Here is an 84,949-nt window from a genome sequence, read left to right as displayed (position 1 = left end):
CGGGCAGGTCGGACCAGCGCGCACCAGAACGCAAGACCCACAATACTCCATTGATAAACAAGCGATTATCTTGCGCCGTCCGCCCAGGATCACTGACCTTGCCCGGAAGCATCGGCTCGATCCGACGCCACTGCGCCTCGCTTAACTCGTATCGCTTGATCCCCATGATGCCTCCGCAATCGCGGAAACCCATGAATCAGACATCCCACCACTTGGGAATCCTCTGAATGTMGATACAGCCTAGGGCTTCGAATTGAGCCCCGGCGGGGAAGCCGGGACTAGAAGGCGATGTGCAGCGCCTTGAGCGCACGCAGCACGAAGCCGGGATGATGTTCGAAATCGTTGCGGCCCTCTGGCAGCCGGAGATCCGGCAGCCGTGCGATCAATGCCTTGAACGCGATCTGCAGTTCCAGGCGGGACAGGCCCGAGCCCGGGCAATGATGCTCTGCCTGGCTGAAGGCCATGTGGCGCATGGCATTGCGCCGATCGAGCTTGATCCTGTCGGGGTCCTCGAACACCTCGGGATCACGATTGGCAGCCGCGAAGCGCAGATGCAGGGTGGCCCCCTTCGGAATCTTCACGCCCCGGATTTCGGTGTCGCGCGTGGCGGTGCGATAGAGACCCTGGGTCGGCGACTCGAGTCGCAGAACTTCCTCGACGAAGCCGTTGATGCGCGCGGGATCGCGCCTCAGCTCGGCGTGGATCTCGGGATCGCGCAGCATCATCCACAGACCGGAGGCGAGCGCGAACGCCGTCGTTTCGTTGCCGCCGATATACAGGTGATCGATGATCTGGACGATCTGACCATCGGTCAGCTCGTAATCGTCCACGCGGGCATGGGCGAGCTCCGATATGATGTCGGCCGTGGGATTGGCACGGCGCGAGTCGATATGGGCTTTCAGATAATGCTGGAATTCCACGCCCTGCTCGGCGACCCAGATCTCCTGTTCGAGGCTGAGCCCCCGCGCGAACGGCAGCGCCCAGGCGAAGGACCATCGCTTGAGCCRTTCGCCGTCCTCGGCCGGCAGGCCAAGCAGCCCTGAGATGACAGCGGCCGGCAGTGGTTCGGCGAAGGCGGCGATGAATTCGGCTTCTCCCGCTCCGGCGAAAGCATCGATCAGGCGATCGACATGATGCTCGATCAATACACGGCTCTGCTCGAGCCGCTGGCCGGTGAAGAAGTGATTGACCAGCCCGCGGAAGCGTTTGTGCTCGGGCGGATCCTGCGCAAGGGGAAAGGCCTTGGACCAGCCGCGCCGGTCGTAGATCTCGCGTGCCTCGGGGTGGAGCAGCAAGGGTTCGCCGCCATGCTTGTCGGCCTCGTTCGAGAAGCGCTCACTGTCCCGGACCACCATCGCGATGTCGTCGTAGCGGGTGAGGACGAAAAGGGTCGAGTCCGGCACCCGGTACACCGGCTCCTGCTCGCGCAGCAGCCTGTAGGTTTCGAACCAATGCTTGTGCGCATCCGGACCGAACAGATCAAGCTTCCTCGTCGCCAACGGCTTTCTCCCCTCAACGTGCCGCCGATTGACGATTGCAAGCAGCACTGCTGCATGTTACTAGCTGGACCCAGCAGCACGGCCACTATCAAAAACGGCTGCAAGGAGAGGATATGGCGACTTGCCTGGTGCATATGCGCGTCAAGGAGGGCGGTGCTGCCGCGTTCGAGGCGATGGCGCGCGCGCTCTACGAGGCTTCGACCGGCAACGAGCCGGGCCTCAGGCGCTATGAATATTGGCGCGGCAAGCAGCCGAACACTTATTACTGCCTGCAATCATTCGACGATTATGCCGGTTTCCTTGCCCATGAAACAGCGCCGCACCATGAAGCCGCCGCCGAGCCGATCATGGCGCTGATCGAGCGCTTCGAACTCGAATGGGTCGATCCCGTTGCGGGCGCCGCGCCGCTCGACCCGACGCAGGAGCAAGGGCTCAGCGATGATGTAAGCGAGCGGACTCGAGTTTATGCCGATCTGTTCCCGCTGAGCATCCTGAACTGGTGGTCCGCATTGCGCGATCGAGACGCTGCGGCTCTGGCAGAGGCCGCCCGATGACCGCGCAGGGAGCAGGGCGCGTCGCGGGCAAGGTGGTGGTGGTGACGGGCGCCGGCCGCGGCCAGGGCGAAGCGCATGCCCGTCTGCTCGCCGAGCAGGGCGCCGAGGTGATCGTCACTGATATCCGCGCTGACATGGCCGCAGCGGTCGCCGCGGATATCGGCCCGAGCGCCTGGCATCAGCGTCTCGACGTTGCCGATGAGGCTTCCTGGGCCGCCTTGTTCGCGCTTGTCGAGGAGCGCCATGGGCGGCTCGACGCATTGGTCAACAATGCTGGCATCGCCGTCATGGCCGATATCGTCGCAACCGATCACGCGCTGTTCGACCGAACCGTTGCGATCAACCAGACCGGCGTCTTTCTCGGGATGAAATTCGCCGCCGAGACGATGAAGCGCTCGGGCGGCGGCTCGATCATCAACGTGTCTTCGATCGCCGGGCTCAAAGCCGATCCTTCGTTCTTCGCCTATACCGGCACCAAATGGGCGGTGCGCGGAATGTCGCGCGCAGCGGCGCGCAGCCTGGCTCCCGATCGCATCCGGGTGAACGTGATCCTGCCCGGCATCATCGATACGCCGATGCTGACCGATGCCGTGCCCGGACTGGATGTCGCTGCATTCGGTGCCGGCAACACGCCCCTGGCGCGCGCCGGCTTGCCGGCGGATGTCGCCTCCGCGGTGCTGTTCCTGGTGTCGGACGAGAGCGGTTTCGTAACGGGCGCCGAACTGGCCGTCGATGGGGGAATTACGGCTTAGGGTTTATAATAGCGGGTTAAAGTTTGAGCAATTGCTTGCCGCGGTTCTTGCCCGCGAACAGGCGCATCAGAGTGGAAGGAGCGTTTTCGAAGCCATGTTCGATATCCTCCCGATAGGAAAGCCGGCCCGCCTGGATCAGCCGCTCGAGCCGTGTGCGGATCTCCGGAAACTCGGACGCCCAGTCGAGCACGATGAAACCGCTCATGCTGGCGCGGCGGAAGACGAGGTTGAAATAATTCCTGGGGCCCACGGGCAAGCCGCCGGTTTCGTTACGGCTGATCCCTCCACAGATCACCACGCGGGCGCCGGTGGCGATATTGCCCAGCATCGCATCGAGCACGCCGCCGCCGACATTGTCGAACACCACATCGACACCTCCCGGGCAGAGGGCGCCGATCTGCCCGGACAGATTACCTGCCTTGTAGTCGATCGCGGCGTCGAAGCCGGCTTCCTCGACGAGCCAGCGGCACTTCTCCGCTCCGCCCGCGATGCCAATTGCCCGGCATCCGGCGATCCTTGCCAATTGGCCGACGACCGATCCGGTCGCGCCGGCGGCACCCGAGATCAGCACCGTGTCGCCAGCGACAGGCTGCCCGCGCTTGAACAGCCCGCACCATGCCGTCATGCCGGTCGTACCCAATATCGACAGCATCGCGGTCGGCGGCAGCGTCGTTTCGATCCGTTCGAGGCCGGCGCCATCGGATATATGCCATTCGGTCCAGCCGGTGGTGCCCAGCACGAGATCGCCCGGAGCGAAGCCGGGGCGACGGCTTACCATCACCTCGCTGATCGCGCTGCCACGCATGACGTCTCCGATCGCCATCGGCGCTACATAATCGGCAATATTCTCCATCCAGCCTTTCTGCGCCGGATCAAAGCCCAGATAGCGCGTGGCCAGCAGCATCTCGCCCTCGTCCGGCCCTCTGACCTCGACGGTCGCCTGACGGAAGTGACTCTCCTCGACCGGGCAGCCTTTCGGATGACCGGCAAGAAGCCATTGGCGAGTGACGGGCATGAGCGGTCTTCCTTCCTGGACCTGCCCCGAATCCCGCGCCTGCGCCGCCACGGCTACACGCAAAAATGACAGGTACCGGACAATCGCAGGTTTAGGAGGTGAGAATCATGAGTGCTTCCAGCAGAAATGACTTCAGGCTGTGCAGTTCGATCGAGATGGAGGATCTGGTCGAGCGGGCAACCGTCCGTCGCGTCGAGGACATCCGCGATGCCGCGCTCAGCATCCGCGATTTCGCCGCGCAATATGGCTTGCGCGCCGCTCTGTGCGCAAACATCGCCTCCAGGGAAGCGATCACCGATGCGGACGGATCGGTCCTCGCCGCCGATCTGTTCGGCTGGCGGGCCGAAGGCGAACGCTGGTGGGAGGATCGCAACCTTGCGCTGCATGCCTTGCTGCCTCGCTCCTGCCGTTACGAAAGCGAACCCTTCTGGTGCAGCGCGCGCGGCTTTTTCACCGCGTCGCCCAATCCCTATCTGAAGGAAATTGATCCAGGCGGCTATTTCACGAGCCAGTCCTGCTTCAAGGCCGTGATCATGGTTCCGGTCCACCTGCCGTTCGCGCAGGTCTCGGCCAATAGCTTCGCGCCTTGCGATCCGGAGGCCGACGATCTGTCCGACATATTTGCGGCGATCGGCGGGATCCTAGGCGCGATCACGCGGCGCTTCATCAGCGGCTATGTCTCGGCGATGCGGACCAAGCGGCGCATACCGTCGGACTGCGAGCTGTCCAAGCGCGAAGTCGAATGCCTCCGCTGGGCCGCGATCGGCAAGACGGACCGGGAGATCGCGATGATCATCGCGCTTAGCCATGCCACCATCCGCTACCATATCAATCGCGCCGGCGAGAAGCTGAACGCGATCAACCGGGCGCAGGCTGTCTTCAAGGCCGGCCAGCTCGGTTATCTCGGCGCAAACGCGTGATCCGTGTCTCCCATCAAAACCGCTAGCTAAAGCCGCGGCGCAATCATGTCATACCCAGCTTGAAACCAGACGCGACGAAGCGAGGCGAGGATATGGCAGAGGCTGATCTCCAGTCGGACGATTGGGCGCAGGTCCGGCGCCGCAATGCGCGTCAGGCCCTGCGCGAGTTGGTCGCTCGGGTCGCAGACGATCGTACCGACAGCGCCGAAGCTCCGCTGCCGCTCCACAAGTCGATCTATACCGGCGAAGCGCGCCACGCCGCGGAGATGCGCGGCGTCTTCCACAAGGAGCCCGTGCTTGCCGGACTGAGCGGCGACCTTCCGGAGCCCGGCGACGCGCTGGTATTCGATGCGGCCGGGCCCTCGGTCCTCGTCATGCGCGGCAAGGACGGCGCGGTTCGCGCTTTCCGCAATATGTGCACCCATCGCGCGGCGCGGTTGGTCGAAAGCCGCGAACCCTGGAGCGGGCATCTGCCGCGCGTGTCCTGCCCGTTCCATGCCTGGACCTTCGATGCCGCAGGGCGTCTGGTCGGCCAACCCGGCAAGGATGGTTTTGCCGACTGCGCGATCGGCTCGCGCAACCTGATCGAGCTGCCCTGCTCAGAACATCTCGGGCTGATCCTGGTGCGCGTCGATCCTGATGCGGGGCCGATCGACGCCGAGGCGCATCTCGGCAGCTTCGGCGCCGTGCTCGAACAGCTGGAGCTGCACCGCGCCGAGCCTGTCAAGAAGGGCATTCTTGCGGCTGACGCCAACTGGAAATTCGCGCTCGACACTTACGGCGAGAGCTATCATTTCAAGGCGCTGCACGGATCGAGCATCGGGCAGGCATTTTTCACCAACCGCCAAGTCTACGACTCCTTCGGCCGGCATTATCGCGTTAATTTCCCCGAATTGTCGGTCGCGGATCTGGTCGGCAAACCCGAAGACGAGTGGCCCGAAACCGATTATGGCGGGGTCCATTACCTCTTCCCCAACACGATCATTTTCTTCGGTGCGGTGGTGCCGGGCGTCTATTTCACGCAGGTCTTCCGGCTGTTCCCGGACGGCGCGGATCGCATGATCTGCCATTTCGCCGTCTATGCGCCGTTCGGCATCGAGAGCGACGCGCATCGTGCAGCCTGCGAGACGGCCTATGACCTGACCGCGCAGGTGGTGCAGACCGAGGACTATCGGGTCGCGGCGTCGGGCTTTTCCAATCTGCTCACGGCGCCAGCGGATTTCCACGTCGTGCTGGGAGCCAACGAGGCCGCGCTGCACAACGTCCATCGCCATATTGCCGAAGCCTGCGCGATGCCCCTGGATCAAAGCGAGTGAGCGAATCGATGAGCGACGCCGACCTTTCCCTCCCCCGCGAGGATCGCTGCCCCGGGCTGAGCTATAGCGACATGCTGGCAGGCGACACGAGGGGCGCGCCCGATTGTCTGGTCGCGGAATCCAATCAGAACCTGGGCGACGAGCCGCTCGATCCGGCACGCTACACCAGCGAGGCTTTCGCGGTTGCCGAGCGCGAAAGTCTATGGCCGAATACCTGGCAGTTTGCGGCGCGCGAGGAGGATCTGCCCGAGCCGGGCGACACTGTCGTCTATGAGATCGCCGACAAAAATTATCTGCTGGTCCGCCAGTCGGACGGTTCGATCAAGGCCTTCCACAATGTCTGCCTGCATCGCGGGCGGCTATTACGCGACGAGGGCGGGCGTTCGGTCAATCTGCGCTGCCCCTTCCACGGCTTCACCTGGCACAATGATGGGACGCTCAAGGAAATTCCCTGTCGCTGGGATTTCCCTCACCTCGAGGGCAGGGACCTGTCGCTGCCCGAATTGAGGGTGGAGCGCTGGCACGGCTTCGTCATGGTGACGGAGAATCATGAACTGCCGTCCTTTCGGGAATGGGTCGGCCCCGGGGTCGAACATTATGATCTCTGGAAGCTCGAGGAGTGCCATACAGCGGCATGGATCGGGCGGGTATTCCCCGCCAACTGGAAGGCGACGGCCGAAGCTTTCATGGAGGCCTTCCACTCGGTCGTCACGCATCCGCAGATCCTGGGGTTCACCGCCGACGCCAACACCCGCTACGACCTCTATGGCGATCATATGAACCGGGCGATCACGCCCAATGGCGCGCTTTCTCCGCATGTGCGCGGCCGTGGCCAGCGCTATATCCTCGAGACGATCGCCGATTTCCTGGGCGAAGATGGCGGTGTTCGCTTCGCCACCAGTGCCGACCTTGGCGGATTCGCACCGGATGACCCGCTGCTCGCGCGCAAGGTTCTGGCCGCAGCCAACCGCGAAGCTTTCCAGGCGATGGACGGGCGTGATTATGCGCAGTCGTCGGACAGCGAGGTACTCGACAACTTCACCTATAACATCTTCCCCAACTTCGCGCCCTGGGGCGGGCTGGTGCCCAACATCGTCTATCGCTGGCGCCCGTGGCGCGATGTCGACCATTGCCTGATGGAGGTGCGCATCCTGACCCGCACACCGCTGGGCACGACGCCGCCCAAGGCGCCGCATATGCACCTGATCGGGGAAGACGAATCCTTTACCACCGTGGCGCATCTGATCGGAGCGGGGCTGGCGGGCGTGTTCGACCAGGATCTGGCGAACCTCGCTTCGCTCCAGAAGGGGATGAAGGCTTCGGCGAATGGCAGGATCGAGCTCGGCCACTATCAGGAGAGCCGCATCCGCCACTTCAGCCGCACGCTGGACAAATATCTCAGTGGCCATCTACCCGGGAAATCGATCAACCCCTGAGCGGTGTGTGCGATAAAATCGGACAGCGGAACGGCGCAGATGATCAAGGGCATCCACCATGCCAGCATTACGACCGGGGATATCGGCCGGCTGACCCGCTTCTATTGCGATCTCCTTGGATTCGAGGTCGCGCTCGAATATGCTTGGGGGGCGGGCAATGCCGCGGCAGACGCGATTTATGGCTTGCGCGATACGGCAGTGAAGATGGTGATGCTCCGGACGGGCAATGCCTGCCTGGAACTGTTCCAGTTCGAAAATCCGGCCGGCAAGACAGGCGATCCCCGGCGTCCGGTCAACGACCAGGGCTATACCCATATCTGCATGAGCGTGACCGACATCGATGCCGAATATGAGCGGCTGAAGGCGGCGGGCATGCCGTTCAATTGCCCGCCCCAGCGCCTGCCCGGCCTATGTGCCGCTACTTATGGGCGTGATCCGGATGGAAACATCGTCGAACTGATGGAAGCCGATCCGGACGGGGCGTTCGCGCTGTAGCAACCCACCTGCGGCCGGCTCTGCAGCAAAGGACGCACTCCTCATCCCGCGAGCAGGCGCGCTATTTCACCCGCGTCGAAATAGTGAATGTGCATCTCCGCCATCTTCCCGTCGACATCGAAGCGCGTCACCTCGGCGATACGCTGCGTGAAATGTTTGCCGGTCGTGCGCACGGTCGCGCTCATCTGCAGCAGCGCGACGACGTGATGATCCCCGCCGACCAGATCGATCCATTCGACATGCGGATCATCCCAGAAGCCCATTACATGGGTGAACAGCCGCTGGAGCGCGTCACGGCCGCGCCATTCCCCGCCATAGGGCAGCGTCGGCGGTTCGTGGATGACGAGATCCTCCGCCATGAAAGCGGCGACCATCTCCCATTCGCCACGCGAGGCGTGGTCGTACATCGCTTGGGTCGCTTCCAGCGGGGTCATGGCGTTGCCTTCCATATCATGTTCGAGAGAGTCTACCGTCGCACCCGTCCAGCCAAGACCGTCAAAAATGGCAGGGTCGGCCCCGCCATTGCTTCGTTACTGTCGCAGCACTGGACATTGGCCCTCACGAGCTGGCCGCGTCGGTGGATTGTAAAGGAAGCTCATTGTGAAACTCGATTCCCAGGCCGCTGCGGTGGTCACTGGCGGTGCATCCGGCCTCGGTGCGGCAACCGCGCGGGGGCTGGCGGCCAAGGGCGCGAAGGTGGCGATTTTCGATCTCAATGTCGAGCAGGGGACCGCGCTGGCCGGGGAGATCGGCGGCGTCTTCTGCGAGGTCGACGTCACCTCCGACGAGAGCGTGGACAACGGCTTCGCCGCGGCGCGAGCGGCGCATGGGCAGGAGCGCATCCTGGTCAACTGCGCTGGCATCGGCAACGCGGTGAAGACGGCAAGCCGCGACAAGAAGAGCGGAGAAATCCGGCACTTTCCACTCGATGCCTTCAATCTCGTCATCCAGGTGAATCTGGTCGGCACATTCCGCTGCATCGCCAAGTCCGCGGCCGGGATGCTGGGGCTCGATCCGGTGGGCGCTTCCTGCGAGCGCGGGGCGATCGTGATGACGGCCAGCGTCGCCGCCGAGGATGGCCAGGCGGGGCAAGCGGCATATTCCGCTTCGAAGGGCGGCATCGTCGCGCTGACCCTGCCGATCGCCCGCGATCTCATGGGCGAGGGGATTCGCGTCAACACGATCCTGCCCGGCATCTTCAACACGCCGCTGATGAATGCGGCGCCCGATCATGTGAAGGATGCGCTGGCGGCCAGCGTGCCTTTTCCGAAGCGGTTCGGCGATCCGGCGGAATATGCCGAGCTCGCCCTGGCGATGATAGAGAACGGCTATCTCAATGGAGAGGATGTCCGGCTGGACGGCGCCATCCGCATGGCCCCGCGCTGAGGTTCCCATGACAGGCATATTCGATCAACCATCGCGCTGGATGGACGAGGAACTCGTCCTGTTCGACGATTCGGTGCGCCGCACCCTGGCCGACAATGTGTCGCCCGAGCGGCTCGCCCGCTGGCGCGACGACGGCATCGTCGAGCGCGCAGCGTGGCGTAAAATGGCCGAAGCTGGATTGCTCGGCGTATCGATTGCGCCCGAATATGGCGGCGCGGGCGGCGATTTTCGCCATGAGGCGGTGCTGATCCGCCGCCTTGGCCTGGCCGGGGCTGACGGGTGGGGCGTACCGCTGCACAACGGCATCGTCGCACCATATATCGAGCGCTACGGCACAGCCGAGCAACGTCGTCGCTGGCTGCCGAAGATCGTATCGGGCGAGGTCATCACCGCCATCGCCATGACCGAGCCCGGCGCCGGATCGGATCTGCGCGGCATCCGCACGAACGCGGTGCGCGAGGGCGGCGCCTACAAGATCAGCGGCCAGAAGACTTTCATCAGCAACGGCCAGCATGCCGACCTCATCATCGTCGTCGCCCGCACCGATCCGGCCGCCGGGTCTAAGGGGATTTCCCTGTTCGGGGTCGAAACCGGCGATGCGGTCGGCTTCTGGCGCGGGCGCAATCTCGACAAGGTCGGCCTGGAAATGGCCGACACGTCGGAGCTGTTCTTCGATGACGTGGAGGTGCCAGCGGCGAACCTGATCGGAGGCGAGGAAGGCCATGGCCTCCACCAGCTCATGCAGCAACTGCCGCAGGAGCGGCTGATGATCGCGATCGAGGCCCTCGCGCTGATGGAGGCCGCAGTCGATCATACGCTGGCCTATGTCCGGGACCGCAAGGCCTTCGGGCAGCGGCTGCTCGATTTCCAGAATACGCAGTTCCGCCTCGCCGAATGCAAGACCGAGGCGATGGTCGCCCGCAGCTTCGTCGATCAGTGCATCGCGGATCATGTGCGCGGCGAACTGGACGCCGCAGGCGCCAGCATGGCCAAGCTATGGGTGGCCGAGCGCGCCCAGCGCGTCGTCGACAGCTGTCAGCAGCTGTTCGGCGGCTATGGCTATATGAACGAATATCCGATCGCGCAGATGTACAAGGATGTGCGCGTCAAACGCATTTACGGCGGCACCAGCGAGATCATGAAATTGCTGATCGCGCGCTCGCTCGAACAATGAGCGGACCGCGCCGTCCAGACCGCCCGAACATCCGCAGGAGCAAATCAGCATGAGCAGCAAGCAGGCCTATATCGTTGCGGCAGGCCGCACGGCCGGCGCCCGCCGCAACGGCAGGCTCGCCGCCTGGCATCCCGCAGACCTTGCCGGCAAAGTGCTCGACGCGCTGGTAGCGCGCGCCGGCATCGACCCCGCCGCCATCGATGACGTCATCATGGGCTGTGTCGGCCAGGCCGGCGAGCAGAGCATGCATGTCGGCCGCAATGCGGTGCTGGCATCCATCCTGCCGCAGAGCGTGCCTGCCGTGACCATAGACCGCCAATGCGGGTCCTCGCAGCAGGCGATCCATTTCGCTGCCCAGGCCGTGATGTCCGGTACGCAGGACGTGGTGATCGCCGCCGGCGTGGAAAGCATGTCGCGCGTGCCGATGGGCTCGCCGCTGACCCTGGCGACGGCAGCGGGACTAGGGGTCGGCCCCTGGTCTGCGACGATCCTGCAGCGCTTCGGCGTCCCCGAATTCAGCCAGTTCGATGGTGCCGAGGCGATCGCCGACAAATATGGCTTCAGCCGTGAACATTGCGACGCCTTCGCGCTGGAAAGCCATCGCCGCGCCGCCGCTGCGGCACAGGCGGACGCCTTCGCCGCGGAGATCGTGCCGGTGGAGGTCGCCGATGCAGACGGCAATGTTTCGCTTCATATGGCCGACGAGGGCATCCGCCATGATGCGACGCTCCAGTCGATCGGTTCGGTCAAGCTGTTGCGCGAAGGTGGCAAGATCTCGGCGGCGAATGCCAGCCAGATCTGCGATGGCGCAGCCGGCGTGATGGTGGTGAGTGAGGCGGCGCTCAAGGCGCATGGCCTCACGCCGCTCGCCCGCATTCACAACCTGACCGTCACGGCCGGTGACCCCGTGATCATGCTGGAGGAACCCCTGCCCGCGACCGATCGGGCGCTGAAGCGCGCCGGGCTGCGGATCGAGGACATCGACCTCTATGAAGTGAACGAGGCCTTCGCGCCTGTTCCCCTCGCCTGGCTCGGCCATGTCGGTGCCGATCCGGATCGGCTCAACGTCAATGGCGGCGCGATCTCGCTGGGGCATCCGCTGGGCGCGTCCGGCGCCAAGCTGATGACGACATTGATCCATGCGCTCCGCGCCCGCAACAAGCGCTGGGGCCTGCAGACCATGTGCGAAGGCGGCGGCATAGCCAATGTCACGATCATCGAGGCGCTCTAGAATTCAGGGGGGGCGGCCGGTGACTCTCCGTGCGGATCTAAACGGTACCCGGGCACTGATAACCGGGGCATCGAGCAAGGGGCTGGGCGCGCATTTCGCCTGCACGCTCGCGCAGGCCGGCGCCGAGGTGGTGGTGGCGGCGCGGCGTATGCCCCAGCTGGAAGCGCTGGTCGCCCGCATTGCCGCCACGGGAGGAAGCGCCCGTGCGGTGGCGATGGATGTGGCCGATTCCGACAGCATCGCGGCCGGGCTGGATATTGCCGGGCCGATCGACATTCTCGTCAACAACGCCGGAGTGGAGCGATCGGGGGCCGTGCTCGCCCTGGCCGAAGATGATTACGACCATGTGCTCGACATCAACCTGAAGGGGGTGTGGCTGGTCGCAACGGAGACGGCGCGGCGGATGAAGGCAGCCCAATCCGGGGGATCGATCATCAATATCGCATCGATCACCGGCCACCGCGGGATGGATGGCATCGCGCCTTATAATATCTCGAAGGCGGGCGTGCTGCAGCTGACCCGCCAGCTGGCGTGGAGCCTGGCACGCTATGGGATCAGGGTGAACTCAATCTCTCCCGGCTTTTTCGAGACCGATATCAACCGGGAGTTCCTCGCATCTTCGCACGGCGAGGCAATGCGCAAGCGGGTGGCGATGCGGCGCTTCGGCAGCTTTGGCGATCTCGATGGGGCGCTGCTGCTGCTGGCCTCTTCCGCATCGGCTTTCATGACCGGGAGCGACCTCGTGGTGGATGGCGGGCATCTGCTGACGCCGCTGTAGAGTTCGTCCTGCCACCCGTGATCTGGACGTCGGCCAAAGGGAGGATGCCATGACCTACAAGACCATCCGCTACGATGTCGAAGATGGCATAGCGACGCTGACGCTGGCGCAGCCTTCCAAGCTCAACGCGTTCACGCCGCTTATGATGACCGAGATGATCGATGCATTCGATCGGGTCGACGCCGATGATCGGGTCCGCGCCGTCATCGTGACCGGAGAGGGCCGGGCCTTCTGCGCGGGAGCCGATATCTCCGCCGGGCCAGAGGGCTTCATAACCGAGGGAGGCGAAGGCCTCCTGAACGCCGACGGCACGTTCAACTATGGCGCCAGTGCGGCCCGCGACGGCGGCGGACGGCTCACCTTGCGCATCTTCCGCTGTCTGAAGCCCGTGATCGCCGCCATCAATGGTCCGGCCGTCGGCATTGGCGCGACGATGACGCTGCCGATGGACATTCGGCTGGCCAGTCGCGACGCGCGTTTCGGCTTCGTCTTCGTTCGGCGCGGGATCGTTCCGGAAGCCGCCTCGTCCTGGTTTCTGCCGCGGATCGTCGGCATCGCGCAGGCACTGGAATGGTGTTTCAGCGGAAGCCTGTTCCCGGCGACAGAAGCGGTCGAGGGCGGCCTCGTAAAGGCTGTGTACGAGCCGGACGCGCTGCTGCCGGCCGCACGCGCGCTTGCGCGCGGGTTCGTCGAAAGCAGCGCGCCCGTTTCCATCGCACTTACGCGGCAGATGCTGTGGCGGGGCCTTGGCATGAGCAGCCCGATGGAGGCCCACAGGATCGACAGTCGCGCGATCCTGTCCCGGGGGCGGTCCGCGGATGGAGCGGAGGGCGTCGCGTCCTTCATCGAGAAGCGCGCCGTGGCCTTTCCCGACAGCGTGTCTGCGAACATGCCGGACTTTTTCCCATGGTGGGACGAGCCGACCTACAGCTGACGCCGTCGCAGCGGCCACCGATCTATGCGCGGACAAGGAGTGGAATGATGACCAGGCTCAACCCGGTAACCCAGTTGATGACCATCAATGGGGTTGCCGTTCTGGAAGTCGATTCGCCCCCGGTGAACGCCCTGGGCCATGTCGTGCGCATCGGTCTCGAGGCGGGGGTGACTAGGGCGCTGGCGGATGAGGCCGTCAAGGCTGTCGTCATCGCCTGTGCGGGCCGGACATTCTTTGCCGGCGCCGATATCGGCGAGTTCGGCAAGCCGCTTCTGAAGCCGGACCTCAACGACATTTTCAGGATCATCGAGGGTGCCGCAAAGCCGGTGGTCGCGGCGATCCATGGCACCGCACTCGGGGGCGGCTTCGAACTGGCATTGGCTTGCCACTACCGGATTGCCGAGCCTTCTGCCCGCATCGGGCTGCCAGAGGTCAATCTCGGTCTTCTCCCCGGAGCGGGGGGCACCCAGCGGACCCCGCGGCTCGCCGGCATCGCGGCGGCGCTGGACCTCATCGTGTTCGGCAAGCCGATCGCCGCGAGCGCAGGCAAGGCGGCCGGGCTGATCGACCTGCTGTCCGCCGAGGGCACGCTGCGCGACGAGGCGATCGCCTATGCCGCCCGCCTCGCGGACGAAAATGCTCCGCTGCGCTTGGCGCGCGACCTGGCTCCGGATCTTTCAGCGGATGACGCGTCCAGGCACATCGCGGCGTTCAAGGAGAAGAACGCACGATCCTTCAAGGGCTTCAAGGCTCCGGGCAACATCATCAAGGCGATCGAGGCGGCGGCCATGCTTTCCTTCGACGAAGGCCTGGCACGGGAATGGGCGCTGTTCGAGGACCTGATGGCCAGCCGGGAATCGGCGGCCCAACGCCATATCTTCTTCGCCGAACGGGCGACCAGCAAGATCCCGGGGCTGGGCAGGGATGTGATTCCCCAGCCGCTAAGGTCGATCGCCGTGATCGGGGCCGGCACGATGGGAACGGGCATCGCGATCGCGTTCCTCAATGCTGGACTGTCGGTCACGCTCATCGACCTGGACGGTGCGGCGCTGCAACTGGCGTCGAAGCGCATAGACAAGACTATCCGATCGCTGGCCGAAAAGGGCCGGATTACGCCGGGTGAGGCCGACAAGCGGCTCGCGGCGCTCAGCAGCAGTTCCGCGATCGAGGGCGCTGCCGAGGCTGACCTGGTCGTCGAGGCCGTCTTCGAACGCCTCGACCTGAAGCAATCCATATTCCGCCAGCTCGATGTGATTGCGAAGCCCGGTGCGATCCTCGCCAGCAACACGTCGTTTCTCGACCTCAATGCGATCGCCGCGGTCACAGCGCGGCCCGAACATGTGGTCGGACTGCATTTCTTTGCACCGGCCAACATCATGCGACTGCTTGAAGTGGTCCGAGGCGAGAAGACGTCCGGCGCCGTCGTCGCCACGGCGATGGCGTTGGGGCGCACGCTGGACAAGGTCGCGGTCCTCTCCGGCGTGTGCGACGGGTTCATCGCCAACCGTCTGATGGCGCGGCGAGGCGAAGCCGCCGACCGCATATTGCTCGAAGGCCCGCTGCCCTGGGACATCGATGCGGCGATGGCCAATTTCGGTTTTCCCATGGGCGTCTTCGCGATGCTCGACCTGGTCGGCCTGGATGTCATCGGCTGGGACGCGAACAATACGGCCGGCCGCACGGTGCAGGAAATATTGTGCGAAAGCGGCCGCTGGGGCCAGAAGAAGGGCGCCGGCTATTATGATTATGACGAACAGCGCGTCGGCCGGCCGTCGCCACACGTGCAGAATGTGATCACGGCGTTCCGCGATCGGGCCGGGATCGGCCAGAAGAGCTATAGCGAGGAGCAGATCGTCTTCGAGCTGCTCGATCCTGTCGTGAACGAAGGTGCGAAGCTTCTCGAAGAGGGGGTCGCGCTCAAGGCGTCGGATATCGATATGGCCCTGGTCGCCGGCTATGGGTGGCCGGTCCATTCGGGCGGGCCGATGTTCTGGGGCGACGGGGTCGGTCTTGCCGGAATCGTCGATCGATTGAAGGCCCGCCAACAGGCGGGCGATGCGATCCGAATCTCGCCCTTGCTCGAGCGGCTCGCCGCGACGGGCGGTTTCTTCACCTGACCGTCACAGGGGCCAGGCGCGGCCTGGACGATCATATTCTGTGCCCTGTGCGGCGGACGGGCTCGGCTTTCGTCGAAAGCTCCGCCCGCCCGCAGCACATGTGCCTGGTCTAGAACTTGAACCCGGCTTGGACGAACAGCTTGCGGCCCTCGCTCAGGTTCAGGATCACGTCGTCGCCAGTCGCCGACTGGAACGGCCGCGGGCCGCTGGATGTCACCGTGCGCTTGTCCCCCAGGTTCGTGCCGATCAGGGCCACCGACCAGCGGCCATCCTGAGGGCCGAAGGAGGCGGCCAGGTCGAAGCTGGTCGACGAGCCTTGAACATAGTCGGACAGGCTGCCGTCGCGGGTATAGTAGCGGCTCTTGAACTGCACGTTTCCAGTCAGGTCGAGGGCGAAGTCGTTCCCCACGGGGGTGTGGAAGTTGGCCGCGGCATTGCCGGACCATTTCGGCGCCCCGGAAGACGCGCGGCCCTTGAGATCGCCGAGCGGCGCATTGTCGGGGTCGGGGATGAACGTCTTGGAATATTTGGCGTCGGTGTAGGCGAGCGCACCATAGAGTGTGAGCCCCGGGACATCGGTCACCCACCTGAAATCGACGTCCGCGCCCTTGGATGTCAGCTCGCCGGCGTTCGTCGTGCGGAACTGCACGGCCCGGCCGTCGAAGATCTGCAGTTGCAGGTTGTTGAACTTGTAGTCGTAGATCGAGACATTGATCGTGAGCTTACGATCGAGCCATTGCGACTTCATGCCTATTTCGCCGCCCTTGGCGGTTTCCGATTTATAGATCAGTGCGGCGGCGGTCCGGGCCTTGACCGCGGGATCCGCGCTCGACAGGCCAAGCAGTGCGTTGGACGGCAGGGCGCTGTTGTCGATGCCGCCGGACTTGTAGCCCTTCTTGTACGCCGCATAGAAGTTGAGGTCCCTGGTCGGCTGGTAGCTCAGGGACACTTCCGGCGAGACGTTGCTGTCCTTGTAATTGATCGGATCAGCGACGAAGCCGCTCGGCGCAAAGCCGAAAGCGCTGCTCAGAATGACGTTTTCGTAGGGGATCGAGATCAGCTGGTCCTTCTTCTCATGGGTCCAGCGCACACCGCCCGAAAGCTTCAATTGGCTCGTGATGTCGTAATTGACGCTGCCGAAGGCTGAAACCGCATCGGTATGCGTAAGATGTTCCTTGAACCAGTCGGAGGTGTTCCCCGTGATCGGGTCGGGACCGGCGAGGACAGCGATGTTGATCCCGTTCTGCGACGTGTTGTACTCGATGTGGCGCTTTTCGTAGAAGCCGCCGAGCATGAAGTTCAGCGGACCGTCGAAGCTGCTGGTCAGCCTCGCCTCCTGGCTGAACTGGCGCAGCTTGTTGAACGCCAGGCCAGCGCCGGTGCCAAAGCTGGCCCCGCCCAGCACGCCGCCATAGCTGAAGGCGTCGAAATCGACGGAGTTCTGATCGAGGTAGCCGGTGATCGAGGAGACGGTCAGCTGGTCGCTGAGCTTCCAGTCGAACTTGAGCCGGCCGAAATAGATGTCGGAGCTCGCGTAAGGCACGCCATGGTGGAAATCTTTCCCGAGCGGCGCCTGTATCGCCAGCGGCGCTGCGATGTCCGGCAGGACGTAGCGATTGCCGGAGATGTCGCAGTTGTAGCCGGCCGGGATCAGGAAGGCGCCACCGGCCAGGCTGATCGGATCGGCGACGCCGTTATTCCCGCAACCGATCACGGAGTTACGGATCGATCCGTCGGCTGCGTGATGCACATAATTGATCTTGAGGTTGGCGGAGAAGGAATCCGAGGGCTTCCACTGCAGGGTGGCACGAGCGTTGGCGTTCTTCTCGCCGCGGTCGGGATGCCGCACGCCGGGCGCCGAATTATGCAGCACTTCCTTGATGTCGTTATACTTGCCCGCCAGCCGCAGGCCCAGCGTCTCGGTAAGCGGGCCGGAGGCGAAGGCTTCGGCGGTATAGCCCTTCTGCTCGAACTCGTAGGATGCCTTGCCGCCGAATTGCCAATGGTCGGTCGGATCCGCCGACTTGAACGACAGCACGCCGGCCGAGGCGCTCTTGCCGAAATATAGCGACTGAGGCCCCTTGAGGACTTCGACCTGTTGCATGTCGAAGAAGCCCGACTGCAGCACGCGCATGCTGCTGACGACGACGCCGTCGAAATCCAGTGCGACAGCCGAGTCAAACGCTGCGGAGAGATAGGAAGAACCGACGCCACGCAGGCTGACCTGGGCGCCTGATCCGGAACCGCAGCAAGACACGTTCAAAGTCGGGATGCGGCTCGCCACGTCTTCCGGCTTGTCGAGCTTGAATCGCGCGAGTTCGGCGCCGGCGATCGCAGTGATCGTCACGGGCACCTTCTGCAGGCTTTCGGATTGTTTGCGGGCGGTCACCACGATTTCCTGGATCGGCTGCGCCTCGGCCGTCTCTGCCGAGGCGGGCGCGCCGATGTTCAGCATGAGAAAGCACCCGACCGCCGTCATGACCGAGGTCGCGTAGGCGTCTGGCCGCATCCGTCGCTGGCCCTGGCTATGGTTGAAACCTTCTTCCATGCTGTATCCTTCCCCGTGTAACGTCCGGCGGTGTCCCGTCCGGCTTGTTGTTGTTCGTTGTTCGGAGCACGCGGCAGCCTTATTATAAGGCTTTAGCGGCATCCTTCAGTCAGGCTTCGTGCCGGCATCCGCTCGTCCTGCGCGTGCCCGGGGCCGGCCGTCCGCTCCTTCAGCGGCGTTGGGGCCGCCTCATCGTGCAAACTGTCGCCTGCATCGAGAGGTCGGGCCGGCGAGGGTGTCGATTACCGCTTCATTTCGCCAAAGCTACCCCCTCTTGCGTCCCCCCTGATCTGCATGGCGCAAGCTCGCCATGCAGCCGAAGATAACTGCGTCTTGATCGGTGCGCTGACAGGTGAGTTCAGGCGCCACCGAAGGAGAGTGTTCTCGGGGGCGATTGTGAGCAACTAACATAATTGGTGACGTGCCCCGTGCCTTACTGGAAGGGAAGCGCCACCGCTGCCTCGGGCGCCACGAAATATTGGCGGCGGCCATCCGACCTTGCCGACGTTCATCGGCTTCTCTGAAATGTGCAGATAAAAGGGTCTTGAGGCATCTATTTCTTGGGCCCCGCCGTTGATCAACGGGGTCAAGAGTTTAGGGTGTGCCGAAGTTATAATCTACAGGTCAGGGAGAAATACTATGCAGTACTCCGGTCGGGTTGCCGGCAAGGCGGCGTTGGTCACGGGAGCTGCCCAGGGACTAGGGGCTGCCATCGCGCATATGCTGGCGCGGCATGGCGCGCAGGTCATGCTGGCCGACGTCAACGGCGACGGCGCCCGCGAGCAAGCGGAAGCGATCAACGATGCCATGGGCGCCAAGGTGGCCTATGCCGCCTTTCTGGACGTGACCGACGAGCGGTCCTGGCCGGATGTGGCGGCCGCGGCCGCCGAGCGCATGGGCAGCCTGTCGGTACTGGTCAACAATGCAGGCATCGCCCCGGTGGGATCGATCGAGAATCTGCCGACCGAAACATGGCATCGGGCGATGGCCATCAATGTCGACAGCATATTCTTCGGGACCCGCGCAGCCCTTGCGATCATGCGTGCTCATCAGCCGGGTTCGATCATCAACATATCGTCGATTTCGGGCTTGATCGCTTATCACAGCTTTGCAGGCTATAACGCGTCCAAGGCGGCCGGCTGGATGCTGACCAAGTCGATCGCGCTTCATTGTGCGCATGAAGGTCTGGATATCCGCTGCAACTCGGTTCATCCGACCTTCGTCGATACCCCGCTGCTCGACACGTTGTCGCGCGGCGCGCGGGATGTGCGCAACGACAAGCTGGCGCGCCAGATACCAATAGGTCGCATCGCCCAGCCTGACGATGTTGCCTATGCGGTACTCTATCTCGCGTCCGATGAGAGCCGAATGATGACTGCGTCGGAAATCAAGCTCGATGGCGGCATTTCGGCGATGTAGAGCTTGTCTGAACAGGCCCACGCGCATGCGCGGTTCCGGCTCGGTCGATGCTGGACAGGCATGATCAGCCTGCATATGGTCTGCTGCAAAGCCAAAAGATGGCCGAGCGCTCGAGAGAGCGCTGGAGGATGTCGATGAAGATTGGGGCGGTCTATCCTCAGACGGAAAGCGGGACGGTAGAGTCGCTCGAAAAGATCGGGCAGGCCGTGGAGGCGATGGGATATGCCTCGCTTCTCATGTACGACCATGTCGTCGGTGCCGTCCACGAAAACCGCGATCCCCCGCTCTGGGGCCCTTACACCGACAGGGATCCGTTCCATGATCCGTTCACGGCATTTTCCTTCCTCGCCGGCATCACCAGGCAGATCGAGTTCGTCACCGGCATCCTGATCCTGCCGCAGCGCCAGACCGCCCTCGTCGCCAAGCAGGCCGCCGATCTCGACCTCTTCTCGCGCGGGCGCCTAACGCTCGGCGTAGGTACGGGTTGGAATTATGTCGAATATGATGCGCTCGGCCAGGACTTTCACAAGCGTGGGAAGAAGCTCGACGAGCAGATCCCCTATCTGCGCCGGCTATGGAGCGAACCCCTGGTCAGCTTCGAGGGAACCTTCGACAAGATCGACCGGGGCAACATCATCCCGCGTCCGAACCGCCCGATCCCGATTTTCTGCGGCGGCTTCGGAGAGGCGCCATATCGCCGTGCGGCGAGGCTGGCCGACGGGTTCATCTTCGCGGCAGGCCTGGAAGACAGCGCGCTTCCTGGCTGGAAGCGCTTGCGCGAACTGCTTGCGGAGGCCGGGCGGCCGGTTGAAGGCTTCGGCGCGCATCTGATCCTTCACGACAAGGGCGGCCGCGGCCCCGACGTTGCCGACAGCGTCGATAGTTTGCGCCGCTGGCGCGATGCGGGGGGCACCCATGCCAGTGTCGGCACGATGCATCGCGGCTATCGCACTCCAGAGGAACATATCGATTTCCTCGCCGAGGTCCTGCAGCGCGTCGATCGCTAGCGGGGCGGGCAAAGGACTGCGGAAGTTCACATCCGCCCCAGCAGCGGCACAAACTACGAGGCTCGCAATATGTCGGGCATCGAAAGCGCCCTGCGCAACCCATAGCGCACCCTGATCGCCACAGGCCTGCGCCGGGGCCGGCTCCGCCATGACCCGCGAGAAGCCGGGTGTCGGCCTGCCTCGGCAAGCTACTAAATCAGATTAACTCTGAATAGGCATCCCGAGTAGATTTTCAATGCAGACCGGGCAGTGTAACCGTAACTCTAAACAAAAACACGGGATAGAGCAGGAGATATGGCGATACGTCCGCTGGTAGTGCGCCTATATGAAAAACGCGGCGAGGGTTCTGTCATCAGAACGGCCGAAACTGACGATGCAGGCGTGGTAACTTGGGAGATGTGTGGCGACGTCGTGCCGAGCCCGGTAGATAACAAGGATTTTGCAGTCTGTGCGTTCCTGCACAGGGCCATGCGTCTGGGGCGCGACTTGCACATCGCGGCGCCTGTTTCTCGCAGGATGCTGGAGAATGCGGAGCAATATGCGGCCATATGGAGTTGCTGGCGTCCGTATTATCACAAGATGAAGGTGACCGCCGACGAGGAGATGGATTGCCCGAAAGCGTCGCGGGAGGGCGCTGTTGTCGCCTTCTCGGGCGGTGTCGACGCGACCTTCACCGTTATGCGTCACCAGGAAAAAAGCGCGGGCCGCGCAAGCTGCGACCTCAGAACAGCCATATTGATCCATGGCTTCGACATACCGCTGGTGGACGACAAGGCTTTCAAGATTGCGCTATCGGCCTCCCGAGCAACCCTGGCATCGCGATCAATACCTGTTTCGAGCTGTCGGACGGATTGGAAAAACAAGATCTGTGATGACTGGGAGATGGAGTTCGGCGCGGGACTGGCCGCCGTCATGCATCAATGGTCGGGCGACGCGGGGACGGCATTGCTGGGCTCGGACGAGGATTATGGGCACCTCGAGTTGCCTTGGGGATCCAATCCCCTGACCATCCCCTATCTGTCAGGCGACATGGCCATCCGTTTTGACGCCGGTGAATTCACGCGCTCGACGAAGATCGAGGGGTTGGGGCAGTGGCCGGAAGCCCTCGCGAATCTCAGGGTCTGTTGGCAGGGGCCAATGACCGGCAGGAATTGCGGAGTTTGCGAAAAATGCATCAGAACCAAGCTCAACTTTCTCGCGACCGGGCAAGCCGTGCCACCAGCCTTGGGCAGTCTTGGGCCAAATCAGGTCGCTGGCCTGAAGGCGTATAATCCGGTGCAGGTCGCCTATCTCGACGACATAGTGGAAACGGCGCTGAAGAACGGGATCGAGGCGCCTTGGGTAAATCAACTTCGCCGTCGCATCCGATATTTGAAGGCGCGCTGCAAGCTGAAGCAACTGATCCTGCCGACACTCAATCGCATGCGCAGGCCGGAACCTGTCCTGTGAGCCGATCCTGTCGATGCGGAGCACGTCACCTGCTCGATCGTGATGCCGCGTGAAGCGGTAACGAAGTGGGTCTCGCCGGCTCAGCCAGCATAGGCGAAGGCGGGCCGGCAGTTCCTGTGCTGATCCTTATTTGAGGCCTGCGAAGTCGGGCTTGCGCTTGGCTAGGAAGGCCGCGACGCCCTCGCGGCCTTCGGGGCTGGCGATGTTGGCGGCGATGCCGCGCGCTTCGAGTTCCATCTGGACTTCCCAGCCATTGTCGAATGCGGAAAGCAATAGCGCGCGCGACGTGCCGATCGCGCGGGTAGCCGATCGAGCGAGGCCGGCGGCGAGCTTCGCACCTTCGTCGGCCAGCGCCTCATCGTCGACGACCCGGGTGATCATCCCGATCGTCTCGGCCTCTTCGGCGTCGATCCGGCGATTGGAGATGATGATCTCCTGAGCCTTGCGCAACCCAACGAGGCGCGGCAGCAGCCAGGTCAGGCCGCCGTCGGGGCTTACCCCCAGCGCCCCATAGGCTGCCGAAAACTTTGCCGATCGCGCGGCGAGAACGATGTCGCCACATAGCGATAGCCCAAAGCCGGCGCCGGCCACGGGCCCATTGACCAATATGACCAGCGGCTTGTCCATCCGGGCGAGGCGGGACATCGCCATGTGCAGCGTGCTGGCAAGTTCGCTGACCACGGCGCCTACCCGGTCGCCCGACGACGCCATCACTGCGATGTCACCACCGGTGCAGAACATGCGGCCCGCGCCGGTGAGGACGACGCAGCGGATCGTGGGGTCGCTGTCGCATTGGATCGCCGCCTGCACCAGCGCGCTGCCCAGCGGGAGATCCAGCGCATTGCCGGCGGCGGGCCGGTTAAGCGTGATCTTTGCGATCGGGCCGTCGCGTTCGAAGAGGAGGGGACTGTCGGTCATCGCGGTGCCATCCGGATCGCGCCGTCCAGCCGGATCACTTCGCCGTTGAGCATCGGATTGCGGACGATGCTCTCGACGAGCAGCGCATATTCGGCCGGGTTGCCAAGGCGGCTCGGATGCGGCACCTGCTGGCCGAGCGAGTCCTGCGCTGCCTGCGGAAGGCCCTTCATCATCGGCGTCATGAAGATCCCCGGTGCGATCGTCATCACGCGGATACGGTGCTGGGCGAGGTCCCGCGCAGCGCACAGGGTGAGGCCGACCACGCCGGCCTTGGACGCAGCATAGGCGGCCTGGCCGACCTGGCCGTCATAGGCGGCCACCGAAGCGGTGTTCACGATCACACCGCGTTCCTCGCCGAGCGGTTCTGCCGCGATCAGGCGCGCCGCGAACTTCGACAGGACGTTGAACGTGCCGATGAGGTTGATGTCGACAACCTTACGGAAAATATCGAGCGCGTGAGGAGTCCCGTCCTTGCCGACAATGCGTGCCGGCGGCGCAATGCCGGCGCAATTCACGAGGATACGGGCGACTCCGTGTTTTTGTTCGGCTTCGGCCAGCCCAGCGGCGACGCTGGCGTCGTCAGACACGTCGACCGGCACATAATGGCCGCCGATCCCGGCAGCCGTTTCCGCGCCAATTTCCGCGTTGAGGTCGAAGATCGTGACCTTCGCGCCATTTGCCGCGAGCAGGCGGGCGGTCTCTCCGCCGAGCCCCGAGGCGCCACCGGTAACGATGGCGGCAATTCCGTTAAGATCCATGAACTTCTTCCCCTCAGACGATTTCGACAGCGAAGGCGGTAGCCTCGCCGCCGCCGATGCACAGGCTGGCAACGCCGCGCTTGAGTCCGCGGTGCTCGAGTGCGCCCAGCAAGGTGGTGATTACCCGCGCGCCGCTGGCGCCGATCGGATGGCCGAGAGCGCAGGCGCCGCCGTTGACGTTCAGCTTCTCCGCAGGGATGTCGAGTTCCTTGGCGGCGATCATCGCCACCACGGCGAACGCCTCGTTGATTTCGAACAGATCGACATCGCCGACGGCCCAGCCGGCCTTCGCGAGCAGCTTGCGGATCGCAGGGACCGGCGCGGTGGTGAACAGCCCCGGCTCATGCGCATGCGCTGCGTGCGCCACCACCCTGGCGACAACGGGCAGCCCGAGCTTCTCGGCCACGCTCGCGCGGGTCATCACCAGGGCGGCGGCGCCGTCGGAGATCGACGAAGCATTAGCGGCGGTGATCGTGCCGTCCTTGGCGAAGGCGGGCTTCAGTGTCGGGATCTTGTCGGGACGCGCCTTGCCAGGCTGTTCGTCGCGCTCGATGGTGACGGTGCCGCCGCGCGTCTCCAAGGTCACGGGCACGACCTCGCGGTTGAACGCGCCGCTGTCGATCGCGGCATTGGCGCGGCTGAGCGAACGGATCGCATAATCGTCCTGCGCCTCGCGGGTGAACTGATAGTCGCGCGCCGAGTCCTCGGCGAACGCGCCCATCAGCTTGCCCGGGGTGTAGGCATCCTCGAGGCCATCGAGATACATCGAATCCTTGACGACATCATGGCCGATCCGCGCGCCACCACGATGCTTGGCAAGCAGGTAGGGCGCGTTGGACATGCTCTCCATGCCGCCGGCGACGATGATATCGGCACTGCCGGCGGCGAGCGCGTCATGCGCCATGATCGCAGCCTGCATGCCAGATCCGCACATCTTGTTGACGGTGGTGGCTTCGGCCGACATCGACAGGCCCGCGCCGAGCGCGGCCTGGCGGGCGGGGGCCTGGCCGAGACCCGCGGGCAGCACGCAGCCCATGAAGATCTGCTCTACCTGGCTGGTGTCGATGCCGGCGCGCTCGACCGCGGCCTTCACTGCCGTGGCGCCAAGCTCAGTGGCCGAAGCGCCCGCAAGCGCGCCCTGGAAACCACCCATCGGGGTGCGGGCATAAGATGCGATGACAATCGGATCGATGTTCATGATGCTATCCTCAAAGCGCGCGGGCGATCACCATCCGCTGAATGTCGGAAGTGCCCTCGTAGATTTGGCAAACGCGGACGTCGCGGTAGATTTTGGCCAGGCCATATTCCTCCAGATAGCCATAGCCGCCGAGCGTTTGAAGGGCGCCCGAGACAATGGCTTCAGCCGCCTCCGACGCGAACAGCTTGGCCATCGAGGCTTCCTTCAGGCAGGGAAGCCCGGCGTCCTTGCAGGTCGCGGCATGTAGGACGAGGTGGCGGGCGGCCTCCAGCCGGGTGGCGAGGTCGGCCAGGCGAAAACCCACCGCCTGATGCTCGATGATCGGCTTGCCGAAACTCTTGCGGTCGCGGGCATAGCCGATTGCGATCTCCATCGCCGCCTGCGCCATGCCCACGCATTGCGCTGCGATGCCGATCCGCCCGGCCTCGAGATTGGCGAGCGCGATGTTGAGGCCGCGCCCTTCCTGGCCGAACAGCAGGTCATCCTCGACGAATAGATCGTCGAAGCGGATCGCGCAGGTGTCCGACGCGCCCTGGCCCAGCTTATGTTCTATCTTGTCGACCGAAAATCCCGGCTTGTCGGTGGGCACCAGGAAAGCGGAGATGCCCTTCTTGCCCGCTTCCGGATCGGTGACGGCGAACACCATGACCAGCCCGGCGATGCTGCCGGAGCTGATGAACTGCTTGGCGCCATTGAGTTTCCAGCCGCCGTCGGCACGGGTGGCGCGGGTGCGCAACGCGGCCGCGTCCGATCCAGCGTCGGTTTCCGTCAGGGCGAAGGCGCCGATAATGCGGCCACCGATCAGCTCGGGGAGGAAGCGGGCCTTTTGATTCTCGGTCCCTTCCTTGAGCAGCCCACCGACCAGCAGGCTGTTCTGGATCGAGAGGATCGTCGAAAGAGCGCCGTCGGCGGCGGCGATCTCGATCAGCGAAAGCGCATAGGAAACATAATCTGCCCCGGCGCCGCCGACCGATTCGGGCGCGACCATCCCCATCAGGCCGAGACCGGCAACCTCCTCGAACAATTCCTTGGGATAACCCTTGGCCGACTCAAACGCCTGACTGCGCGGGCGGATACGTTCCTGGGCGAAGTCTCGCACGCCATCCCTGATGGCCGACTGGGTCTCCGTAAGAATCATGAAACCTCTGCGATTGGGGGTGGTTACTCATCAGTAGATTGCATCCCCATCGGTTTCATGTCAAGCAGCGATCAGGGTCATTGGAAGCCGAAGTGCAGCTGGAAAACACCGAATCACCGTTTCGTACGCGCGAGCAGAAGGCCGAGGAGCGCTCGGCCAAGCGCCAGGCGGTGCTGCTCGCGGCGGTGCGGATGTTCAACGAGCGTGGCTTCCATGCGACGTTGCTCGACGATGTGGCAGCGAGCCTCGGAATCTCCAAGCCCACCATCTACCATTACCTCGGCAACAAGGAGCAGGTGTTGCTCGAATGCGTCGCGATCGGACTTGAGCAGTTTCTCGATGCCGTCGAGGAGGCGCACCGGACACCAGGCATGGGGCTCGACCGGCTGCGCCATTTCCTGCGCCGCTACGCCGAGATCAACATGGACGATTTCGGCCGCTGCGTGATACGGACCGGCGTGGAGGCGTTATCCCCCGAGGGCGCGCAGAGCCTTCGCGAGCGCAAACGCCGGATCGACAAGGCGATGCGCGATCTGATCGAGGATGGCATGGCGGACGGATCGATTGCCCGCACCGATCCGAAGATGCTGGCGTTCACGGTAGCGGGCGCGCTCAACTGGCCGGCGCGCTGGCATGCACCGGGCGGCGAGTTGAGCGCCGCGGACATTGCCAGGCAAATGGTGGATATATTGACCGAAGGACTGGCGCCGCGCACCTGACTCCCCCTCCCGCAGTGGCGGCAGAAGGGAGGCGTCAGCCCATCAGCCCGACCAGCCAGTAGAAAGCCGCTGCAATTGCCGCGGCGGCGGGCAGGGTGACAACCCAGGCGATCACGATGCTGCCGGCGACGTTCCAGCGTACCGCCGACAGCCGCCGGGAGGCGCCGACACCGACGATAGCGCCGGTGATCGTGTGGGTAGTCGACACCGGCACGCCGAGCCAGGTCGCGGCGAACAGCGTGATCGCCCCCCCGGTTTCCGCGCAGAAGCCCTGCGCCGGCGTCAGCCGGGTGATCTTCGATCCCATGGTGTGGACGATCCGCCAGCCGCCGAGCAGCGTGCCCAGCCCCATTGCCGACTGGCAGGTGATCACCACCCAGAAGGGGACGTGGAATTCGCCACCGAGCATATGCTGCGAATAGAGCAGGACGGCGATGATCCCCATCGTCTTCTGCGCGTCATTGCCGCCATGGCCGAGCGAATAGAGCGACGCCGACACCAGCTGCATCCGGCGGAAGCGCTTGTCCGCTGTTGTGGGGGTTACGCGGACAAAGGCCCAACTGGTGATCAGCACCAGCAGCAGCGCGAGAAGCAGTCCGACCGTGGGCGACAGGATGATCGCGAAGCTGGTCTTGAGTACGCCGGACCAGACCACCGCCGACAGGCCGGCCTTTGCGGTGCCGGCGCCGATCAGGCCACCGATCAGGGCGTGGCTCGACGAGGAGGGAATGCCGAGCAGCCATGTGATCACATTCCAGCTGATCGCGCCCATCAAGGCGCCGAAGATCACCTGGGCATCGACGATGTCGGCGTCGACGATGCCCTTGCCCACCGTCTCGGCGACATGAAGGCCGAAGAAGAGGAAGGCGATGAAATTGAAGAAGGCCGCCCAGGCAACCGCATAATGTGGCTTGAGCACGCGTGTCGACACGACCGTCGCGATCGAGTTGGCGGCATCGTGCAGGCCGTTGAGAAAGTCGAACGCCAGCGCAATGCCGATCAGCCCGACCAGCAGCGGGAAGGAGAGGAGAGCGCCTTCCATCGTCAGGCGTGATCGAGCACGAGGCCCTGGATCTCGTTGGCGACATCCTCGAACCGGTCGGTGATCTTCTCGAGGTGGCTATAGACCTCGCGGCCGATGATGAACGCCATCGGTGATGTGTCGCCTTTCGCCTTGAACAACGTCTTCAGGCCGGAATCGTGGATCTCGTCGGCATGGCCCTCGAGCTTGACGATCCGTTCGGTCAGGCTGTGGAGCCGTGCGGCGTTGCGGCCCAAGTCGCGCAGCAGCGGCATCGCATCGGCCGTGATCCGTGCCGCCTCGACGATGATTCCCGCCATGTCGCGCATCTGCGGCTCGAACGTCTTGAGTTCGTACAGGGTGATCGCCTTGGCGGTCTGGTTCATCTGGTCGATCGCATCGTCCATCGAGCCGATGAGGCTGGTGATCGCCGTGCGGTCGAACGGCGTGATCAGCGTCTTGCGGACATCGACCAGGACGTCGCGGATGATGTCGTCGGCATCATTTTCGCGATCGAAGATCTCCTGGCAGTGGATCGGCATGTCGGCGCCGCCCTGCAGCAGCCGGCCGAGCGCGTCCGCGGCGGTGACGGTCAGCGCCGCATGCGCCTCGAACTGTTCGAAGAAGCTGCCTTGCTTGGGCAGCAATGCCTGGAACCAGCGCACTATGGTGAACCTCTCTGCTGTGTGGCGGCGGGTCGCCGCCACAAATCTCTCGGTAAGTCCGGGATTCCACACCGGCGGGTGGAATGTCGACAATATGTCCTTCAGCTCGAGCTCGTCGACCGCGGCGGCGGCGTCGGCCGGCGCGAACCAGCGCAGTTCGCGCTCGTCCTGCTCCGGCCACTCGTCGAGCTGGGTCGTCACTGAAAATGGAAAGATGTCGACCGTCGCCGGGCGGGACGTGCCGTTCTTGCGGGTCTTGCGATAATTATAGCTGCCGATCGCGAAGGGGCAGGCGATGCCCACCAGACCGGCTTCCTCATAAGCTTCGTGGCTCGCCGCCTCGTGGCTTTTGAGACCCTTGATCCGGTTGCCCTTGGGCAGCACCCAGCGCCGCGTATCCCGCGAGGTGATCAGCAGCACCTCGATCTGGCCTGCTGGGCTGGTGCGATAGGGCAGGACGGCAATCTGGCGAATGATCTGATCCCCGGTTCGGTCGCTTCACCTACAAATGTGACGATCCTGTTGCAATCGCCTTGGGCGATTCAAAATTCCCGTCGCCGATCGGCGGGTGCCGGGTCCTTCCTGTCGTTCGTCGACTCCGGCGATGCGTTTGTCGGCCGCCATGCGCCTTGGTGGAGGCTTTGGCGCGGTCGGTCGAAGCGGAAATGCGCGGCGCGCGTGCCTGGCCTATCTCCTTTCCAACGGCAGACCACCCCGGTGACCGGGCCGCCGCCACGCAGATTTACCGGATGAAGGTCGCCACCCAAGTCCGGAACGCAACAGGAGATATGACATGACCCGTTCGACCACTTTCTTCGCCGCCCTCGCCGCCGCCGCCGCTACCGCTGCCACCGTCTCGTTCCCGGCCCAGGCCGCGGAAGTGACCCAGACCAGCGCGGAAGTCCGCTACGGCGATCTCGATCTCGCCAGCCAGGACGGTGCCCAGGCTCTCAAGGCCCGCGTCATCCGCGCCGCCAAGCAGGTCTGCTCTGCCGATGGCGACAAGTCGCTCAAGGCGCTGTCCCAGTCCGAGAGCTGCACCAAGGTCGCTATCGCCCGTGCGATGCCGCAGGTCGAGCTGGCACTGGCCAACGCCGGCACCCAGATTGCCGAGAACAGCCGCATGAACGTCGCGGCGCACTGATCGCTCCGCCTCCCGGGGTCCCCCAGCCCCCCTATCGCCCCGGGAGGCACCCATGTTTCGAGATACACGCGGCGGACTGGCAATTTCCTCCGCGTGGGACGCACCCTCGGGTTCCCTTGCCCGGGGGTGCTTTCCGTTTTCCTCACTGCCTCCGGGCAGCTCGCGCACGCTCCCCGTGCGCGCCGACCGGCTTCCAGCAAAAGCGCCGACGGAACTGAACGGCGGCTCCACGCGTCCTCTGCCTGGCTCAACCCGGATTTCCACGGAAGAGCTGCGTCATGACCGAACCCCGTCCTTCATCGCCGTGAGGAAATTGCATGTCGACCCGGCCCAGCCAACCGGTGCTCGCGCCACCGCCGCGGATCGAGCCTTCGAGCCACAGCCTGTTCGTAGACTTCGATGGAACGCTGGTGCCGCTGGTCGACCGGCCGGACCTGGTCCGGGCCGATTCCGAATTGACCGAGCTGCTGGAGGCGCTCCATCGGCGCTTCCCTGGTCGGCTGGCGCTGATCAGCGGCAGGTCGGTCGAGCAACTCGACCGGATGATCGGGCCGATCACGCAGATCATCGCCATCGCCGGCAGCCATGGCGCGGAGGTCCGCCACGACGGCCGGCTGATCCAGCCGCCACGGCCGGCCGGTCTCGATGCCGCCATAGCCGAAGTGCGATCCTATGGCGCCGGGCATCCCGAGATGATCATCGAGGAAAAGAGCCATGGCGTGGCGATGCACTATCGAGTCGCCCCCATCCTCGAGGAGCCGGTGAAGCGGCAGGCCTATAAAATCGCCGAGCGAACAGGTCTGGAAGTCCAGCCGGGCAAGATGATGGTCGAACTGCGCGGCCCCGGGTGGGACAAGGGCGGGGCCGTCGAGGCCCTGCTGGCCGCCCCCCCCATGACCGGGACGCTGCCGGTGGTGATCGGCGACGACCTTACCGACGAGCCGGCGATGCGGATCGCGGGCGAGAAGGGCGGCTTCGGCATTCTCGTCGGCGCCCGGCGGGAAACCGCCGCGCTCTACGGCCTGGGCGATGTCGGGGCGGTCCGGCACTGGCTGTGGGACATGGCCGCATGACCGCGACGCTCGATCTCTGGCCGATCGGTAATTGCCAGGTGTCGGCGCTGGTCGATCGCGCCGGGCGCTTCGTCTGGGCGTGCGTCCCGCGCGTCGACGGCGATCCGGCCTTCTGCTCATTGCTGGACGATCATCCGCCATCGGCCGAGGGCGCACGCGGCTTCTGGGAGATCGACCTGGAAGGCGGCGTCGAGACGCACCAGGAATATCTGCGCAACACCGCGATTCTCATCACCCGTCACAGCGATGGCGCGGGCAATGCGATCGAAGTGACGGACTTCTGTCCAAGGCACTATCGTCATGGCCGGATGTATCGTCCGGTCGCCTTCGCACGGATCGTGCGGCCGATCGCCGGAAGCCCGCGCATCCGAGTCAGGCTGCGTCCGGCCTATGACTGGGGGGCGGCCGATCCGACGACGACGCAAGGGTCCAACCATATCCGCTACCAGCTGAGCGACACGACCCTGCGTCTCACCACTTCCGCTCCGCTCGGCTGGATCCAGGCCGAGCGGTTGTTCCGAGTGGAGCGCCCGCTGCATTTCTTTCTCGGACCTGACGAGAGCTTCGTCGGCGACATCGGCGGCGCGCTCGACACCATGCTCAAGCATACCGCGGCAGAATGGCGTCAATGGACCCGCGCCCTGGCGACGCCGGTCGAGTGGCAGGAGGCGGTTATCCGTTCGGCCATCACCCTGAAGCTGTGCCAGCACGAGGAGACCGGGGCGATCGTCGCGGCGCTCACCACCTCGATCCCGGAACATGCCGGCTCGGAACGCAATTGGGACTATCGCTACTGCTGGATTCGCGACGCCTATTACACGGTGCAGGCGCTCAATCGCCTCGGCGCGCTCGACGTGCTCGAATCCTATCTCGAATATCTGCGCAACATCGTCGACAACGCCAAGGGCGGGCATATCCAGCCGCTTTACGGCGTCGGCGGCGAAGCCGTTCTGACCGAGCGCGTCGCGCCGGCGCTGTCGGGCTATCGCGGCATGCGGCCGGTGCGGGTCGGCAACCAGGCCTATGAGCAGATCCAGCACGACGCTTATGGCCAGATCATCCTTTCCAACGCCCAGGCCTTTTTCGACCGCAGGCTTTACCGGATGGCGGGCATAGAAGACTTCCGCGCGCTCGAACGGGTCGGCGAGCATGCCTGGGATGTGCACGACAAGCCCGATGCCGGGCTGTGGGAGCTGCGCACCAAAAGCCACGTGCATACCTATTCGGTGGCGATGTGCTGGGCGGCCTGCGACCGGCTCGCCAATGCCGCCGAGGCGCTCGGCCTTCCGGCGCGCGAGCGCTTCTGGCGCGACCGCGCCGGCCATATCCGCGCCCGCATCGAACGCGCCGCCTGGCGCGAGGATACTCAGCGTATCTCCGCAACCTTCGGGGGCGACGATCTCGACGCGAGCCTGATCCAGCTGCTCGACCTGCGCTTCGTGAAGCCGGGTGACGAGCGCTTCCAGGGCACATTGCGGGCGGTCGAGGATGGATTGCGGCGCGGATCGCACATGCTGCGCTACGCGACTGAAGATGACTTCGGCCTGCCGCATACCGCTTTCAATGTGTGCACCTTCTGGCTGATCGAAGCATTATGGCTGACGGGCCGAACCAATGATGCACGCGAACTGTTCGAGGAAATGCTGTCGCGGCGGACCCCGGCGGGGCTGCTGTCGGAGGACATCGATCCTGCGACCGGCGAACTCTGGGGCAACTATCCGCAAACCTATTCTTTGGTCGGCATGATCAACTGCGCGACCCTGCTCAGCAAGCCGTGGAGTTCGGTGCGATGAGTCGGCTGATCATCGTCTCCAACCGCGTCCAGCCGCCGACGGGCGAAGGCACTGGCAGCCAGGGCGGCCTCGCTGTCGCCCTGTCGGCGGCGCTGCGCGAATCGAGCGGGATCTGGTTCGGCTGGTCGGGCGACATCACCGATCAGTTCACCGGCCATATCAACCTGCAGCGCAACTACGGCGTCACCACCGCGACGATCGACCTCGAGGAGCAGGACGTCGACGAATATTATAACGGCTATGCCAATCGCACGCTGTGGCCGCTATTCCATTACCGGATGGACCTGGCCGAGTTCGAGAGCGGCTTTGCCGAGGGCTATGAGCGGGTCAACCAGCGCTTCGCCGAAACGCTCGAACCGCTCATCGAGCGCGACGATCTCGTCTGGATTCATGATTATCACATGTTCCCGCTCGGCCAATATCTGCGCGACCGCGAGGTTGCCAACCGGATCGGCTTTTTCCTGCACATCCCGTGGCCGCCCTACCGGCTGCTGCTGTCGCTGCCCAATCACCGCCAGCTGGTCGAGACATTGTTCGCCTATGACGTGGTGGGCTTCCAGACCCAGGATTCGCTGACCAGCTTCCACGACTATGTAACCCAGGAGATGGGCGGCACGATCGCCGAGGATGGGCGGGTGACGGTTGACGACAGGTCGATACGGGCGATCGCCTGCCCGATCGGGATCGACACCGAGAATTTTGTGGCGGCGTCGCAATCCGCGCCCGCCCGCTATGCTTATTACCGGATGCGCCAGAGCAGTTCGGGGCGGGACATGATCATCGGCGTCGACCGGCTCGACTATTCAAAGGGCCTGGAGGAACGCTTCCTCGGATATGAACGGCTGTTGCAGGGCGAGGAAAAGCTGCACGGCGAAGTCTTCCTGCTGCAGATCGCCCCGCCCTCGCGTGGCGACGTGCAGAGCTACCGCGAGATCCGCGCCTCGCTCGACGCGCTGTCCGGCCGGATCAACGGGGCTTATGCCAATGTCGAATGGGTGCCGATCCGCTACGTGAATCGCGGCTATCCGCGCGATCGGCTCGCGGGCATCTACCGCGCCGCCAAGATCGGGCTGGTGACGCCGCTGCGCGACGGCATGAACCTGGTCGCCAAGGAATATATCGCCGCGCAGGACCCGGAAGACCCCGGCGTGCTGATCCTGTCGCGCTTCGCCGGCGCAGCCGAGCAGCTGACCGAGGCGCTGCTGATCAATCCCTATAGCCCGGAGGAGATCGCCGATGCGATCACGCTGGCGCTCGATATGCCCCTCGAGGAACGCAAGGCGCGATGGCGCGCCTGCATGGACAATATCGCGGCCGAAGACGTGATCTGGTGGCGCCGGCGCTTCACCGAGGCGCTCGAGTCGGTGACGCAGTCGGTCGGCTGAGCAAGAGGGCGCACATCCTCCTCAAAATCGGCATCCTGACCTGATCCGGGTCCGACGCGTGACATATCGCACCCGCGCGGCTATTTATTTTCTGATGCTGCGATGCGGCAATGGGCATGCGCTGGAGGAATATTCTGTCTGACGGTCGTCCGATCGATGAGTTCCGCATGCTAGCGCGAAGCCATCCGCTACGAGCGTCGCTCTCCGAGGAAATGCACGTCCGCAAGTTGCCGCATTTCCACGCACCCGCGCGGCTGATGCAGATCGTCACGCATGTCGGCGAAAAGGGCATCGAGGATAGCCGCCTCCATGTCGAGGCGCTCTGCGCGCGCCACGATGTCGCCATTCCCGCCAGCGCCAAATATTTCATATGCCGGCTCGGTGAGTTCGAGCTGGTCTGGGAACGCCACACCGAGGTCGCGAGCTACACATTCATCCGCCGCGACATGTTCGATCCGGGCTTCAGCAGCGAGCCCTTCGCCGCGCTGGCGGACGACTTCGTCGCGCAGCTTCCGGGCGAGGTGATCCGCGCGACCCAGATTGCCCTGGTCGGGCGCGATGTCGCACCCGATCTGCTCGATAGCCTGACGCGGTTTTTCTCGGCCGACGATCTGATCGTCTGCGATGTGATGGATGGGCGCGCGCGCCTCTGGTCGGATTTCCGGTTGCACGCGGACGGCTTCGGCCGCCTGCTGATCGCCGATCACGGCCTCGAAGGCGCCGAACCCGCCCAGCTCATCCAGCGCGTGCAGGAGCTGGGCAATTACCGCAACATGGCGTTGCTTGGGCTGCCGCTGGCGCAGAGCCTGACCCCACGGGTGACCGCGCTGGAGCAACGCCTGTCGGCCCTCACCGGCGCCGTCGCCGAGCGCCTGTCGGACGATGAGGGGCTGCTCGACGAGCTGAGCTTTCTCTCGGCCGAACTGGCGCGGCTGATGGCTGACACCAGTTACCGGATGAGCGCCACCCGCGCCTATGCGCAGCTCAGCACCGATCGGCTGCACAGCCTCGCCACCCGTGCGGTGCGCGGCCATCCGACCCTGGTCGACTTTGCCGAGCGGCGGCTGATCCCGGCGATGCGGACCTGCAATTCCTTCTCGCAGCGGCTCGAGGATCTGTCGCAGCGCGTCGCCTGGACCAGTTCGCTACTTCGCACCCGCGTCGACACCGCGCTGGCCCGCCAAAACCGCGACCTGCTCGACTCGATGGACCGCCGCACCCACCTCCAGCTCCGCCTCCAGCAGACCGTAGAGGGGCTCTCGGTGGTGGCGATCAGCTATTATCTGGTCGGGTTGATCGGCTATGTGTTCAAGGGGCTGCACGAGGTTGTGCCGGTCCTGAAGCCCGAACTCGCGACAGGCCTTGCCATACCGCTGGTGGCGCTGTGCGTCGCGCTGGCGGTACGGCGCATCCGGCGTACGCTGCACGCGGGATAGGGGCTCGGATCGTCGGCCTGGGCCGGGCCCGCCACCTTCAACTCACTACTGCGCCCCGACGATAGCTGAGCGCCTGGCGACTGGGTGCGGCCGACGACCTGCGATTATGCGCCACCCCGAAGCAAATCATCGCGAACGACACATGGTCGAAAATACGCCACCACATCATCTTGTCCCCTTTTTCGGTCGATGCTTCGATTAGTGGATAGTCGGTGTCCACCAAATGTTGATGGCGCGGGGATGGCCGGTGGCGGGGATCGTCCAGCGGAGCCTGGCGTGATGCGTTGCCGCGATCCGGCTATCCATCTCACTGCCGCCAAACACCAGCATATAGGTGCCGCCAGGCAGCCTCGTCATAGCCAGGGGCGGCCCCCGTCGACCGGGATCGACGAGATCGATCCCTTTGCCATGCGCGAGATAGGCCAGTGGCTGATAGAGCCACCAGTCCTCGGCGATCACCTGCGCCGGTCCGCTCACGGTCGTCGCCGCCAAGATGCACTCGACCGCCACCTGCTTGGGTTCGCGCAGCCCGGTCCAGAAGGCCGTTGCGGAGACGCTGCCCTCCCGCTCCAGCACGACGAAATAGCGTAACCAGAAGCCGACCAGAAGCGACGCCGTAATCGCTAGGGTAAACAGGATTGCGCGGCCCTCCCGTCCCGGTTCGGGGAACAGCCGCCGGATCAGCAGCCCAAGCGCCAGAACGGTTGGCACGATCAGCACCAGCGCATAACGTTCATGGTGCGGCTGCAGCGCTTCGTTGCCAGCGATCAGGAAGAAGGCCAGGAGACTGGCCACCCAGCCAGTGACAATGCCTGCGATCAGCCCGAAGCGTTTTCCCCATAAGCCGGCGGTGCCTACGGTCACCAGCAGGGCCAGCAGCGCCGCGCCGAACACGTCGGCGGCATGGCGCGCGACGCCGAGACCATGGCCGGTGACGAAGCTGTATACGGTCTCGCCCGACAGGAGGCGCTCAAATAGAAGCGGGAAGATCGCCCATTCTAGCGGCTGGGTGAGTCGGTCTTTCAGTCCAGCCATTCCGATGCCGACCTGCCCCTGCGAGGTGGTGATCGCGAGCAGGGCCAGCGCGGCGGCGAGGAGCGCGACATGAACACCGCTGCGCTTGAGTGCCTGTCTACGCCCGTGCCGCTCAAGGTCGGCGCCGAGGAAGGCGAAGGTCAGGAACGGCGCGGCGAATACGCTGGTCGGATGGACGATCAACGCGAGCGCAAAGGCAAGCGCCGAGAGCAGTGGCCGGCCTGCCAGTGCCGCCCAGCAAGAGGCGAGTATCACCAGGCCGATATGGCTCGGATCCCAGCCGAACCGCGCATAGACGATGTTCGCGGGCAGCGCCGCCATCAGCAGCAGCGCGATCATCGCGGTGGTGCGATCGAAGAAGCGTCGGCCGATTGCATAGGCCAGCCCCATCGCCGCAAGCGATGAGATCAGCGGGGGAATACGCAACAGCGTCACGCTCGGCGTGAAGATCGGCTGGAGCACAAGCATCCAGCCGATCTGCACCGGCCCAGGCAGATTTCCGCTCGGAGTCCGCCAACGCAACGCTTCGCCCCCGGCCCAGCGCTGCGCCTGCACCCCATACCAAGCCTCGTCACCATTGAGGCCGGGCAGCCGGTCGAGCGCATAGATGCGGAATATTATAGCGATCGCTATGATGATCCACGGCGCGGCCGCGATTATCCGGGACGACAGCGTGTCGGCGCGCGCAGTCATCGCCGGTGATCCAAGACCCGCGTCATGGCCATCGTCTCGCGCAGGATGAGCGCGATCTCGCCGCCCCACCCAGCCTCAACTCACCGCCGCCCGCCGCCGATAGCTTAGCGCTTCCGCGATATGCACCCGGCTCACGCCTTCCGCGCCCGCCAGATCGGCGATCGTGCGGCTGACCCGCAGCACCCGGTGATAACCGCGCGCCGACAGCCGCATCGCCTCGGCGGCCTGCGCGAGCAGCTTGCGGCCTGCCTCGTCCGGCGTCGCGACGCTGTCGAGCAGTTCGCCGTCGGCCTCGGCATTGGTGCGGGCGCCATGGCCGGTGAAGCGCGCGGTCTGGATCGCGCGGGCGGCGGCGACGCGGGTGGCGACTTCGGCCGAGCCTTCGGCGGGGGGCGGCAGCACGAGATCGGCGGCGCTGACGGCGGCGACCTCGACGTGGAGATCAATACGATCGAGCAGCGGGCCCGATAGCTTGGCTTGGTAGTCCGTGGCGCAGCGCGGCGCGCGCGAGCAGGCGAGGGCGGCATCTCCGAGATGGCCGCAGCGGCAGGGATTCATCGCCGCGATCAGCTGGACGCGGGCCGGGAAGGTGACATGGGCGTTGGCGCGGGCGACCGAGACCTTGCCGGTCTCGAGCGGCTGGCGCAGCGAATCGAGCACCGCGCGCTGGAACTCCGGCATTTCGTCAAGGAACAGCACGCCGAGATGGGCGAGGCTTACCTCCCCAGGGCGAACGCGCAGCCCGCCGCCGATCAGCGCGGCCATCGACGCCGAATGATGGGGGCTGCGGAACGGGCGGGCGCGGATAAGCCGCCCGCCCTGCAACTCGCCGGCGACCGAGGCCACCATCGACACTTCCAGCGCTTCGGCGGGCGTGAGCTCGGGCAATATGCCGGGAAGGCAGGCTGCCATCAGCGACTTGCCCGCGCCGGGAGGTCCGCTCATCAGCAGGTTATGGCCGCCGGCCGCGGCGATCTCCAGCGCGCGCTTGGCGGTTTCCTGACCCTTTACCTGCTTGAGGTCGGCCAGGATGACGGGAGCGTCGGCGGTGCCCGGTTGCGGCGGCACGAGCGGTGCGCCGCCCTTGAAGTGGCCGATCAGTGCGAGCAGATCGGGCGCCGCCACCACTTCGATCGAGCCGGCCCAGGCGGCTTCGGACCCCTGCGCCGAAGGGCAGACGAGGCCCAGGTCGCGTTCGGACGCGTGCAGGGCGGCGAGCAGTACGCCCGGCGCCGGGGCGACGCGGCCGTCGAGCCCGAGTTCGCCGACGACGACATAGGAGGCCAGCGTCTCGGCATCGATCACGCCCATCGCGCCGAGCAGCCCCAGCGCGATCGGCAGATCATAATGCGCGCCCTCCTTCGGCAGGTCGGCGGGCGACAGGTTCACGGTGATCCGCTTGGGGGGCAGCGCGAGGCCGATCGCGGACAGCGCCGCCCGCACCCGCTCCCGGCTCTCGGCAACCGCCTTGTCCGGCAGCCCGACTACCACGAAGGCCGGCATCCCCGGCGCGACCTGCACCTGTACTTCGACGGCGCGGGCCTCCAGCCCCAGAAATGCGACCGTCGCGACATGCGCCACCATAGACCAGCCCCCGATGTTCCCGGGCTGTTCTATCGGCGGGGGTGAAAGGATTGTCGAGGTTTTTCGGCTATTGGCTGAGCAGGTCCACCTGGCCGCTGTCGAAGGCCGAGAGCTTCACCCAGCCAAGCGAGGTCGGCGCGACGCCAGGAAGATCGATGCTATACTGATGCCAACTGCCGGCCGGCAGCGGCTCCGGCGCCACGAAATTCAGCGACTGCACCGTGCTGGGCGTCATCGGCGAGCCCTTGGCGTCGTTCGAGCCCCATTCGACCTTCGCCGTCATGCCGCTGAGCCGCGCCGTGGTCGGATTGCCGAAATCCAGCACGATCCGCGAGCCGCCAGCATAGGGCTGGACATCGGCGAGCGCCACCGCCACTCGGCCGAAATCGGTGGCGAGAAGGCCATAGCCGGTCTGACCCGGCTTGAGGGTAATCGCCTGGTGTTCGCCGATCGACTGCTCGACCTTGGCGAGACGATCCTCCATCGCCTTCAGCCGATCGTCGACCTTCGAATGGCAGGCGCTGAGCGCCGGCAGCAGCATGAGCAGGCAGAGGGCGGAACGGCGCATGTCGGTCTCCAGGCTAAGACTGTGTTGCGCCTCCGAACGCATGCGAAACGAAAAGGAGCCATCGGCCGAAACGAATTCTGCCGTGGTCTTGTCGATCGCCGGTGCCGTGCACATTGATTGACTCGCGCCGGGCTTTTGCCTAAGCGCGCTCTCGTTAGCGGCTGCCACTTGTTCGGCGGCCCTTTTGTTTTGAATTTGAGGCGAGATACGATGAAGCGCACTTTCCAGCCGAGCAACCTGGTCCGCAAGCGGCGCCACGGTTTCCGTTCGCGCAGCGCCACCCCCGGTGGCCGCAAGGTGCTGGCCGCTCGCCGTGCGCGCGGCCGCAACAAGCTGTCCGCCTGAACGCGACTCCGTATGCGGTGCTTCGGCGCCGTGCGGATTTTCTGGCGGCGAATGGCGGCCGGCGGGCGCCAATGCCCGGTTTCGTGCTGCTGGTAAGGCCGCGCGGCGATGACGATCCCGTCATGCGCCTGGGCATCACCGTGACCAAGAAGATCGGCAATGCGGTCGTCCGCAACCGCATCAAGCGACGCTTCCGCGCGCTCGCCCGCGAGCTGCTGCCGATCGCCGGCATAGCCGGTGCCGATCATGTCCTGATCGGCCGCTCCGGCGGTCTCGACAATGATTTCGCCGATCTGCGCGCGCAGCTGCTGAAAGCGTTGGGGAAGATTTCGCCGAGGCCGCCGGCGTGATCGGACGGGTCATCATCCTGCTGGCGAAGGCCTGGCAGAAGGGCCCATCGCTGATCCTGCCGCCGACCTGTCGCTACGTGCCGAGCTGTTCGGCCTATACGATCGAGGCCGTCTCGCGCTATGGCGCGCTCAAAGGCGGATGGCTCGGGCTCCGCCGGATTTGCCGATGCCACCCCTGGGGTGGCTCGGGCCATGATCCGGTGCCCTGAACATCGACAGTTTTCCGGGAGTTTTTGGTGGATAACCAGCGCAACATGATCCTCGCGATCGTTCTGTCGGCGATCGTCCTGTTCGGATGGACCGCGCTCAGCGACCGGTATTTCCCGGTAGCCAAGCCGCCGGTCACCAAGATCGAAGGCGGCAAGGAGCAGGTGCTGCCCCAGCCCGGCGCCGGCCCCGTCGCGGAAACGGCGGGCGCGATTCGCGCGCGCGCGGTCGTGTTGCGCGATACGCCGCGTATCGCGATCGATACGCCGAAGATCGCCGGTTCGATCAACCTCAAGGGCGCGCGGATCGATGATCTGGTACTCAAGGCCTATCGCGAGACGGTGGCGAAGAATGCACCGCCGATCCGGCTGCTGTCTCCCAATGGCGCGCCGAGCTCCTATTATGCCGGTTTTGGCTGGACCGGTGACGGTGTCGACGCACCCGGCCCGAACACCCTATGGACCGCCACCGGCCAGAAACTCACGCCCTCGACGCCCGTAACCCTGAGCTGGACGAACAGCCGCGGGCAGCGCTTCGAAACGGTGTTCGCGGTCGATGCGAACTACATGTTCACGGTCACGCAGAGGCTGATCAACAGCGGCGCCAGCGCCGTCGCCGCCCGGCCTTACGGGCTGGTCTCCCGCGAGGGGATTTCCCGCGATCCGTGGAGCTGGACCAATCGCGTCGGTGCGATCTCCAAGGCCAACGACCGCGCGGTAGACTTCGTCAAGGCGCAGGATCTCGACACCGCAGGAACCGCCGGCTCGCGCTTCGCCAGCACGGGCGGCTGGCTAGGCTTCAGCGACAAATATTGGCTGACGGCGATGGTGCCCGATCAGCGTTCGCCGGTGGAAGCCGGTTTCCTGTCGCCGTCGCCGCATGTCTATCAGGCGGTCCTGACCGGTCGCCCGGTCATCATCGCACCCGGCAAGGCGGCCTCGGTCAGCCAGCATTTCTTCGCCGGCGCGAAGGAAGTGAAGCTGCTCGACAATTATGAAGCGACGCTGGGCATCGAACAGTTCGGCCGCGCGATCGACTGGGGCTGGTTCCGGGTGATCGAGAAGCCGATCTTCTGGGTGCTCGATCAGGTGTTCAAGCTGGTCGGCAATTTCGGCGTGGCGATCATCATCCTGACCTTCCTGGTGCGCGGCCTGATGTTCCCGATCGCGCAGAAGCAGTTCCGCTCGATGGCCGGCATGCGCCGCGTACAGCCGAAGATGAAGGAGCTGCAGGAGCGCTACAAGGACGACAAGCCGCGGCTCCAGCAGGAGATGCTGAAGCTTTACCAGGAGGAGAAGGTCAACCCGCTCGCGGGCTGCCTGCCGATCCTGGTCCAGATCCCGGTCTTCTACGCGCTCTACAAGGTGCTGATGGTGACGATCGAAATGCGCCACCAGCCCTTCATCCTGTGGATCCGCGATCTGTCCGCGCCCGATCCGCTCCACATCCTGAACCTGTTTGGCCTGCTCGACTTCACCCCGCCGGCCTTTCTCGGCATCGGCGTGCTGGCGCTGCTGCTCGGGGTTTCGATGTGGCTTCAGTTCCGGCTCAACCCACAGCCGATGGAGGCGGCACAGCAGCAGGTGATGTCGCTGATGCCGTGGATCATGATGTTCGTCATGGCGCCGTTCGCCGCCGGGCTGCTGGTCTACTGGATCACCTCGAACTTCCTGACGATCGCGCAGCAGGCATGGCTCTACAGCAAGCATCCGATGATGGAGACGCCAGCCTCTGCGGCCGTCGTGACCGTGAAGAAAAAATGAGCGACGACGGACCCCCTGAGGTTCCGATCGAGGATCTGATCGAGCCCGCGCGCAAGCTGTTCGCGGGACCGGTCAGCTTCCTGAAGTCCGCACCCGACCTGAAGTTCCTGCCCGACGCCGACGCGCCCGAGGTGGCCTTCGCCGGCCGCTCGAACGTCGGCAAATCGTCGCTGCTCAACCGGCTGACCAACCGCAACAGCCTCGCCCGGACCTCGAACACGCCGGGCCGGACGCAGGAGCTCAACTTCTTCGATGTCGGCGCACCCGAGGAGGGCGCCGTGCCGGTGATGCGGCTGGTGGACATGCCCGGCTATGGCTTCGCCAAGGCGCCCAAGGACATGGTCCGCAAGTGGCGATTCCTGGTCAACGACTATCTCCGCGGCCGCGTCGTGCTGAAGCGCGCCCTGGTGCTGATCGACAGCCGCCACGGCATCAAGGACGTCGACCGCGAGGTCATGACGATGCTCGACAAGGCCGCCGTCACTTATCATGTCGTCCTGACCAAGGCGGACAAGATCAAGGCCAGCGAGCTGGCGGCAGTGACCGCGGAGACCGAGGCCGAGGCCCGCAAGCATGTCGCCGCGCATCCGCGCCTGCTGGTGACGTCGAGCGAGAAGGATTTCGGCATCGCCGAGCTTCGCGCCGCGATCCTGGAGGCGATCTCTTCCTGAGCCCAATGGGTGGGAAAGCCGCCAATCCTGAGCTAAGGGGCGTCGCATCCACCATGGAGGCTCGCCATGACGCTTAAGCTCTATATCGGCAACAAGGTCTATTCGAGCTGGTCGCTGCGCGGCTGGCTGGCGGTGAAGCAGGCGGGCCTGCCGTTCGAGGAGGAGGTCGTCGCGCTCTATGACGGCGACTGGGACGTTCGCCGCCAGGCCCCCGAGTTCGCCGCTTCCAACGGCAAGGTGCCGGTGCTGTGGGACGGCGACGCCGCCGTCTGGGAGAGCCTGGCGATCATCGACTATCTGGCCGACAAAGTCGGGCGCGACCGCTTCTGGCCGGCGGGCGAGAAGGCGCGCGCGCTCGCGCGCTCGATGGCGGCCGAGATGCACGCCGGCTATACCGCCCTGCGGTCCCAGCACACGATGAACATGCGACATGTCTATCCGCCGGAACCGCTCACGCCCGAGGTGGCCGCCGATGTCCAGCGCATCACCTCGCTGTGGGACCAGGCGAAGGAACAGTTCGGCCAGGGCGGCGATTATCTGTTCGGCGCGTTCGGCGCGGTCGACATCATGTTTGCCCCGGTGGTCACCCGCTTCCGCACCTATTCGATCCCGCTACCGGCGCGGGCGTCGGACTATTGCGCGGCGGTCTGGGACCATCCGTTCATGGTCGAGTGGAGCGCAGGCGCCGCAGGCGAGCATTGGGTGATCGACAAGTTCGAACGCGCGGCGGAGAAGGCGTAGCTGGCATCAAAATTCCGAGCCGTCCTTGCGCACCTGGCGGCCCTTGGTGGCGTCGAGGTGCATGTCGATGTCGGGATAATGGCAGTCGGTCGCTGAGGGACGGCCGACCGCGATGAACACGCAATCGGCGTCGCTCTCGTTGATCAGGTGATGGCCGTTGGGGTCTCCCTTGGGATAGGCGATGCAATCGCCCGGGCCGATCGGCGTCCGGCCCTTGTCGTCGACCAGCACAGCCTGGCCCGACAACATCACCACAAACTCGTCCTCCCCCTCGTGCCAGTGGCGCTGGCCAGACCACGCACCCGGCTTCAGCGTGACGTGGCTGACGCCGAAATCGATCAGCCCCGCCGCGGGGGCAAGGCGGCGAGACCAGCGATCCTGAACGACGCCGGCGTAGATCGGCGGGTAGCCGGTGGCGTTGGTCTGGGGGATCGCGTCGAGATCGATCTTCGGCATCGGGGTCTCACGGCTCTTTGCATAACGGACGCGCGACGCTAGGCGGGCGACATGGTGAACGCAATCGACCCCGTCGCGCTGACCAAGCGCCTGATCGCCTGCCCGAGCGTGACGCCCGCCGATGCTGGCGCGATGGCGGTGATCGCCGAGGCACTGGAGGCGATCGGCTTCACCGTCCATCGCTTCGCCGCCGGCGAGGCTCCCGACGGCCCGGTCGAGAATCTGTTCGCGACGCGCGGGCAGGGCGCGCCGCACTTCGCCTTTGCGGGGCATAGCGATGTGGTGCCGCCGGGCGACGGCTGGCACGGCAATCCCTTCGTGCCGGAGCTTCGCGGCGATCTGCTCTACGGCCGTGGCGCGGTCGACATGAAGGGCGCGATCGGCGCCTTCATCGCCGCCGCGGCGCGTCTCGACGAGCAGCCGGGCACGCTCAGCCTGATCATCACCGGTGACGAGGAAGGCCCCGCCACCCACGGCACCGTGGCGCTGATCGACTGGATGAACCAGCGCGGCGTCCGCCCGGATCTCTGCCTCGTCGGCGAACCGACATCGACGCATCGGCTGGGCGACATGGTCAAGATCGGCCGGCGCGGATCGGTCAATATCTGGATAGAGAATGGCGGCGCGCAGGGCCATGTCGCCTATCCGCATCTTGCCGACAATCCGATCCCGGCGCTGGTGAAGGCGCTCGATGCCCTGGCCGGCCTGCATCTCGACGACGGCAACGCCTGGTTTCAGCCGTCCAACCTCGAGATTACGACCGTCGATGTCGGCAACGGCGCGACCAACGTGATTCCGGCGGTGGCGAAGGCGCGGGTCAACATCCGCTTCAACGACGAGCATACGGGCGCACAGCTGGTCGAACTGGTGCGCTCGACGGTCGCGGCGAACGCCCCCGCCGCGACGATCCGCGCGGTGATCTCCGGCGAGAGCTTCATCACCCCGCCGGGCGATTTCTCGGCGCTGATCTCGAACGCCATCGCCGGGGTGACCGGCCTCACCCCGGAGCTGTCGACCACCGGCGGCACCTCCGACGCGCGCTTCCTGTCGCGGCTCTGCCCGGTGGTCGAGTTCGGCCTGTGCAACGCGACGATGCACAAGCTGGACGAGGCCGTGGCCATCGCCGATCTCCACGCGCTGACCGATATCTACGAAGCGATCATTCGCTCGGCGCTGGCGCGCTGAGCGGTTGCACGCCGCGACCGAGGCGTTATAGCTCAGCGCCGTGCGGGCGTGGTGAAACTGGTAGACGCGCCGGACTCAAAATCCGGTTCCGCAAGGAGTGTCGGTTCGATTCCGACCGCCCGCACCATCCGCATGGGCAAAACTTTGTGCCCTTCTGCGCTTTCGCGCTTGCTTTGTCGGGGCGAAGGGCTAAACCAAGAAGGTCATTAGTCAGAATCCTCCAGAGAATAACCCGGCCTAACAGCCGGGTTATTCGATTCTGGAGAACTGGCGGATTTCCGCGCCCCGCTCGATTCGTCCGATACCCGCTGCTAAGGCATTGGCGATGGCTTCATTTGTCTTCTGGCGGGAACCGGCTGCTTCCGGCCTCACGGCTGGTGATCTTCATTCACTGCTGCTGCGCGAGGTCCATGTCGCCCCCGAATCGACCGTCGGAGGCGAGGTCGAAACGGCTTTGGGCCGCTGGCATTTCGCCACCTTCGCGACTCGCACGCACTTCTACTCGGCCGCCCAGCAGCTATGGCAGCAGCCCGGTGAGGGTGTGTGTGTCATCCATGGCTTGATCTGGCGTATCGTTTCGGGACGGCCGATGCTGCTCGATGCCGCGGCGGTGGCACAGTTGCTCGATCATCCCGGCGCGCCATGGCCTGACGACATCGCCGGGGAATATGCCGTAGCGCGGCTGCATCCCGACGGAACGCTCACCGCCTTCTCCGATCAGGCGGGACTTCATCAGCTGTTCCATGGACCCGCCGAAACGCCGGTGCTGGCCAATCGCGCCGGGCTGGTAGCGGCAGTGCTCGGCGACCGAATGGCGGATCCGTCAGGCCTGACCTGGCTCGCCGCGATCGGTTATCGCGTCGGCACCGCCACCGCCTATCGCGCGGTGACGCAGCTCGCGCAGGAGCAGCTGTTGAGCTTCGGGCCGGACGGCATGGCCAGCCATCCGTCAGCATCTCCGATCGTCCGCTTCGAGGAGGGGCGCGGCTGGTCACCGGCGCTCGATGCCATGCTCGGCGAGGGGATCGCCCAGGCCCAGGCGGCGATCCAGCTCGGCATCGCCGCGGACGGGCCGATCGACCTGCCGATTACCGGCGGCAAGGACAGCCGGGTGATCCTCGCCTTGTGCCTGGCGAGCGGTCTCAAAGATAGGCTGCGGCTGTTCACCCGAGGCTATGCAGGGCATCCCGACGTGATTGCCGGCGCGGGCATCGCCGCGGCGCTGGGCCTTCCCCATCGGCGCGAGCCGCCGCATGGCAGCGATGAACCGGCGCACTGGACGGACGAGCGCTTCTTCCACAAGCTGATGGCGCAGAGCTGGCAAACCGACGGCATGATTGGCGGCTGGGACCTGATCCTCGGCGAGCGGATCGCCACCGAGACGCTGATCACCGGTCATATGGGCGAAGTGCTCAAGGCCTATTCGAAGAAGCCGCTGCCGGCAGAAGGGCTCGATCCGATCGCGATGGTGCGGCTGCAGGCGCCGTTCGATCCGATGGGCATATTACGGGCCGAGGCGCGCGAGGCGCTTGCGGTGCAGCTTGCCGGACAGATGGAACAGTCACGGCGCAACGGCGCGTCCGAGGCGGATCTTCCCGACCTCTTCTACTACCGCAATCGCATACCCAATTGGCTCGGGGCGATCCGGGCGATCAAATCGTTCGAGCGCCAGCCGGTGGTGCCGCTCGGCGCGCCGGCGCTGCTGCGGCTCGCCTTCCGGCTGACGCCAGAGGAGCGCAAGATCGAGCTCCTCCATTATCGGATCATCGAGCGTTGCGCCCCGGAATTGCTGGCGCTGCCCTTTGCGTTGCAGCGCTGGGATGCGCGGCTGGGCCCGGACGCGCCGCAGACCGATCCTGTCCTGCCGGGCGCGGGGGCGCCGCCGGTGTTCGGCAACTGGCAATTCTCGATCAACCACAATCCCGCAATCCGTGCCGCACTGGTCGCGACGATCGAGGCGCAAGGCGATCTGGCGCTATGGCAATCGGTCGATCGCGACGCCGTGCTCGATCGGCTGCGCAATCGGCGGCTGGACTATTTCGACGGGATCAGCATGCTGGGCCTGGTGGTGGCGATGTTCCAGGAGAGCGGGATGGTACAACCGGCGAAGGTCGGCGGTCCGGCCCTCGCGCCTCGAATGTCGGCCTTCCCGCGGCCGGCGGTGGATGGCTGCCTCGATGACGTCCGCGCCGACGGCGACACGGTGATCTTCGAAGGCTGGGCGCATGCCCGCGCCTTTCCCGCAGCGCAGCTCGCCATCGAGGCGCGGCTGGGGCGGGAGGCGCTCGGCGTGGCGGTCGCCGATCGCGATCGGCCTGATCTGGTGCCGCACGGCTTTGGTGACGGACGGCATGGCTTCTCGTTGGCGGTGCCGCGCGAGCGGCTGCGTGCCGCCGCGGCCGGTGCGTCGTCGGTAGAGATCGCGATCTTGCCGTTCGATAGCGACCATGTCCTCGGCGGGGCCACCGTCGTGCCATGAGCCGGGCCATCCTCGTCATAGGCCAGAGCCATGTCGCGGCGATAAGAGCGGCGGCGAAGATACGGCGCGAGGCCGATCCCGAGCGGCTGCGGACCCGCGTGATCCACACGATCGAACCGCAATATGCGCCCGAACTGGTCGGCGACGGCGACGAGGCCAGGTTCGCTCCCGCGCTGGCGGAGGCAATCGGCGATCAGATCACGCGGCACGACCCGCTGGTCGCATCGGCCAGCGGCGGCAATGTCCACAACGGCTTCGCGCTCATTCGCCACCCCCGACCTTATGACTTCCTGCTGTCCGGCGAGGACGGGCCGCCGCTCGATCCCGAAGCCGAGCCTCTTTCGGAGGCGCTGGTCCGCGCTGCCCTGGAGAACGGACTGGCGCGCGATCGAGCCCGGCTGCGTGCGATAAGGCGGGTGGCCGGCGCTGCCATCCAGCTCGAGTCCCCACCGCCATTGGCCGACAGCGCCGCTATCGCCGCACAGGCCGATGCCTATTTCAAGGATCGCGGCATCGCGGCGCTGGGCGTCGCTTCGCCGGGATTGCGCTACAAGATATGGCGGCTCCATTCGCGCATCATCGCCGGCTATTGCGCCGAACTGGGGCTGGGCTTCCTGCCCGTTCCGCGCGAGACGCAGGATGACAACGGCTTCCTGCTGCCGCATCTTGCCGGTGATGCGACCCATGGCAATGCCGCCTATGGCGAAGCGGTGATCCGCGGATTGGAGGCGATGTGACGTCCCATCCCTATCGCGACATGCCCGCCACGGCGTTCTGGCGCCGCTCGGTGGCTGGCAAAGGCCCGGCGATCGATCCGGTCGCGGGCGCTTTCCTCACCCTCGCCCGCGAGGACAAGGTCGCGACCGCGGGAAGCTGCTTTGCGCAGAACATCGCCCGCCACCTGAAGAACAGCGGCTTCGATTTCCTGGTCACAGAGAGCGCGCACCCGATCGTGCCGCCGCATGTCGCGGAGCGCCACGGCTATGGCCTGTACAGCGCGCGCTACGGCAACATTTACACTGCCCGGCAGCTGCTCCAGCTGTTCGACCGGGCCTATGGCGCCTTCACCCCGGCCGAGGATATCTGGCCCGCGCCCGACGGCAGTGGGGTGGTCGACCCGTTTCGCCCGACCATCGAGCCGGGCGGCTTCGCGAGCGAGGCCGAACTGCGCGCCGATCGTACCCATCACCTGTCCCGCGTCCGGGAGATGTTCGAGACGCTCGACGTCTTCGTCTTCACCCTGGGGCTGACCGAAGGATGGGTGTCGACAGTCGACGGAGCGGTGTTTCCGCTTTGTCCCGGCGTGTCGGGCGGGGTGTTCGACGCCGGCCGCCACCGCTTCCACAATTTCCGGACGGGCGAGGTCGTGAGCGATCTCGCCGCCTTCATCGCGCGGCTTCGCGGCGTCAATCCGGGTGCGCGCATCATCCTCACCGTCTCGCCGGTGCCGCTGGCGGCGACGGCGAGCGGCAACCATGTGCTCGCCGCGACCACCTATTCGAAGTCGGTGCTCCGGGCCGCGGCGCAGGAGATCGCCGAGGACCATCCCGGCGTCTTCTACTTCCCCTCCTATGAGATCATCACCGGCGCTCCCGCGGGTGCGCGCTACTTCGCCGAGGACCTGCGCAACGTGACCGAGGAAGGGGTGGCGCACGTCATGTCGGTGTTCCTGCGCCACGCCGCCGGCATAGAGGCGCCGGCACCGGCGACTTTAAAGGCGGAAGCGCCCGATGCGACCGTGGCCGCCGCGCGGCGATGGGTCGAGGTCATGTGCGACGAAGCCATGCTGGACGCGCCCGACGAATAGTCTTCCCCGGTCCGGCCATAGCCGCTAACCGTCGCCGCGACGGCAACGGAGACGAGATTGGGGCGGCCCGACAACAGCCAAGCGCGCACCGCGATCCTGGTGCTCGGCATGCATCGCAGCGGTACTTCGGCGCTCGCGCGGCTGATCGGCCATCTCGGCGCGGCGCTGCCTGCCGATGCGATCGACGCGCACGCCGACAATGCGCGCGGCTATTGGGAGTCGGAGGCCATCGTGAAGGCCGACGACCAGCTTTTGCGGGTCGCCCGTTCCAGCTGGTTCGATCCGCGTCCGCTCGATCTCTCCAGGCTCGATGCTTCGGCGCTACGCTCGCGCAAGGACCGGATCTGGGAGGCCGTGACGGCCGCGTTCGGCGACGCGCGGCTGATGGCGATCAAGGATCCGCGCCAGTGCCGGTTCGTGCCGACCATCGTCGAGACCTTGGCCGAGCATGGCATCGCCGCGCGCGCGGTGCTGATGCTGCGCAACCCGGCTGCGGTCGCCCGGTCGATCGCCAGCCGCGACGGCACCAGCTCGGCCTTCGCGCATCTCCTGTGGCTGCGGCACATGATGGAGGCCGAGCGCGCCAGCCGCAGCCTCATGCGCACGGTGATAGACTTCGACGCGATGCTCGGCGACTGGCGTGATGCCGCTCGCCGGCTGCTGCCGCTGACCGGCGGTGAGATGCCGGAGGGCGAAACGGCGGAGGCGATCGACAATTTCCTCGATCCGGCGCTGCGCCACCATGGCGATGCAGCGTCGAACCTGGAGCAGCCCCTTGGCGCTATCGTCGAGGCGGTGCGGCATGGGCTGGAGGCCATGCTCGACCGCGACGACGAGACGGCTCGCGCAGCGCTCGACGCCGCCTATGCGCGGCTCGATGCGGTTCCGTGGCTTGCCGACGACATCATACATGACGAGTTGCGCCACCGCCGAACGGGTGCCGCGGAGATCCCCGCCACGCCCGCCGAGCCGCATAACGTCACGCCCCCACCGCAGTCGATGCCCGCGCCGACCCCGCCGCATGCCGAGGCGGTGGCGATGATCCGCGACAGCGGGCTGTTCGACGAGGCCTGGTATCTCGCCAGCTATCCCGACGCGGCGAGCAGCGGGCTCGACCCGATCGAGCATTATCTGACGATAGGCGCGGCCAGGGGCGATAATCCGCACCCGCTGTTCGACACTGGCTTCTACGCGCGGCAGATGGCGCGGCGGCTCGCGGCGGGAGGCGGGCGATGAAGGCCGCGCTGGTCCTGCACCTCTTCTATCCGGAGGTGGCGGTCGAGCTGATCGATCGGGTCGCGGCGCTGGGCGCAGCGGTCGATATCTTCGTCACCCATAGCGTCGTCCTCGACGAGAGCGTGCTGGCCGCACTCGACCGGCTGCCGCGCAAGGCGGAGCTGGTCGCAGTCGGCAACCGCGGGTGGGACATCGGCCCGCTGTTCGAGCTGCTGCCGATGCTGGCCGAGCGCGGCTATGACCTGATCGGCAAGCTGCACACGAAGAAGGGCGGATCGGGCTATGCGCCCGAGTGGCGCCAGCTTGCCTATGACGGCATGATCGCGTCGCCGGCGCTGGTCGACGACGTCGTTGCCGCATTCGCCGCGCATCCCGATCTCTCGCTGCTCGGACCGAAGCCGCTCTACAAGTCGGTGGCGAGCCACCTGTTCCGCAATGCCGAGCTGCTGTCGGATCTGGCGCCGCGCCTCGTGGCGCCGGCCTATCCGCCTGCCGACTGGGGCTTCTTCGCCGGCACCTTCTTCTGGGCGCGCCGCACGCTGCTGGAGAAAGTCGCTGCGCTGGCCGATTTCGGCGAGGCCGGGACGATCAGCCAGCAGCGCGACGGCGCGCTCGGCCACGCGGTGGAACGGCTGTTCGGCCTCGCTCCACTTGGGCTGGGTGGCAAGATCGGGCTGGTCGAGGATGGCTGCATCGAACTCGTCCAGGCGCCGGGCACACCGTCGCACGAGCCGGTGATCCAGACCCTCGTCGATGCGGCGGGGCTGGGCGTCGGGCCGCCCGATGCCGATCTGTCGGCGCTGATCGCGACCCACAATCCGCTGATCGACTATATCCGCCGTGGCCGCGAGGCCGACGCGCTCGATCCCAACCTCTATTTCTCGAGCAGCTGGTACAACAGCATCCACGCCGACGTGCATGCGGCGGGCATGCATCCGCTCCGCCATTATATCCATCATGGCGCGGCCGAGGGCCGCTCGACCGGGCCGCTGTTCGACGGTGTCTTCTACCGCAAGAGCTATGACGATGTTGCAGGCGATCCGCTGCAGCATTTCCTGGAGATCGGCGCGGCCGAGGGCAGGCTGGCGATCCCGGTCAGCCGGCCGCGCTACGAGACGTCCGACGAGCGGCCGCGGCGCTTCTACCGGCATTTCGACATCGCCCGAGAAGAAGCCTTCCTGCGCGAGATGACCGGCCTGCCCGAAACGGTACGGCGCGACGCCGACGAGACGCTGATCAGCGTCGTCATGCCCGCCTATAACCGGGCCGACCGCATTGCCGCCGCCATTCGCTCGGTGCTCGCGCAGAGCCATCGGCATTTAGAACTGCTGGTGGTCGACGATGGCTCGACCGACGGTACTGCCGAGATCGCCGCCGCCTTCGCCAGCGATCCGCGCGTGCGCGTCATCAAGGGCGCCCATGGCGGCGTCAGCGCCGCTCGCAACCTTGGTCTTGAGGCCGCGGCCGGCGAGATCGTCGCTTATCTCGACAGCGACAACAGCTGGAAGAGCTGGTTCCTCGACGTAATGGCGCTGTTCATGACGTCGCAGCGCCTGGACGTCGCCTATTCGGGGATCGCGCTGCGCGACGAGCTCAACCAGCTGACCGGCTATCGCGGCGACGACTTCGACTGGGAAGCCTGCCTCGCCGAGAATTATGTCGACCTCAACGCCTTCTGCCATCGCAGGGCACTGGTCGACCAGCTCGGCCTGTTCGATCGCAATCTGCGGCGGATGGTCGATTGGGACCTGATCCTGCGCTACGGCAAGGGCCGGCCGGTCGGCTATGCGCCGTTCGTCGGCAGCGAATATCACGACGCCAAGAGCGACCGGGGCCGGATCACGGTGAGCGAGCCTGCTGCCTTCCAGGCACTGGTCCGCGTCAAGAACAAGCTGGGGCTGCCGACCGGGCGCGACGCGCACGCACTGGCGGCGCAGCTGAAGCTCAACGTCGCGATCAAGATCGCCGCGCCCGAGGACGAGAAGGCGGCGTGGGGCGATTATCATTTCGCGGAGAGCCTGGCGGCGGCGATCGAGCGGCTCGGTCACCGCGCGCGGATCGACTTCCGCGGCGGCTGGCATGGTCATCCCATCGCCAGCGAGGATCTGGTGATCGTGCTGCGCGGGTTGATCGGCTATGAGCCGCGCGCCGGCCAGATGGCCTTCCTGTGGAACATCAGCCATCCCGACCAGGTCGGCTTCGACGAATATGACCGCTACAGCCGGGTCTATGCCGCGTCGGAATCCCACGCGGCGCTGCTCGCGCATGTCGTCCGGCCGCCGGTCGCGGCGATGCTGCAGGCGACCGATCCCGAGCGCTTCCACCCCCGCGATGCCCCGCCCGCGCCGGATGTGGTGTTCGTCGGCAATTCGCGCGGAGTCGAGCGCGACATCGTCCGCTGGGCGATCGAGGCCGGCAGGCCGCCCGTCATCTATGGCGATGGCTGGGAAGGGCGCGTGCCGCCCGGACTGGTGCGGGCGAAGAATATCGACAATCGCGATCTCGGCGCACTCTACGCATCGGCGGGCGTGGTGCTGAACGACCATTGGCCATCGATGCGCGCCTTCGGGCTGCTTTCGAACCGGCTGTTCGATGCCGTCGGCAGCGGGGGCAGGGTGGTTTCCGATCCGGTGCCGTCGATGGCATCCGTGTTCGGTGATGCGGTGGCGCAGGTCTCCGGCCCGGCCGAGCTGGCGGCGGCGGTCGACGAGATGCTCGCACGGCCGCACGATCCGAAGGCGGCGCAGCTTGCGGCCGCCTATGTCCATGAAGAGCATGGCTTCGATGCGCGCGCCCGCAGCTTCGTCGGCGACGCCTTCGCGATCCTCGGCCTGCCGTCGCCATTCCCGCCGCCCGCGCCCGACTTCGACGATCGGCTGCGGGTCCATGTCGTCGCCCGGCACAGCACGATCGGACCGCAGAGCTCGGCCTATATCCGCCTGGTCGCGCCGCTGACCGACGAGAGCGTCGCGCAGCGCGTGCGCCTGACCCTGGGCGCGCCCGAAGATCCGGTTCCGGACTGCGACGTCTGCATCGTCCAGCGCACCGCATTGCCGTCGGTCGCCGCGGTCGACGCCGTGGTGCGGCGGCTGGGCGAACTCGGCGCGGCGCTGGTGGCCGATGTGGACGACGCCTTCACCCTTATCGATGCGGACCATCCCGAGCACGGCCTGTATCGCCCACTCAATGCGGCCCTCGATCGCGTGATCGCGGCGTCGGCGGAAACATGGTTCTCGACGCTCGAGCTCGCCCAGGCCTATGCCCGGCTGACGCCGCGCAGCGCGATCGTCGCCAATGCGCTCGATCCCCGGCTGTGGCGCGACTGGCGGGCTCAGCGGCCCGCCCCCTTCTCGGGCGACAAGGTCCGCATGGTCTATATGGGCACGCACACCCATGGCGCGGATTTCGCCATGATCCGCCCGGCGCTCGACGCGCTGCATGCCGAGCGCGGCGATGCCTTCGACCTGACCGTCATCGGCATCGATCCCGATCTGGCGTCGGCGCCCTGGCTGCACCGGCTGGTGCCATCGGCGGAGGATGTCAGCTATCCCCGCTTCGTGCGCTGGCTGCGGGCGCAGGGACCGTTCGACCTGGGTCTGGCTCCGCTCGCCGACAATGCGTTCAATCGCTGCAAGTCGGACATTAAGGCTCTGGACTATGCCGCGCTCGCCATCCTCCCGCTGCTCAGCGATGGCCCCGCCTATCGTGCCGATCCGCTGCTCGGCCGGCATGCGCTGTTCGTCGATGCGGCGGGCTGGCTCGATGCGCTGCGCGCGGTGCTGGACGATCGCGGGGAAGCCGCGCGCCGTGCGCTCGCTGCGCAGGCCTATGTCTGGGACAAGCGCAGTGTCGCCGCCACCGCTTCTGCGCTGGTCGATCGGCTCGAGGCGCTGCGGCGATAGCCGGGCGCATCGACGCGAATGCCGGCGGGCAGGCCGGTGACATGAGGCTCGGCCTGCTGCCTCTTGGTGCGCTGCCTTTCCTGCTCGCAGCCGATGGCGATCTCCCGCAGCTGGCCCTGCCGATCGCCTGCAGGATCGGCCAGAACTGCGCGATCCAGCATTATGTCGATATCGACCCGACGCCCGGCATAGGCGACTATCATTGCGGCGCCCGCACCTATGACAAGCATGACGGCACCGATTTTCGGATCAGGAGCATGGCCGATGCCCGCCGCGGCGTCGCCGTGCTGGCGGCCGCGGACGGTACGGTGCTCAGCCTGCGGGACGGCATGCCCGACATATCGGTGAAGATCGCCGGCCCGGCCTCGGTCGCCGGCCGGGAGTGCGGCAACGGCGTGGTGATCGACAACGGATCGGGCGTGCAGACCCAATATTGCCACATGCTGCGCGGCAGCCTGGCGGTGAAGCCGGGGCAGGCGGTGAAGGCCGGCACGCCGCTGGGCAAGGTCGGCATGTCCGGCGACGCCGAGTTCCCGCATCTTCATTTCATCGTCCGCCAGGCGGGGAAGGCGATCGATCCCTTCGCTTATGGAGCGAAGCCCGGCGCGTGCGGCGGCGGACGCAACCTGTGGGCGCCGTCTGCCGGACTGGCCGACGCGTATTGGGCGGGGGAAGTGCTCAATTCAGGCTTTGCGACCGGACCCGTGGCGATGGCTGCGGTCGAGGAGAATGGCGCCGACCAGCTGCCGCGCCCGAGCCGGGATGCGCCCGCGCTCGTCGCCTTCGTCCGCGCGATCGGCCTGCAAGGCGGCGACGTCCAGATTCTCAGCCTCGCCGCGCCCGACGGCACCATATTGTCGGAGAATCGCGCCCAGCCGCTTGATCGCAACAAGGCGCAGTGGCTGATCTTCGCTGGCAAGAAGCGGCCGGCAGCGGGCTGGCCGGCCGGGCGCTATGCCGCGCATTATGTGGTGACGCGGGGTGGAAAGACGGTAATCGAGCAGCGGTTCGCGGTGGTGCTCTAACGCAAGCCCGGCCTAGTCAATCGCCCCGTCCGCCGCTAACGCAGGGTCATCGATGGCGCTTCGGACTTGGTGGAGGAACGGGCTGTCCATGGCGAGCCGCAACATCCTGATCATCCACCAGAACTTCCCCGGCCAGTTCGTCCATATCACGAAAGCCCTCCTCGAGCGCGGCGACAGGGTGGTCGCGATCGGTGGGCCGACGGCGAAGCCGATGGACGGGGTGCCGCTTGCGCGCTGGCAGGCCGGGCGTGGATCGACTCCGGATATATTCTATCAGGCCGTGCGCGCGGAGGCGGATATGATTCGTGGCACCGCCGCAGTGCGTGCTGCCGCCGAGCTGAAGCAGCGGGGCTTCGTTCCCGATCTCGTGATTGCGCACCCGCAATGGGGAGAGACACTGCATCTGCGCAGCGTCTTCCCCGATGCGCCGCAGATCCTGCTGGGCGAGCTCTATTATCAGGCGAAGGGGCTCGACACCGATTTCGATCCGGAATTCGACGCGCTGAACTTCGGTGAAAACCTGCGCATCCACGCCAAGAATGCGACCCAGGCGCTGGCCTTCTCGACCGGCAGCCGGATCGTTTGCCCCACGCCTTTTCAGGCCAACAGCTTTCCGCCCGTCTTCCAGCCGATGATCGACATCATCCACGAAGGCATCGACACCCGACGCGCGCGCCGCCGTCCCGACGCGGTGCTGGATCTCCCGAACGGACGCCGCCTTGACGCATCCACGCCGGTCATTACCTTCATCAATCGCCGCTTCGAGCGGTTGCGCGGTTTCCATGTCTTCATGCGCGCGCTGCCGGAATTCCTCGCCGCCTGTCCCGACGCGCATGTCGTGCTGATCGGCGATGAAAAGGGGGTTTCCTACGGCCAGGTGCTGCCCGATGGCCAGGAATGGAAGGATCGGATGCTCGCGGAGGTCGGCGACAGGCTCGATCCTGACCGGGTTCATTTCCTTGGTTATGTCGAGCACAGCCGGATGATCGACGCGCTGTCGATCTCCTGGGCCCATGTCTATTATACCTATCCGTTCATCATGTCCTGGTCGCTGCTAGAGGCGATGGCGTGCGAGTGCCTGATTCTAGGTTCCGATGTCGCGCCGGTGCGGGATGCGGTGACGAACGGCGTCGATGGCGTGCTCAACGACTTCTTCGATATCGGCGCACTGACCGCGGCGATGGTGCGCGCCGTGCGCGAGCCGGCGGCATTTCTCGCCATGCGCAGGGCCGCGCGGGAGACCGCGGTCTCCCGCTTCGACAGCCGCGGCGTCGGGCTGCCCGCGTGGATGGCGGTGATAGACCAGGTCGCATCCGGTTGACCGCCACTGATGCGCTTACTGCTTCATCAAAGCGGCAAGTGTGGATAATGGGGTGGCCATGACGACATTTGGAAGGACCGAGTTTTGATCACGACCATCGACGAGGAGCAGGGCATCGTCATCGTGCGCGATGGCGATAGCGAGGTTCGCCACAGTCTTGCGACCGCCGAGGGCTTCGACGCGGCGTCGCGCGCCTGGGTGCGGGCGACTTGGGATTCCAAATATGTCTACAGCTTCGCCTGGATGGGCCGTCCGATCATCCAGCTGCCCGAAGACATGATCCGCCTGCAGGAGGTGATCTGGGCGCTCAAGCCCGATGTGCTGATCGAGACGGGGGTTGCCCATGGCGGCTCGCTGATATTCTATGCGTCACTGTTCGAGGCGATGGGCAAGGGGCGCGTCGTCGGCATCGACATCGAGATCCGCCCGCATAATCGCGACGCGATCGAGGCCCATCCGATGAAGAAACGCATCGAACTGCTCGAAGGATCGTCGACCGCGCCCGAGATCGTTGCGCAGGCTGCGGCGCTGGTGAAGCCCGGCGAAACGGTGCTGGTGGTGCTCGATTCGAACCACAGCAAGGGCCATGTGCTCGACGAGTTGCGCGCCTATGCCCCCTTGGTCGGAATCGGCAGCTATATCGTCGCGACCGACGGCATCATGGAACAGGTCGCCGGCGGACCGCGTACCGAGGCGGACTGGACCTGGAACAACCCGAAACAGGCGGCGCACGCCTTCGTCGCCGAAGACCCGCGCTTCGTGATCGAGGAGCCAGCCTTCCCGTTCAACGAGGGCGCCGTCGCCAAGCGCGTGACCTATTGGCCCGATGCCTTCGTCAAGCGCATCGCCTGACGAGCTCCACGGGGGACCGACCATGAAGACGGTGATATTGGCCGGCGGGCTGGGCACGCGCATCTCGGAGGAGAGCCACCTCAAGCCCAAGCCGATGATCGAGATCGGCGGCCGGCCGATCCTCTGGCACATCATGAAGCTGTTCTCGCAGCACGGCTTCAACGATTTCGTCGTGTGCCTCGGCTACAAGGGCTATGTCATCAAGGAGTATTTCTCCAACTATGTGCTGCACAATGCCGACCTGACCGTCGACCTTGGCAAGGGTTCGGTCGAATATCATGCGACCAACCACGAGCCGTGGCGGGTGACGCTGGTCGACACCGGCACCGACACGATGACCGGCGGGCGGCTCAGGCGGGTCGAGCCCTATCTGACCCCCGGTGAGCCGTTCTTCTTCACCTATGGCGATGGCGTGGCCGATGTGGACCTGACCGCGCTCGCGGCGTTCCACAGGCAGCATGGCCGCGACGCGACCGTGACGGCGGTGTCGCCTCCCGGCCGCTATGGCGCGCTCGCGCTCAGCGACGATCAGGTCGACTGCTTCATCGAAAAGCCGCCGGGGGACAATGGCCTGATCAATGGCGGCTTCTTCGTGCTGCAGCCGGAAGTGGTCGGCCGCATCGCTGGTGACGCGACGCCGTTTGAGGCCGAACCACTGGAGGGGTTGGCGCGCGATCGGCAGCTGATGGCCTATCGCCATCTCGGCTTCTGGAAGGCGATGGACACCCTGCGCGACAAGAACGAGCTGGAGACGCTCTGGTCGAACGGTCGCGCGCCCTGGCGATCCTGGGAATGACGCGGCCGAGCCGGGATTACTGGTCGGGCAAGCGCGTGCTGCTGACCGGGCACACCGGCTTCAAGGGCGCCTGGGCGGCGATCTGGCTGGCGCGGATGGGTGCCAGGGTGACGGGCCTCGCGCTGGCGCCCGAGGAGAGTCCCAACCTGTTCGAGCTGGCCGGCGTGGCGGATCTGGTCGATCACCGCGTCGTCGACCTGCGCGGCAAGGATGCCGTCAGCGCCGCGCTGGCGGACGAGCGCTTCGATATCGTTCTCCACATGGCGGCACAGGCGCTGGTGCGTGCGTCGATCGGCGATCCGATCGCCACCTTTGCGACCAACATCATGGGCACGGCCCATCTGCTCGACGCGCTGCGGAACGGGCCCGCGCCCGGGGCGATCCTCGTGATCACGTCGGACAAGGTCTATGCCAACGCGGAGACCGGCCGGGCCTTTGCCGAGGGCGACGCGCTCGGCGGCAAGGATCCCTATTCGGCGTCCAAGGCAGCGGCGGAGATCGTCACTGCCAGCTTCGCACGGAGCTATTTCGAACAGGCGGGCGTACCGCTGGCCACCGCGCGCGGCGGCAACGTGATTGGCGGCGGCGACTATTCGCGGGACCGCATCATGGCCGACATCGTCCGCGCCGCGCGCGCTGGCGAGGTCACCGTCCTGCGCCATCCGGAGGCGACGCGGCCGTGGCAGCATGTGCTCGACTGCGTCGCCGGCTATCTCGTCTATGCCGAGCGGCTCGCGACCGATCCGGCGCTGCCGAGGGCGATGAACTTTGGGCCCCGTGCCGACGGGCCGGTGATGACCGTCGGCGAGCTCGCGATGCGTGCAACCGCCGCGATGGGGTCGAGCGCGTGGCGGCACGAGCCCGATGCCGGCTCGATCGAAGCGCGCATGCTGGGCATCGACACCGGCCTTGCACGGCGCCTGCTAGGCTTCGACAGCCTGCTCGATGCGCCGGCCGCGGTCGACTGGACGATTGACTGGTATCGCCGGCTCGCCGATGGCGCTGCCGCGCTCGCCCTGTGCGAGGAACAGATCTCCCGCTACGAAGAGTCTCGATGACCATAGCCACCTGTCGTTTCTGCCGCGCGCCGTTGACGCTCGATTTCCTCGATCTCGGCGACCAGCCGCTGGCGAACTCGTACCTCAGCCAGACCACGCTCGATGCCGGCACCGAGCGCCATTATCCGTTGCATGCGCGGGTCTGCGAGGCGTGCTTCCTCGTCCAGGTCGACGATCCTGTCGCGTTCGACCTGATCTTCGACGATCAATATGCCTATTTCTCCTCCTATTCGGCGAGCTGGGTGGCGCATGCCAAGCGCTATGCCGATGCGATGACCCCCTGGCTCGGCCTCGACGCGAACTCGCTGGTGATGGAGATCGCCAGCAATGACGGCTATCTGCTGCAGCATTTCGTCGAGAAGGGCATCCCGGTGCTGGGGATCGAGCCGACCGCGAACACCGCCGCGGCCGCGGTCGAGCGCGGCGTGCCGACCGAGATATCCTTCTTCAACGCAGCGACGGCGGCGGACCTTGCCGCGCGGGGCATCAGGGCGGACTTGATCGCGGCCAATAATGTGCTGGCCCATGTTCCCGACATCGCCGACTTCGTCGCCGGCTTTCCGATCGTCCTGAAGGACGAGGGCGTGCTCACCTTCGAATTCCCCCACCTGCTCACCCAGATCGAACTGATCCAGTTCGACACCATCTACCATGAGCATTTCTCCTATCTTTCGCTGCTGGCGGTCGAGAAAGTGCTGGCGGCCAACGGTCTCAAGGTGTTCGATGTCGGGCTGCTGTCGACCCATGGCGGCTCGCTGCGGCTGTTCTGCGCGCATGCCGGGTCGGCGCATCGGGAAACGCTGGCGCTATTCGACCTGCGCGCGCGCGAGGAAGAGGCGGGGCTGGGCAGCAGGGTACCCTATGAGCAATTTGCGACGAGAGCCGCAGGGGTGCGCGACGGCTTCCTGCGCTTCCTCGGCGAGGCGGAACGCCAGGGCAAGTCCGTGGCGGCCTATGGCGCGGCGGCGAAGGGCAACACCTTCCTCAACTATGCCGGGGTGAAATTTCCCCGGATCAAGGCCGTGTTCGACGCCAGCCCCCACAAGCAGGGGCGCTATCTGCCGGGTAGCCATGTCCCGATCCTCGCCCCGTCCGAGGTCGAGCGGATCCGGCCCGATTATCTGATCATCCTGCCCTGGAACCTGAAGGGCGAGATCATGGAGCAGATGGCGGTGATCCGCGACTGGGGTGGCAAGTTCGTCATCGCCACGCCGCATGTCGAGATCCTCGACTGATGCGCTTCACGGCGACCGGCATCGACGGCGTTGCCCTCGTCGATCTCGAGCCGATCGCCGACGAGCGCGGCTATTTCGCGCGCAGCTTCTGCCCCGCCGAATTCGCGGCGGCGGGCTATGGCTTCACGCCGCTCCAGTCGAGCCTGTCGCATAATTTCGCGGCGCGGACGCTGCGCGGCCTGCACTATCAGCCGGCGCCTTATGGCGAGGCGAAGCTGGTGCGGGTGGTGCGCGGCCGGATCTTCGACGTGGCGCTCGATCTTCGCTCCGGCAGCAGCAGCTATCTGCGCTGGACCGCGGCCGAACTGTCCGCCGACAATGGCCGGGCGCTGCTGATCCCCGAAGGTGTCGCGCACGGCTTCCTGACGCTCGAGCCGGCGACCGACATCTTCTATCAGATCGACCGGATGTTCGAGCCCGGCCATGGCCGTGGCGTCCGCTGGAACGACCCGGCCTTCGCGATCGACTGGCCCGCCGCGCCGGAGGTGATATCCGGGCAGGATGCCGGCTATCCCGATTTCGATGCGGAGCGATGACGCCATGCTGACGATCGACCCCACCGCCCGGATATCGCAGCTGGCCGACATCGAACCGTCGGTGCGCGGATCGAAGGTGGTGATCGGCGCGCGCACCACGATCGACTCCTTCGTGAAGATTAAGCCGGCCGGCGGAACCGGCGATGTGATCATCGGCGAGGATTGCGCGATCAATTCGGGCACGGTCCTGTACAGCGGCAATGGCATCAGCATCGGCAACGCCGTGCTGATCGCGGCCAATTGCACGCTGGCGCCGACCAACCACGCTTTCGCCGATCCCGATCGCCGCATCCGCGACCAGGGTTTCCAGCCGAGCCGCGGCGGAATTGTCATCGGCGACGATGTCTGGCTCGGCGCCAATGTCGTCGTGCTCGACGGCGCGGTGATCGGCGAGGGGGCGGTGATCGCTGCCGGGTCCGTGGTGCGCGGCGCGATCGAGGCTTATGGGCTCTATGCCGGTGTCCCCGCCGTCAGGCGCGGCACGCGCCGGCCGGCATGACCGTCTATACCGTCATCGGCGGCAGCGGCTTCGTCGGGTCGCAGGTCGTTCGGCACCTGCAGGCGCTGGGACACCAGCCCTTCGTACCGGCGCGCGATGATCCGGCGCTGTGGGATCGCGATCTCGGCCGGATATTCTACTGCGCCGGGCTGACCGGCGACTATCGCACCCGTCCCTTCGCGGCAGTGGAGGCGCATGTCGTGCTGTTCGCCCGGCTGCTCGAAAGCGCCCGGTTCGAGCGGATCGTCTATCTGTCCTCGACGCGGCTGTACGACAGCCAGCCTGGTGCGCTGGGCCGGGAGGATCGCCCCATATCGGTCGACGCCGCCGATCCCGCCCATCTCTACGAGCTGTCGAAGCTGCTGGGCGAGAATCTGGCGCTGCACCGGTCCGACGGCCGCGGCGTCGTCGCGCGATTGTCCTATGTGTTCGGGTGGGACGCGCGGGCCGAAGGCTTCCTGTCGGACTGGCTGCGCGCGGCGGCAGCGAACCGCAGCGTGCGGATCGACTCCAGCCCGGCCGGCGCCCGCGACTATATCCACATCGCCGACGTCGCGACCGCGCTCCACGCGCTGCTCGACAGCCCGCTGAACGAGATCGTCAACGTGGCGCGGGGCGAGACGATCGCCAATGCGCAGATTGCCGAGCTGTTCGCGCGGCACGGCCGAGCCGTCGCGTTCACCCGCACCGACGGAGCGGCACCGGGAAAGACCCTGGAGGTCACCCGCCTCGCTGCCTTGGGCGCCCCGGCGCGGCCGGTGCTACCGTTGATCGAGGCCTACCTGTCGGGGCTCGGCTGAAGATAGCATGACATTTGACCGATCCCACCACTCCTCCGTTCGTGTCGAGCGAAGTCGAGACACCGCGCGCATGGCTTGGGACTGTCCCTCGACTTCGCTCGGGACGAACGGGTCAAGATAAGGACATCATTCCTTCCGCGGCTTGAGCGCCCAACTCCGAACCCACGGTGCGGGCAACGAGATCGTAGAAATCCTTGGCGAACTGCTGCGTCTGGCCGAGCGGGCTAGCCTTGATCTGCGCGCGGAGCCCGGTCCGCAGGGCCTGAAGGCGATCATGATCCGCAGCGAGACAGGTGGCGATATCTTCGAACTGCTCCGATGTCTCCGCGCAGAGATCGCCGAGGCCGGCATTCTGCAGGATCGAGTAGCTGAGCCGCTCGAACAACGCCTGACCGACGAGGGTGACGGTCGGCACGCCCATCCAGGCGGCTTCGCAGGTGGTGGTGCCCCCGGTCTGCGGGAAGGTGTCGAGCGCTATGTCGATGTCGTTGTAATGCGGCATATGCGCGCCGCGCACGGCGCTGAACTGCACCCGGTCGGCGGAGATACCCTCGGCCTCGAATCGCGCGCGGATATTGCGGACGAACGCCTGCGACCCGCCTTCGGGCCTAACGAACAGGAAGCGCGAATTCGGCACGGCCGCAACCGTTCGCGCCCACACGCGCAGCATCTCCGGCCCATATTTATAGGGGTTGTTCGCGGTGCCGAAGGTGATGAACCCGTTGCGGCGGACCGGGGCGACCGGATTGATCACATGGCCTTCGGGGAAGGCATAGTCGCTCATCGCGATCCAGGAACGCGGCATGATCAGCGGCTGCTCAATCAGCAGGCTGCGATCGGGCGGGCAGAGATGCGGGTCGACCATCAGATAGTCGATCGTGCTCAGGCCGATCGAGTGGGGATAGCCGAGCCAGCTCGCCGTGATGCGGGCCGGTTTCCAGGCCATGACGTCGATCTTGTTCATATGCGTCGCGCCGCCCAATTCGAACAGCATGTCGAGCTGGTCGTTGGCGATCATCTGCGCGGCGTCGCGATCGCTGATGTCGGGATGCCAGCGGAAGGCGTCGACTAGCCCGGTAAGCTTCTGCTGGATCGGCCCGGCCGCGGCGCCCTGGTAGAAGGAGTAGCAATAGATCTCGAACTGGTCCCGATCGATGTTTTCGAACAGCGGCAGCGCGAAATAGGCGACCGGGTGATCGCGCAGATCGGATGACATGAAGCCTATGCGGATCTTCGATGTCGGCTTGGGATCCCGGGGAAAGGTAATGGGCGCGAGCTGCGCACGCTCTATGGCGGTGTCGCCCCATAKCCGGTGCTGATGGAGCAGCTCGACGCGATCCTCCGCGCTCTTCACCCGCGGCATCTGTCCCAGCAGTGCGGTATGATTGCCGGTCAATGCCCAGCTTCGGCCAAGATCCTGGAAGCTGCCGAGCTGGAAGATGGCGTCGTAATCGGCGACCCGCTTGAAGATCTCCATCGCGATCTTCGCTTCGCTGCTGCCCGGTCGCTCCGGGAACGTGCTCCCCTTCAGCACGGCGTAGCCCTCATCGATATTGGTGCCCTCTGCGGGTCCGCGCGTCCGCTCCATGCTTTCGGCCAGCGCCATGCGATACTCGAAGTTGGCAGGCTCGAGATCGACCGCCTTGCGGTGGTGGATATTGGCTTTCTCGCGATCGAAGCCCGCGACCGTCTTGGCGATCTGGTTGTGGAGCCAGGCTGCGTGTCCGAACTTCGGCATCAGGGTAAGCAGAAAAGCTTCCGCTCCACGGTGGTCGCTGAACAGGCGCATGGTGCCCGCCTTTGCCTGCAGGAGCCGCTGATCGTCAGGCACTGCCTTGAGCGCTCGATCCAGCGTGGCAAGGGCTTCTGCTTTCTCGGTCCGCGAGCTTGCCATGGCGGCGAGATCCAGCCACGCATCGACATCGTCCTTCTTGAGACTGATCGCCTGGCGTAGCCGCATTGCCGCAGGCCCATGCTTCTTTTGGTGGAGCAGCGCGCGTGCCAGGGCACGCTGATATTCCGCAGATTTGGGATTTCTTCGGACCAGCTTGGTGAAGATCGCTTCTGCGGCCGGGCCATCCGCCATGTCGTTGAGGATGTTGCCCTTGTTGACCTGAGCGACCGGGTCGTTTGGCTGGAGCTTAATCGCCTGATCGAGCACAGGGAGTGCGTCCCGGTGGCGTCCAGACCGCCGCAGAAAGATGCCATATAGATTGAGCAGCTCGTAGTTCCGCGGCTCGAATTCCACTGCCTTCTCAGCCCAGAAGGCGCCGTCGCTAAAACGCTTCAGCGTGAGCAGATTGCGCAGGAGGACGCGGTACAGACTGAGCGATCTTTCGCACCCGTCGTTCAGCGCGCCGACCATCAGATCGACGGCTTGGGAAATACGCCCTTGTTTGATCGCGTCGTCGGCGGCGACTAGCCTAGGATCCATTCCCGTCCTCATTCAGCGCTCGGATTTGCCGCGCTTACGGGTGGATCGCACGGGAGGGAATAGCAATGCACATCACACGATATCCTGAGCGCTGCCGGCATGAGCCTCGACGGTGCGATGGACGAGATCGTAGAAATCCCGAGCGAACTGTTCGGTCTGGCCCAGCGGGCTCGCCCTGATCTGATCGCGCAGGCCGATCCGTAGCGACTGGATACGGTCGGTGTCGCCGGCCAGCCGAACGGCGATGTCGATGAACTCGTCCGTCGTATTGGCGCAAAGATCGCCAAGGCCGGTATTCTGCAGGATCGAATGGCTCAGCCGCTCGAACAGGGCCTCCCCAACAAGGGTGACTGTGGGGACCCCCATCCATGCGGCTTCGCAGGTGGTGGTGCCGCCGGTCTGCGGGAAGGTGTCGAGCGCTATGTCGATATCGTTATAATGCGTCATGTGAGTGCCACGGACGGGGCGAAACTCGATGCGATCGGGGGAAACTCCTTCAGCAGCGAAGCCGGCTAGTACATTGCTGATGAAAACCTTCGAACCTGCTTCCGGCCTCACAAAAATGAAGCGCGAATTTGGCACGAGCGCCACGATGCGTGCCCAAGCGCACAGCATCGACGAGGTATATTTATAGGGATTGCTAGCAGTGCCGAAGGTGACGTGGCCATTGCGGCCGACCGGCGCCAGCCTCTCGATGACATGATCTCCGGGAAAAGCCAGACTGCTCATAGCAACCCAACTGCGAGGCATGATTAGTGGCTGCTCTATCAGCAGGTCCGGATCCGGCGGTGTGAGAAAAGGGTCTACGAGAAGATAGTCGATCGTGTCCAGGCCAGCCGAATGCGGATAACCGAGCCAGCTTGCGCAGATGGGGGCTGGCTTCCAAGCCATCACCTCAAGCTTGTTCATGTGGGTCGAGCCACCTAGCTCGAACAGGATGTCGAGCTGATCATCAGCGATCATCTGCGCAGCCTCGCGGTCACTCATGAACGGGTTCCAGCGAAAGACGTCGACATGGGATGCGATATGCCGCTGCATCCGTCCCGGCTCATCGCCGCGGAAAAAGGAGTAGCAAAAGATTTCGAATCGGTCCCGATCAGCGTGTTCGAACAGCGGCCAAGCAAAATACGAAACGGGATGCTCACGAAGGTCGGAAGACATGATCCCCAACCGGATTTTTTTGTTCTTCGGTGCAAGCGTCCTAGGGTGGGTGATCGGATTGCGCTTTGCGCGTTCCACGACGAGGTCACCCCACAATCGATGCTGGTGGATCAGTTCCCTCCGATCTTCGCGAGACTTCACCCGCGAGAGATGATCGAGCAGGGCGGTATGAAACCCAGCCTTGGCCCAAACCCGGCCGAGCTGCTGGAAATCCCCAACGTCCGATGCACGAGCAAAATCGGCGAGACGGTTGAATATCTGCGACCTGATCCGGCATTGTGAAGCCGATTGCGTTCCATTAGAAGGACAGCCGAGCAGTATTTTATATGCATAATCAAAAGCTTCTCCCTGGATGTCGCCCGGGGATCTGAGGAGGTGCTCTGCAAAAAAAAGACGATACTCAACGTTGTTTGGCGATAGTTGGATGGCGCGGCGATGGTGAGCCGTGGCCTCTTGCGGATTAATGGCGCCCACCGATTTCCCGAGTTCATGGTGTAGCCAAGCGGCATCGCCATGTTGCGGCAAGAGGGCCGTCAGGAAGGCTGCCGCCTCGCCGGCGCGGCCGGCACTCCAAAGCATGACAGCCTTTGCTTTAGCGAGACGGCCGTCGTCGGGTATCGCAGCCAAGCCGCGGTTGAGCGTCGCGATTGCCCCATCGAGATCGGCGCGTTCGAAGGCAACCGCCGAAAGGTCGAGCCAGGAATCGCAATCCTTATTGTTCAGCGCGAGAGCCTGGCGCAAGCGGCGATCAGCTTCCTTGAACTTGTGCTGGAGCGCAAGAGCCTTGGCGAGACCGCGGTGGAGTTCCGAGAGGCGCGGCTCTTTCCGGATAGCTTTGGCGAAGATAATCTCCGCATTGGCGCCTTCGCCGAGATCGTTGAGCGTATGCCCCTTGTTGACGTGAGCCGCGAGTTCTCCGGGCCGCAGCTTTATCGCGGCATCGAACACCTTCAAAGCTTCGCGGCGGCGACCGCTCAATCGCAAGAAGGCTCCGTAGAGATTCCAAAAAGAATAGTTTTTGGATGCTGTTTCCACCGCACGTGCGGCCCACGTCGCACCCTCTTCGTATCGACCCAGTTCCAGCAGGAGGTTGAGTAGCGGACTGAACGCCTGAATGCCGCACGAAATATCTTCTGTGACTGCCGATATGAGTTTGTCGGCCGCCTCAGATTTACGACCTTGCGTCAATGCTGAATGCGCAGCGATCAGTTGAACGTTCATATATGACCTGTCGGGGAGGATCATGCTACCATGTTAGGTCGCCTCCACAGCATCGCTTAGCGATTTGCACGACGTCCAGCTAGAGGCTCTGGGCGACCTCGCATCCAACAAAGAAAAGGGGCCGGTCTTGCGACCAGCCCCTTCCATCTCGATCGAGATGACTTCGATTAGGCGAAGTCAGCGATTGTGAAGATCGAGGTGTCGGTGATGCCCTGCACCTTGACGATCGAGTCAATGGCAGCAGTTGTGCCCGTCGAGTCGTAGAACAGGTAGGTGTCGCCACCGACCTTCACGATTGCGACGTCATTGGTGCTCGCATTCGCGTCCAGGAGCTCCTGAGCGTAAACGGTCGCCGCCGACACCGTGGTGAACGTCGCACCGGCTGCGCCGATAACGATTTCCGCAGCTGCGTCGCCGTAGACCGAGCCACCGCTGGTGATGTTGAACTTGTCTTCGCCATCAACGAAGTCGTTGATCGTGTCGTAAGACTTGACCGTGCCAACTCCGGTATTTCCAGCGCCGGTGAAGTCGAAGCGGTCATTGCCCGCGCCGCCCGTCACGAAGTCGATGCCAGCACCGCCCGAGAGGGTGTCGTTGCCGAGATCGCCCAGCAGCGTGTCGTCATCAGCGCCGCCCGAAAGCGAATCGGTGCCCTGACCACCACGGAGGAAGTCGTTCTCGGTCCCGCCATCGATCGTGTCGTTGCCGAGGTTGCCGTTGACCGTGTCGTTGTCAGCGCCGCCAACGATGGTGTCGTTGCCGTTGCCGCCGAGGATGCGATCCGAACCGGCGCCACCGTCGATGCTGTCTGCACCGGCGTTGCCGTTCACGTAATCGCCGCCGGCGGCACCGCTGATGCTGTCGTTACCGTCAGCGCCACCCGATGCGCTCTGACCATAGATATGGTCATTGCTCGCGCCGCCGGTGAGGCTGTCGGTGCCGTTGCCGCCGAACAGGTTGGCTGCGGTAGCACCGCCGGTGAGAGTGTCGTTGCCCTCGCCGCCGTAGACCTGGTCCGCGCCAGCGCCTGCAGCTACCGAGTCATTGCCCGCGAACAGGTGAATGACAGCGCCGGCAGCAGGAGTGATCGAGTCCGCAGTGTTGACGCCAACGTTCAGTACCGAGGCATCGTTGAATACGAGGTTGCCCGCAACCGAGATTGCCTTCAGCGCTGCCGCGTCGAAAAACAGCGACTTGCTGCCGACGGTGAGCGTCGTGTTCTGGATCGTATCGGATGGAGACGAAATAGAAACGCCAACATTGGCGGCGGTCGCCGTGGCGGTCGAGAAGGCGATGATGTCAGCGCCGGTGATCGCGTTGGCCTGAGCCTGCGTCAGATTTTCGAAAACGTAAGTAGCCATTAGAGTCCTCCAGTAGAACCTTTACCCGGGCAAGCAGCGTGCCACCTCCCGTTTACACGAGCGGGAAGCGCCCCTTGCCGCTCGTGAACCGATCCCCCGTGGCATGGTTCATCGAGCAAGCCCAGAACGTTGCTTAGCCAAGCTTTCTCAACCGCGCAACAGGCAAAAAGCGAAGCGCAGGCTCGACATCGTCCGATTTGATGCTTGTGTTGCGTTTTCCTGATAGGCGATGCGACGAGCAGAGTCACCATCAAAGGTCGAAATTTCGCGATATTGGTGAGGAATTTCTTAATAGTTTGTGCGCTGTCGCGCCAGCGGTGAAGAAGAACGGCCGCGGATAACCGGCTATTCCTGCCGATGTTGCTGCGCGTCCAAGGCCTTGGGCTGGCCCTTATTTAGGCCGCTCCAGTTGCGCGTCCAGGCTGATGGATCGATCTGCGTCAGCTGCGAAAACAGTTTCATATCAGGTGTATAGAGTTCGCGCAGCATCGCGATGTCCGACGGCAGGAGTTCGGATGGATATTGCCGAGCCCTCGCAGGATGGACGATCCGAGGCGCGATGCCTGCGGGTCGAGACTGGCCCAGAAACGAGCAGACTGCCGTCAGGGCGCCTGCCGGGTCTTCGCGTAGCTGCTCGGAGCGCAGGAACAGGCACTGCTCGCGCGGGAACAGGCTCAGCAGCCGCTCGACCTGCCGCCCATAAAAACCGCGTTCGACATAGCTGAACACCCGGTGGAAGCCCGGAGCGGCGGCGTCGCCGTGCTCCAGCCGGGCGCGCCCTTCGCGAATGCACCATGCGAAGGGCTCGCGTTCCTTGCCCTTGGCATATTCCATCTTCCAGTGCGACCAGGCCCGCTGGATCGGGTCGCGGAACAGCAGGATCAGCTTCATCGCCGGATTATAGGCGGCGATCCGTTCGAGCGCGTTGGGCCAGTAGATGTAGATCGGCGTCGCTTCCCCGCGCAGCCGTCCGTCCGGCTCGAACAGCCGGTGATAGGCTTCATAGTCGGGGCGTCCCCAGTCGATCGTCTCGTCGTCGAAGAAGTGCGCCTCCTTGACCGCCGGGAGCTGTAGCCCCGGCATGTCGCGGAGATATTCGAACAGCGCGCTCGTGCCGCCTTTCTGCACGCCCGCGACGAGGAACGCCACCCTGGGCGAAAGGCTCATCGCTCCTTCATCGCCGTCCGCATGGAGTCCGTGAACGGCTCGAGCAGATATTGCAGGATCGTCCGCTGCCCGGTGACGATGGCGATGCTCGCCTGCATGCCCGGCGCGAGATGCACGTTCGGGCCGGCCTTGGCGACATTGGCCGCCGGAACGGTGATCTCGACGACGAAGAAGCTGGCGCCGGTCTTCTCGGACGTCCGCGCATCGGCGGACACCAGGCTAACCGTTCCTTCGACGGGGGATACCGTGCGCGGATTATAGCCCACCAGGGTGACGCGCGCGGGCATGCCGACCCGCACGTCGCTGATGTCGCGGGGGGAAACATCGGCGGAGATGATCATGCGCCCGCTGGACGGCACGATCTGCATCAGCAATTGCCCCGCGCCGGCGGCGCTGCCTTCGGTGAACTGGGTCAGGTTGAACACATAGCCGTCGACCGGCGCCCGGATCTCGGTCTGCTGCTGCTGGTCCATCACCGCGCGCAGCTTCGGGGCGTTTTCCGCCAGGCGGTCCTGCGCGGTGCGGATGCCGTCCGCCACCTCGGTCTGGTGGCGATCCTCGAGCTGCGCGATCTGGAGGCGGATCTCGCCGATCGCCTGCCGCGCGCGGGACATTTCGGCCAGTGCGGCGCCCTTCTGGCCCTTGACCTGCACTGCGCTGCGCTCGAGCGCGAGCAGCCGGCTGTTGGGGGCATAGCCCTGGCGGCTGAGCTCGCGCACGCCATCGAGCTCTTCCTTGACCAGCTTGGCCTGGTCGTCGACCGACTGCGCCTGCAGCCGCATGCCGCTGATCTGGGTTTCGAGCTGCTGGGCCTGCGAATTCAGCACCATGGCCTGGCTGCGATAGAGCATCATGCGGGTCTGGAACAGCGCCCGCTGGCTCTCCAGCAGCCCGGCCACGCGCGGATCATTGGCCCGGGCGAGCAACTCCGGCGGGAAGTCGATGCCGGACGCGCCGACCGATTCCGCCTGGAAGCGGGCGATCTGCGCCTGCGCGGTGTCCACCACGCTCTGGTAGATATCCACCGAGGCCTGGGCCTGGGTGTTGTCGAAGCGGATCAGCACCTGCCCCTTGGCGACCTTCTGCCCCTCGCGGACGAAGATCCGGCGGACGATGCCGCCTTCGAGCCGGCGCACGTCCTTGCTGTTGTTCTCGACCTTGACGACGCCGGTCGCGAGCACCGCCCCCGAGATCGAGAAGACCGCGGCCCAGATAAGCAGGATGATCACGAACAACAGCGTGACCAGTCCGCCGATCAGGATCGGCCGCTTGATCTGGCGGCTCACATCCTCGTCGCTGGGCAAGGTGCCGGCGGCATAGGCCCGGGCCGAATCCTCGTCGTCGGGCAGCGGTTCGGCGCGAACGAGCATCTTGCGCAGGTCGGGGAGCAGACTCATGGCTTGGCCTCCTGCAGGGCGGGACGCTGGGCGGGAACCGCCGGCGCCGGCGGTGCCATGGCACGTAGCACTTCCTCGCGCGGGCCAAGCATTTCGATCCGTCCGTTCCTGATCAGCATCAGCTTGTCCGCCTGGGCGAGCACGCTGGGCTTGTGCGAAACCATCACGATCGTCGCGCCGCGTTCCTTCAGGCCCTTGATCGCCTCGGCGAGCGCGGCTTCGCCGTCCGCGTCCAGATTGGCATTGGGTTCGTCGAGCACGATAACCTTCGGGTCGCCATAGAGCGTCCGCGCCAGGCCGACCCGCTGGCGCTGGCCGGCCGACAATACCGAGCCGCCTTCGCCGAGCTGGGTGTCATAACCCTTGGATAGCCGCAGGATCAGTTCGTGCGCCCCCGCCGCCTGCGCCGCCCTGACCACGTCCTCGTCCTTCGCATCGAGCTGGAAGCGGCAGATGTTGTTCCTGACCGTTCCCGCGAACAATTCGGTATCCTGCGGCTGGTAGGCGACCTGCTGCCCGAAGTCGCCGCGCTCCCAGCTATAGACGTCTGCACCGTCGAGCCGGACGGTGCCGGACGTCGGCTTCCAGATGCCGACCATCAGGCGCAGCAGGGTGGATTTCCCCGCGCCCGACGGCCCGATCACACCAACCATGTCGCCCGGCAAGATCGTGCAGGTGACGCCGGACAGGATCAGCGCCGGCGCGCCCGCGGGTGCGAAGCTGACGCCTTCGAAGTTGATCCGGCCCTTGGGAGTCGGCAACTGGGTAGCGGGCACGGGGGCCTCATAGTCGCCCAGCACCTTTTCGAGGCGCCGATAGGCCTGTGCCGCTTCGAAGAGCCCCTTCCACGATCCGACCACGCGATCGAGCGGGGCAAGCGCCCGGCTCGCCAGGATCATGTTCGCGAACAGGATCGCCGACGATATGGTGCCTTCGATCACCAGCCACGCGCCCAGGCCGATCGTGGCGATCTGGATGACCATCCGCACGAACTTGATGGCATTGCCGTAAAAGCTGCCGCGCTGGCTGGCGACCTGTCCCATGTTGAGCGAGGTATGGCGGAAATGCGCCCATGCCGCGCCGAGCGTGGGCAGCATGCCGAGCGCCCGCACCACTTCCGCATTGCGCAGCGCCGCGTCGGTGAAGGAATAGCTCTTGATCGCGGCGTTGCTCGCCTCCTTCAGTGCGCTGTGCGTCGCACGGTCCTGCAGCACCGCGAGGATGAGCAGGATGATGCCGCCGACCAGCGTCAGCGCCCCGATCCACGGATCGATGATGAACAGGATGATCAGGAACAGTGGCATCCACGGCAGATCGAACAGCACGCCGACCGCCTGGCCCGCCAGGGCATAGCGCACCGTATCGAGGTCGCGCAGCGCCTGCGCATGCGCACCGCCCATGCGGCGGACGACGAGATCGAACAGCGCCGCAAAGGTGGAGCTTGCGAGATAGCGATCGAAGGCGATCGAGAAATTCTGCAGCACCTCAGCGCGAAAATGGTCGAGCAGGGCGGACAGGAGGAAGACGACAAGCGCGCCGGCGGTCAGCACCGCCAGCGTGGATCCGCTATGGCTGTACAGCACGCGCGAATAGATCTGGTTGGTGTAGATCGGCAGCGTCAGATAGAGCAGGTTGCTCGCGAGGCTGAACAGCGCCGCGAAAAGGAACGAACTCTTACCCTGCTTCAAGGCGTCGGTAAGGATGTTCTTCTGGAACAGGGCTGACGTCATCGGAGCAGGTTCAATCCCGGTTTTGGCGCCTTCGGGTCAAGCCCGGGACGCAAGTCTCTTAACATATGCCGGACAGGCGGCGAGCAATTTTCATCGCGGATCGTCGTCCTGCGGCGGAGTGCCATAGTCGCCGACGATCGACGGAAGCTGGTCGGCAGGGACCAGCGGGCTTTGCGTGATCGGGACCAGCGGCTTCTGCGTATAGCTCTTGTCGAGCGCCGCGGGCATGGCCGGCGATCCTGTCGGCTTGGGCTGGTTGGCGCCGCGCAGATCGGGCTTGGGCTTGGCATAGGGGCTGGCCGAGCCGACATGATCGAGCAGCATCGCGACCGGCTCGGTCGGCGAGATGCCGCGCCAGCGCACCTTCTTGAACTCGGCCTCGGGATCCCGGGCCGGTATCGCCGAATTGACGGTCCGCGCGTCGAGCCGGCCCATTGCCAGCAGGAGCGAGGCACGCGCGACATATTCCTGATAGCGGTTCGACAGCAGGGTCAGTTGGGCCGAAGCGAGTTCCTGCTCGGCATTGAGCGTTTCGATCGTGCTGCGCAGCCCATAGCGCTCCTCGCGTTCCATGCCGGCAAAGGCGATCTGCGCCGCCTGCACCTGACGGCTGCCCGCAATGACTCCCAATCGCGTGGAGGCCAGCTGGTTCCAGGCTAGCACGACGTCCTGGAAGGCCTGCCGGCGTGTGCCATCGACTACAGCCTGGGCTGCGTTGTTCTGATCCTGCGCCTGGCGGATCCGCGAGCGGATCGCTCCGCCCTGGAAGAGCGGCTGGGTGATGGTGACCTGCGCGGTCACCTGGGTGCGGAAACTATGGCGGTCGAATGGCGACAGCACGCCGCGGACCTTCCCCGCGTCCGCCGTGATCGAGGCAGTGGGCCGCTGGCCGCCGCGCTGCGTAGCGACATTGGCGCGAGCGGCTTCCTCGGCGAAACGGGCCGAGGTGAGTTCGGCGTTCTCGACTTCCGCAACCGCAAACGCCTCGTCGATCGACTCCGGCAGCCCAGGAAGTTCGGGCAGCGGCTGGAGATCTCCCGGCTCATGGCCGACGATGCGCAGATACTCGCCGCGGCTGACCGCGAGCTGGGCTTCGAGATTGGCAAGTTGGGCCTCCCCGGCAGCCAGCCGCGAGTCCGCCTGGGCAACGTCGGTGACCGTCACGTCCCGCACCCGCCGTTTCGCGCGGCGCTCGGCCAGCTGCTGATTCAGCACGGTCACATTTTGTCGAGCGACTTCGAGCCGCTGCTGATCGCGCAGCACCGCCGCATAGGCATTGATGACGTCGCCGATCACCTCGCCCTCGACCCGGCGGAGCCCTTCTTCGCTGCTGCGGACATTGGCCCGCGCCTGCGCCAGAGCGCCGCGTTGGCGGCCGCCGCTGTAGATCGGTTGGCGAACATTCAGCGTGAGGTCGCCTACATAGCCATCGGCCGAGGGCCGCCTATAAAGCTTCTCATAATCATAGGTGCCGACCGCCTGAAGCGACACTTGCGGGCCATATTGCGCCCGCGTCTGGACATAGTTTTCGTTGGTGCTCTTCTGCCGGTAGCGCTGGGCGACAAGCGTCGGGTTGTTGCCATAGGCGGCTTCGACGGCATCCATCAGCGTCTCGGCGGAGGCCGGAGCGGCGGTTTGCAGCAAGAAGGCTGCGCCGAACATCAACGCGAACCGATGCCCCTGCCGGCCTGGTCTGTTGTCAATCGAAGCGATGTCGAAGATCATCCAATTCGCCGCCCAAATACCGGCGGGTCCAACCGGTCATGTCGTTGATGCCGGGGCGCCCCCATAGCCCGCCCTGCGCGGCTGTCAATTGCGATACTGTCCTTGCCCTAGCCTTAACAGCTTGTAAGACTTGCGCAGAAACCGCTCTTCTTCCTAAGAGGCAGGTTCCTTGTGCAGGGCCGAATGACCCGCACCCGCTGGACATCCGGATGCTCGCTCCCTGTTTCGTAACCATCGATGCCATGATAGCGAGCAATGCATGACGAGGGGGTTCTGGCGAAAACGGGCGATGGAACGTGCCTTCCGCATGGCTACGGCCGCGCGCGACGCGCGTGATTGGGGCAGGGCGGCGGAGCATTATCGCCGCTACCTCGTCTATCGTCCGGGCGATTTCGCGATCTGGGTTCAACTCGGCCATATGTTTGCCGAGAGCGACGATCCCGAGCAGGCCGACCGGGCCTATCGGATCGCCTACGGCCTCGATCCGTCCGACGCCGATCTTGCCTTGTGCCGGGGCCATCTCGCCCGCCGCACCGGGGATATCGACCTCGCAATCGCACTTTATCGCGAGAGCCTGGCGCTTGACGGCAACCAGCACGCCGTCAATGCGCTCGCCGAACTTTTGCCGCGAGAGCTTGAATCGGAGCCGCAAGCCAACGCACAAGCTGAGCCAGAGCCGGAGCCAGAGATTGAGGTCCCCCGGGGCGGCAAGATCGAGGGCTGGTATGAGCGATCCGTCTCGGGAGTGCTCTTTGAGACTGGGGGCACAAGGCCGTGGGTCGAATTCCATGACGGCGAGCGGCGAGTAGGGCAGGCGTTTCCCGAGCGGCTCGATGACGGCACGCTCAGCTTCCGGGCCATATTGGACATAGATCTCGGCGAAGACGGCGACGGCGTCGAGGTCGTCGGCCGCCGGATGCCCGATGGCGCAGAGCTCGAACCGTCGCCGGTCATGCTGTTTCCGCCATCGCGCCACCCCGAAAGCCATCCCCCTGCCTGGTCGGTGCCGAGCGACGTGGTCAAGCCGCTGTCGTTGCCGATCGACAGCGAGATCGTCCTGTTCGTCACGCATTCGCGCTCGGGCAAGATCAAGCCGCATGTCTTGCCCTATCTGCGAGCGTTGAAAGCGCAGCGGCTGGGCATCTTCCTGATCGCGACGGTGGACCGGCCGGTCGATCTTCCGCCGGAGCTGATCGACCTTGCAGATGCGGTGATGGTGCGCCGCAACGCCGGCTATGATTTTGGGGCGTGGAGCCACGCGCTGAAGCTCTATCCGCGGCTTTACGGTGCCGCGACGCTCTATCTCGCCAATGACAGCGTGTTCCCGGCGACCGACGACGGGCGGATCGGCGCGATCGTCGATCGCGTGCGGCAGAGCAAGGCCGACCTGATCGGATTGACCGAAAGCCACGAGTGGCGTTGGCACGTCCAAAGCTACTTCCTGGCAATCAAGCCGCGGCTGTTGTCCTCGCGAACCTTTCACAGCTTCATGGACGAGGTTCGGCTGCTCACGCGCAAGGATCATGTGATCCGCGCCTATGAGATCCGGCTGGCCGAGCTGGCCGAGCAGAGCGGCCATGATGTCGAGATACTGTTCCCGAGCCCGACCGCGATCAATCCGACGCTGTTCGGCTGGCGCGAGCTGATCGCCGACGGCATGCCGCTGGTGAAGCTGCTGCTGCTGCGCGGCGAGTTCGAGACGGCTGATGTCTCCGGCTGGCGCGAGACGCTGGCGCAGGCGGGCTTCGACGTGGCGCTGGCTGAGGCGGCGATCGCGGCGGGGGCGGAGAAGGGCCCCGTGGACGATGGTGGCCGCCTGCTGGCCCGGCGCCTACCGCGCGAGAAGCTCGGCCGCGGGCCGCTGCGCGTGGCCTTTTACGGGCCGTGGAATTACGACAATGGCCTGGGCCAGGCGAGCCGCGGCATCATCGCCGCGATCCGCAGGACCGGCGCGCTCGTCAATCTTCACCCGATCAAGCTGCCTTTCCATATCCACAAGCCACTCGTGCCGGCCACCGATATCATCGACTTCGAAGGCCCGGCCGAGATCGCGCTGGTGCACCTGAACCCGGACAGCTGGCATCTCCTCACCGAACAGCAGCGCGGCGCCATAGCGCAGGCGCAGCGCCGGATCGGTTATTGGGTGTGGGAGATGGGGCATATCCCGCCGGCGTGGCGCAGCAATTTCGGCTCGGTCGACCGCATCTGGGCGCCGAGCCGCTATTGCGCGGACGTGTTCTCCGGGCAGGACGGCGTTCCCGTCGATGTCATTCCCCATGTCGTTCCGCTGGTAGAGCCGCCGGCGCTGGACCGCCAAGCGGCTCTGGGCCGGCTCGGGCTCTCCGCGGATCGCCGTACGATCCTCTACGTGTTCGACGGCTCGAGCTATCTCGTCCGCAAGAATCCGGCAGCGCTGATCCGCGCATTCTCCGCCTCGGGCCTGGCGGCGCGTGGCTGGTCCTTGCTGCTCAAGACGAAGCATCTCCATGATCGGCCTGAGGAAGGCGATGCGCTGCGTGCGCTCGCCGACGGCACCGATGGCGTCCTGCTCATCGACCGATCAATGACGGCCGACGAGCTTCAAGAACTCACCGCGCTCGCCGACCTCTACGCATCCCCGCATTGTTCGGAAGGGTTCGGGCTGACCATCGCGGAAGCCATGGCGATGGGTAAGCCGGTGATCGCCACTGACTTCGGCGGCAGTCGGGACTTTCTCGATGCGGGCAGCGGCTGGCCGGTCCGATATCATCCGTGGCGACTGGAGCAGGATTTCGGCCATTATATCGAAGGCGGACAATGGGCGCGGATCGATGAGCCCGCGCTGACGGTCACGCTCATCGAGGCCGCCGATCGGATCGAAGCCGGCGAGGATGGCAAAGGCGCCGCCGCGCGCGAACGGATCGGTTCACTGCTGTCCTATGAGGCCGTGGCTGAAAAGGTGGCAGCCAGCTTCGCCGCGGTCGTTGAGGCACCCGGCAACGAGGGCGGCGTGCACGTCCCGTCGAACCTGTCGATGGGCATCCCTGTCGGGATGGCAGCGCTGGGTCCGACCTTGCACGTCGTGGCCCTGGCGCCCGATGCTGTGCTCGACACGCCGCTGCCGGCCGATCTTCCCACGGCCCGGAATCAATGGATCGTGCTTGCGCCGCGCGACGCGCTGCTCTCGCCGTTGTTCGAACGGACGTGGCGCGAGGCCGCTGCGGCCCGGCCCGATGTCGGCATCTTCTATGGCGATGACTTCGCTGCAGGGGAGGCTCGTGGCTTTGATCAGCTGCGGCTGAAGCCTGCATTCGACCTGACATTGCTCGCAGCGCAGGACTATATCGGCGCGCCGCTGATCGTTCGCGCCTCACTGTTCGCGGAACTCGGCCTGCGTACCGAGATGGGCGCGGCGGTGCTCGACGAACTGCTCTTCCGCGCGCATCGCGCCGGCGCCTCGATCGAGCGTATCCCGAAGGTCCTGCTGGCCCACCGCGGCGCCCGCCCGATCGCCGATCCCCAAGTGCGCCAGCGGATGCTCGCGCAGCAGCCGCAATTCGCCAGCTATGACTTCAAGCCGGGGCGGGTGCCGGGGAGTCTTGCGCAGCTGCGTGAGTTCCGCGCTGCCGTTCCCGAAGTATCGCTGATCATCCCGACCCGCCGCAGCCGCATAGCCGGCGGCCGCTCCACTTATGTCGAGCGGCTCCTCAAGGGTATAGCCGAAGCCGACTGGCCGATGGATCGGCTGACGGTGATTGTGGGCGACGACATCGCCGGAGAGCCGGGCTGGGCGACACAGTTCTGGCCGTTCACGCTCCGCCGCATCGAAACATTGCGCGGCGACGACGAGCCTTTCAACTATGCCGCCAAGATGAACCGGCTGTGGCGGACGGCCGAGACCGAGCAGATCGTGCTGATGAACGACGACCTCCAGCCGGTCACGCCCGACTGGCTCAGGGCGCTGGTCGGGTTCGCGATGGACGAGAGCGTCGGCGGTGTCGGGGCGCGGCTGCTCTATGCCGACGGACGCCTGCAGCATGCCGGCATCGTCCCGCAATTCGGCGCCATCGCCCATGCCTGGGCCGCGCGGACGAAGGTCGGCGGCACCTATCAGGATTGGGCGCTGGTGCAGCGCGAATGGTCGATGGTGACGGGCGCCCTGTTCGCGACCCGGCGATCACTGTTGGAGGAGGTCGCCGGCTTCGACGAGCAGTTCAGCCTGGAATATAACGATGTCGACCTGTGCCTGCGGCTGCGCGCGCTGGGCTATCGCATCATCTGCACGCCAGTGGCCGAGATGGTCCATGCCGAGAAGGCATCGCGCGGCGAGACGCCGGTCGCGGGCGATCAATATGCGCTGTTCCAGCAGCGCTGGAAGCAGTGGCTCGACAACGACCCGTCCTGGCATCCCGGCCTGCGCCGCGACAGTTTCGAGGTCATGCCCGCGGATGATCCGGGCGCCTGGTACCGGTAGTTTTCGGCTAGGCTCAGGAGCATCGAGCCGCTAACCGGGCCTTATGATTGACGGCACCATCGCGCGCAGCCGGGCGCTGCCCCCGGCGTTCGACGCCGGCCATTACCTCGCGGCCAATCCCGATCTGGGCCTGAAGCTCGAAGAGGCCGCCGATCATTATACCCGCTTCGGCCGCGGCCAGGGGCGCGTCGCATCGCCGCTGGCGCTGCGTGAGAATCTGATCGCGCTGATCGACGATGGCCGCTCCGTGCTCGAGATCGGCCCCTTCTGCCGGCCGCTGCTGCGGGGCCCCAACATCGCCTATCTCGACGTCCTCGACGCCGAACAGCTGCGTGCCCGCGCCGTCAACATCGGGGTGAATCCGGCGGGCTGTCCCGACTGGATCGACTATGTCGGCGGCATCGAACAGGTCCGCCGCCGCTTCGACGCCGTCGTCAGCAGCCATGCGATCGAGCATCAGCCGGACTTCGTGCGCCACCTCGAGCAGATCGAACGGATTCTCGAGCCCGATGGGCTGTTCTGCCTGATCATTCCGGACAAGCGCTACTGCTTCGACCATTATATCGCCGAAAGCACGATTGCCGGCGTGATCCAGGCACATCGCGAGCAACGCCGCGTCCATAGCGTCGCCAGCGTGATCGAGCATATCGCGCTGACCACGCACAATGATTCGGGTCGGCATTGGGCCGGCGATCACGGCCCCGCCATCCCGGCCGACCAGCCGGCGCGGCTTCAGCGCGCGGCGGAGGTCCATGCCCTGAGCGCCGGCGGCTATATCGACGTCCACGCCTGGTATTTCACGCCCGACAGCTTCCGCAACATAATCGAGACGCTGGGTGYGATCGGCCTGACTGGGCTCGAAGTGGCAGAGGTCTACGACACGGCGCACGGCCGCAACGAATTCTGCGCCGTCCTCCGGCTCCGTGCTGCTGCGCGCGATCGGGCGCGCGACAAGCCGGATGGCGACGACATCATCGTCCTGCAGACCGCCGACGCGGAGCGCTATGCGCCGATGCTGGCGATCACCGCGACCAACGTGCGCGAATATTGCCGCCGCCATGACCTGGGCTATGAGAGCTTCCTGGGCGTCAAGCGCGGCTTCCACCCGTGGCAGGCGACCTTCAACCGCATCCCGATGCTGGCGGAACTTATCGACCGTGGCTTTACCGGCTGGGCGCTCTATCTCGACGCCGATGCCTATATCCAGGATCTCGACTTCGATCTCGCTGCCTATCTGGCCGACAAGACAGACCGTGCAGCCATCTTCGCGACGTCGGGCGTCACCGGCGAACATTGGGACGTCAATGCCGGCGTGGCCCTGCTCAATCTCGGTCATCCGCTGGGCCGCGCGCTGATCGAGCAATGGGCCGCCGGATTCGCGGCACACAGCGATGACGACCTGCGGGCGGGCAGCGAATGGTTCGGCGCCGGCAACGACCAGGACATACTGCAGACGATCCTGCGGCATGACCGCGCCATCGCCGATGCTGTACTGGTCGAGCAGATGGCGTTCATGAACGGGCCGCATGCCAGCTTCATCCGCCAGCACCTCCGCACGCTCTCGCCCACCTTCGAAGCCAGGCTCCGGGCGCTTGCGGCTGCGGTGGGAGAGGTGGCGCGCGAAGGCGGCCTGCCAGCTCCCGCGCCGCCGCGCGCCGGCGACGATCGCTGGTATGCCCGGCTGGCGCATCTTCCCGGATTGCAGCCCACCCTGGTCGAAGCGCCCGTGCCGGTGCCGCGTCCGGATCTTGTTGCGCCGATCCGGTATGCCTGGAGGGAGGCTGCCGCGATGTTCGGCGGTGGGGCGGTGCCAGCGTTCCAGCAGGAGTTCGCGACGGCCCTTAGCAGCGGCGACGGCGACGCGGTTGCGCAGGATCTCGCCGCCATCGGCTGTTCGCCGATCGCCCAGGGCTTTCTTGGCGGCGCGCGCCAGCATGAGCGGGCGCGCAGCCAGCAGTTCGCGGATCGGCTGGCGCTGTGGACATACGACAAGCTGGTCTCGCTGGCCGAGGCGGTGGGTGTGCTGCCGCTCGAAAATCCAGAGAATGGGCGCTGGTCCGTGAATGCCATGATCGAGCCGGCCGAGCTCTTCCGCGACATCCAGGCAGCGCTCGCCGTGGATCTCTCGCCGCCGCCGCATATCGGCGGGCATCTCGGAATCGCGGTGGGGAACGGCGTCGTGCTGCACATGCGCATGCTCGATTCGATCCATGCCGCCTGGCGGCTGCGCCAGCTCGCCGACGCGCTGGGGCTCGGCGCAGACGCGCGCATCGCCGAGATCGGCCCGGGCGCCGCGTTGACCGCTTATTATGCGCTGAAGCTGGGGCAGAAGAGCTGGCGGCTGTTCGATCTGCCGACGATGAACGCCGTTCAGGCCTATGTGCTGGCGGGGGCGGGCCACGATGTCTCGCTCGCGGGAGAGCCGCCCAAGCCTATAGCAATCCTCCCCGGCAGCGCCTTTGCGACCACCGAGCCCGGCTCGATCGACATCCTGTTCAACGCGGATTCGCTGCCGGAGATCGAACGCGGGGCGGCGCTGGGCTATCTCGCCGATGCGCGGCGAATCGGCATCCGGCATATATTGAGCATCAACCAGGAGGCAGGACTGACCGATCAGCCCTCCGTCGCCGAACTCATGCGCGAGGCCGGGGGCTATCGGCTTGTTTCGCGGAACCGCCACTGGCTGCGCGCAGGTTATGCGGAGGAGCATTATCTCCACTTTGGAGGTATTTAGCTTGTAATCTGTTGCGGCCGCCCGTCGGCGCAGGCATGGCACAGCTTCGGAGGAGCTTTCAGATGAATGTTCGTGAAGCGGTGCTTTGGGCTTATCGGCTGATCCTCAACCGGGATCCTGCGCCCGAAGAGCTGAGCGCTACCGAAGCGTCGTTCACGAACCCCCAAGCGCTACGGCGTTCGTTACGTACGTCCCGCGAGTTCGCAATCATTCTGGATCGCGCCGGGCAGGTATTTGAGCCGCGATACCCGATTGACTGGCGCGAGGGTGTCTATTGGGCCTTTCGGCTGCTTCTTCGCCGTGAACCCAGCGAGGCGGAGCTTCAGGCGCATCTCGTCGAAAACGATACGGTCAACAATCTTCGGCTTCGGATCGTTACCACCCGGGAGTTCGAAGTGGGGTCGCCGGGATCGAGCGCGATCACCGATTTCGCCGTGATCAATGCATTTGCGCCCTTTCCCGAGAAACAGCCGGTAGAAGGGACATTTCGCGACATGTTCGGATCGACCACGAAGGTTCGTTATCTGGACCAAGGCTGGCATAGTTTGGCCGGTTATGTTTTCAAGAGCGTGCCGCGGGAGCGTGAACCCAGCCTTCACGGCACATCCGAATGGGTGGGTACCCTACGCAGCGTTCTCGAAGCCCAGGGCAAGTTCACGGCCATGGAGCTTGGGGCAGGGTGGGCCCCCTGGCTCACGGTCTGCGAGCGAGCCGCTCGCTTGCGCGGGATCGAGAACGTGGATCTCACCGGAGTCGAAGGCTCAAGGGAGCATCATGGCTTCATGCTCGATAACTTTCGGACCAATGGCATCGATCCGGAAAAACATGCCCTCCATCATGCGGTGGCCGGTGCCGAAGATGGCGTGGCGCATTTCCCGCGGCTGCATGTGGCAACTGATGACTATGGAGCCAACGCCGTGTTCAGCGACGCGGAAAGCGACGCCGCGGCGGCGCGGGGCGAGCTGGAAGAGATCCGCTGCATTTCGATGAACAGCTTGCTCGCCGGAAAAGACCGTGTCGACCTGATCCACATCGACATTCAGGGCCATGAGGAAACCGTCATCAGGGCGGGCATCGAAGCACTCAATGCCAAGGTCAGACGCCTCGTCATAGGAACCCATTCCCGCGCCATAGAGGGGCATCTGTTCGATCTGCTGCATGACAATGGTTGGGTCTGCGAGTCAGAAGTGCCATGCGTGTTGAGGGCAACGATGGACGGGCGGCGCGTTTTGTTCGTCGATGGCGAGCAGGTGTGGCGGAACGATCGATTAGCCGGGTCTCGCATGGGCGGAGGGACTGCAACATGAATGACTTCGAAAGCGAAGTGCAAACGGCTTATCGATGGATCCTAGGTAGGAGCGCCGATCCGACGGGCATTGAGCATTACACCGGCTGTCTGCGATCAGGCTCACTAGACTCCTCCGGATTGAGGAGGTCCTTGATCGAAAGCCCGGAGTTTACTGGTGGCCTGCCCGGCTATGTGGTCGCCGACATTGGAAATGGCCTGAAGGCCGTTGTCGACCCTAGCGAACCTGAGTTTGGACGACACATCGTCGCTGGCGGTGGGTGGGAGCCGCACGTTGTCGAGGCGATCCGCTCAAATCTTGGGCTCGGTCAAACCTTTGTGGACATAGGTGGGAATGTCGGAGTGATGTCATTCAACGCTGCGGCGGTGGTTGGCGCACGAGGCAAGGTGATTGCTTTCGAGCCTAACCCCAGAAATGTATCTGCTTTTCGCCGTGGCATAGTTGCCAATGGCAATAATAATATCCTGCTTCTCTCGCTGGCCCTGTCCGACCACCATCACATGATCGGATTGACGAGCGCGTCAAACGCAAAGGTTCTGGGCGATGCTTCGGCAACGCAGGTAGCCGATGTAGTTCAGGCCGTGCCAGGTGATGAAATACTCGAGCACCAATCGCAGATCGATCTCATCAAGATCGACATAGAAGGCTACGAACTCCCAGCTTTGATGGGCCTCCAAAAAACACTCGTCCGCCACAAACCGAAGATCTTGTGCGAATTCAATCCTCTCTGCCTGAGGGCTCAAGGTGGCATCGAACCGAATGTACTTGCAGATTTCCTTTTCGAATTAACTGCCGCGGTTGAAGTGGTGGAACATGACAACGGTAGGACCGTAGTGTCCTCGTCTGCTGATTTGATGCGGCTGTGGGAGCAACGTGATAGTGCGGCAACGGCTGCTGGTCATCTACCTGCTGGGTGGGCTCATCTTGATCTGCTGCTTTCTGTATCTTGAATAAGTTGGTGTCGGTGATCAGTGAGCCGCTGCCGTGATGCGGGCAGCGATATGGTCCACTCGATCGAGTTGGTTGAAGATGGCGCGATGGATGCTAGGTTGCGATCATGAATACAGTCGAAGATGATGTAAACGAGGCTTATCGCTGGATTCTTGGTCGTGATGCCGATGCCCAGGGGGCAAGTGACTATTCGCGGCTCATGCGCGAAGGGGGGCTCACGAAGGAAGGGCTGCGCGATATCCTGCTTTCAAGCGCCGAATTCTGGCAGGGTAGATCCTCTAGAGCGGTAGAAGAACGGCAGAATATAAACGATCTTGTCATCCGCAGTACCGGGTCGATCGTGCAATCGGGTCCGTTTGCCGGAATGCGGATGGTCGATCTTTCGACGCGGGGAGACGGTGATATCGCGCCGAAGCTACTCGGCACCTATGAGGCCGAGCTTCATCCCTCGTTTGAGCGCTTTCGTAACAGACGCTACGATGCCATTGTTGATGTTGGTTGCGCCGAGGGCTACTATAGCGTGGGTGCGGCTCGCTTGTTCCCCGGAACGCCGGTCTTCGCTTATGATGTCGATAAAGGGGCGCTGGAGATCCTACAGGCGCTATCGTTGCAAAATGGCTGCGCGGACCAGATCATCCCCGGGGATTTCTGCGATCCCGAGACCTTGCGCAAGGTTTTGGAGCGATATCCCCGCTCGCTGGTGATCGCCGATTGCGAAGGCTATGAGAAAATCTTGTTTTCTGATCCAGCAACTAACTCCGCTGCGGCGTCATCGGATCTGATTATAGAATGCCACGATCTTTGGGACGCTGAAATCACCCCGGCCATCCGAAATGCGTTGGTCGCTACGCACGATATCAGCGTGGCACTCGCCTGCGGCCGTGAT

General features: G+C 65.0%; 69 protein-coding genes and 1 tRNA gene (1 of these 70 running past the window's edge). 48 read left to right on the top strand and 22 right to left on the bottom strand.

Annotated features, from left to right (window positions below; genetic code table 11):
- Together AC1DPF_RS10180 and AC1DPF_RS10175 are read right to left on the bottom strand one after the other, a co-directional pair.
- Window positions 1–160 (bottom strand): transposase (locus AC1DPF_RS10180; RefSeq protein ID WP_477961093.1); only part of this gene is annotated, 160 nt, incomplete at its 3' end.
- Window positions 161–278: 118 nt separating this feature from the next.
- Window positions 279–1,499, bottom strand: a complete 1,221-nt coding sequence (locus AC1DPF_RS10175; protein WP_477961081.1) for a cytochrome P450 — start codon at window positions 1,497–1,499, stop codon at window positions 279–281.
- Between the two features lie 113 nt (window positions 1,500–1,612).
- Here AC1DPF_RS10175 and AC1DPF_RS10170 point away from each other — a divergent pair, with 113 nt between their 5' ends.
- Together AC1DPF_RS10170 and AC1DPF_RS10165 are read left to right on the top strand one after the other, a co-directional pair.
- Window positions 1,613–2,053, top strand: a complete 441-nt coding sequence (locus AC1DPF_RS10170; protein ID WP_477869448.1) for a putative quinol monooxygenase — start codon at window positions 1,613–1,615, stop codon at window positions 2,051–2,053.
- On the top strand, window positions 2,050–2,805 hold the full coding sequence (locus tag AC1DPF_RS10165; RefSeq protein WP_477961079.1) for a glucose 1-dehydrogenase: 756 nt from the start codon (window positions 2,050–2,052) through the stop codon (window positions 2,803–2,805). The genes AC1DPF_RS10170 and AC1DPF_RS10165 overlap by 4 nt, the downstream gene beginning before the upstream one ends.
- 16 nt (window positions 2,806–2,821) lie before the next feature.
- Here AC1DPF_RS10165 and AC1DPF_RS10160 read toward each other — a convergent pair whose 3' ends face one another.
- Window positions 2,822–3,820: an NADP-dependent oxidoreductase gene (locus tag AC1DPF_RS10160; protein ID WP_477869452.1), complete on the bottom strand. Its 999-nt coding sequence runs from the start codon at window positions 3,818–3,820 to the stop codon at window positions 2,822–2,824.
- A gap of 107 nt (window positions 3,821–3,927) precedes the next feature.
- On the opposite strand from AC1DPF_RS10160, the gene AC1DPF_RS10155 reads away from it, so the two are divergent.
- From AC1DPF_RS10155 to AC1DPF_RS10140, 4 genes are all read left to right on the top strand, one after another.
- Window positions 3,928–4,740, top strand: coding sequence for a helix-turn-helix transcriptional regulator (locus AC1DPF_RS10155; protein ID WP_477869453.1), 813 nt, complete (start codon window positions 3,928–3,930; stop codon window positions 4,738–4,740).
- Window positions 4,741–4,832: 92 nt separating this feature from the next.
- The gene (locus AC1DPF_RS10150; protein ID WP_477961077.1) at window positions 4,833–6,056 is read left to right on the top strand and encodes an aromatic ring-hydroxylating oxygenase subunit alpha; all 1,224 of its coding nucleotides are present in this window, start codon (window positions 4,833–4,835) and stop codon (window positions 6,054–6,056) included.
- Window positions 6,053–7,492, top strand: a complete 1,440-nt coding sequence (locus tag AC1DPF_RS10145) for an aromatic ring-hydroxylating oxygenase subunit alpha (RefSeq protein ID WP_477961075.1) — start codon at window positions 6,053–6,055, stop codon at window positions 7,490–7,492. The genes AC1DPF_RS10150 and AC1DPF_RS10145 overlap by 4 nt, the downstream gene beginning before the upstream one ends.
- A 39-nt stretch (window positions 7,493–7,531) precedes the next feature.
- Window positions 7,532–7,987: a VOC family protein gene (locus tag AC1DPF_RS10140; RefSeq protein ID WP_477961073.1), complete on the top strand. Its 456-nt coding sequence runs from the start codon at window positions 7,532–7,534 to the stop codon at window positions 7,985–7,987.
- A gap of 41 nt (window positions 7,988–8,028) precedes the next feature.
- Here the strand turns inward: AC1DPF_RS10140 and AC1DPF_RS10135 are convergent, their stop codons facing one another.
- Complete coding sequence (locus tag AC1DPF_RS10135) at window positions 8,029–8,436, bottom strand: nuclear transport factor 2 family protein (RefSeq protein WP_477869460.1); 408 nt, start codon at window positions 8,434–8,436, stop codon at window positions 8,029–8,031.
- A gap of 151 nt (window positions 8,437–8,587) precedes the next feature.
- Here AC1DPF_RS10135 and AC1DPF_RS10130 point away from each other — a divergent pair, with 151 nt between their 5' ends.
- The 6 genes from AC1DPF_RS10130 to AC1DPF_RS10105 are packed head-to-tail and all read left to right on the top strand — an operon-like array spanning window position 8,588 to window position 15,607.
- Window positions 8,588–9,373 (top strand): SDR family NAD(P)-dependent oxidoreductase, encoded by a 786-nt coding sequence (locus tag AC1DPF_RS10130; protein ID WP_477961071.1) that lies wholly within the window; start codon window positions 8,588–8,590, stop codon window positions 9,371–9,373.
- Window positions 9,374–9,380: 7 nt separating this feature from the next.
- Window positions 9,381–10,547 carry an acyl-CoA dehydrogenase family protein gene (locus AC1DPF_RS10125; RefSeq protein WP_477961069.1) on the top strand — a complete coding sequence of 389 codons (1,167 nt, stop codon included), beginning with the start codon at window positions 9,381–9,383 and terminating at the stop codon, window positions 10,545–10,547.
- 49 nt (window positions 10,548–10,596) lie between these two features.
- Window positions 10,597–11,778 (top strand): acetyl-CoA C-acetyltransferase, encoded by a 1,182-nt coding sequence (locus AC1DPF_RS10120; protein ID WP_477961067.1) that lies wholly within the window; start codon window positions 10,597–10,599, stop codon window positions 11,776–11,778.
- Window positions 11,779–11,797: 19 nt separating this feature from the next.
- Window positions 11,798–12,556 carry an SDR family NAD(P)-dependent oxidoreductase gene (locus AC1DPF_RS10115; RefSeq protein WP_477961066.1) on the top strand — a complete coding sequence of 253 codons (759 nt, stop codon included), beginning with the start codon at window positions 11,798–11,800 and terminating at the stop codon, window positions 12,554–12,556.
- A 49-nt stretch (window positions 12,557–12,605) separates the two neighbouring features.
- On the top strand, window positions 12,606–13,490 hold the full coding sequence (locus AC1DPF_RS10110; RefSeq protein WP_477961064.1) for a crotonase/enoyl-CoA hydratase family protein: 885 nt from the start codon (window positions 12,606–12,608) through the stop codon (window positions 13,488–13,490).
- Between the two features lie 44 nt (window positions 13,491–13,534).
- Complete coding sequence (locus tag AC1DPF_RS10105) at window positions 13,535–15,607, top strand: 3-hydroxyacyl-CoA dehydrogenase NAD-binding domain-containing protein (protein WP_477961062.1); 2,073 nt, start codon at window positions 13,535–13,537, stop codon at window positions 15,605–15,607.
- A gap of 109 nt (window positions 15,608–15,716) precedes the next feature.
- Here the strand turns inward: AC1DPF_RS10105 and AC1DPF_RS10100 are convergent, their stop codons facing one another.
- Complete coding sequence (locus tag AC1DPF_RS10100; RefSeq protein ID WP_477961059.1) at window positions 15,717–18,155, bottom strand: TonB-dependent receptor; 2,439 nt, start codon at window positions 18,153–18,155, stop codon at window positions 15,717–15,719.
- Window positions 18,156–18,794: 639 nt separating this feature from the next.
- Between AC1DPF_RS10100 and AC1DPF_RS10095 the strand changes: the two genes are divergently transcribed.
- From AC1DPF_RS10095 to AC1DPF_RS10085, 3 genes are all read left to right on the top strand, one after another.
- Window positions 18,795–19,574: an SDR family oxidoreductase gene (locus AC1DPF_RS10095; RefSeq protein WP_477961057.1), complete on the top strand. Its 780-nt coding sequence runs from the start codon at window positions 18,795–18,797 to the stop codon at window positions 19,572–19,574.
- Window positions 19,575–19,708: 134 nt separating this feature from the next.
- On the top strand, window positions 19,709–20,581 hold the full coding sequence (locus tag AC1DPF_RS10090; RefSeq protein WP_477961056.1) for an LLM class F420-dependent oxidoreductase: 873 nt from the start codon (window positions 19,709–19,711) through the stop codon (window positions 20,579–20,581).
- 294 nt (window positions 20,582–20,875) lie between these two features.
- The gene (locus tag AC1DPF_RS10085) at window positions 20,876–22,030 is read left to right on the top strand and encodes a hypothetical protein (RefSeq protein WP_477961054.1); all 1,155 of its coding nucleotides are present in this window, start codon (window positions 20,876–20,878) and stop codon (window positions 22,028–22,030) included.
- Between the two features lie 126 nt (window positions 22,031–22,156).
- Here the strand turns inward: AC1DPF_RS10085 and AC1DPF_RS10080 are convergent, their stop codons facing one another.
- The 4 genes from AC1DPF_RS10080 to AC1DPF_RS10065 are packed head-to-tail and all read right to left on the bottom strand — an operon-like array spanning window position 22,157 to window position 26,042.
- The gene (locus tag AC1DPF_RS10080; RefSeq protein ID WP_477961052.1) at window positions 22,157–22,948 is read right to left on the bottom strand and encodes an enoyl-CoA hydratase/isomerase family protein; all 792 of its coding nucleotides are present in this window, start codon (window positions 22,946–22,948) and stop codon (window positions 22,157–22,159) included.
- Window positions 22,945–23,706: an SDR family NAD(P)-dependent oxidoreductase gene (locus AC1DPF_RS10075; RefSeq protein ID WP_477869483.1), complete on the bottom strand. Its 762-nt coding sequence runs from the start codon at window positions 23,704–23,706 to the stop codon at window positions 22,945–22,947. The genes AC1DPF_RS10080 and AC1DPF_RS10075 overlap by 4 nt, the downstream gene beginning before the upstream one ends.
- Before the next feature lie 13 nt (window positions 23,707–23,719).
- Entirely contained in the window at window positions 23,720–24,904 is a 1,185-nt protein-coding gene (locus AC1DPF_RS10070; protein WP_477869485.1) for an acetyl-CoA C-acyltransferase, read from the bottom strand.
- A gap of 10 nt (window positions 24,905–24,914) precedes the next feature.
- Window positions 24,915–26,042 carry an acyl-CoA dehydrogenase family protein gene (locus AC1DPF_RS10065; RefSeq protein ID WP_477869487.1) on the bottom strand — a complete coding sequence of 376 codons (1,128 nt, stop codon included), beginning with the start codon at window positions 26,040–26,042 and terminating at the stop codon, window positions 24,915–24,917.
- A 92-nt stretch (window positions 26,043–26,134) separates the two neighbouring features.
- On the opposite strand from AC1DPF_RS10065, the gene AC1DPF_RS10060 reads away from it, so the two are divergent.
- Window positions 26,135–26,761, top strand: coding sequence for a TetR/AcrR family transcriptional regulator (locus AC1DPF_RS10060; RefSeq protein ID WP_477869489.1), 627 nt, complete (start codon window positions 26,135–26,137; stop codon window positions 26,759–26,761).
- 34 nt (window positions 26,762–26,795) lie between these two features.
- On the opposite strand, the gene AC1DPF_RS10055 is transcribed toward AC1DPF_RS10060, so the two are convergent.
- Entirely contained in the window at window positions 26,796–27,803 is a 1,008-nt protein-coding gene (locus AC1DPF_RS10055) for an inorganic phosphate transporter (RefSeq protein ID WP_477869491.1), read from the bottom strand.
- 2 nt (window positions 27,804–27,805) lie between these two features.
- On the bottom strand, window positions 27,806–28,921 hold the full coding sequence (locus tag AC1DPF_RS10050) for a DUF47 family protein (protein WP_477961091.1): 1,116 nt from the start codon (window positions 28,919–28,921) through the stop codon (window positions 27,806–27,808).
- Window positions 28,922–29,240: 319 nt separating this feature from the next.
- Here AC1DPF_RS10050 and AC1DPF_RS10045 point away from each other — a divergent pair, with 319 nt between their 5' ends.
- The 5 genes from AC1DPF_RS10045 (at window position 29,241) to AC1DPF_RS10025 (ending at window position 35,278) form a co-directional block, all read left to right on the top strand.
- Window positions 29,241–29,591: a UrcA family protein gene (locus AC1DPF_RS10045; protein WP_477961050.1), complete on the top strand. Its 351-nt coding sequence runs from the start codon at window positions 29,241–29,243 to the stop codon at window positions 29,589–29,591.
- Window positions 29,592–29,908: 317 nt separating this feature from the next.
- On the top strand, window positions 29,909–30,664 hold the full coding sequence (otsB, locus tag AC1DPF_RS10040) for a trehalose-phosphatase (protein ID WP_477961048.1): 756 nt from the start codon (window positions 29,909–29,911) through the stop codon (window positions 30,662–30,664).
- A complete protein-coding gene (locus AC1DPF_RS10035; protein ID WP_477869497.1) occupies window positions 30,661–32,457 on the top strand; it encodes a glycoside hydrolase family 15 protein in 1,797 nt (598 codons plus the stop codon). Before otsB ends, AC1DPF_RS10035 begins: the two co-directional genes overlap by 4 nt.
- The gene (locus AC1DPF_RS10030) at window positions 32,454–33,842 is read left to right on the top strand and encodes an alpha,alpha-trehalose-phosphate synthase (UDP-forming) (RefSeq protein ID WP_477869499.1); all 1,389 of its coding nucleotides are present in this window, start codon (window positions 32,454–32,456) and stop codon (window positions 33,840–33,842) included. Before AC1DPF_RS10035 ends, AC1DPF_RS10030 begins: the two co-directional genes overlap by 4 nt.
- Before the next feature lie 167 nt (window positions 33,843–34,009).
- Window positions 34,010–35,278: a DUF3422 domain-containing protein gene (locus tag AC1DPF_RS10025; RefSeq protein WP_477961047.1), complete on the top strand. Its 1,269-nt coding sequence runs from the start codon at window positions 34,010–34,012 to the stop codon at window positions 35,276–35,278.
- Between the two features lie 198 nt (window positions 35,279–35,476).
- On the opposite strand, the gene AC1DPF_RS10020 is transcribed toward AC1DPF_RS10025, so the two are convergent.
- The 3 genes from AC1DPF_RS10020 to AC1DPF_RS10010 all read right to left on the bottom strand — a co-directional run bounded on the left by AC1DPF_RS10020 (window position 35,477) and on the right by AC1DPF_RS10010 (window position 39,158).
- Window positions 35,477–37,006, bottom strand: a complete 1,530-nt coding sequence (locus AC1DPF_RS10020) for a hypothetical protein (protein ID WP_477961045.1) — start codon at window positions 37,004–37,006, stop codon at window positions 35,477–35,479.
- Between the two features lie 75 nt (window positions 37,007–37,081).
- Complete coding sequence (locus AC1DPF_RS10015; protein WP_477961043.1) at window positions 37,082–38,590, bottom strand: YifB family Mg chelatase-like AAA ATPase; 1,509 nt, start codon at window positions 38,588–38,590, stop codon at window positions 37,082–37,084.
- A gap of 67 nt (window positions 38,591–38,657) precedes the next feature.
- Window positions 38,658–39,158 (bottom strand): DUF3251 domain-containing protein, encoded by a 501-nt coding sequence (locus tag AC1DPF_RS10010; RefSeq protein WP_477869518.1) that lies wholly within the window; start codon window positions 39,156–39,158, stop codon window positions 38,658–38,660.
- 210 nt (window positions 39,159–39,368) lie between these two features.
- On the opposite strand from AC1DPF_RS10010, the gene rpmH reads away from it, so the two are divergent.
- The 6 genes from rpmH to AC1DPF_RS09980 all read left to right on the top strand — a co-directional run bounded on the left by rpmH (window position 39,369) and on the right by AC1DPF_RS09980 (window position 43,235).
- Window positions 39,369–39,503, top strand: coding sequence for a 50S ribosomal protein L34 (rpmH, locus tag AC1DPF_RS10005; protein WP_127744382.1), 135 nt, complete (start codon window positions 39,369–39,371; stop codon window positions 39,501–39,503).
- 17 nt (window positions 39,504–39,520) lie between these two features.
- Window positions 39,521–39,853 carry a ribonuclease P protein component gene (gene rnpA / locus AC1DPF_RS10000; RefSeq protein ID WP_477961041.1) on the top strand — a complete coding sequence of 111 codons (333 nt, stop codon included), beginning with the start codon at window positions 39,521–39,523 and terminating at the stop codon, window positions 39,851–39,853.
- The gene (yidD, locus tag AC1DPF_RS09995) at window positions 39,850–40,062 is read left to right on the top strand and encodes a membrane protein insertion efficiency factor YidD (RefSeq protein ID WP_477869522.1); all 213 of its coding nucleotides are present in this window, start codon (window positions 39,850–39,852) and stop codon (window positions 40,060–40,062) included. The genes rnpA and yidD overlap by 4 nt, the downstream gene beginning before the upstream one ends.
- A 27-nt stretch (window positions 40,063–40,089) precedes the next feature.
- Complete coding sequence (gene yidC, locus AC1DPF_RS09990) at window positions 40,090–41,823, top strand: membrane protein insertase YidC (protein WP_477961039.1); 1,734 nt, start codon at window positions 40,090–40,092, stop codon at window positions 41,821–41,823.
- Complete coding sequence (gene yihA, locus AC1DPF_RS09985; RefSeq protein WP_477869526.1) at window positions 41,820–42,494, top strand: ribosome biogenesis GTP-binding protein YihA/YsxC; 675 nt, start codon at window positions 41,820–41,822, stop codon at window positions 42,492–42,494. Before yidC ends, yihA begins: the two co-directional genes overlap by 4 nt.
- A 66-nt stretch (window positions 42,495–42,560) precedes the next feature.
- Window positions 42,561–43,235 carry a glutathione S-transferase family protein gene (locus AC1DPF_RS09980; protein WP_477961037.1) on the top strand — a complete coding sequence of 225 codons (675 nt, stop codon included), beginning with the start codon at window positions 42,561–42,563 and terminating at the stop codon, window positions 43,233–43,235.
- 6 nt (window positions 43,236–43,241) lie between these two features.
- Here the strand turns inward: AC1DPF_RS09980 and AC1DPF_RS09975 are convergent, their stop codons facing one another.
- Window positions 43,242–43,691: a cupin domain-containing protein gene (locus tag AC1DPF_RS09975; RefSeq protein ID WP_477961035.1), complete on the bottom strand. Its 450-nt coding sequence runs from the start codon at window positions 43,689–43,691 to the stop codon at window positions 43,242–43,244.
- A gap of 51 nt (window positions 43,692–43,742) precedes the next feature.
- On the opposite strand from AC1DPF_RS09975, the gene dapE reads away from it, so the two are divergent.
- From dapE to AC1DPF_RS09895, 16 genes are all read left to right on the top strand, one after another.
- On the top strand, window positions 43,743–44,876 hold the full coding sequence (dapE, locus tag AC1DPF_RS09970) for a succinyl-diaminopimelate desuccinylase (protein WP_477961033.1): 1,134 nt from the start codon (window positions 43,743–43,745) through the stop codon (window positions 44,874–44,876).
- A 42-nt stretch (window positions 44,877–44,918) separates the two neighbouring features.
- Window positions 44,919–45,003: transfer RNA gene (locus AC1DPF_RS09965), tRNA-Leu, on the top strand.
- Between the two features lie 198 nt (window positions 45,004–45,201).
- Window positions 45,202–47,355, top strand: a complete 2,154-nt coding sequence (locus AC1DPF_RS09960; protein WP_477961031.1) for a hypothetical protein — start codon at window positions 45,202–45,204, stop codon at window positions 47,353–47,355.
- Window positions 47,352–48,092 (top strand): hypothetical protein, encoded by a 741-nt coding sequence (locus AC1DPF_RS09955; protein ID WP_477961029.1) that lies wholly within the window; start codon window positions 47,352–47,354, stop codon window positions 48,090–48,092. The genes AC1DPF_RS09960 and AC1DPF_RS09955 overlap by 4 nt, the downstream gene beginning before the upstream one ends.
- A 20-nt stretch (window positions 48,093–48,112) precedes the next feature.
- Complete coding sequence (locus AC1DPF_RS09950) at window positions 48,113–49,162, top strand: GSCFA domain-containing protein (RefSeq protein WP_477961027.1); 1,050 nt, start codon at window positions 48,113–48,115, stop codon at window positions 49,160–49,162.
- Window positions 49,163–49,219: 57 nt separating this feature from the next.
- Window positions 49,220–50,398 (top strand): sulfotransferase family protein, encoded by a 1,179-nt coding sequence (locus tag AC1DPF_RS09945; RefSeq protein ID WP_477961025.1) that lies wholly within the window; start codon window positions 49,220–49,222, stop codon window positions 50,396–50,398.
- Window positions 50,395–54,300 carry a glycosyltransferase gene (locus tag AC1DPF_RS09940; protein ID WP_477961023.1) on the top strand — a complete coding sequence of 1,302 codons (3,906 nt, stop codon included), beginning with the start codon at window positions 50,395–50,397 and terminating at the stop codon, window positions 54,298–54,300. The genes AC1DPF_RS09945 and AC1DPF_RS09940 overlap by 4 nt, the downstream gene beginning before the upstream one ends.
- Window positions 54,301–54,341: 41 nt before the next feature.
- Window positions 54,342–55,325 (top strand): M23 family metallopeptidase, encoded by a 984-nt coding sequence (locus tag AC1DPF_RS09935; protein WP_477961021.1) that lies wholly within the window; start codon window positions 54,342–54,344, stop codon window positions 55,323–55,325.
- Between the two features lie 88 nt (window positions 55,326–55,413).
- Window positions 55,414–56,646: a glycosyltransferase gene (locus tag AC1DPF_RS09930; RefSeq protein ID WP_477961019.1), complete on the top strand. Its 1,233-nt coding sequence runs from the start codon at window positions 55,414–55,416 to the stop codon at window positions 56,644–56,646.
- Between the two features lie 84 nt (window positions 56,647–56,730).
- Window positions 56,731–57,498, top strand: a complete 768-nt coding sequence (locus AC1DPF_RS09925) for a cephalosporin hydroxylase family protein (RefSeq protein WP_477869548.1) — start codon at window positions 56,731–56,733, stop codon at window positions 57,496–57,498.
- Between the two features lie 22 nt (window positions 57,499–57,520).
- Window positions 57,521–58,294: a glucose-1-phosphate cytidylyltransferase gene (gene rfbF, locus AC1DPF_RS09920; RefSeq protein ID WP_477869550.1), complete on the top strand. Its 774-nt coding sequence runs from the start codon at window positions 57,521–57,523 to the stop codon at window positions 58,292–58,294.
- The gene (gene rfbG / locus AC1DPF_RS09915) at window positions 58,291–59,352 is read left to right on the top strand and encodes a CDP-glucose 4,6-dehydratase (protein ID WP_477869552.1); all 1,062 of its coding nucleotides are present in this window, start codon (window positions 58,291–58,293) and stop codon (window positions 59,350–59,352) included. Before rfbF ends, rfbG begins: the two co-directional genes overlap by 4 nt.
- Window positions 59,349–60,587, top strand: coding sequence for a methyltransferase domain-containing protein (locus AC1DPF_RS09910; protein WP_477869554.1), 1,239 nt, complete (start codon window positions 59,349–59,351; stop codon window positions 60,585–60,587). The genes rfbG and AC1DPF_RS09910 overlap by 4 nt, the downstream gene beginning before the upstream one ends.
- Window positions 60,587–61,123: a dTDP-4-dehydrorhamnose 3,5-epimerase family protein gene (locus tag AC1DPF_RS09905; protein ID WP_477961017.1), complete on the top strand. Its 537-nt coding sequence runs from the start codon at window positions 60,587–60,589 to the stop codon at window positions 61,121–61,123. Before AC1DPF_RS09910 ends, AC1DPF_RS09905 begins: the two co-directional genes overlap by 1 nt.
- A 4-nt stretch (window positions 61,124–61,127) precedes the next feature.
- Window positions 61,128–61,622 carry an acyltransferase gene (locus AC1DPF_RS09900; protein WP_477961015.1) on the top strand — a complete coding sequence of 165 codons (495 nt, stop codon included), beginning with the start codon at window positions 61,128–61,130 and terminating at the stop codon, window positions 61,620–61,622.
- Window positions 61,619–62,422 carry an NAD-dependent epimerase/dehydratase family protein gene (locus AC1DPF_RS09895; RefSeq protein ID WP_477961013.1) on the top strand — a complete coding sequence of 268 codons (804 nt, stop codon included), beginning with the start codon at window positions 61,619–61,621 and terminating at the stop codon, window positions 62,420–62,422. The genes AC1DPF_RS09900 and AC1DPF_RS09895 overlap by 4 nt, the downstream gene beginning before the upstream one ends.
- A 112-nt stretch (window positions 62,423–62,534) precedes the next feature.
- Here the strand turns inward: AC1DPF_RS09895 and AC1DPF_RS09890 are convergent, their stop codons facing one another.
- The 7 genes from AC1DPF_RS09890 to AC1DPF_RS09860 form a co-directional block, all read right to left on the bottom strand.
- Window positions 62,535–64,856 carry an O-linked N-acetylglucosamine transferase, SPINDLY family protein gene (locus tag AC1DPF_RS09890; RefSeq protein WP_477961011.1) on the bottom strand — a complete coding sequence of 774 codons (2,322 nt, stop codon included), beginning with the start codon at window positions 64,854–64,856 and terminating at the stop codon, window positions 62,535–62,537.
- A 72-nt stretch (window positions 64,857–64,928) separates the two neighbouring features.
- A complete protein-coding gene (locus tag AC1DPF_RS09885) occupies window positions 64,929–67,238 on the bottom strand; it encodes an O-linked N-acetylglucosamine transferase, SPINDLY family protein (RefSeq protein ID WP_477961009.1) in 2,310 nt (769 codons plus the stop codon).
- Window positions 67,239–67,405: 167 nt separating this feature from the next.
- Entirely contained in the window at window positions 67,406–68,599 is a 1,194-nt protein-coding gene (locus AC1DPF_RS09880) for a calcium-binding protein (protein WP_477961007.1), read from the bottom strand.
- A 345-nt stretch (window positions 68,600–68,944) separates the two neighbouring features.
- Window positions 68,945–69,766 carry a sulfotransferase domain-containing protein gene (locus tag AC1DPF_RS09875; RefSeq protein WP_477961005.1) on the bottom strand — a complete coding sequence of 274 codons (822 nt, stop codon included), beginning with the start codon at window positions 69,764–69,766 and terminating at the stop codon, window positions 68,945–68,947.
- Window positions 69,763–71,163, bottom strand: a complete 1,401-nt coding sequence (locus AC1DPF_RS09870) for an HlyD family type I secretion periplasmic adaptor subunit (protein ID WP_477961003.1) — start codon at window positions 71,161–71,163, stop codon at window positions 69,763–69,765. The genes AC1DPF_RS09875 and AC1DPF_RS09870 overlap by 4 nt, the downstream gene beginning before the upstream one ends.
- Window positions 71,160–72,893, bottom strand: coding sequence for a type I secretion system permease/ATPase (locus AC1DPF_RS09865; protein WP_477869572.1), 1,734 nt, complete (start codon window positions 72,891–72,893; stop codon window positions 71,160–71,162). Before AC1DPF_RS09865 ends, AC1DPF_RS09870 begins: the two co-directional genes overlap by 4 nt.
- Window positions 72,894–72,983: 90 nt before the next feature.
- Complete coding sequence (locus AC1DPF_RS09860) at window positions 72,984–74,618, bottom strand: TolC family outer membrane protein (protein ID WP_477961001.1); 1,635 nt, start codon at window positions 74,616–74,618, stop codon at window positions 72,984–72,986.
- A gap of 307 nt (window positions 74,619–74,925) precedes the next feature.
- Here AC1DPF_RS09860 and AC1DPF_RS09855 point away from each other — a divergent pair, with 307 nt between their 5' ends.
- The 5 genes from AC1DPF_RS09855 to AC1DPF_RS09835 form a co-directional block, all read left to right on the top strand.
- On the top strand, window positions 74,926–79,071 hold the full coding sequence (locus AC1DPF_RS09855) for a glycosyltransferase (RefSeq protein WP_477960999.1): 4,146 nt from the start codon (window positions 74,926–74,928) through the stop codon (window positions 79,069–79,071).
- A 43-nt stretch (window positions 79,072–79,114) separates the two neighbouring features.
- Complete coding sequence (locus tag AC1DPF_RS09850) at window positions 79,115–81,805, top strand: class I SAM-dependent methyltransferase (protein WP_477960998.1); 2,691 nt, start codon at window positions 79,115–79,117, stop codon at window positions 81,803–81,805.
- Between the two features lie 62 nt (window positions 81,806–81,867).
- Window positions 81,868–83,112, top strand: a complete 1,245-nt coding sequence (locus tag AC1DPF_RS09845; protein WP_477960996.1) for an FkbM family methyltransferase — start codon at window positions 81,868–81,870, stop codon at window positions 83,110–83,112.
- A gap of 131 nt (window positions 83,113–83,243) precedes the next feature.
- Complete coding sequence (locus tag AC1DPF_RS09840; RefSeq protein ID WP_477960994.1) at window positions 83,244–84,062, top strand: FkbM family methyltransferase; 819 nt, start codon at window positions 83,244–83,246, stop codon at window positions 84,060–84,062.
- Window positions 84,063–84,169: 107 nt separating this feature from the next.
- On the top strand, window positions 84,170–84,949 hold the 5' portion of the coding sequence (locus tag AC1DPF_RS09835; protein ID WP_477960992.1) for a class I SAM-dependent methyltransferase. It continues 120 nt past the right edge of the window; the window shows 780 of its 900 coding nt (coding positions 1–780); its start codon is at window positions 84,170–84,172; its stop codon lies beyond the right edge, outside the window.

Source organism: Rhizorhabdus sp. P4_G6 (assembly GCF_056401045.1).
The sequence above is the reverse complement of the archived record's forward strand: the minus strand, read 5'-3'. Positions and strand labels throughout refer to the sequence as shown.

Coding starts and splice junctions, on each gene's coding strand:
- AC1DPF_RS10170 (WP_477869448.1), top strand. CDS start 1,613: ATGGCGACTTGCCTGGTGCATATGCGCGTCAAGGAGGGCGGTGCTGCC.
- AC1DPF_RS10165 (WP_477961079.1), top strand. CDS start 2,050: ATGACCGCGCAGGGAGCAGGGCGCGTCGCGGGCAAGGTGGTGGTGGTG.
- AC1DPF_RS10160 (WP_477869452.1), bottom strand. CDS start 3,820: ATGCCCGTCACTCGCCAATGGCTTCTTGCCGGTCATCCGAAAGGCTGC.
- AC1DPF_RS10155 (WP_477869453.1), top strand. CDS start 3,928: ATGAGTGCTTCCAGCAGAAATGACTTCAGGCTGTGCAGTTCGATCGAG.
- AC1DPF_RS10150 (WP_477961077.1), top strand. CDS start 4,833: ATGGCAGAGGCTGATCTCCAGTCGGACGATTGGGCGCAGGTCCGGCGC.
- AC1DPF_RS10140 (WP_477961073.1), top strand. CDS start 7,532: ATGATCAAGGGCATCCACCATGCCAGCATTACGACCGGGGATATCGGC.
- AC1DPF_RS10135 (WP_477869460.1), bottom strand. CDS start 8,436: ATGGAAGGCAACGCCATGACCCCGCTGGAAGCGACCCAAGCGATGTAC.
- AC1DPF_RS10125 (WP_477961069.1), top strand. CDS start 9,381: ATGACAGGCATATTCGATCAACCATCGCGCTGGATGGACGAGGAACTC.
- AC1DPF_RS10120 (WP_477961067.1), top strand. CDS start 10,597: ATGAGCAGCAAGCAGGCCTATATCGTTGCGGCAGGCCGCACGGCCGGC.
- AC1DPF_RS10110 (WP_477961064.1), top strand. CDS start 12,606: ATGACCTACAAGACCATCCGCTACGATGTCGAAGATGGCATAGCGACG.
- AC1DPF_RS10105 (WP_477961062.1), top strand. CDS start 13,535: ATGATGACCAGGCTCAACCCGGTAACCCAGTTGATGACCATCAATGGG.
- AC1DPF_RS10100 (WP_477961059.1), bottom strand. CDS start 18,155: ATGGAAGAAGGTTTCAACCATAGCCAGGGCCAGCGACGGATGCGGCCA.
- AC1DPF_RS10095 (WP_477961057.1), top strand. CDS start 18,795: ATGCAGTACTCCGGTCGGGTTGCCGGCAAGGCGGCGTTGGTCACGGGA.
- AC1DPF_RS10090 (WP_477961056.1), top strand. CDS start 19,709: ATGAAGATTGGGGCGGTCTATCCTCAGACGGAAAGCGGGACGGTAGAG.
- AC1DPF_RS10085 (WP_477961054.1), top strand. CDS start 20,876: ATGGCGATACGTCCGCTGGTAGTGCGCCTATATGAAAAACGCGGCGAG.
- AC1DPF_RS10080 (WP_477961052.1), bottom strand. CDS start 22,948: ATGACCGACAGTCCCCTCCTCTTCGAACGCGACGGCCCGATCGCAAAG.
- AC1DPF_RS10075 (WP_477869483.1), bottom strand. CDS start 23,706: ATGGATCTTAACGGAATTGCCGCCATCGTTACCGGTGGCGCCTCGGGG.
- AC1DPF_RS10070 (WP_477869485.1), bottom strand. CDS start 24,904: ATGAACATCGATCCGATTGTCATCGCATCTTATGCCCGCACCCCGATG.
- AC1DPF_RS10065 (WP_477869487.1), bottom strand. CDS start 26,042: ATGATTCTTACGGAGACCCAGTCGGCCATCAGGGATGGCGTGCGAGAC.
- AC1DPF_RS10055 (WP_477869491.1), bottom strand. CDS start 27,803: ATGGAAGGCGCTCTCCTCTCCTTCCCGCTGCTGGTCGGGCTGATCGGC.
- AC1DPF_RS10045 (WP_477961050.1), top strand. CDS start 29,241: ATGACCCGTTCGACCACTTTCTTCGCCGCCCTCGCCGCCGCCGCCGCT.
- otsB (WP_477961048.1), top strand. CDS start 29,909: ATGTCGACCCGGCCCAGCCAACCGGTGCTCGCGCCACCGCCGCGGATC.
- AC1DPF_RS10035 (WP_477869497.1), top strand. CDS start 30,661: ATGACCGCGACGCTCGATCTCTGGCCGATCGGTAATTGCCAGGTGTCG.
- AC1DPF_RS10030 (WP_477869499.1), top strand. CDS start 32,454: ATGAGTCGGCTGATCATCGTCTCCAACCGCGTCCAGCCGCCGACGGGC.
- AC1DPF_RS10025 (WP_477961047.1), top strand. CDS start 34,010: ATGCTAGCGCGAAGCCATCCGCTACGAGCGTCGCTCTCCGAGGAAATG.
- AC1DPF_RS10020 (WP_477961045.1), bottom strand. CDS start 37,006: ATGACTGCGCGCGCCGACACGCTGTCGTCCCGGATAATCGCGGCCGCG.
- AC1DPF_RS10015 (WP_477961043.1), bottom strand. CDS start 38,590: ATGGTGGCGCATGTCGCGACGGTCGCATTTCTGGGGCTGGAGGCCCGC.
- AC1DPF_RS10010 (WP_477869518.1), bottom strand. CDS start 39,158: ATGCGCCGTTCCGCCCTCTGCCTGCTCATGCTGCTGCCGGCGCTCAGC.
- rpmH (WP_127744382.1), top strand. CDS start 39,369: ATGAAGCGCACTTTCCAGCCGAGCAACCTGGTCCGCAAGCGGCGCCAC.
- yihA (WP_477869526.1), top strand. CDS start 41,820: ATGAGCGACGACGGACCCCCTGAGGTTCCGATCGAGGATCTGATCGAG.
- AC1DPF_RS09980 (WP_477961037.1), top strand. CDS start 42,561: ATGACGCTTAAGCTCTATATCGGCAACAAGGTCTATTCGAGCTGGTCG.
- AC1DPF_RS09975 (WP_477961035.1), bottom strand. CDS start 43,691: ATGCCGAAGATCGATCTCGACGCGATCCCCCAGACCAACGCCACCGGC.
- dapE (WP_477961033.1), top strand. CDS start 43,743: ATGGTGAACGCAATCGACCCCGTCGCGCTGACCAAGCGCCTGATCGCC.
- AC1DPF_RS09960 (WP_477961031.1), top strand. CDS start 45,202: ATGGCTTCATTTGTCTTCTGGCGGGAACCGGCTGCTTCCGGCCTCACG.
- AC1DPF_RS09955 (WP_477961029.1), top strand. CDS start 47,352: ATGAGCCGGGCCATCCTCGTCATAGGCCAGAGCCATGTCGCGGCGATA.
- AC1DPF_RS09950 (WP_477961027.1), top strand. CDS start 48,113: ATGCCCGCCACGGCGTTCTGGCGCCGCTCGGTGGCTGGCAAAGGCCCG.
- AC1DPF_RS09940 (WP_477961023.1), top strand. CDS start 50,395: ATGAAGGCCGCGCTGGTCCTGCACCTCTTCTATCCGGAGGTGGCGGTC.
- AC1DPF_RS09935 (WP_477961021.1), top strand. CDS start 54,342: ATGAGGCTCGGCCTGCTGCCTCTTGGTGCGCTGCCTTTCCTGCTCGCA.
- AC1DPF_RS09930 (WP_477961019.1), top strand. CDS start 55,414: ATGGCGAGCCGCAACATCCTGATCATCCACCAGAACTTCCCCGGCCAG.
- rfbF (WP_477869550.1), top strand. CDS start 57,521: ATGAAGACGGTGATATTGGCCGGCGGGCTGGGCACGCGCATCTCGGAG.
- rfbG (WP_477869552.1), top strand. CDS start 58,291: ATGACGCGGCCGAGCCGGGATTACTGGTCGGGCAAGCGCGTGCTGCTG.
- AC1DPF_RS09910 (WP_477869554.1), top strand. CDS start 59,349: ATGACCATAGCCACCTGTCGTTTCTGCCGCGCGCCGTTGACGCTCGAT.
- AC1DPF_RS09905 (WP_477961017.1), top strand. CDS start 60,587: ATGCGCTTCACGGCGACCGGCATCGACGGCGTTGCCCTCGTCGATCTC.
- AC1DPF_RS09900 (WP_477961015.1), top strand. CDS start 61,128: ATGCTGACGATCGACCCCACCGCCCGGATATCGCAGCTGGCCGACATC.
- AC1DPF_RS09895 (WP_477961013.1), top strand. CDS start 61,619: ATGACCGTCTATACCGTCATCGGCGGCAGCGGCTTCGTCGGGTCGCAG.
- AC1DPF_RS09885 (WP_477961009.1), bottom strand. CDS start 67,238: ATGAACGTTCAACTGATCGCTGCGCATTCAGCATTGACGCAAGGTCGT.
- AC1DPF_RS09880 (WP_477961007.1), bottom strand. CDS start 68,599: ATGGCTACTTACGTTTTCGAAAATCTGACGCAGGCTCAGGCCAACGCG.
- AC1DPF_RS09875 (WP_477961005.1), bottom strand. CDS start 69,766: ATGAGCCTTTCGCCCAGGGTGGCGTTCCTCGTCGCGGGCGTGCAGAAA.
- AC1DPF_RS09870 (WP_477961003.1), bottom strand. CDS start 71,163: ATGAGTCTGCTCCCCGACCTGCGCAAGATGCTCGTTCGCGCCGAACCG.
- AC1DPF_RS09865 (WP_477869572.1), bottom strand. CDS start 72,893: ATGACGTCAGCCCTGTTCCAGAAGAACATCCTTACCGACGCCTTGAAG.
- AC1DPF_RS09860 (WP_477961001.1), bottom strand. CDS start 74,618: ATGATCTTCGACATCGCTTCGATTGACAACAGACCAGGCCGGCAGGGG.
- AC1DPF_RS09855 (WP_477960999.1), top strand. CDS start 74,926: ATGGCTACGGCCGCGCGCGACGCGCGTGATTGGGGCAGGGCGGCGGAG.
- AC1DPF_RS09845 (WP_477960996.1), top strand. CDS start 81,868: ATGAATGTTCGTGAAGCGGTGCTTTGGGCTTATCGGCTGATCCTCAAC.